This is a genomic window from Streptomyces sp. NPDC029138 (assembly GCF_055564375.1).
Window position 1 is genome coordinate 56,508 of sequence record NZ_JBVHWM010000007.1, and the last position, 114,469, is coordinate 170,976.

The following is a 114,469-nucleotide window of genomic DNA, read 5'->3' on the forward strand; positions in this document are numbered from 1 at the left end:
ACCCCCAAGATCGTCGGCGGTGTGACCGCGGAGTGCTCGGCCGCGGCCACCGCGCTGTACGACCGGCTCGTGCAGAAGGTCGTGACGGTGAGCACCCCGGCGGCGGCGGAACTGGCGAAGCTGCTGGAGAACACCTACCGCCAGGTCAACATCGCCCTGGTCAACGAGCTGGCGGTGTTCTGCCACGGCCTGGGGGCCGATGTCTGGGAGGTCATCGACGCCGCCGGCACCAAGCCGTTCGGCTTCCAGGCCTTCCGCCCCGGGCCGGGCGTCGGCGGCCACTGCATTCCCGTCGACCCCGGGTACCTGGCCTTCCGGGGCCGCAGTCTCGGCCATCCCCTGCGGTTGACCGAGCTGGCCCAGGACATCAACAACCGCATGCCCGACTATGTCGTCGGGCGCGTCACCGACCTGCTCAACGACTCCCGGCGCAGCGTCCGGGGGGCGCGCATCCTGCTGCTCGGCGCCACGTACAAACCCGATGTCGCCGACGGGCGGGGCGCCCCCGCGCTGGCCATAGCCGAACGCCTGGTGGGTCTCGGCGCGGAGCTGTCCTTCCACGATCCGTACGTGACCCGGCTGCCGGCCGGCGGGCGCACTCTGCGGCGGGTCGCGGCGCTGGACGCCGCGGTGGCCGAGGCGGACCTGGTCGTCCTGCTCCAGCCGCATCTCGACTACGACCTGCCCGCGATCGCCGACGCCGCCCGACTGATGTTCGACACCAGCGGCCGGGCGGTGGGCCCGGACGTCGTGCAGCTCTGAAAAGCACGGCTGCGGATATCGGAAATCTCCGCCTCTGGAATTCATTGAGGCGGATTCTCGCGGACTGCTAGCTTTTTCGGCAGGCGGGGAATTCGACCCTCCCGCACATCTCGCACATCTATGAAAGAGGTGGAACATGTCCGAGGGTAACGAGCTGGAATTCGAGGCGTTCGTCGACGCGGTCAAGTCCTACGACCTGGAGACGGTCGGCGCCACGGAGACCGCCCACTCGTCCGCGGTCTCGGTGAAGCCGTGGCAGCACGTGGACGAGCAGGCCGCCCAGGCCGACGCCTGATCGTCGCCCTGGTGCACCGCCGGCGGGTGGCCGGCCTCCGGCCACCCGCACGGCCCGCTCCCCTGGCCCCGACCCGACTCCGCGCACCGATGTGAGGTCGCCCGCGATGTCCCACCCCACTCCCGAACGGCCGCACGGCCGCGACGAGATCGTCGAGACCGAGGTGCTGATCCTCGGCGGCGGCCTCGCCGGCCTCGCGGCCGGCTCGCTGCTCGGCGACCGGGCCACGGTGCTGGAGGCCGAGCCCCGTCCCGGCGGACTGGTCCGCACCGAGCGGGTGGGCGCGTACTGGTTCGACCACGTCATCCACCTGCTCTACTTCAGTCACCCCTCCGTGGAGGAGCGGATCCGCGGGATGCTCGGCGAGACGCTCCGGCCCTGCCCCCCGGTCGCCTGGGTGGAGACGGCCGCCGGCACCACCCGCTTCCCGGTCCAGCTGCACCTGGCGGGACTCGAACCGGAGGCCCGCGCCGCCTGCCTCGCCGACTTCGCCGAGGCCGCGCGGACAGACCGCCGGGACGCCGCCGACTACGAGGAACTGCTGCTCAACGCGTTCGGACGCACCCTGTGCGACCTGTTCTTCTTCCCCTACAACGCCAAGCTGTGGCGGCGCCCGCTGCACCAGCTGTCCGCCTCCGGCTTCCACTGGAACCTCACCCGGCCCGGCCTGGCGGACGTCGAGCGCGGCGCCGATCCTGCCCGGCCGGTGACCGCGCCCTACAACGCCCGCGGCTGGTATCCCCGGCCGGCCGGCCCCGGCCGGCGGGGCATGGAGGTGCTCTCCGAGGCGCTGGCGGGCCGGGTCGCCGACCTGCGGCTGCGGCACACCGTGGAGCACATCGACCCGGAGCGGCGCCTGGTCCGGGCGCGGACGCCCGAGGGGCCGGTCCGCTTCCACTACACCCGGGAGTGCCTGTCCACCCTGCCGCTGCCGGCCACGGTCGAGCGGTGCGGCTCAGCCCCGGCCGACCTGGTCGCCGCCTGCCGCGAGCTGCCGCGCAACCGGGTCCGGTCGGTGGCGCTCGCGGTGCGCGGCCCGCGCCCCGAGGGCACCGGCCACTGGCGCTACTACACGCGCCCGGACGTGCCCTTCACCCGCCTGGTGTTCATGACCGAGTTCGACCCGGCCATGGCCCCGGCCGACGGGTGGGGGGTGCTCGCCGAGGTCGTCGAACGCTCCGGGGAGCCGGCCGTGACCGACGCCGAACTCACCGCGCGGGTCCTGCGGGGCGTGCGCGCGGTGGGGATGCTGGACGGCGGCGAGGTCGTCGCCTCGCGCGTGTTCCACGCCGACCCGGGCTACGTCGTCTTCACACCCGCCGCCCAGGCCGTCACCGAACGCGCCCTCGGCTTCCTGGCGGAGCGGGGGCTGACGGCCCTCGGCCGCTACGGCTCCTGGACGTACTCGTCGATGTCCCAGGTGATGGAGTCGGCCTTCGCCTGGGCGGAAGGCCTGGCCGGCGTACCCGCGGCCCGGCCACCGGCGGCCACCGCGCCCGGGGTGCCCTGAGCCCGGCGCCCGCGCTCTTCCCTGTCCATCGCTCGCAGGTACGGAGAACCCCTTGCTGCCCACCAGCCCACACCGCTTCCTCGCCCTCGAGGGCATCGACGGATCCGGCAAGACGACCACCGCACGGCTCATCGCCCGCCACGTCCGTGGCACGGGGCGCCCGCTGTCCCGGATCGGGCAGCACTCCTGGCTGGACCCGCGGGCCGCCCGGGTGATCATCGACGTGCGGGAGCACCGGCCGCGCCGGCACACCCCCGCCGAGATCGCCGACGCGTACTTCCGCGACAAGCGGCTCCAGGCCCGGGCCATCGGCGACCTGCTGGAGCACCGCACCGTGCTCTCCGACCGGTACGTCTTCAGCGACGCGGCCTATCTGGAGGCGCTGTACGGGATACCGGCCCGCGAGACCCTGGACCGCCACCACGCCGCCGGCACCCGCTTCCCCGACCTGATCATCTATCTCGACGTGCCGGTCGACGAGGCCGCGCACCGCGTGGTCACCCGCGCCAAGAGCATCCGCCACTACGAGAACAGCTACACCCTCGACCAGGTGAGCGGCGTCTATCGCGCGCTGCTGCTGGAGGACCCGCCGCCCTACCTGCCGCCCGTGCACGTCTTCCGCAACACCGCCGGCGCGCACGACGACGCCAGGCTGGCGGAACTCCTCGACACCATCGACGGCCGGCTGGCGCCCGCGCCGCAGCTGCTGGGGCAGCCGTGAAGGACATCGCCGTCATCATCCCCTGCCACGACGCGGCCCATCTGGTGGGCGGGCAGCTCGCGGCCCTGGCCCGCCAGCGGACCCGGTACGACTGGGAGGTGGTCGTCGTCGACGACGGCTCCCGCGACGACCTGTCCGGCGCGGTCGACCGGTACCGCGACGCCCTGCCCGCCGTGCGGATCGTCGCCCACCACCCGCGACGCGGCACCGGCGCCGCCCGCAACGCCGGCGCCCGGGCGTCGGACGCGCGCCTGCTGCTCTTCCTCGACGCCGACGACGAGGTGGCTGACGGCTACCTGGACGCCATGGCGGCGGCACTGGACGAGGCCGGCATGGTCACCGCCGACATCGACTACCGGCGGCTCAACTCCCCGCGGGTACTGCGCAGCACCCCGCCCGACCAGCTCTGCGACGTGCTGACGCCGAGTCTGTTCCTGCCGAACGTACCCGGCGGCCTGATGGGGACGACCCGCGAACTCTTCGACGAACTGGGCGGCTTCGACGAGGAGTTGCCCGCGCTCGCCGACATCGACCTGTCCTGGCGGGCGCAGTTGGCGGGCCGGCGCATCGCCGTCGCCGCCACGGTGGTGTCGGTCGCTGTGCGCACCACCCACCTGGCCCGGCTGCGCCGCGCGCGGTTCCAGGCCAGGGACGCCGTCGTCCTGCGGGAGAAGTTCGCCGGCCAGGGGCTCGACCCGGTCGGCCGGGCGGAGCACGCCCGGCAGTGGATCCGGCTGGCCGGACTCCTCCCGGGGGTCGTGCGCCCGGCGGGGCGTGCCCGACTGGCGTGGCAGCTCGGCTGGCAGCTCGGCACCCTCGACACCCTGCGCGGCGCCCGGCGGACCGGAGGCGTCCGCGCCGTGCCGCGCCCGGCCGGGTCCGCCGCACCGGTGCGCCCGTGGAAGGGGCAGGCGTCGTGATCACACTGTCCCGGGGCATGAACCCCCACGAGACGGCGCACGCCGAGCCGGTCACCGTCTCGGACCCGCCCTTCGAGCTGCTGTCCGGTGTCCCGTCGTACCTCAACGTCCTGGACGCGCTCCTCGCCCGGGACCTGGCCGACCGGCTGGAGCGGCAGACCGGCGAGGCGGCCTGCGCCACCTCCAAGCACACCTCGCCCGCCGGTGTCGCGCTCGGCACGCCCCTGGCCCCCGGTGCCGAGGAGTTCCACGACCGGGGCCCGCTGCCGGCCGACCCGGTGGGCCGCGCCGTCCTGCGGGCGCGCAGCACCACACCCAAGTACGCGTACGCCGACTTCGTGGCCGTCTCCCGCCCGGTCACCGGCGACGTCGACCCGTCCCTCTTCGCCAACGCCGTCGGTGTGATCGCCCCCAACTACGACCCCGAGGTCGTCGACCGGCTGCGCCGGTTCAACGACGGCACGTTCATCGTGCTGCGCGGACCGGCCCCCGCGACTCCCCCCGTACGGCTGGAGGTCCAGGAGACGCACGGGCTGCGGCTCACCCGGGAGATCCCCGGCGCGGCCGGGTTCGCCGGCGGCCTGCACACGGTCTGCGGCGACCTCCACGACCCGGGCAGCCTCGCGGTGGCCGTCCTCGCGGTCGCGCAGGCCCAGTCCAACTCGATGGTGTTCGCCGTCGGCGGGCAGACGATCGGCATCGGCATGGGGCAGCAGCACCGGCTGGACTGCACCCGTCTCGCGGCGCACCGCGCGCTGGTCTGGCAGCGCCGCCACCACCCCGACGTGCTGTCCCTGCGCTTCGCGGACCACGTGGACGCCGCGCAGCGAGCCGTCTGGCGGGCCCGTGTCGCCGAGGGCGACCTGACACCGTCGGTGCGCGACGAGCTGGCCGGTGTCCTGCGCGATCCGCGGCTCGCCGCGCGCGAACCGGACTGGTCCCGGACACCGCCCCTGACGGGTGTCACCCTGGCGGCCGACAACCACTTCCCGTTCGTCGAGGTGGTGGAACTGGCGGCACGGACGGGCGTCACCCAGCTGGTGACCCCCCGCGGCTGCACCGACGCCGGAGCGCTGCGCGAGGCCTGCGTCCGGCACGGCATCAGCTGGATCGTGACCGGTGAGCGTCTCTTCCGGCACTGAGGCGGTGCCGTGGCGGCACCCGGGCTGGGCGACCGCGGCGACCGCACGCGTCGACGCCGCGCTCGCCCACGAGGGCATCAGCCGCACCGGCCCGGTCACCGAGGTCAAGAACTGGGTCCTGTCCGCGGTGCTGCGCTGCCCGACCTCGCACGGCCCCGTCTACTACAAACAGTCCCTGCCCTGCCTCGCCCACGAAGGACCGCTGCTCGCCCGGCTGGGCGCCCGCCGGCCCGGGCTCGTGCCCACCGTGCTGGCCCCGGACCTGCCCGGTCCCGGCTGGTGCACGCGCGGTGTCCGCCTGCTGCCCGGCACCGGGTTGCCGGACCGGGCCCGGGGCGACGCGCTGCGCGAACTCGCCGTGCTCCAGCGCCGGCTGGTCGAGGAGCCCGGTGGGGTGGCGGAGCTGACCGGGCTCGGCTGCTGGGACCGCCGCGCGGACGCACTCGCGCGGGAAGCGCGGACCCTGGCCGAACGGGCGGACGTGTTCGGGCCGGACGCCCCGCTCCCGGACGCGCTCACCCCACGGGAGGCCCGCAGCTGGGCCGACGCGCTGCGCCGGGTTCCCTCCTGGTGCGCCGAGTTGGCCACCCTGCCGCCCGGCGACACGCTCGTCCACGGTGACCTGCACCCGGGCAACTGGGGTGTCGATCCGGCCGGCGGCCGGATCACGCTGCTCGACTGGGCGGAGGCCGCCGTCGGCCACCCCTTCCTGGACATCGCCCCCGCCCTGCGGAGCGCGGCCGATCCCGCCGAACGGGCACGGGCCCTCGCCCGCTGCTTCGCCGGGTGGGCACCCCTGATGTCGCCCGCCCGGTGCGCGGCGGTCTGGCGGATCGCCGAGCCGGTCGCGGCCCTGAACCAAGTCGTCACCTACGTGCGGTTCCACGACGAGACCGCCCCGCCCGAACGGCGGAACTGGGCGCCCCGCGTCCTGTGGTGGGCCAGACGGCTGACCGGCCTCCTGGCCGGCGCGGGCCGCCGCGCACCGTGAACCCCAGCCCCACCGACCGCACAGCACACCCGAGGAGGGTTCTCCATGTGGGACATCAACGCGCCCGGCAGGCCGGTCCTGGTCACCGGCGGAGCCGGCTTCATCGGCGGTCACCTGGTCCGCGCCCTGACGCGCGCCGGGCACCGCGTCCGCGTCCTGGACGACCTGTCGACGGGCCGGCCCGACACGTCGGCCGGGCTCCCGGGGGTCGAACTCGTCCGCGGCAGCGTGCTCGATCCCGCCGCCGTGGCCGCGGCGGCGGCCGGCACCGGCCTGGTGCTGCACCTGGCCGGCGTCGTCGGCATGCGCCTCGCCGCCGAGCAGGCGGACCTCGCCCACCGGGTGGGCCGCACCGGCACGGCGAACGTCCTCGCGCACACCGGTGACGTGCCGGTGGTGCTGTTCTCCAGCTCCGCGGTCTACGGCCTCACGGACGGGCGGGCCCCGCTCGCCGAGGACACACCGATCGACCGCTCCGTACCGCTCGCCTACGACGGCGGCACCGAGGGTTACGCCACCGGCAAGTGGGAGCTGGAGCGGCTCGGCGCCGAGGCGGCGGCCGCCGGCCGGCCCGTGCTGGTGGTGCGCCCCTTCAACGTCGTGGGACCGGGACAGCGCAGCCGCTACGGCATGGTCCTGCCCACCTTCCTGCGGCAGGCCGCGGCCGGGCAGGCGCTGACCGTCCACGGCGACGGCAGCCAGCGGCGCTGCTTCACCGAGGTCGCCCAGTTCACCGACCGGCTGCTGCGCCTGATGGCGGCGGCGCCGGCCTGGCGGCCCGACGGCAACGTGTACAACATCGGGTCCACCCGCGAGACGAGCATCGGCGAACTGGCCCGCCTCGTCCTGGCGGCGACCGGAAGCACGGCCGGCGTCGTGCACGTGCCCTACGAGCAGGTCTTCCCCGGCCGCAGCGACGTCACCGGCCGCGTCCCCGCGACGGACCGGCTGCGCGCCGTCGTCGGCGAGACGCGCTGGCTGCCCGCCGCGGAGATCGTCGCGAGCATGTCCGCCGGGCCCCGGTCCCGGGTGCGGGTTCTCGCAACATGACCGGTGACGCGTTGACGCGCGAATCCCGGACCAGAAAGCATTCTGCACACCGCATTCCGAAGGATGGGAATTCCCCATGGAGCTGAGGCTTCCGGCGCCCGGCGAGACGATTCTGGCGATGCTGAAACTCCCCGGTGAGATATGCAATATCAACTGCCATTACTGCTATGAGCGACGCAAGCCGTACCCGAACGCCCTCATGTTGAAGCCGGATGTGCTCCGGCGTTTCCTCGACGCGTGCGAGGGACGCCCGCTGGCCGTCGAACTGCACGGCGGGGAGCCCCTGTTGCTCGGGCGGCGCAGGCTGGGTGAGCTGCTCGCCGTGCTGCGCGGCTACGAGGGCCGGGTGACCCTGTCGATGCAGACCAACGGCATCCTGCTCGACGCGGCATGGCTGGACTTCTTCGACCGGGAGTGGCCGGACATCGAGATCGGCGTCAGCCTCGACGGCGACGAGCGGGGCAACGCCCACCGCGTCGACTTCCGTGACAAGCCCACGTACCCGAAGGTGGTGCGCGCGCTCGAACTGCTCGCCGCCCGCGGCCGGCAGGTCGGCGTGATCGTCGTCGTCACCCGGCGCATCCTCGGCCGGGCGGGCGAAGTCCTCGACTCCCTGGGCCGCTTCGAGGCGGTCAAGGGCGTCAAGCTCTCCGGCTGCCTGGACTTCAACGTCAAGACGAAGGACTACCGGACCGCCAACCGGGAGTCCCTGCGCGTCCTCAACCCCGACGGGGTCGGCATGCCCGGCTGGGCGACCACACCCGACGAGTACGCCGACTTCCTCGTCCAGGCCTTCGAGCACTGGCGTGCCACCAAGGCGTACCGCTCCTACGTCCTGGAGCCGTTCTTCACGATCATCCGCGCGCTGTCGGGCCTGCCGACCAGCTACACCAGCTACAGCGAGCGCAAGGAGCCGTACATCGTCACGCTCTACCCCGACGGCCGCATCGGCAGCTCCGACGAACTCACCATGCCCGGCGCCCTGCTGGGCTCGGTGGACACCACCGAGTCCCTGGACGACCTGCTGACCCTGGACACCAACCCCCGCCTGCGCGGTGACCTCACCGACCTCCTCGCCCGGTGCGCCGGCTGCTCCCATGCCGCGACCTGCCGCGGCGGTGCCCTGCCGGACCGGCTGCGGTTCGCGGGCACCGGCTTCGAGGAGGACTACTGCGACCACCGGCGCAAGGTCATCGACCACGTGGCGGCCGCGCTGCCGGCCGCCGTCTGAAAGGCACCCCGTCCTATGTTCCTGCTTCCCGCCATCGACCTGGACCAGTCGGAGAACCGCGTCTGGAACGCCTCGCTGGACGGCCGGGCCATCCACTCCTACCTACTGTGGATCGAGCCGACGGCCGCCGACCGGGCTCCGCGGGCCGCCGTACGCACACCGGCCGCGCCCGGCGCCGTACCCCTCGACCCGGACCGGGCCGTCACCCCCCTCGGCCGGGCCCTGACCGCCCTGGTCTCCCTCGCCGAGGCGGCCCCCGCCCGGGTCGCCCTGGACCGGTTCGACCCGTCCGCGGCGTCGCTCACGCTCGGCGACACCCCCGACGACGGACCGGAGCTGCTGGTCCTGGAGACCCCGGCGGACGAGCCGCGGGCCCCGGGCCTGCCCCGGACCCTGCTGGCGGCCGGCCCGGCGGCCCGGGAGGTCACCACGGCCGCGGCCGCCGTGCTGGTCGAGGCCGGCCTGCGCTATGTGCTGGACCTCGCGCTCGGCGCGGTCGTGTACGCGCCGGAGCCGCACCCGCGCCCCTACTCCGACGGCTCCTGCGAACTCGCCTGGATCGTCGGCCGGCCCGACGACCCGGTCGCCGTCGCGGAGGCCCTGCTGCGCGAGGGCGCCCGCGCCTGGACCGGTCAGTGGCTGCGGGCCGAGGAGTCCGTCGGGATGCGCACCGCCCCGCTGCGCCACCCGGACCGGGACTGGCTGGCCGCCCTGCTCGGCGACTGCTTCGCCTACCAGCTCCACGACCGCCTCGCCGCGCGGCGCGGCGGTGAGCCGGGGCCCTCGCGGGAACGGGCCGACGAGCTGTACGCGGCCCTGCTGGCCCGACGCCCCGGACTGGACGAGCGGCTCGGCCGCACGGCCGGCTTCGGTGTGCTCTGCGAACTCGTCGGCTTCATGTACCCGTGCTGGAACCGGCGGCAGTTCGCCACCAAGTCCCCGTTCGACTACATGCGCGAACTGCGGGCCCTGACCGACGCGGAGAAGGCGGAGCACCTCGCCAAGTGGTCGGCCCCCGAGGCGGCCCGCTGACACCCGGGCCGGCCACGGCCCGCCCGACCGCAACCACCCCACAGCACCAGAAGGGAACACCAGCATGGTCGCGACCGCCGTCGACCTCTCCGAGCTGCTGGACGGGCTCACCAGCACCCTCCTCACGGAGCGCGCCGAACGCGAACGCCGCGTCCTGGCGAGCCTCGGCGCGCTGGCGCCCACCGCCCGACTCGCCGGTACCGAGGGCACGCCGGACGCCTTCGACACCGCGATCCTCCACCACGCCTTCCAGCAGGCCCAGCTCGCCGTGCGCACCCGGGACGCCGAACGCGCCCGGCGCGCTCTGCGGCTGTGGCAGGAGCGGGACCGGCTGCGCCGCCGGGCCGTCCCCACCGCCGTCGGACCGGTGCTGGTGGTCCGCGCCGCCGACTGCGCCGAGGTCGAGGACGGCCGGCTGGGCAGCCGTATGTTCCTCCTCGAAGACCCGGTCCCCGAGGTGCCGGAGCAGATCGCGCGGACGCTGAACGAGGCGATCGACGCCGCCCTGGCCGTCGGCTGCGACGTGCTGCGCTCCTCCACGGCCGTCGTCGTCTGGACCGAGGTCCGGGCCCTGGAGGAGACCTGCCGCAGTTACACGTTCGACTTCCTGCCCGGCAGCGTGGTCCTCAACTGGACCGAGGAACCTCAGCGGCTGGCCGAGACGCTGGTGCACGAGGCCACCCACTCGTGGCTCAACGAGTGCCTCGCCGCCGAGAACGTCGTCCTCCCCGAGGACGTCAGCTTCCATTCCCCGTGGAAGAACGAGGAGCGGCCGGCGTTCGGCATCGTCCACGCCGCTCTGGCGTTCGCCCACGTCATCGCCTACCTGTCGCGCATCCAGCCGGCGCCCGAGGACACCTCCCCGCTCGCCAACGTCCTTCGCCACCGCCTCGCCGACGAGCTGCGCTCGCTCGAATCCGGTCACGAGGCGGCCCTGAAGTGCTTCGAACTGGTCGGCTCCGCACGGCTGCGGACCTACCTGGAGGCGGCTGTCGCGGCCGCACGGCATGCCGTCTGAACCGGACCCGGACGCCCCCGGCGCCCGGGCGGACGGTCCCCCCTACCGGCCCGGCCCGCCGCTCGACCTGCTCCCCGCCGACGTACGGCAGCCGGTGCGCGCGCTGCTCGGCGACCCGGCCGCCCGGGTGACGGACGTGCGGGCCACGGCGATCGGCTACGAGAGCTGGAGCAGGTCCAGCGACGGCCTGTACGACGTCAGCGGAACCGCCCGCACCGCGCACGGCGACCGCGCCTGGCGGCTGGTCCTCAAACAGGTCCGCCACCGCCGCTGGACCCCCGCGCCCGGTGATCTCGCGCGGCAGATGGACGACGGCGGGGACGGGCCGGGGGACTGGGCCTACTGGCGTCGCGAGGCCCTGGTCCTCGGATCGGGACTGCTGGACCGGCTGCCCGACGGCTTCGCCGCACCGCGCTGCCTCGCGACCACCCCGTCGGGCGCCGCCGGACAGGGACTGCGGCTGTGGCTGGAGCGGGTGGCGGGCCTGCCCGGTGACCGGTGGACGGCCGACGACCTGCTCACGGCGGCGTACGACCTCGGCCGCTGGCACGCCCGCTACCTGGCCGAACCGCCCGGCCCCCGGCCCTGGTTCTGCCGGCCCTTCCTGGAACAGCGGGCCCTGCGCGGCCGGGCCGCCCTCATCGGCCGGGTCGAGGAGGCCACCGGCGCGGCCGATCCGCTGCTGCGGCGCCTCTTCCCGCGCTCGGCCGCCACGGCACTGCGCACCCTGTGGGCGCGGCACGTCCAGGTCGTCGGCCTGCTGCGGCGGCTGCCCCGCACCCTGGTCCACCGCGACCTCACCCCGGGCAACCTCTTTCGCGCTCCCGGCCGGACGGTCGCGATCGACTGGGGCCAGACGGGGCTGGGACCGGCCGGTGAGGACCTGGCGACGCTGGTCCTGTCGTCCCGCCCCGCGCAGCACCTGGACGCGCGGGGGCTGGCGGACCTCGGCGCCGCCGCGACCGCGCGCCACCGGGCCGGGCTGGCCGAGGGCGGCTGGCACGGCGACCCGGAGACGGTCGCGGTGGCCTACCGGCTCGTCGCCGCCTACCACTACGGCCTGCCGCTCGCCCGCACGGCGGACAAGCTGCTGGCCCTGCCGCCGGCGGAGCGACGGGCGGCGGCGGAGGACCCCGGCCTGCGGACGCGGATCGCCGCGATGATCGCCCACCTGGAGACCGCCCAGCCGGACCTGCGGCGGCTGGACACGCCCGTCTCCTCACCGAGTCGCCGGACCCGTTCCGGGAGGACACCATGAAGATCACGTTTCTGGGGCACGCGGGCGCGCTCATCGAGACCGACGAGGTCCGGCTGGTGTGCGATCCGTGGTTCTCCGAGACCGGCGCCTTCCTGGCGGGCTGGCACCAGCTCCCGGACAACAACGCCTGCGCCGGCCTGCTCGACGGTGCGACGCACGTGTACGTCTCCCACGACCATGAGGACCACTTCGACGCCGGCGTCCTCGGCGCCCTCGACCCGTCCGTGCGCCTGCTCATGCCGGACTACCGGCTGCCCGGCTGGCACCGGCTGGTGGCGGCGCTCCCGGGACCGGCACCGACCCTGCTGGGCGACGGGGAGGTGTTCGAGGCCGGCTCGCTCCGGTTGCGCCTGGTCATGTCGCCGATGACCCAGCACCAGGACTCGGCGCTGGTCATCGAGGACACCGCGACCGGCCAGGTCGTCGTCAACCTCAACGACTGCCAGGTCGACCGCACCCAGCTGCGCATGCTGCGCCGCCTGCACCCGCGGATCGACGTGGTGATGGCCCAGTTCTCCGGAGCGACCTGGTTCCCGTTCGCCTACTCCTTCCCCGCCGCGGAGGCGGCCGGGGCCGCGGCGCGCAAACGGACCAACTCGATGCGCCGCTGGGCCCGTTACATGCGGGCGCTGGACCCGCGCACCGCGGTGGCCTTCGCCGGACCGCCGATCCTCCTCGACCCCGCCCTGACCCCCCACTTCTTCGATCCGGCGTCCATCTTCACCACGCCCCCGGAACTGCTGCGCTGGCTGGAGGCGGAACACCCCGGCCTCGCGGCCCGCTGCGTCGCCCCGCTGCCGGGCGACGTCCTCGACGTCGGACCGGCCGAGCTGACACCGGACGCGCGGATACGGCAGGACTTCGACTGGGCACGGCTCGAGGAGTACACCGAGCGGTACGCGCGGCGGCGGGCGCCGGCCATCGAACGGGTGCTGGCCGCCCGTCCCGAGCCCCGCACGGACCTCTTCGACGCGTTCTGCGAGCACTTCCAGGCCCTGTTCCGGTCGGCGGAGAAGACCTGCCGGGCCGTCGACGCGGTCGTCGGCTTCGACATCCGTGGCCCGGGCGGCGGATTCTGGCTCGTCGACTTCCGCCGGCTGCGGGTGCGGCGCGGCGGCGATCCCGAAGACGCCGGCCACGACTACCGCTTCACACTGGACTCCCGGTTCCTCCCGCCGATCCTCAGCGGCGAGAGCACCTGGGAGGAGTTCTTCTTCTCCTTCCGCTTCACCGCGTGGCGGCCCTCGGTCGAGGCCTACAACGAGGAGCTGATGTCCGTCCTGCGGCGCAGCTCGCCGGGCGACCTCGCCGAGCACGCCGCCCAGCTGGACCGGGCCCGGCGGCGGCCCGGCGGCACCTTCCGGCTGACCACCGCCGAGGGCACGTACCTGGTCGAGGACACCTGCCCGCACATGGGCGCCCGGCTCCAGGCCGAGGACCACGACCCCGGACAGAACGTCGTCGTCTGCCCCCAGCACGGCTGGCGCTTCGAGGTACCCGGCGGCCGCTGCCTCAACGGACGGGCCCGGCTGGGCATCGTACCGGCCCCGCCCGAGGGGGCGGACGACCCCGGCGCGGCCGACCCCCGACGAGAGGACGACTGACGTGATCGACCTGACCGCCCTGCACCGCCGGCCCGCCGACCCGGACTCGGGCCGCCGGCGCACCGACCCCTACGACCACTACGTCTGGGACGGACTGTTCGACCCGGACGCGCTGCGGGCCGCGGCCCGGGGGTATCCGGACGTCGGCCGGATGACCCAGAAGCCCGGCATCCCCCGCTGGTTCTCGCTCGACCTGGAGCCGGCGTCCCCCGCCCTGCGCGCGCTGTGCGAGACGCTCCTGTCCGCCGAACTGGCCGAGCAGATCAGTGCCGTCACGGGGACGGCCGGGCTGCGCACCGACCCGGCGGGCGACTGGGGGAGCTACCGCGTCTCGGCGCGGGGAGCCGTGCACACCGCCCACATCGGCGGCAACCGCCACCCGGTCACCGGCTGGCTGCGCCGGTACTCCCTGTTCACCTACCTCAACGAGGGCTGGCAGGACGACGACGGCGGCCTGCTGGAACTGTGGCGGCCCGGCGCGGACGCCCCCGGCGCGCGGATTCCGCCCGTGTTCAACCGCAGCGTGCTGATCGAGACGACCGACCGGTCCCTGCACGGCGTCTCCGAAGTGCGCGGCTCCCGGCCGCGCCGGATGGTCACCGTCCACTTCTGGACCGAGTCCCCGCGGCCGGACGGGCGGGAGCTGACGTGAGGCACCGCCGGCTGGGCGACAGCGGGCTGTACGTCAGCGAGATCGCCTACGGGAACTGGATCACACACGGCGGCCAGATCGACGCGGACCGGGCCACCCGGTGCGTACGGGCCGCGCTGGACGCCGGCATCACCAGCTTCGACACCGCCGACGGCTACGCCTTCGGCGCCGGCGAGGAGATCCTCGGGCGCGCCCTCAAGGGCGAGCGGAGAGAAGGACTGGAGATCCTCACCAAGGTGTTCTGGCCGGTGGGGCCCGGCCCCAACGACCGGGGCCTGTCCCGCAAACACATCCTGGAGTCCGTCGAGGCGTCCCTGCGGCGACTGGGCACCGACTACGTCGACGTCTACCAGGCCCACCGCTACGACCACGGCACCCGCCTGGAGGAGACCCTGGTCGCGTTCGCCGACGTCGTACGCCAGGGCAAGGCGCTCTACATCGGCGTGTCCGAGTGGCGGGCCGAGGAGATCCGGGCGGCCCAGGCGCTCGCCCGTGAACTGCGGGTGCCGCTGGTGTCCAACCAGGCCCGCTACTCGGCCCTGCACCGGGTGATCGAGGCGGAGGTCATCCCCGCCTGCCGTGCCGAGGGCCTGGGCCAACTGGCGTTCTCCCCGCTGGCCCAGGGCGTCCTCACCGGCAAGTACGCGCCCGGACACCCCCCGCCGGCCGGCTCCCGCGCGACCGACACCAAGGGCTTCGGCCGGAAGTTCGTCAGCGGACTCCTGCGCGACGAGATCCTGCGCCCGGTCCAGCGGCTGCTGCCACTGGCCGACCAGGCGGGCGTCCCCCTGGCGACGCTCGCACTGGCCTGGGTGCTGCGTGAGCCGAACGTGTCGGCCGCGATCATCGGCGGCAGCCGTCCGGAGCAGATCCAGGCCAACGCCACGGCCTGCGAGTTCGTGCTCGACGACGACCTGAAGGCGGCGATGGACGCGATCCTGGCACCCGTGGCGCTCACCGACCCCGCGCTCACGACCAGCCCCGGCGGCGGGCGGTGACCCACCGCTGCCCGGCCCACCCCGTCAACCGGTGGCGGCTTCCCGGGCCCGGTGGGGGGCCGGGCCGCCGTGCCGCACGGCCAGATACACCGTGCGGGCCGTGTCGAGGGCGTGCCGCAGATCCGCGAACCCCCGGTCCAGTGCCGCCAGTTCGAGGTCGGCGGGAGCACGGTGCCACAGCTCCGCCAGCCAGGGCAGGACCACCTGCGCCGGCAGGCGGCCCGGCTCGAACTCCGGGCGGACCGTGCGCGCGAGCCGGTTCAGCTCGGCCGCCCTGCGCCACACCCGCTCGGCCTCACGGTGGAAGGGCCGTGCGCGCACCACCGGGAGGGCCAGGGCATCCGGGGGAAGACCGGGCCGGAGCCGGAAACCGCGCACGAGAAACGCCGTCAGCAACTCCCGTACGCCGAGCGTCCGCCGCTCCTCGGCGCTGGTCCACCGCTCAACGCAGGACGGCAGCCCGGCCCCGCCGAGCCGCAGGATTCCCGTGTGCTCGGCATGCAGGATCGCCGCGTCGACCCCTCGGTCGGCCTCCCGCGCCGGACCGGCGAGGAGCCCGGGGACGACACGCTCCCCGGCCGCCCGGGCGCAGTCGGCGCACCCGGCGAGGAAGCGGATGACGAGCTGCTCGTGCACCCGCGGGTACTCCGGGTCCAGGAGCTGGCAGACGCGCAGCGCGCCGTGCGCCGCGCCCCCGGGATCCGCCTGGGCGACGCGCCACTGGTGCAGGTGGATCGTCTCGTTGACCCGGACCGGCGGCGGAGCCGGACCGGGGTCGGGGGCGGTCGCCGCCGCCAGGAGTTCCAGGGTGTCGGCGCGCTTGAGGTCCACGTAGTCCCGGCGGCACAGCTCCGCCAGTTCACCGGCCCGCAGCGGGTCGATGCCCGCCCGGCGCGCGACCACGGCCACCTGCCCCAGGGCCCTGCTCTGGTACGGCATGCCCGCCAGCCCGGTGACGACCGCCTCGGCCTCGTCCGGTGTGCACCGCCCGACCGTGACCGCTCTCGCGAGGGTGGCCCGGAGGTTGACGAGGGGTTCGGACAGCCGCCGGTACCCCTCCTCCGCCGGCGCGTGCACCAGGGTCACCTCGTCGTCCGCCTCCAGGGTTCCGTCCCGGAAGCCCTCGTAGATCCTGCCGACGCCGGTCATGCCGAACGGGGCGAGTTCGGCGGCGCGCAGAGCCCCCATGCTCGCGCCGCCCCACACCCGGACGCCCCGCGCCATGAGCGCCAGGATCTCCTTGTGCCGGACGGCCCGTACGTGATGGAAGTACCCGTCGGCGATCACCACCGAGTCCCCGGGCTGTGCGGGCAGCGCCAGCAGGTCACCGGAACCGACCGGCGGACGCAGGTCGACCACGGAGGCGTCGACCAGGTCCGCCGCCCCGGGCAGGGACGGGCCGACGAAGAAGTACGTCCTGTTCATGAGGGAGCCGTGTTCATCAAGGAGTCCTGTTCATCGGGGAGTCCTGTTCGTCGGCCGGGCCTGTTCGTCGGCAGGGCCTGTTCGCCGGCGGGGACTGTTCAGTAATCGTCGGGACACGACGTACCGGGACACACGACCCGTACGACCGGTACGTCGAACTCCTCGCGGCGCAGATCCACCACCACGGGCGCGCTGCCGTACACCGCCGTCACCGCACGGCTCAGCCCCAGCCACTCGGGCCCGGAGGTGTCGGGCGGCACCGGGCCGAACGCCCGGAAGTCCACCCCGCCACCCGCGTCGTCCCACGGTTCCCCGGCAGGACCGGGGCCGCCGCTGTAGATCGCCTTGGTGAGATCCTCCCTCGTGCCCGCGATCGCGGAGAGCCGGGACTGGGCGGCCTCGGTGAGGGCCCGGGTCAGGGCTCGCCCGGGGTCGCGGTGGGCACCGCTGCCGATGAACTCGACCGGCAGGTCCTCGCTGCGCAGCCGCGCGGTGAAACAGGGGGTCCCGACCGCCGACGGACAGTGCTCCACCAGGACGCTCATGCCCGCCGCGGCCAGGCGGTCGAGCAGGAGCCGCGGGGTCCCGGTCACGCTGTCCGGCGCCACCCGGGTCCGGCCGCCCGCTCGTGCGCTCGTGGCCAGCGCGTCGCGTTCGACGACCTCGTACAGGGCGTGCGTCACCGCCTCGTCGTAGGTGGTGCCGCTCGCCAGGCCGTTGCTGCTGACGGTGAACAGCGGAGGCTGCCACTCCGGCGCGACCAGCGCGTCCAGCCGGAACAGCGCCGCGGGCAGCAGGGTCTCGCGGGGATCTTCCTCGAGGGTTCGAGCGGGCGCCCACTCCAGTACCGTGTCGCCGCTCAGACAACTGCGGGGTGCCGACCGCAGATCGTCGACCTCGTAGGTGAGGGACCGCTGGACATCGGTCACGCGTGCGTGGACGCCCGTGGGCGGAAAGTGCTCCGCGTGCCAGACCTCCAGGGCCTCCATCGCGGCCGACACCCGGGCCGCCGCCGGTGTCGTGCCCTTGCCCTGCGACACCGACAGGGTCAGGGCGTTGGGGCGGACCGCCTGGAACACCGGTATCCCGATGTGGTCGAGCCAGGTGACGTCCGCCACCCGGGTCACCCCGGCTCGCGGCAGCAGCCCCCGGATCGCGGCCCACGTCTCCTCGGCCGTTCGTGATCTCGTCTCCATGCCTGCCGGCTTTCCGGGTGCGCCTGTTGACGTGTCGTCAGGACCCGGTGCTGTTCCAGTCGTCGACCGGGTCGAGGGCGCGGACACCGGTCCGGTCGGCTCCGGTGTGGTCGGCGCTGTGCACGGTGAGCGCGGCTACGGCGGTGAGCGCGGCCACGGGAAGCAGGACCGCGGCCCGGGCCGCGAGGGAGCGGCGGCCGCCGGCCGCCGAGCGCCGGGCCGGACGGCTCACCGCGCGCTTCTCGTCGTCCCGGTTGTCGGCCGCGCTCATGTCCTTGCCGTAGAGGTTCATCGATGTCGCCTTTCGTGGAGGTGGTGTCGGGCGGGGGCGGGTCAGTGGTCAGTCGTGGGGGCGGGCCGGACGGCGGTCGGGCACCCGCTGGGCGGGAGGACTCCCGTCGTGCACCCGGTCCAGCAGCACGCCCGGCACCATCGGCCGACGCGCGGCGGACGCGGAGGGGCGCATCCGGATGCCGAGGGCCACGCCGAGCTGGAAGCGGTTGTCCACCCCCAGCCGGTCCATCAGGGACCGCAGGATGTTGGTGACGGTCCGGGGACTGATCCCGAGCCGGTGGGCGGCGCTGGAGTCGGTGTGACCGGCCAGCAGAAGGGAGATGAGCCTGCGCTGCCGCTCGTCCAGCGGCACCAGCGGCGGGACGGTGGGGGAGGGTGAAGGGAGGCGGGGACGAGGCCGCGGGTCGGTGTTCGCGCTCACCAGGACTCCCTCTCTTCGGTGTTCGGCCACAAGGGGGGCGGGCCGGAGCGCTTTCCGTTCCGGCCCCTTCCGAACACTGACAGCCACCGGTCAATGCACGATCAGTGCGCACGGCTGTGCCGCTGGACGACGGATGGACACCCCGCCCGCCCCCGGCGCCCGCACACCCACGACACCGACTCCGCTCCTGGTCAGCGGCGTCGATCGAACGTTGATCCACACAGGTGCCGAGCCCGGCACAGGGCGGGCCTCATTCCGCGCTCGGCGTCCGAGCGTTCCCCGTCACCGGCGGCTCCGGTGGGAAACCGGCGCGTCGGGCGGATCGTCACGGAACGCGGCATACCTCCCGCGCACTTCTGTTGATCATATGACCAATTGGTGTCGCGCTTTGGAGGGCTTGCGGGCCGGTCATCACAGGGGTGGTTGTCCCTTCCCGGTGAGGAGGCCACATGGTGCGGGTCGAGCGGTTGCTGGCCGACTGCCTGGAGGACGCGCGTGCCGAGTCGCTGGGCACCGTTCCCCTCGCGGCGGACGACGCCGGTTACGCCGAGGCCCGCCGGACCTTCCTGACGGCCGGACTCCAGGCCCTGCGCGCGCACGCACCCGAGGCCGGGTGGGTACAGCTCAACGTGGCCGGCGCTGGGGTGTTGCCGTACCGGCAACTCGCGGACAGCGCCCGGGAGTTGGTCGACACCGGACAGGCCCACGACTTCTTCTTCATGCACAAACCCCCGGGGCTGCGCGTGCGGTTCCACGCGGCGGAGCCGTCCGGGGCCGAGGCTCTGCGCGCCGCCCTGCTGCGGCAACTGGAGCCGGGGCAGCAGGACCATGCCTGGGCGCGGCCCGTGGCCGGTGTGTACGAACCCGAGACCTACCTCTTCGGCGGCCCCCGCTCCATGCCCTGGGCGCACGCGCTGTTCACCGCCGACTCCCGGGCCTGGCTGGACGTCCACACGGCCGTGGCCGGTGAGCCCGTACCGCCCGGCTGGCGGGTGTCCCTGGCGCTGTTGCACGCCGTGTTCGACGGCCTGGGCATCGTCGGCTGGGAGCACCGCGGGGTCTGGCAGGTCGTCCGGGAGGAGACCGGCCGCGGGCTGCCGAGCGGGCTCGGCACGCCCGACCGGCGCCGGGCCGCCGCCGGCATCCGCGCCTACTGGAACCAGGGCGCCGACGCCCGGCTCAACACGCTGCCGAAGCCCTGGCGGGACGTTCTGGGCACGCACCTGGACGCGGTGCGGCGAGCCGCCGAGCACTGGCGCACCCACTACTTCACCTCCGGCGAGGCCACGGTCGGCCCCCGCCGGGCCGCCGCCCACCACGTGGTCTTCCACTGGAACCGGGGCGCGCTCTCCACCGCACGCCAGTGCCTGCTCACCGAGGCACTCCTCGCCGACGGCCGGGAGGGGGCGGAGTGAGCATGGGTCCCGCACCTCCACAAGCGACGAACGCCGACGGCACCGCGCCGCTGCGGCTCGACGGAATCCCCGGCGACGCCACGCTCGTCCCGCGCCGGACCACTCCCCACCCCCACCCCCGCCCCGAAGCACTCGTCACCGACGCCCGTGAGAGGAGGCAGTGAGCATGAGGCACCTACCGGTACAGGCCACGGACAACAGTGGCGCCGCCCTCGGTGGTACCGCCCTGCTTCGGCTCGGCGGCATGCCCGGTGCGGCCTGGGCCGCCGGGGCCGCTCCTCAGCTGTTCGACGGGATCGTCCGGCACGCCGATGCCGTCGAGCGGATCGCCGTGCAGGGCCGGGCGCTGGCCGACCGGCTGGGGGGCGAGGTCGTGCCGCAGCCGTCGTTGGCACCCGCCGAACGAGGTGCCGTACTCGCTCTGAGGCGGCGGCTGCACGCCGGGTCGGCGCCCCGGTTGCAGGACTGGCTGCTTCTGCTGCGCTTCCCCGCCGTGCCCGCCGACCTCGCCGAGCAGGCCCACGCGTTGGTGCGCGAGGCCGAGGCGGCCGACGCGGCGCTCGCGGGACTGCGGCAGGCCGTCGTGGCCGAGCAGCGGCGCGTCGCCGAGCAGGCCTGGCGCACGTCCTGTGGCAGCCCGGTGATGCGGGCGTTCGTGGACAGCGCCGCCCCGGGACTCGTCGACGAGGTCGAACGGCGGCTCGCCGTCGGACAGTCCTGGTCGAGCAGGCACCTGCGCAAGCGCGCCGCGTACCTGTGGCGGCTCGTGGGCCGGGCCGCGGCGAAGACCACGCCCCGGGGCTGGACGGGCCAGATCGCCGCGCTCCCGGTGGCCTCCGACTCGGCCGGGTGCCCGCCCCTGCTCGCACCCGGCACTCCTCTCCCGTCGGCTTCCGACTCGACCGGGTGTCCGCCGTCGCTCGCTCCCGGCACTCCTCTCCCGTCGACTTCCGACTCCGCCGGGTGTCCGTCGTCGCTCGCACCTGGCACCTCCCTTCCGTCGGCTTCCGACTCGGCCGGGTGCCCGTCGTCGCTCGCGCCCGGCGCCCCTGTCCCGGCGGCTTCCGACTCGGCCGGGTGCCCGCCCCTGCTCGCACCCGGCGCCCCTGTCCCGTCGGCTTCCGACTCGGCCGGGTGCCCGTCGTCGCTCGCCCCCGGCGCCCCCCTCCCGGCGCTTGCTCCCGATGCCTCCCTCCCGGCGGTCCCCAGCCCGGCCGGGTCCCCGCCCCTGCTCGCACCCGGCACCCCCCTCGGCGCCCTCGCCGCGGTCGCCGTGGAGAACGTGCACCTCGTCAGGGCGCGCAGCACCCCGCCGGACCTGCGCACCGCCGCCCCGGAGACCCTGCTGACGCCGACGCCCCTGCACTTCGCCGAATCGCCCCCGACCACGCCCGGCGGCGTCCCCGGCCAGGTGCGCTGTTACGTCGTGGATCCGCTGGAACCCGGCCGGCTCCGGCAGATCGTGCTGCGTCGCACCCGCGTGCTGGAAGGCGTGCTGGCGCTCCTCGCCGACGGCCCCCGCCCGCTCGGCGAACTGGACCGGACGCTGCCGTCCCTGACCGCGCCGCCCGGCGGGCCGCCCCTGTCTCCGGGGGTGTTACGCGGCTTCCTCCAGCACCTGCACTCCCTGGGCGTCCTCCAGGTCTGCCAGGCGCCCCGGCACTACCGCAGCGCCTGGGTGCCGGCCGGCACGGTCACCACCACCGGCGCCCTGCCGCAGGCACCCACGGGCGGCGGGTCCGGCGCCTGGTTCCTGGACTCCTACCGCCGCCTCGGAGCCGACGCCGCCGTGTCCGGACCGGCCGTCGCACGCGTCGGACGCGGGCTGCGGATCGCCGCCCGGATCGCCGCCCTCCGCGAGGCCGACAACCCCCCGGACGCCCCGGAACAGCGGTTCTCCTTCGCGGAGTTGACCGAGCGGCCCCGCCCCATCAGCGAGATCCTCGCCGACCGGCTGAGCGCCGACACCCCGCCCCCCGCCCCCCGGCGCTACACCGGCTGGCCCCCCGCCCGCGACCCGGCCGGCGGCTACGCCCGGCTGCTGGACCACCTGGACGCCGCCGCCCGCTCCGGCGCGGCATGTGTCGACCTCGACGACGCGCTGCTGGACGTCCTGGGGGCGCCGCGCGGCGAAGACGCCCTGCCGCGCTGGCCGGTCGACTGCCTGCTGCGCCCGCTGGCCCCGGCCCCCGACGGGGGACCGGTGGCCGTCCTGGAGACCGCCTCGGCCGCCGGGGTGCTCGACGCCCGGTTCGCCGACGGACTGCGCGCCCTGTACGGCGGTCACCGCAACAGCGACGCCTACCGGGCCTTCCTCACCGCCGTGGAACAGCGCACCGGTGTCCGCTTCGTCGACCTGCTCGTCCCGCCGCTCACCGAGCGGTCCGCCAACGCCGTACGCCGTCCCGTCACGACCCGCTGGTGGACCGGCGACCCGGACCCCACGCCGTACTACGGCTCACTCGGCCGGCACGCGCGCTACCTGCCGCTGGACCGCATCAGCCTGCGCCGCGGCCGTGGCCGGATCGTCGCCGAGGCGGACGGCCGGCGCATCATCCCCGTCTACCACGCCACCCGGTCCCCCGCCCCGCCCTACGACACCCTCGTCCGCCTGCTGCTCGCCGCGAGCCACCCCGCCGCCTCCTACCTGGTGCGGCTGGACGCGCTGGACGCGGCGCTGCCCGAGCGGGCCAGGCTGCCCCGGCTGACCGCGGGCGGCGACCTCGTCCTCGCCCCCGCCACCTGGCGGATCGACCGCGCCCGGCTGTGGCGGCCGGGCGACGACCTGCTCACCAAGGTCCGCGCCCTCGCTCTGCTGCGGCGGAGCGCCGGCCTGCCCCGGTACGCGTTCGCGCGCACCGCCCCCGGCGCGAAGCCGGTCCCGGTGGACTTCGCCTCGCTGACGGCCCTTCACCTGATCGAGCGGCTGTGCGCCCAGGAGGCGGGCACGGCACTGCTGGTGGAGGAGATGCTGCCGGCGCCCGGGGACCTGCTGCTGCGCGACCCGCTGCACGGCGGCGCGACCGTCGCCGCCCAGCTGCTGCTCCGGCTCCCCCACGACCAGAGCGCCGGCCGGCTCGCCGAGGCCGCCGCCGACACCCTGGTCCACGGCGGCCGGCCAGACGTCCCCGGCCCGCCCACCAGGCGGCCCGCCGGGGCGAACCCCACCCGATGAGAGAAGAAGGGGAAGTCCCATGCCCGACAACGAACTCACCGAACTCGACACCCTGATCAACGCCCTCGAAGAGCGGATCACCAGCGAGGACCTGCCGTCGGTGTCCGCGTACACCGAGGGGTGCAGCGGCCTGTGCACGATCGTCGTCTGCAACACGGTCGTCATCTGTTGATCCCGTCCCCAGGAGCCGCCCGCCCGCCCGGCCGGGCGGCTCCGCCCGCAACCCACGAGAAACCCGGCCCACGAGGACCCCCGATGGCGTACGACACGGCAGCACCGGCCACCCCCCTCCACGACGTCCACGGCTTCGCCGCCCGCTACCTGGAGGAATGGGCCGTGGCACCCGGCCGGGGCGGGCACCGCTGCGATCCCGGGGTCCCCGTGCTGGCGCACCTGGTCGCGGACGACCGGGCGGCGCGGACCGCCGTGGCGGTGTGGTCCCGCACGGCCGGACGCGGGCCGTCCCACCCCGCCCTGTACGACGACGGCCTGGCCGGCACGCTCGTCGGCCTGCGCCTGGGCGCCCGCGTACACCCCGCGCTGCGGCCCGTGGCGGACCGGCTCGCCGCCCACCTCGGCGGGCGCGTCCCCCGGTACCGCACGCACGGCGTCGCCTTCCCCGACTACGACCTGATCTCCGGCCCCTCCGGCACCCTGCTCGCCCTGTGCGCGGCGGAACCGGAAGCCGGGCCGCCACGCCCGCTCACCGCGCACCTGACGCACCTGTGCGAGGAGGAGGAGCTGCCCCGGCTGCGGACCGGGCAGTACGCCGAACACCCGCATCTCGCCTGGGTGCACGGCCGTGTCAACACCGGTATGGGGCACGGCGTCGCCGGGCTCGTCACCGCGCTCACCGCCGCACTGCGCCGTACCGGCCCGGACGCGGACCGCGCCGACGGCCTCGCCGGGGCGCTCGGCCGGGCGACCCGCTGGCTGGTCCGCCAGGCGTACGACGACGAGCGGGGCATCCGCACCTGGCCCGGCGCCGGACCGGACGGCCCGCCGGCCCGCGCGGCCCACCCCCGGCAGGCCTGGTGCTACGGCACCCCGGGGGTCGCCTGGGCGCTGTGGGACGCCGCCGACGCCCTCGGCGACACCGCTGCCGCCGACTGGGCGGCCGACGCCTTCACCACGCTCGCCGAGCACTACGACGAGACGTTCCACCTCTACGGCGACACCCCCGGCGACCGCCTCGGACTGTGCCACGGCGCCGCGGGCGTGCTGGCCGTCGCCGACGCCTTCGACCGGCACGCCCGTCTGCCCGCCGCGACCGCGCTCAAGCACCGCCTCGTCCACCACCTGACCACCCGGCTCCCCGCCCACCCGCCCGCCGACTGGTCCGCGGACCTCCTGAACGGCATGCCCGGCACCCTGGCCGCACTCCTCACCGCCACCCAGGAGACGGCCCCCCGCACCTGGCTCGCCTGCCTGGGCCTGCGCTGACCGGACGCTCCGGGCCGGGTCACTCCTTGGTCGCGCCCGCCAGCATCCCCGACACGAGGGTGCGCTGGGAGAACAGGAAGAGGACCAGAACGGGGAGGATGGCGATGATGATGGCGAGGGCGAGTTCCGGGATCGTGATGTTCAGGCCCGCCCCGGCCACCGGGTTGAACGACGGGGTGGACGACAGGAGTTGGTTCAGGCCGACCTGGATGGGGAACTGGTCGCTGTTCGGCAGCACCAGATACGGCAGGAAGAAGTTGTTCCAGTTGCCGACGAAGCTGAAGAAGGCCACGAGGCCGATGACGGGCTTCGCCAGGGGCAGGGCGATGTGGGTGAACAACTGCCATTCCGAGCAGCCGTCGATGCGCGCGGCGGCGAGCAGATCGCGCGGCAGGCTGGTGGCGAAGTAGATGTAGACCAGGTACACGCCGAACGGGTAGAAGGAGAACGGCAGGATCACCGACCAGGCCGTGCCGATCAGATGGAACGCGTTCAGTTCCAGGAAGATCGGCAGGACGAGCGTGGCCGACGGCATGATCATGGTGACCAGGGTGATCGCCAGGAGGAACTTGCGGCCCCGGAAGCGGGTCAGGGCCAGGGCGTAGCCCGCCGGGACGCTGGTGAGCAGGGTCAGCAGCAGCGAACCGGCGGCGTAGACGGCCGAGTTGCGCAGCCACACGAGGACCGCGCCGTCCTCGAAGGAGAACAGGTGCCGCCAGGCGTCCCCGATCCTGCCGAACGAGCCGAAGGACAGCGGGTTGTCGTGGACGATCTGCCCGGCGGTCTTGCTCGGCGCCAGCAGCAGCCACAGCACGGGCAGCACGAAGAAGACCAGCAGGACGGCGAGCAGCAGGCCGACCACCAGGGCGGAGACGGCCCGTGAGGGCGTGGTCCGGGAGCGCGTGAGGGCGAGCGGCCGGGTCGTCATCTCTCCTCCAAGGTGAACATGCTGGAGCGCCACACCAGCAGCCCCGCGCAGAGCAGGCCGAGGGCCAGCAGGAAGACGGAGATCGCGGCGGCGCCGTTGAAGTCGCCCTGCTGGAAGGCGTACACGTAGGCGAGCTGGTTGGGTGACCAGGTCGGGCTGACCCGGCCCAGGCTGGCGGTCTGGAGCAGCTGCGGTTCGACGAACAGCTGGGTGCCGCCCGCGAAGGCGAGGATGGTCATGTAGGTGATCCACTGCCGGATCATCGGGATCTGGACGGACCAGGCGGTGCGCCAGGGCCCGGCCCCGTCGATCCGGGCGGCCTCGATCACCTCGTCGGGGATGTTGTTCAGCGCCCCGTACATCACCACCATCCAGCCGCCGGCCCCCGTCCAGAAGGCGATCAGCATGAAGATCACCGGAAGGTTGCCGGGGGCCAGCACGGCGGCGAAGCTGTCCAGGCCCATCAGGCGCAGCAGCCACGACACCGGGCTGACGTCCGGGTCCAGCATGAACAGCCAGACCAGGACGCTCGCCACCCCGGCCAGCGCGCCGGGTATGTAGTAGAGGAACCGCAGCAGCGCGGAGACTTGCGACCGGACCCGGCCGCGCAGGACGACGGCGGTCAGGACCGTCAGCACCACGAGGACCACCAGCCAGAGGGCGAGGTACAGCAGGATGTGGCCGAAGGCGGGCAGGAAGCGGTAGTCCCGGGCGACCCGGGTGAACTGGTTGACGCCGGTGAACTGACCCCGGTCGTTGGTGAAGGCCAGATAGAAGGCGTAGCAGGTGGGGAAGACGCCGAAGGCGAGCAGCAGCAGCGTGTACCCGGCGACGAAGAAGTAGCCCGCCCTGCCACCCCGCCGTCGCGGCGGGTCGCCGCGGCGGGTGGGGGCGGGTACGGCGACGGGCTGGGCGTCCAGCAGCGTCATCGGTCGGTCACCTGGTACCCGTTGGCCCTGGCCTGGTCGCTGATCGCCTTCTGCCACTCCGGCAGGGTGGCCGTGAGGGTCTTTCCGGCGGTCAGGGCCGGCAGGACGACGCTCGACCAGGACGTGGCGTCGGAGAACCGGGTGTTCGACCAGCCGGTCCACACCTCGTCGGCCGCCTGCTGGAACGGGCCGCTGACGTCGCCGGCGAAGTAGTCGCGGTGCGCCGGGTCGGCCAGCCAGGCCTTGGCGGCGGGCGCGTAGGCCGGGTAGGTGGGTGCCGTGGCCTGGTTCGCGTCCGAGGTGGTCAGCCAGGTCACCAGGTCGGCGGACGCCTTGAGGTTGGCGCTGTGCGAGGAGACCATCCAGACGCCGCCGCCCACATTGCCCGTGGCGGCGGTGGTCTCACCCGGCCACTTCAGCGGGGGCGCGGCGGCGATCCGCTTCGCCGGGGTGTGGAAGGCGGCCTTGAACAGGTACTGGCCGTACCAGGAGGGGCCGTAGGCCATCAGGACCTTGGAGCCGCTGCTCTTGGCGAACCCCTGGCTGAAGAACCCCTGGGTGGTCACGGCCTTGGCGGAGATCAGCTTGTCGAGCACGGTCGCCATGCGGGTGCACTTGGGGTCCTTCAGATCGACCCGCAGGGTGTCCGGCGTGGTCAGGTGGAAGGCCGGGCACCGGCTGGACCAGAAGTACGACTCGTGAGAGTTGGTGTCCCCGACCGAGCCGACGAGATAGCCGGGGTGCTCCTTGGCGACCTTCACGCCCAGGGCCTCGTACTCGGCCCAGGTGGTGGGGACCTGGTAACCCCACTTGTCCATCAGGGACTTGTCGTACCAGAGGACGACCTGGGCGATGTCGTTGCGCAGGCAGTAGGTGTGCCCGTGGAACTGGCAGGGTGTCAGCGAGCCCTTGGCGAAGCCGTCCAGCGTGCTCTTCGGGACCAGCTTGTCGTCCAGCGGGGCCGCGAAGGCGGCGGCGCCCGGCTTGGTGGGGGAGGAGGCCCAGGTGACGTCCGTGGGGGAACCGAAGACGACGTCGGGCCAGCCCTTGCCGGTACGGTCGAACAGCTGCACCTTCGTCTGGAGATAGGTGGAGCCGTCGGCGCCGCCGTCGTAGGTGACGATCTTCATCTTCACGCCCCGGTGCGACTTCTGGTACGCCTGCACCGACGGCAGCCGCGTGGAGTCGGTCCAGACGGTGATCTCGGAGCCGTCCTTCTGCGTCGCGGGCTTGAACCGGGACGTACTGCCCTGGTGGTCCGACCCGGTGGACGGGTCGGCGCTGGCGCAGCCGGCCAGCGCGGCGACGGCCGCGAGAGCGGCTCCGGCGGCGAGGGCGCGTACGGCTCTGCGCCGGCCGGTGGTCGAAACGCGCGAAGACGTCATCGTCTTGCCTTTCGTGGTTCGGGATCGTGCGGGGGTGGTGACGGCGGCGGGTCAGCGGGGCTGTTCCACGAACCGCTGGAGCGCGCTGCCGTAGCCGAAGTCGAGGGGCAGGGCGATGCCCGGCCCGGTCGGGGCGTGCACCAGGCCCCGGTCGTCGACGTGACGCTCGCGGACGACCGTGGTCGAGGTGACCAGGGACTCGTAGTAGGTGGTGTTGGAGATGGCCATGCACAGGTGCTGGTTCGGGATGTCCGAGCCGTGCACCTCGGCGCGCAGCCGGAAGGCGTCCGCCAGGTGCGCGGTGCGCATGGCCCCGGTGACACCGCCCCGCAGCGTCGTGCTGGCGCGGACGCCGAAGGTGGCGGCGCCGCTCCTGATGAAGTCGGCGGAGTTCATGTGGGCGCCGTCGGAGGTCTCGGCGACCAGCAGCGGTACGGCGACGGACTCGGCCAGCCGCCGGTAGGCGCTGATGCTGAACTCCCGCATCGGCTCCTCGTACCAGAGGTAGTCCGCCTCGGCCAGGGCGTGCCCCAGGTAGAGCGCGTCCGGCAGGTCGAAGCCCGCCGAGCCGTCGTACATCAGCGGCACGTCCGGGCCGACGTGCCCGCGCAGGGCCTGGCACAGGGCGGCGTCGCGGCGGGCGTCGCCCCAGGCGTGCAGCTTGATGCCGTGGTAGCCCAGCGCCAGGCACTGGTCGGCCACCGAGAGGAACTCCTCGGTGGTGGCGAAGGTGGAGGTGGAGGCGTAGGCCGGGATGGCCTCGCGGAAGCCGCCGAGCAACTGCCACACCGGCCGGTCGTGCACCCGCCCCGCCAGGTCCCACAGCGCCACGTCGATCAGGCCGAGCACGGGCAGGGGCAGTTCGTGGATGCGGTCGAGTTCCCAGACGCGGTGCCAGAGCCATTCGCGCCGGAAGGGGTCGGCTCCCAGGAGTTCGTCCCGGAAGACGCGGTCGACCAGGTCCCGCAGGGTGACGGCCGCTCCCGGCCGCGCGAACACCGCCACCCCTTCGGCGCCCTCGTCGGTGCCGATGTGCAGGACCGCGCCGTCGCCCACCGGGGCGCTGCCGCTGAGCCCGTGCCGCCAGGAGAAGGGCGGGTCGGCGGCGGGGACGTCGATCCGGTGGACCTCGACATGTGTGATCTTCATGGTCGCTTTCTGTTCCTGGGGTGGGGAGACCGGGGACCTAGAAGCCGCCGTAGGCCTGCAACTCGTAGAGGCTGCCGCCGTTCCAGCTGGAGGCGGTGACGGTCAGGCGCAGATAGCGGGCGTCGACCGGGGCGTCGGGGAGGGAGTAGGCGGTCTGCGCCGAGGTGTAGCCGCCGGTGTGGTCGTCCAGCGCCGACCAGTTCAGGCCGTCGGCGGAGTACTCCAGGAGGTACTTGTAGCCGCTGGGCTTCTCGAACGTCGTGACCACACCGGAGACGCTGGTGACCTTGCCCAGGTCGACCTCGATCCAGGACGGGTCGGGCAGGCCGAGGCCCTGGGCCCAGCGGGTGGACAGGTCGCCGTCGACGGCCAGTTCGGGGGTGTTCGGCTCGGAGTAGGAGGAGACGGTGACGGGTGCCTTCAGGGCGAGGTCATGGTCGGCCGGCATGGTGACCGTCGCCGCCGGGCTCGGCGCGGAGGCGTTGAGCGCCGCGTCCCTGGCCACGACGGTGAAGCCGTACTCCTTTCCGGGCGTCAGACCGCTGACCCGCAGCCGCGTCGCGTCGGTGACGGCGATCCGCTTGCCGTCCTGGTAGACGGCGTAACTGGTGACGCCCTGGCCGTCGGGGGCGGCCGGCCAGCTCACCTGGGCGAGGCTGGGCAGCAGCGGGGTGACGGTGGGCCTGGCCGGCGCGTCCGGAGCGGTGTGGTCGTCGCCGGGGGCCAGCGGGGTGCCGTAGACCTGGAGTTCGTAGACGCTGCCGCCGTTGAAGCTGGAGCCGGTGACGGTCAGCCGTACGTACCGGCCGTGGATCTCCTTGTCCGCGAGGGAGTAGGTGGCCTGCGCGGTGGTGTCACCGTCCGTGTGGTCGTCCAGGGCCGTCCAGTGCGCCTCGTCCGGGGAGACCTCCAGGCGGTACTTGTAGCCGCTCGCCTTCTCGAAGGTGGTGATGGCGCCGGTGACGTCGTACTGCGCGCCCAGGTCGACCTGGATCCAGGACGGGTCGGGCAGGCCGAGGCCCTGGGCCCAGCGGGTGGACAGGTCGCCGTCGACGGCCAGTTCCGGGGTGTTCGGCTCCGAGGAGGAGGAGACGGTGACCGGCTTGCGCAGCGCCAGGTCCGCGCCGTCGGGCAGGGTGACCGTCACGGGGGGGCCGGCCGGCGACTCGTTGCCCGCCGCGTCCCGGGCGGTGACCGTGAAGGTGTACGACGCCCCGGCGGTGAGGTTCGGGACGCGCACCGAGGTGCCCTTGGACGCGCTGACCACCTTGCCGCCGCTGTGGACCGCGTAGCCGGTGACACCGTTGTCGTCGGTCGCGGCCGGCCAGCTCAGATCCACGACGGTGGGCAGGCCGGCGACCGCGCTGGGCTTGCCGGGGGCCGTCGGCGCCGTGTGGTCGCCGGTCTCCGGGTCCGGGTCGAGGTGCCGGTACGCCGGCTGGAGACCGGCGTTGTCGACGATCGACGCGGGCAGCTGCTCACAGCCGTCGACCGTCGTGTTGTTCACGATCTTGTCGTCGGTGCTGTTGAACTGCGCGCTGAACCTGGGCGTGGTGGTGAAGTTGTAGTCGGCGGTGATGTCCATGCCGTGGTTGAGCAGCAGCCACTGATAGGCGACATCGCAGAAGGCGTTGTTGGTCGTGTGCCAGTAACGGCTGCCCTCGTCCTGGTAGATCGCCCCGTAGGCCGGCTCAGGGACCTTCCTGATGTAGTTGCCGGAGACGATGCCGCCGGGGTTGGCACTCAGGGTGTAGATCGCGCCGCCGTCGGCCTGTGACTTCATGATGTCACTGATCTCGTTGTCACTGATGACGTTGTCACGGGAGGTGGTGGGGGTGTCCCACACCGGTACACCGGAGTTGCCCGGATAGTTGCTGTCACCGCCCGGATCGGTCAGGCCCCAGCCCCAGCCCACGGAGATACCGCTGTACGGCAGGTCGTACACCTTGTTGTGAGTGATGACGGTGTGGTCGGTGTACCCGGCGAAGATGCCCAGGGAGCCGTTGTACTGATCGGCGACCTGGGTGACGACGTTGTTGTCGACCGTGTTGTCCTTGGTGACGTCCCGTGGATCGTCCGGGTGCGCGTCCACGACCTCGACCCCGCCGACCTGGACACCGGTGGCCGCGATCTGCCGGAACACATTGCCGGTGACCTCGGTGCCCCGCGTCCCGGTGTTGAGGTTCAGGCCGACGGCGCCGAGGTGCGTGAAGGTGTTCCCCTCGAAGGAGATGCCGTGGCCGTGGCTGACGTTGACCGCGCCGGGCGTCTTGACCCACTTCAGGCGGGTGGAGTCGAAGTCCGGGTTGTCGTCGCCGACGATACGGAAGCCGGCCTGGCCCTCGATCAGCCCGTCGTCCGAACTCGGGGCGAGCCAGGTCGAGTAGGAGAAGGTGATGCCCCGGAAGGAGACGTTGCTGACCGGGTGGTCCTTGGTGCCGTCCAGGTCCACGAGATCCTGGACGCGCGGGACGGTCACGGTCGCCTTCGCCAGGTCCTGCCCCTTCTCGGGCATGTAGTAGAGATCGCCCGCGCTCCTGTCGAGGTACCACTCACCCGGGGTGTCCATCAGCTCACGCGCGTTCTCCAGCCAGGTGGGGTTCTGGATCTCCTGGCCCTCGTGGAGGTTGGCGTTGTGGAAGCAGGGCTGCCGCATGGTCATCGTGGTGCCGGAGATGGACTGCACGGGGCAGCGCATCATCATCCAGCCCCACTTGCTGACCACCTCCATGTCGGACTGATTCCTGTACGCGTCCAGACGGGTGTCCGTGATCTTGTAGCCGGTCGCCGTCTTGGAGAAGCCGGGCGGGTTCTCCGGACCACGGGCCCGTGTCTCCAGCTCGCCGTCGACGTACAGCTGCCGGGTGTCGAGGTCCCCCACATGCGCCCTGTACACCGTGTGGCCGGCGTCGACCGGTGCCCAGCCGGTGACCTGGCTGCCACCACTGATCACGGGGTGCGCCCCCGGCGCCGCCTCGTAGACGACGCGGTGTCCGTTGGTCCCCGAGTCGCGTGGCGTCAGGGTGAAGGTGTCGGTCAGCCGGTAGGTGCCGGAGAGCAGCTCGACATCGATGTCACGCCGCATGTCGCGGTTGGTCCCGCGCACGAAGTCCCGCGCGTGACCGAGCGTCCGGAACGGGTGCCTGGAGGTGCCCGAGCCGGTGTCGCGGCCGAGGTCGGGCGAGACGTAGATCTTCAGCGGGGGCGGATCGGCGGCCCGCGGGGCGGCCTGGGCGTGCGGGGCGGTGAGGGGGAGGGCCGCGGCGGCCAGGGCGAGGACCGTCAGTGTGCCTCTTCGCCGGGGGCGGCGGGGTGGGGCTGAGGGTATGGACATGGGAATCCAATCGCCTGCGGGGTGGGGAGGGAGGGGAGGGGAGGGGGAGATGAGCGGCTCATTCCCGGGGACGCCACGTCGGTGACGCCATGTCAGGAGGCGGACGTCACCGGTGGGGTGGGCTTGGCGGCGTCGGTGGTGGCGTCAGTCGTGGCGCCCGGTGCGGCGGACGCGGCCGGTTCGGCGCCGGGTGCGGCGACGTTGAACAGACGGTCGCGGATACGGCGCTCGAACTGCTGCCGTGTCGTGGCGATGTGCTCGGTCATCAGCGCGGCGGCGCGGTCGGCGTCCCCCGCGGCGATGGCCTCGGCGATCGCCATGTGCTGGCGACCCGCCACCTCCAGCGAGCCCGGTGTGTCGCCGTGGAACAGCAGCACATCGGACTGCGCCGCCAGACGCCGTACGTTGGTGACGCTGGAGCGCAGGAAGATGTTGTGGGCGGCGACGCCCACGGCGTCGTGGAACTCCTGGTCGGCCACGGCGAAGGCGTCGGCGTCGTCCTCCCGGCCGGCCTCCAGGGAGCGCTCGGCGCCCTTCCGGATGTTCCGCACCTCGATCGGCGCCGCCTGACCCGCCGCGCGGCGGGCGGTCTCGGCCTCGATCAGGCTGCGGTAGTCCAGCAGCATCAGCACGTGTTCCATGCTGGTCGGCTGGAAGTGCGCCATGGCGTCGTCGGCCAGCCCGCCGGGCGAGTCGGCCACGAAGATGCCGGCGCCCCGCCGGACACTGAGCCGGCCGAGGGCCGCCAGTACCTTCACCGCCTCGCGGGTGACATTGCGCGAGGTGCCGAGGATCTCGGCGAGCCCCGCCTCGGTCGGCAGCCGCTCACCGGGCCGCAGGCCCTGTTCGGCGATGTACCCGAGGAGCTGCTCGGCGACCAGCTCGTAGCCCGGCCGGTACGGCCTGGGCGCCGCCCCGTTGCCCTTGGCCGATACCTTGCGCTCTGCTGACACGAGAACAACTCCCACCGCCGGAAATGAATCTGACTCATTGGCGGGGCCACTATGGCACCGGGGTGGGTGGCCGACAAGGGTTGCGGTCGAACTCCGTCGCGCGACCCGCCCGTCGCCCTGGCGGGCGGTGCGGATGAATCAGCGGGCGCTGTGAATGAATCAGATTGTTCAAGGCGTCTTCCAGCCGCCGGGACGCGCATTCCCCGGTACCGCTCGTCCTGGCCGTCCTCGCCGCTCTGGCCGGATACGTGGTGGCCGTACGTGCCGTGGTGGACGAGAAGTTCGGGCGGCGGTCGTGGCGCGCCCGCATCCTTGGTGTGGCTCGCTGCCGCGGGCCTCTTCCTTCAGCCGGCCTGAGCCGGAGCCGTTCATGCCGGTGGGCCGGTCAGGGTGGCCGTGATGTGGTCCGCGAGGCGGGGGAGCCAGTCGGGGCGGGCGTTGCCGAGGAGGTGGTCACCGTGCGGGACGGTCAGGTAGGTGCCGCGCGGTGCCAGCCGGGCCAGGGGCTCGCCGTCGGTCACGCCGGGAATGACGTCCTGGCCGCCGTCCACGACCAGCAGCGGAGCCGCGATGCGCGGAGCCAGGTCGGTGAGGTCGACGTGACGGGCGAAGTCGCGGGCGGCGTCCGCTCCTCCGGTCCGGCGGGTCATGATGTCCCGTACCGGCGGAGGCAGTCGGGCCCAGTCGAGGCGGAACGGGCCGCTGACGGTGGCGACCGCCGCCACGCGCGGCTCCAGCGCCGCCGCGCGGGCCGCGAAGTAGCCGCCCAGGCTGAGGCCGACGAGTCCGACGCGGGTGACGCCGAGGGCGTCGACGACCCGGCCGACGACCCGCTCGTACTCCGGCCGCAGAACCGTCGTGGCCGCGAGCACGCCCTGCCCGGGGCCGTCCATCGCGAACACCGCCAGGCCCCTGGCCAGCAGCGCGGACGCCACGTCCAGGAACTCCTCCTTGGCGGAGTCCAGCCCGGGGACGACGACCACGGTGCCGGGCGCGTCGGCGGGACCGCGGAGCCAGCCGGTGAATCCCTCACCGGTCACACGCCGCGCACCCGGCTCCAGGAGGGCGAGGGCACGGCCCAGCGCCTGGTCCGCCTCGGCCGCGGCACGCGGGGCCCGCGGGTACGGCGCGAGCGTGGCCAGGTGGAACCACCGGGCCGCCATGAGCAGATGTCCGCCCGCCGAGACGGCGGATGCCGCCTGCTCCGCGCGCTCCAGGTGGGCGCGTCCGGTGCGCAGGAAGGCGGGCCCCCAGTCGGCGACGGAGGCGAGGCCCGCGGTGACGCGCCGGTACTCGTGGGGGTCGACGCCCGCTCCGGTGGCGCGGGTCCACTGGGCGGCGGCGAAGTCCGCGGCGTTCATCGTCCCCCTCCCGTCGTCAGGACGGCCTTGCCGCGTATCCGGCGCTCCCGCAGGTCGACCAGGGTTGTGGCGGTCTCGGCCCAGTCGGAGATCCGGCCGATCTCCGGATGCAGCCGCTCCCGCTCCACGAGGCGTACCAGCGCCGCGAGATCGGGGCCGTACGGGGCGCCGGCGTAGTGGAAGTGCTGGATCGTGACGCGCTCGGGACCGCCCAGCAGCTGGAAGAAGTCGAGGGTCACCGGGGTGCGGCTCGCCTGCCCGAACCAGACGAGCGTGCCGCCCGGGCGCACCTTCGACAGGGCCCGCGGCAGATCCGGGCCGCCCGTGGACTCCAGCACGACGTCGAACGGCCCCCGAGCCGCCGCCACGTCGTGGACCACCTCGGCGCCCAGCTCCGCGAGCCGCGCGCCGCGCACCGGCGTGGCCGTCACCGCGGTCGGCTCGGCCCCGGCCCCGACGGCCAGCTCGGTGACGTAATGCCCGACGCCGCCCGAGGCGCCGGTCAGCAGCACCCGCCGGCCGACCAGGGAACCGGCCGTACGCAGCAGGCGCAGCGCGGTGATCCCGGCCAGGGGCAGGGCAGCCGCCCGTACGGCGTCGATGCCGGCCGGGAGCACCGCGAGGGAGTGCGTGGGCACGGCCGCGTACTCGGCCCAGCCGCCCTGAGCCGGATGCCCGACCACGCGGGTGCCGACACCGGGGCCCGAACCGTCGGCCGCGGCCTGGACGACGAGCCCCGCGATGTCCTTGCCGGGCAGCAGTCCCGGCCGGGGGCGTTCGAGGAGGAACGTCTCGCCCCTGTTCGGCGCGAACGCCTCGACCTTGACCAGCGCCTCATCGGGCTCCGGGACGGGCTGGGGGACCTCGGCGAAGGCGACCGGACGCGCCGCGTCCCCCGTGGGAATCAGTCTTCGCATACCGGGAATGCAACCCCCGCGCCCGTGCCGGAATCCAACAACGAACCGGCATGATCGACAACCGTTGGTTGTCACCTAGGGTGGGGCCATGGATCTGGACGGGGCGCAGGTACGTGCCTTCGTACGCGCCGCCGAGGAACTGCACTTCGGACGGGCGGCGGGGACGCTCGCCATCTCCCAGCAGGCGCTGTCGAAGCGGATCGCACGGCTGGAGTCCCTGCTCGGCACCGAGCTGTTCGAGCGCGGCGGGAGCGGAGTACGCCTCACCGAGGCCGGACAGCGCTTCCTCGCGCCGGCCCGGCAGACCCTGGCCGCGGCCGACGCGGCGGTGGCGGCGGCGATGGGGGAGAGCCGGCCGCTGCGGGTGGACGTCTGGGGGCATCTGTACGCGCCGATGCGGACTCTGGCCCAGGTCGCGGGGCAGGACAGGCAGGCCGAAGGGGCCGGTGGAGCAGGCGGGTTGGTGCTGGGCCACGGGCGTGACCTTCCGTCGGTGACGACGGCGCTGTTGCACGGCGACATCGACGCCGCCTTCGGCCGGGTCCACCCCCCGCTGCACGCCGGGCTGGCACACCGCCTGGTCCGCCTCGAACCGGTGGACGCCGTCCTCGGCGCGGAGCATCCGCTCGCGGCCGAACCGGCCCTGCGGCCGGACCAGTTGAGCGACAGCGTGCTGTGGGCGCCCGGCCCGCTGGACCGCCTCGACTTCCTCCACCAGTTCGCCGACCGGTTCGCGATCCGGAACAGGGCCACGAGCGTCAACCTGGGCCTCGCCCACTTCCTGGCCGAGGTGGCGGACGAGCCGCGCCGCTTCTCGCTGCTCCCCGCCGACGTGCCCCTGCCGGACATCCCCGGGCTGCGCTCCGTACCGCTCGTCCGCCCCACACCGCTGTACGCCTGGTCGCTGCTGTGGCGCACCGGCACCGGACACCCGGGCCTGCACGCCCTCATCGCCGCCTGCGCGGCGCGGGCAGGGCGCAGCCGATGGCTGGAGTACGACCCGTCCCGCGACTGGCTGCCCGAACCGCCGGCACCGCGCGGCTCCGACCAAGGGGTGTGAAGCGGGCCTCGGAGGCGCGCCTCGGGGCCGGGCCGCCGCCCGTACGGCGTGTTCGCGGCACCGGGGCGACGACGTCGTGCCCGATGCCCGGCACCCGTCGGCAGCGGCATCCGGAGGAGAACCTCCGCGCCGGACGTCGAGCCGTCCGCCGAGGACCTCGCCGCGAGCGAGGCCGCCGCCCCGCCCGAGCACATCGCGGGCAGCCGCTACGACGCGACCAGCCTCACCTTCGTCGACCGCCGACCCGGAGAGGAGCGGGCGCTGCCGGCCGGCGCCGCTGTCGCGCCGTACGCGCCGGCGACCGTACCCCCACGCTCACGACCCCAAGGCCGCGCCGAACCACTTGGCCAGGTGGTCGACCAGATCGCCCTGGTCCTCGCCGACCCAGGCCACATGGCCGTCCGGCCGCAGCAGTACCGCGGGCACCTCCAGTTCCTCGCTGACGTCGGCGACATGGTCGACCCGGTCCGCCCAGCCCGCCGCGGAGAGCCGGCCGGTCTGGTCCAGCAGCAGGCCCCGGCCGTCGTGCATCAGCTCATAGAGGCGGCCCCGCTTCAGCTGGACGTCCCGCAGTCTCCGGCCGAGCAGGTCCTGCCCCTCCCCGAGGTCGTAGCGGACGTCGACCGCGGTGATGATCCCGGTGATGTACCGGTTCACCTCCTCGAAGTCCATCAGCCTGCCGAACAGCTCCCGCAGCGCGGTCGCACCCGGATCGGTCCCGAGCAGCGTCATCTGCGCGCGGGTGTTGGCCAGTACGGCGGCGCCCACCGGATGCCGTTCGGCGTGGTAGCTGTCCAGCAGGTCTTCCGGCGCCCAGCCGGCCACCTCGGCGGCCAGTTTCCAGCCGAGGTTGAACGCGTCCTGGATGCCGAGGTTGAGCCCCTGCCCGCCGGTCGGCGGGTGGATGTGCGCCGCGTCACCGGCCAGCAGCACCCGGCCGACCCGGTAGCGCTCGGCCTGCCGGGTGGCGTCACCGAACCGGGACAGCCAACGCGGCGAGTGCGCCCCGAAGTCGGTGCCCGCGACCGCCCGCAGCCGCTGCTTGAACTCCTCCAGCGTCGGCGCGGCCGTACGGTCCTCGGCCACCCCGTCGGCGGGGACGCCGATGCGGTACACCCCCTCGTTCCCGTCCACGTCGGGAATGGCGCCGAACCGCAGCTGGGTCTTGCGGACCTCCGCGACGACGGCGGCGATCGTCGCCGCGTCCTCGGTCACCTCCATGTCGCCCAGCAGCGTCTCGACCTTGGCGGGCTCACCGGGGAAGCCGACGCCGAGCAGTTTGCGCACCGTGCTGCGACCGCCGTCGCACCCGACGAGGTACCGCGAGCGCAGCCGCGTGCCGTCCGCCAGTTCGGCCGTCACGCCGTCCGCGTCCTGGCTCAGCCCGACCACCTCGCGGCCGCGCCGGATCTCGGCACCGACTTCCAGGGCACGCTCGTTCAACAGCCGCTCGGTGGCCTGCTGCGAGATGGCGAGGCCGTACGGATGAGCCGTGTCCAGCCGGTCCGGCCACGGCTTGATGACGCCGCCGAAGAGCCCGCCGACCTGGAACTTCTCACCGGCCGCCAGGAACCGGTCGAGCAGGCCGCGCTGGTCCGTCATCTCCACGCTGCGCGCGTGCAGGCCACGCCCACGGGACTGCTCGGTCGGCTCGGTCAGCTTCTCCAGCACGACCACGTGTACGCCGTGCAGCCGCAGCTCGCAGGCCAGCATCAAGCCGGTCGGTCCACCGCCGACCACGATCACGTCGATCATTCAAGGCCCCCCGTTTCCACAGGTTCTGGTCGAGGCCGGAGATTCTGCATGACCAAGGGGGCCTTGCCGCAAGGCCCCCCGTGCGCTATACGTTGAGAGTGGCAAGGAGTGGGTGACCTCCTTGCCTTTGTCATGTGTGACGGCCTCGACCACCCGCGTCAGGCCCCGTACGCCTCCGGTCGTCTGCGGCACGATCCGCCCCTGGCGTTTACGAGTAGCTGCTCGTATCATGGGTCCGGGAACCCACGGAGGACATCATGACCACTACGTCGCCGAACCTCACCGAGCAGTGCAACAACCTGGCGCTGCGCAAGGCGGCGCGGTACCTCGGCGCGACGTACGACAAGGCGCTGGCCCCGGTCGGGCTTCGGGCGACGCAGTTCAGCATCCTGCAGAAGCTCGATGCCCACGGCGAGATGACGATCACCGCTCTCGCCGACATGATCGCCATGGACCGTACGACGATGGCCTCCAACCTCAAGCCGCTGGCCCGCGAAGGTCTCGTGACCGTCGAGCCGTCGCCGACCGACCGCCGGGCACGCATCGCCGCGATCACGCCGGACGGCCGTGCCCGGATGCGGGAGGCGATGCCCCTGTGGAAGGACGTCCAGGCCCGGTTCGAGGAGGCCTTCGGCGCCGAGGACGCCGATCGCCTGCGCACGTCCCTCGCGGCCATACTGGACACCGGCTTCACACCCTGGGCCGAGTGAGCCGCGCCGACACGCCGGCACCCGATGCCTTGGCAGAGGCGCGAAGTGAGATCCCCGGTCGGCTTCTCGGCCTCAGGAAACGCCGGGCCGCTTCGGTGGGAAGCCGGCTCTCACCGTGGCGTTTCGGCGGGGCCGCAGCAGGACGTCGCACAGCACCCCCGGCGAACCGGACAGGACGCACAGGCGTATGTGGCCGGCGGCGCGGACGACCGCCAGGCCTGGGTCCGGGCCCATGTCCGACGGGGGACGGTCCGGTCGGAGGGCCACCGTCCTGCCGCGGGCGTCGAGCGACCACCGCCCCGTACCGGTGAACCCCGCGACCGACGACGTACCCACCGGTAGCCCGGTCGCCGAGAAACGGCCGTCCGCGGCGAACTCCACCCGCCCGCCCCAGTCGTCGTCCTCCGACTCCCAGGTCCCGAGGAGCGCGGTGCGGGAGGGGACGGTGGCGAACCAGGGCTCGGCGTTGTGCGCGGCGACGGCACGCCAGACGCCCCAGCCGAGCACCATGGCGGCCACCCCCGCGAACACCGCGCGCCGTCGCCGGCGCACCGAGCGCCGTTCTCTCTCACGCACCGCGCCGCCGCCCGTCCCGCACCCGCCACTCGCCGATCCCCGCCACGGCGATCATCGAACCGGCCGGACGCGGCGAGCGCAAGCCTTCATGGGGTGTCTTCGGCGCGGCCGAACCGGCGGGCGGCCCAGAGCAGGGCGGTGATCGCCGTCAGCAGGAGGAGGCCCGTCTCCAGGGCCGGCGGTGGTGGCCAGGTGCCCCAGTGGACGCCGGCGGCGGCGGTGGGACGGGCGGTGCGGCGCAGGGTGTCGGCGGCGTAGGCGAGCGGGTTGAGGGCCGCCGCGGAAGTCATCCACGACGGGAGGGCGGAGAGCGGGACGAGAGCGCCCGATCCGAGGAGGAGAGGGGCGCTGCTCAGGGCCAGGAACGTGGTGAAGGTCTCGGGCCGGCGGGTGCGTACGGCCAGGACGAGGGCGAGCGCGGTGAGCGTGAACGCGGCGAGGGCCAGGTGCGCGAGCAGGCCCAGGAGCAGCAGGGGCCGGTAGGGCAGCCCGCCGACGGGCGCCAGGGCGAGCAGGACGGCGCCCTGGGCCGTGGCGGTGGCGCAGCCGCCGAGGCAGATCCCGCACAGCAGGGTCGAGCGGCGGGCGGGGGTCACGAGGATCTCGCGGATGACGCCGCTGTGCCGGTCGGTGATCAGACGGATGCCGACGCTGACGGCCGGTGCCTGGATGGCCATGAGCAGGATGCCCGGGTAGAGGAAGGCGCGGTACTGGCCGTCGAGGGCGCTGTCGGGAACCAGTGCCGACAGGCCACCGCCGAACGCGAGCAGGAACAGCAGGGGTTGGAGCAGGAGCAGCGCGGTGTGCGTGGGGTCGGCGACGAGTCGTAGCCAGTCGCGCAGGACGAGTCCGTGCACGGCGCGCAGCTCCTGCCGCAGGCCGCCCTCGCCGGTGCGAGCCGTTCGGGACGCGGATGCGCCGGGTGACGTCGTCATGGGGTCCGGGGGGTGTAGGGGCGGCCGGTGTGGTGGAAGAAGACGTCGTCCAGGGACGGCACGGTGGCGGTGGCCGTGTGGGTGTGCACGCCGTGAGCGCCGAGTGTGGCGCACAGCCGGGGCAGCCACTCGGCGCTGTCGGCCACCGGCACGGTGATCTCCTCGCCGCCGTCGAGGGCGGTGAGGAGGTGGGCGGTCCGGAGGACGGCGGCGGCCCGCCGGTTGTCGCTGGTGCGCAGCCGTACGGTCTCGTGCCCGAGGGCGGACTTCAGCTCGGCGGGCGTGCCGTGGGCGACGAGGTGGCCGTGGTCGATGATGGCCAGCCGGTCGCAGTACTCGGCCTCTTCGAGGTGGTGGGTGGTGACGAAGACGGTGATGTGCTCGTCCTCGCGCAGGGTGCGCAGGTGCCGCCACAGGCGGGCGCGGGCGGGCGGGTCGAGTCCGGCGGTCGGTTCGTCCAGGAAGAGCACGCGGGGTTCGTGCAGCAGGGCCCGGGCGATGTCGAGGCGGCGGCGCATGCCGCCGGAGAGCGTGCGGACCCGTTCGTGCCGGTGCTTGGTGAGTCCGGCGGTGCTCAGCACCTGGCCGGCGCGGGCACGGGCGTGCGCCCGGGAGAGGCCGTGCAGGCGCGCGTGCAGATGCAGGTTCTGGGCGCAGGACAGGTCCGGTTCCAGGGCGCTGTGCTGGAAGAGGACGCCGACGCGGCGGCGCACCAGGTGCGGCTGGGCGCGTACGTCCGCCCCGGCGACCCAGGCCTCGCCCGCGCTGGGCCGGTTCAGCGCGCACAGCACGGAGACGGTGGTGGACTTTCCCGCGCCGTTCGGGCCGAGGAAGGCGAACATCTCACCGGCCGCGATGCTCAGATCCACGCCCCGTACGGCCTCGTGGCCGCCCGGGTAGGTCTTGGCCAGTCCCCGGGTGTACACCGCGTGCGCCGGAGCGAGCCGCCGTACGCGGGGGGAGGAGGCGTCCGTGGTGGTGCTCGGGCGTCCGGTCATGGGCGGTTCCTCGCGGGTGCCGGTCATGGGCGGTTCCTCCCTGGCGGGAGAGGCGGGACGGTGACGGCGGGCAGGTGGCCGCGCTCGTGAGCCGGTTCGCCCCCGGGCTCGGAGCCGACGGCGACCCGCGCGTGGACGCGGAAGGGATCGGTACGCGCCCCCTCCCGGCCCAGCCACTGCGCCACGGCGGCAGCGGTCCCCCTGTCCGGCGGCATCACCCACCAGTTCTGCACCGCACTGCTCTCCTCACGCGAAGTCCTCCGGGAATCGGGCGCACGCGTCGGGCTCGGTCGCCGTGCGCGTGGCGCCGGAGCGGCCGCGTCGGCGACGGCGCCGCTCATCCACGGTGATGACCGAAAGGAGCGGGAATAACCGGCTGGACCGGATAAACACACCGCACGGATGAAGGTGCCGCACAACCCCGGCTGCGGCGCGCCTCCCGCGACGGAACGTATCCACCTCCCGCCCTCCGCGTGCCCGCGCACACCGCCGGGCGCCGCCGCACCGCACGCGCCCCGGCAAGCCTCCGGCCGGGCGGCTCGGCGTTCCCGCGCGAACCCGGGCTAGGCGGTCGCGGTGACGCGGTCGACGGCCCGCCGCGTCAGCGCACGGTCGTGCGGCGAGCCCTCCAGGGGCGGTGCAGGGTCAACACATCGGTGCGCACCGAGTTGGCGGGCGGCGTCCGGGCGTCTCGGAGCGTTACGAACCTACACTCGGGGTTTCGGGCTTACCCAGGCCTGGTAACAGCTGTTACCGTCGGAGCATGGCGAAGACACAGCTGGGTGCGCGCGTCGATGAGGAGATCGCGGAACTGGCCCGGGCCCGGGCCCGGGACCGCGGCCTGAGCGTCGGCGACTACATCGCCTCCCTGGTACGGGACGACACCGGCGGACTGCGGCAGCGCGGCATGGACGCCGCCCGGCGCTTCCTCGACGAGCACCAGGCCGTCTTCGACGCGGCCGAGGACGCGGACCGGGGCACCCCGGGCGTGCACGCCGCGTGATGGAGCTGTACATCGACGTCCCCTGGATCCTCGAGGTCGCGGAGCTGGCCGGCGCGCGGGACCCGGCCCCCGAGGACTACGGCGTACCGGTCGCCGCCGTCGCCTGCCACCGGGCGGAGCTGCTGGAACAGCCGGTCTACGACGGCCCCTACGCCCGGGCCGCCGCCCTGGTGCACATCCTGGGCCGCTGCCGCTGGCTGGAGCGCTCCAACATGGCCGTCGCGGCGGCGACGGGCGTGATGTACCTGGAGGCCTCCGGCATCCCGGTCAAGCCGACCCGCGACGACGCGGTGGCGCTGCGCGACCTTCTGCGGGACCCCCTGTGCACCGCGCCGAAGATCGCCGCCCTGCTGCGCGGCTGGCCCCGGACGACCTGACCGCACCGCCGCCGCAGCCGGGCCGCCGCCGCACCGCCCCGGCCGCGCGTGTCGTACTCAGGACCACATCGCCTGGGCGACGGCGCCGCCCACGAACGCGGCCCCGAGGCCGGTGACCACGCTGGCGATCACGTTGGCGGCGGCGAAGAACCTGGCGCCGGCCTCGGCCAGCCGCAGCGTCTCGTAGGAGAAGGTCGAGTACGTGGTGAGCGCTCCGCAGAACCCGGTGCCGAGCAGCAGTTGCACCGAGTGGGAGGCGGCGCCGTAGGTGACGGCGCCGGACAGCAGCCCCAGGATCAGACAGCCGGTCACGTTGACGACGAAGGTGCCCCAGGGCAGGACGGTGGCGTGCCGGGTCTGTACGGCGCGGTCGGTCAGGTACCGCAGCGGCGCCCCGACCACGGCGCCGGCGATGACGAGGACCCAGTTCACTGCGCTTGCTTCTCCTTCTCGCGTCCTGCGTGGCGGATGACCTCGCACTCGTCGAGGTACAGCGGCTTGTGCCGGAAGGTGTCGCCCTCGGCGACGAAGACGGTCACGCGTGGTGCGGAGCCGGAGCCGTGCAGTCGTGTCACGTCGTCCTCCCCGTCCTCCACGAGATCAGGCGGCGGGTCGCCGCTGTCGCCAGCCACACGGCCGCGAACGCGGCGAGCAGCGTGGCGGCCAGGTAGGCCAGGCCGGTGCGGGCGTGGCCGCTCTGCACCAGCCGCTGGATGTCGACGCTGTAGGTGGAGAAGGTCGTGAAGCCGCCCAGGACGCCGGTGCCGAAGAAGGGGCGTACCAGCCGGTGCGCCGCCCAGGCCTCCGTGATGACGACCATGAAGGCGCCGATCACCGCGCAGCCGGCCGCGTTCACCACGAGGGTGGTCCAGGGGAAGGCGCCGGCGGCGGTGGGCCACAGCAGGGAGGCGCCGTAGCGGGCCGCGGCCCCGAGCGCGCCGCCGGCCGCGACCGCCGTGATCACGGGCGCCTGACCGTCGGCGGGTCCGCGGCGCCGTGTCGGCGCGGACTCGCCGACGGAACGGGTGGGCTCGGTCATCCGATCGCGTGGAGCTGTCATGGACGCGCTTCTCCTACTCGTGCAGCCGCCCGGCATGCGGGCGCGTGCGGTCACAAGTAGGGACTGTTGGCGGCGTCGATGCCTCGGTTCGGGTGCGGCGAGCCCCACCGCCGCGCGACCGCCTGTTCTCGGCTGCCGCTGCTGCCCAGCCTAACCGGTGCGGCCGGCCACCGTCGCGGCGGCCCGCCGCGGAGCGGCGTCAGGCGGTCAGCGGAGTTCGAGCGCCGCTCGCAGGTTGTGCTCGGCGATGCCCGCCATCGCCGTCCGGTCGGGAAAGTCCCCGTCGAGCAGCCGCAGCGGCCCCGCCGTCAGCGACAGCCGCTGGGCCAGCAGGTAGAGCGCGAGCCGGTCCTCGTCCAGGCCGGTCACCGCCAGCGGACCGTACGCGTCGCCGAGGCGGATGCGCAGGAAGACGTGCTCCCATTCGACGTCGAAGTACATCGTGCCCTCGATGTCGATCATCACGGGCCGGCCGTCCGCGTCGACCAGCACATGGTCGGGTCCCAGCTCGCCGTGCACGACCGCGTACTCCTCGCGCGGCCGTACCGCGCCCGCCAGCTCCCGCAGCCGCTCCTCCAGCCGGGCGCGGGCGGCGCCGACCCGCGGATCACGCGAGGCGGCCTCCGCGAGGTCCCGCAGTGCGCGTGCGAGGACGACCCCCTCGCACGACGTCCCGTGTGACGTCCCTCCACCGTCGACCACGGCGACTTTGCCGTACGCCGGGGCCCGGTGGCGGCGCATCGCCTCCAGCGCCTGCCCGAGCCGGTTCACGACCGGGGCCGCCGCGTGGCGGTCGCGCGCGAGGAGGTCGCGCAGGTTCTCCCCCCGGACGTCCTCCACGACCGCGAGATCGGACGGCACCGTGGACGCCGTCCCGGTCGATGAGACGGACAGCCGGGACGCGGACGCCGAGCGCGTCCAGCCGCGCGTGCGCGGCCTCGAACAGGTCGAGCCCGAGGCCGGGCGAGAAGGGGTCGGTGAGGTCGTCGTCGCCCGGGGCCGCCGGCCAGTAGTTCTCGTCGTCGTCCCACACATAGGCGACCGCCGTCGTCGCGTCGTCCATCACCAGGCGGTACACGCCCTTCTTGCTGCCGCCCGCGACCCGCTCGACCGCCTCCAGTCGCCGCCCCCCGCCCAGCGCGGCCCGCGCCGCCCCTGCCAACCGCTCCCGCGTCACTGCCCTGGGTGCCACGTCCCCGCCCGCCTCTCCGTCACGCCAACTCGCGCACTTTACGGGAGCGTTGAGAGGGCGGCGACTCGAAAAGGAAGGCGCGCGCCCCCTCGCATAAACTGGACCGGCAAGTCCAACGGATGGGGTGGAGGAGGGCACGTGAGCACGAGTGGAGCGACCGCACCGCGGCTGACCGCCAAGGGCCTGGCCACCCGGCGCCGCATCGTGGAGGGTGCGGCCGAGGAGATCCGTGAGCGGGGCGTCGCCGGGACGACTCTCGACGACATCCGGGCCCGCACCGCGACCAGCAAGAGCCAGATCTTCCACTACTTCCCCGGCGGCAAGGAGGAGCTGCTGCTGGCGGTGGCCGCCCGCGAGGCCGAACGCGTCCTGGAGGACCAGGAACCGCACATCAGCGACCTGACCACGTGGTCGGCCTGGCAGGACTGGCGCGACGCGGTCGTACGGCGGTACGAACAGCAGGGGGTCAACTGCCCGCTCGGCGTGCTGATCACCGAGCTGGGCCGCACCACCCCGGCCGCACAGGCACTCACGGGCCAGTTGATCAGCCAGTGGCAGTCAGCCCTGCGCACCGGCATCCAGCACATGCAGGACAGCGGCGAGGCCGACCGGCGGCTCGACGCCGACCGGACGGCGGCCGCACTGGTCGCCGCGGTGCAGGGCGGCGTGACCATCCTGATGTCCACCGGCGCCATCGGACACCTGGAAGCGGCGCTCGACACGACACTGACGCTGCTGCGCACGGCAGCCGTACCGGCGGTGCGCCCCGGGACCTGACGCGTCCGCACAGCAGCACCTCAGGGCGTGAGCAGCCGGTCCTGTTCCACCGGGGGCGTGCCGCCGTACCAGGGCAGGGCCTTGCCGAAGCGGACCAACTCGCCGTACAGGGCGGGGTCGACGTGCTCGGCGAGGACCAGGTCGAGTACGGCTTCGGCGGCCTGGGCCGGTGACTGGGCGTGGCCGTAGTCGCTGAACCAGGGGCGGGAGGTCGCGGTGTCGACCATGCCGGGGCACACGGCCGCGATCAGCGTCCCGGTGGCGAGGTCCCGTTCCCGGCGTTCGGCGGCGACCGCGCGGACGGCGGCGACCTGAGCCACCTTCGAGGGGACGTTCAGCCACAGCGGCCATCCCGCCTCTTGCGCGGTCTCGTTGTGGATGGCGCCGCGCCACGACTCGACGGCGTACTCGACCCGGTCGAGGCTCGCGCCGTCGAACAGGTGGTGCAGCCGGGGGTCGAGGTGGCCGAGGGTGCCCAGGCTGCTGGCCACGACGAGCAGCCGGCCGCCCGGGCGCAGGACGGGGCCGAAGGAGCGCAGGACGGCGTGCGTGGCGGTGTTGGAGACGTCGATGAACTCGTCGGCCCGCTCGGCCTGTGACTCCTCGGGCAGCACGCGGGCGACCGCGTTGGACAGGACGACGTCGACGCCTCCGTGCCGCGCGCGCAGATCCTCGGCGAGGCGGGCGACGGCGTCGGTGTCGGTGACGTCCAGGACCCGGCCCTCGACCCGGGCGCGGGTACCGGGCAGCCGGCCGGCCTCCCGGGCGGCGTCCGCCACGCGCCGGTGGTCGCGGCCGGTGAGCAGGACCAGGTCGGCCGGGCTCATACGGGCCGCCAGCCCCTCGACGAGAGCGCGGCCCAGTCCCTGGTTGGCGCCCGTGACGAGGGCGATGCGTGAAGCGTTCATGGACACCACGCTAGGAACGCCGTATCCATGAGTCCAACGAAAGTCAGGCACAGCTGGCATGCGGAAACGTCATGGACTTCACGGATGTGTCACTCACCGCGCTGCGCGTCTTCCGCGCCGTCGCCGAACAGGGAACCTTCACCGCGGCCGCCGCGTCGCTGGGCTACACCCAGTCGGCGGTGTCCCGGCAGATCGCCTCGCTCGAACGGGTCGCGGGCGCCGAGCTGCTGGAGCGGCGGCGGGACGGCGTACGGCTCACCGCCGCCGGCCGTGTCGTCATGCGCCGGGCGACGGTCGTACTGGACGAGATCGACGCGACCGCCAGGGAGCTGTCGGGCCTGCCCGGGCAGTCCGGGACGGTCCGCCTGGGCTGGTTCCCGAGCGCCGGTGCCGTCCTGCTGCCCCGCGCCCTGACCGCGCTGCGCCGCACCGACCCCGGCCTCCGGGTCGTCGGCCGGGAGGGCAGCACCCCGGCGCTGGTACGCGCCCTGCGGGCCGGCAGTCTCGACCTGGCGCTGCTCGCGTCCGCGCCGCCGTTCCGGCCGCCGGACGCCGAGTCGCCCCCGCTCGTCCTGCGAACCCTCACCGAACGGGCGCTTTGCCTCGCGGTGCCCGCCACCCACCCGCTGGCCCGTGGCGACTTCGTCGACGTGGCCGATCTGCGGGGGCAACGCTGGATCGCGGGGTCCTCCTCGGGCGAGGACCAACTGATGGGGGTGTGGCCGGGCCTGGACGAGCGGCCCGAGATCGCCCACACCGCGCGCGACTGGCTCGCCAAGCTCCACCTGGTCGCCGTCGGCTGTGGGCTGACCACCGTGCCGCCCGCCCTCGCCGCCGCCGCGCCACCGGGTGTCCGCGTCCTCCCGGTCCGTGGCGGGCCCCAGGAACAGCGGCGCGTGCTCCTGGCCCGGCTGCCCCGTCCGCCGGCCGAGCCGGTCACCCGCGTGGCAGCCGCCCTCCGCGCTGCGGCCCTCGACGGGGACGCACCTGCCCCGCCGCCGTCGTCGCCCGCGTGATCGCGGGGAAGCGGGCGGCGGCGTCGTGCCCTCAGGCCTGTGACGTCTCGATCAGTTCCAGGAGGTTGCCTTCCGGATCGGCGACGTACGCGTACCGCATGCCCGCGGTGACGCCGGGGGCCGGTGAGGACACCGGGGCGGCGCCGCACTCACCGGTCAGACGGGCGAACGCGGCGTCGAGGTCGGGGACGTGCAGAGCGAGGTGGGTGAAGGTCTGTACGGCGGTGGCGGCGAACGGGTCGGCGGGCGAGAGGGGGCTCGAACCGCGCCGTTCGACGAATTCCACGCGCAGGCCGGCCGCGTCACTCAGGACGACGGTACGGACGCCCGCCTCCGGCATGTCCAGGCGCTCGTCCACGTGAGTGAGTCCGAAGGCATCGCCGTACCAGGCTTCCTGGGCGGAGAGGTCGGCGACCGAGAGGCTGATGTGGTGGAACCGGGCGGCGGCCGTGGCAGTGGGCATGGTTAATACCTTTCACCTGGTGAGTGGTGTTAACCTTACTGCCGTGAACCCTCCCGTCAAGCGGCGTCCCGTCGGCCACCACCACGGGGATCTGCGCAACGCCCTGCTGCGAGCGGCCCTCGAACTGGTCGGCGAACGAGGCCCGCACGGCTTCACCCTGGCCGAGGCCAGCCGCCGGGCCGGGGTGAGCGTCGCGGCACCGTACAAGCACTTCGCCGACCGGGAGACGCTGCTGGCGGAACTCGCCGCGCAGGGGTATCGCGAGCTGCGCGACCGTCTCGCCGTGGCCCTGGGCGGCAGCGAGGACCCCGTGGAGCGGCTCGCGTCGTTCGCGTCCGCCTACGTCCGTTTCGCCGCCGAGGAACCGGCCCTGTTCGACGTCACGTTCAACGCGGGCCTCGACAAGTCCCGGTTCGCCGAACTGGCCGCGTCCGGCGAGGAGGTGGCCGGCCTTCTGCTGCCGGTGGCCCGGCAGGTGGCCCCGGACGCGGACGGCGCGTTCGACCTGCTGCTCCGCGTGGCCGGTGCCGCGCACGGCCTCGCCGTGTTCCATCGCCAGGGGCTGTTCGGAGCGGGCGGCGGCGCCCTCACGGACACGGAGGAGAAGGCCGCCCGCACGGCTCGCGACATCGCACGGGCCGACGACGTCTGACGGCGGGGTGGTTGAGGCGCCGGCCGGATTCCCTCAGGGATCCTACGGTCGCCGTGTGCCGGGCCGAGGGATCAGCGCGTGCGGCTGCGCCGGGTGGCTTCGTCGGCGTCCGTCAGGAGTTGTTCCAGGCGGGTGAGCTGAGGGGCGTCGAGGGCGCCGAAGATGCGCTGGAGTATCCGGATGCCCGCCTGCTCGCCGGCGGCGAGGGCCGCGTGGCCCTGGTCGGTCAGCGTGACGGTCTTGCGCCGGCGGTCCCCGGGGTCGGAGGTGCGGGTGACCAGCCTCAGGCGTTCGAGGGCTTCGACGGCCTGGGTGACGGAGCGGGGCGCCTGGCCGAGCGCCTCGGCGAGTTCGGCCTGATGGAGAGCGCCGCGCTGGGCGAGGAGCCGGAGCAGTTTGGTACGGGCCAGGGACAGGCCGGCCGCGGCCATGTGCTGATCGACCGCCCCCCGGACCTGGTGGGCGACGGCCAGGAACCGCAGGCCCACGTCCGCGGGGTCGGGGCTGGTGGGCGGCGCTGTCTCGTGCTTGCTCATGACGTCGGGTATCGTCCCACACGGAATTGATGAGGTACCTCACCAATGGAGGAAGCGGTGCCCCGACCCGTTGCTGTGATCACCGGTGCGACCTCCGGGCTGGGCCGGATCGCCGCCCTGGATCTCGCCCGCCGGGGCTACGACCTCGGCATCGTGGCGCGCTCCCCGGGCAGGGCCGAGGCCCTCCTGGCCGAGCTGGCGGAGACGGCCGGGGGTGCGCGGGCCGACGTCTTCCTCGCGGACCTCGGGGTCGTCTCGCAGGCCCGGCGGGCGGGCCGGGAGATCGCCGCGCGGTATGCGCGGCTGGACGTGCTGGTGAACAACGCGGGCCTGCACGCGTTCGCCCAGCGCGTCACGCCCGAGGGGCTGGCGGAGATGACCGCCGTCAACTACCTCGGCCCGTTCGTGCTGACCCAGGCGCTGACGGACACGCTCCTGGCGTCCGGACCGGCGCGGATCGTGAACGTCGCCTCCGAGGCCTCCCGGCGGGCCGGGAGCATCGCACCGGCCACGGACCTGCGGCACACCGCCCCCTACACGCGGCGCGCCTCGATGGCCCGCTACGGCCGGACCAAGCTGATGACCATCATGTGGACCCAGGAACTGGCCCGGCGCCTGGACGCCACGAAGGTCACGGTGAACTGCTGCGACCCGGGCTTCAACGCCACCGGCCTCGGCCGCGACCTGCCCGGCTCCGCCGCGCTGCGACGCGTCCTGGACGTCCTCAAGGTCGGCGACCCGCGCAGGGGCGCGCGGATCATCGTCCGGCTGGCGACCGACCCGGCGTTCGCGCACACCACCGGTGGCTACTTCTCCGTCCGCGACGCCGAGCCCCTGCCGTGCCCCGAGCCCGGCCGTGGCGAGGACGTCCAGCGGGAACTGTGGGAGGAAACCGAGTCGTTGCTCGCCGGGACGAGTGGTGCGTAACGCCTGTACGGCGCCGTCGATCCGCTGGGTCAGCCTCGGTCAGTGAAGGAGACCTGTGGCCGATTTTCGTCGCACCTTCTCGCGAAACCGCAGGTCACAGGCGTGACGCTGTTGCTCCCGTCCTGATCTGTGCCGACGGCCACAGCGAACGGGGGCCCCGTGGGCTCATACTGAGCCATGACCAAGCCTGCTGCACCGAAGCGTCACCTGCCTACCAGCCCCTTCAAGGCCCCGGTCACCCGGGCTCCCAAGCACTTCGCCGTAGGGGACCAGGTCACACACGACGCGTACGGCCTCGGCCGAGTAGTCGGCGTCGAGGACGGCATCGCGGCACTCGTGGATTTCGGCTCGGCGCAATTGCGGATCTTGAGCCCGTACGCCAAGATGACCAAGCTGTAGGACCGCTGTGCCCGGTCACGGCACACCAGGACCCGTTCCGGGACCTGTAACGAAAGAGAGTCCTCCCATCGATCTGACGTCGCTGTTCTCCGCCCTGGAAGGGCAACCCCGCCGCTCCGCCGCGGCATCGCCGCCTCCTGCGACGAACCCCTTCCAGGCCCCTGACTTCGGGGAGGACGAGACCTGGCCGCTCGACGACGCACAGGAGTCCGCCCCGGGCATGCCTACGACACGACCCGAGGCGGCTTAGCTCCACGCATGACGGTGGCTCCGTGAGCGGACCGTGCCGGGAACCGGCCGAGGGCCGTGGTCGTCGCCCGGTGGATCAGTCGGGGAGGCGGACGTTGCCGAGCCGGCTGACCATGGCCGGGTCGCGGTGGCCGAAGAACACGGAGTTGCCGGTGTCCAGGGCGGCGATGCGGCTCTCCGGTCGTCGGTGAGCCGGCAGTCGATCACCGCGATGTTCTCCGCATCCGGTCGGCCCGACCGACTCGGGGATCACGACGACGCCACGCTGGATGAGCCGGCGCGGCGGCGAGGAACCGGGGCGCTTCCCGCGTGCCCGCAGCACCCGGACCAGTCCCCGGACAGGCCGGCCTCACCCCCGGCCCCGGCGTCCGCCGTACCCCCGGTCTGGCCGCGAGGAACTGGCCACCCTCGCCGGGGCCGGCATCGACTACTGCACCCCCCTGGAACGGGACAAGGAACCCCGGCCCAGACCGGCCGCGGTCGACGCCCTCGCGCGTGCCCCGCGACTCGTTGACTTCCTCGCGGGTGCCCCGCGGCTCGTTGACTTCCTCGCGGGTGCCCCGCGGCTCGTCGACTTCCTCGCGGGTGCCCCGCGGCTCGTCGACGTCGAGCACCAGCACCTGCGCGAGCCGGCCGTCCGCGCCGCATGGTACGCACCCCAGCCCGCCGCGCCGTCCGCGCCGCACGGTACGCACCCCAGCCCGCCGTGGGCATCGCCGGCAGGCCGGGCAGCGCAACCTCGCGCGCTGCCTCTTCCTCCACCCTGCCGCCCGCGAGGTGTTCCCCGACCGGGACAACCGATCAGCGCCTGCGTCGCCCGCCTGCGCGCCCTGGCCGGCACCGACCCCGACGCGCCCGACCTCGCCCAGCGACAGGACGACGCCCGCCTAGCCCTTCCATCACCTGGTCAGCGACGGTGTAGGGGAAGTGCGTTGGAGCAGCGCACGTACCGCGGCACGGCGATACGTCGCCAGCGCCTCCTGGAGCATCGGGCTTCTCCCGCCGAAGGTGCGTCGTGATGTCCGCCGCCAGGACGGCCCGGCCCCGGTGGCAGAGAGCCATGAAGCGACGAAGCCGGCGATGTCGCCCAGGAATTCGGCCCGCGCGGACTCGCCCTGTCTGCCGAACCAGGTCAACTCCTCGCCGCCCAGTCCCCGTGGCCGGCCTCGCGGGGAAGCCGACGTCGGCGGACAGTGGGCGCTGAGCACCTGATGACCCGTGGATAGTTCACGATTCAGCCATCCTTGGCGGGCCTTGCCCCTCATACCCATCGTGCGCGTGCCCCCCCGCGGCTGTCGAATCGCGGGGCTGCCGGGATGCCGGGGGCGGGCGGACGGAAATAGGATGGCCTCAGACGGTGCACGGAGACGCGTGCCCGCGGCAGTGGGCTCATGGAGGTGCACGATGAGCCACGCCACCGACATCGGCGCCGACCAGTTGCTGGGCATGTCGCGGCCCGAGCTCGACCGGTTGTTCCGTCACTCCCCGCCCGGGGAGATTCCCCGGGGAAAGGGCCTGGGGACGGTGCTCCTGGGACTCGGCCCGAAGACGAAAGCCGTGGCGGCCGTGCTGGCGCGCCGTCTCATGTGGCAGGGCAAGGTCTTCGACCCCGACGGCCGTGGACTGCGTAATCTCGTCACGCCGTTCGGTATCCGGGCGGTGCGGGCGCGGGTCTACCGGGAGTCGAGCTGGGCGGACGGGGGCGCGTGCATCGTCCTCGACTACTCGCACACCTCGCTCGTGGCCCACTGGATCCGGGACGAGATCCGCAGCGTCGGGCAGGGGGTGTACCTCGGCAACGTCTACTGGGGGCGGCGCAAAGTCCTGGATTTCAGCCTGACGTTCCGGGATGCGCGGAGCTGAATTCCTGAGCGGAGGCGGAGGTGCTTGAAGATGCCGTATCAGACGGCGGTCACCGTCCAGGCCGCCCTGCCGCCGGATCGGGTCGCCGAGGTGCGGGAAGTGCTGCACGAGGCCGGCCGGAAGAGCACGGCCGGTGAGTTGTTCCCCTTTGCCGAGATACCGGGCATTCACTTCGCACGCGTCGTGCTCGTTCCCGAGGGACCCGGCGGCGCCGCAGCGGGCATGCCGCCCAGCGTCGTGTACATGAGCGAGGTGGACGGGCCCGTGGAAGCGCACCTCACCGATCTCGTCCGCAAGGCGGGCGACGGCCTGGACCGAGTGTTCGGGCACTGCGCCGGATATCCGGCGGACGGCTCCCCGGATGCGATGCGGAGGGACTGGCTGCGTTCCCATGCGGTGCCCTGCGCCGCCTTCTACGTCAACACCGTCGGCAGGGGGCGGCGGCAGATCGAGCAGGAGGCCCTGCTGCGGGAGGTGATCGAGGAATTCCTCGACCGGAACGGACCGGCTCTGGCCGGCCGGACCCCTGTGGAGATCAGAGCCGCCGTCCAGGAATACGTCGGCGGCCGCGAGGACCTCGCCTGGGCCCGTACCGGGCCCCCGACGTCCCCGCTCGGGTGGCGGATCCGCCGGGCCGCCCACCTGGTCGGGGTTCCGCTGGCCGGCCTGGTGCTGCTGCCGCTGCTCGCGGGCGCTCTGCCCGTCTGGGCCGTCCTGCTCAGGCTGCACGAACGCCGCGATGTCCCCGACGATGCCCGTCCGAGCCACGACCGCATACACGAACTCGCCGGCTGCGAGGATTTCGTGGCGCAGAACCCGTTCACCGCCGTCGGTTCCGTCAAGGCCGGGCCGTTCCGGCGGATCACGCTCACCGCCGTCCTGTTCGTCGTGGACTACGGCGTCCGCCACGTCTTCGACCGGGGGAACCTCGCCGGGGTCAAGACGATCCACTTCGCCCGCTGGCTGTTCCTCGACGGGAAACGGCGGGTGATCTTCGCCAGCAACTACGACGGCAGCCTGGAAAGCTACATGGACGACTTCATCGACAAGGTGGCCTGGGGGCTCAACGCCGTCTTCGGCAACGGCCGCGGCTATCCGCGGGTGCGGTGGCTCGTGCTGGACGGTGCGAGGGACGAGCAGGCCTTCAAGAACTACCTGCGATGCCACCAGGTGCCGACAGAGGTCTGGTACTCCGCGTACGACAGCTCGACCACGCACGACCTCGACATCAACGCCCGCATCCGGGCAGGCCTCTTCGGGCGCCTCGGTCCTGCCGAGACGGAGGCCTGGCTCGCCCTGTTCTGAAGGGTTCCGAAGGAAGGGTGACACCATGACGACGCCGCTGGAACTCGACGACATCCAGGGCCTGGTCACCCGCGGCTACCGCACCCTGACGTCGGCCTGCTTCCTGGTGCTCGCCACCGCCGGGCCGGCGGCGACCGCCCGTGCCGCGCTGGGGCGGCTGGCGCCCCGCGTGACGAACGGCCTCTCCGAACCCTCGGACACCGCGGTCAACGTGGCCCTCACCTCGGACGGCCTGCGGCGCCTGGGACTGGAGACACCCGAACTGGACGGATTCCCCTACGAGTTCGTCGTAGGCATGACCGACCCCGACCGCAGCCGCTTCCTCGGGGACGTCGGGGAGAACGCCCCCCGGCACTGGCGGTGGGGCGGCCCCGCCGGCCCGCCCGTGCACGTCCTGGTGCTGCTCTACGCGCGCGACGGGCAGCGACTGCGGCAACTGGAGGCCGAGACGCGCCGAGAGGTCCTGGCCCCCGGCGCGTTCACCGAGACCGTACGGCTGGGCACCGACGAGCTGACCGGCCGCGAGCCCTTCGGCTTCCGCGACGGCATCTCCCAGCCCCTGATCGAGGGGCTGTCCAAGGCCATGGCGGCGGCCGGCGACGGGGACACGGACGGTGAGCAGGTGGTCAGGGCCGGGGAGTTCCTCCTCGGCTACCCCAACGAGTACGGACTGCTGACGGACCGCCCGCTGCTGCCGCCCCGCTACGACCCCCTCGGCGTGCTGCCCCGCGCGCCCGAGGGCGGCGTCGACTTCGGACGCAACGGCAGCTATCTGGTCGTCCGGCAGCTCCGCCAGGACGTCGAGGCCTTCCGGGACTACCTCGACGCGGAGACACGGCGCCCCGACGGCAGCAGCGACCCCGCCGCACAGGAAGCGCTCGCCGCGCGCATGGTGGGTCGCTGGCCCGGCGGCGCTCCTCTCGTCCGGGCGCCCGAGTACGACGACCCCGCACTGGCGACGGACAACGGCTTCGGCTACCACGCCACGGATCCGGCCGGCCTGCGCTGTCCGCTCGGCGCCCACATCCGCCGGGCCAACCCCCGGGACTCCCTCGATCCCCGCCCCGGTTCCGCCGATTCGGTCGCCGTCGGACGCCGCCACCGGCTGCTCCGCCGCGGCCGGCCCTACGGTCCCGACGGCACGGGGGACGGCCCGGACGCACGCGGAATCCACTTCCTCGGACTGAACGCCAACATCTCCCGCCAGTTCGAGTTCATCCAGCACACCTGGCTCGACAACCCGCACTTCAACGGGCTCCACGACGGCCCCGACCCGCTCCTCGCGCCGCGCCAGGAACGCCGTGCGACATTCGCCGAGCAGGGCAGGCCGTTCCGCACCCGTCACCTCGGCCTTCCGCAGTTCGTCACGGTGCGTGGCGGCGCCTACTTCTTCCTCCCGGGCCTGAAGGCGCTGCGCTACCTCTGCACGGCCGTACCCGAGGGTGGACGGCGGTGAACGCCGGGCGGCGACTCAACGACGCGGTCCTGGGATGCGTCCTGCTGGAGCGGCGCATCGACCCCTATGTGCGCCCGCTGTTCGACCGGACCCTCCTGCGTCCCCTCCAGGCCGCCGCGCAGTGGTGCATCAACGTACGCCGCCGGGACGAGCGCCTGGGCCTCGCCGAAGAGCGGGCCGTGCCGGACGAGGCGGCGGTCGCCGAGGCCATCGCACAGCAGATGGCCCGCTTCGTCCGGCGCCGCTACCGGCCGGGGGAGGCCCAACGGGCCGGCAACACCAAGACCTACGGGGTCGTCCACGCCGACTTCACCGTCCGCGACGACCTGCCCGCGCGGCTGCGGCACGGCGTGTTCCGAACCCCCGCCACCTACCGCGCCTGGGTCCGCTTCGCGGGTCCCGGCCCCCTCGCGCCACCCGACATCAAGGACAACGGCATCCTCAGCATCGGCGTCAAACTCCTCGGCGTCGCCGGCGAGAAGCTGCTCGACGACGAGCGGTGGACCCAGGACTTCACCGGCATCAGCGCGCCGACCTTCACCACGCCCGACGTCGTCGAGAACCTCAGGCTCCAACGGCACGTCTTCGCGGGTACTCCGGTCCTGTACTTCCTCGACCCCGCTCACCCGCACCTCTGCGACATGATCATGCAGGGGCTGTACGCGAAGACCCAGACCAGCCCGCTGGAGGCCCGCTACTGGAGCTGCGCACCGTACCTCCTCGGGGCGGGTCAGGCCATGCAGTACTCCTTCGTGCCCCGCGAGGGGACCCGCAGCCGGGTGCCCTGGCAGCCGCCCGACGACTACCTGCGGCAGGCCCTGGCCGCCGCACTGCGGGAACACGACGTGTACTTCGACTTCCTCGTCCAGGTGCAGACAGACGCGCACCGGATGCCGGTCGAGAACGCGTCCGTGGTGTGGCCCGAACGCCTCTCGCCGTTCGTGCCGGTGGCCACCCTGCGTCTGTTCCGCCAGGAGTGCGATCCGGCGGACCAGTTCGCCCGTGCCGACCGGCTGTCCTTCAACCCCTGGCACGCCGTGCCCGAACACCGGCCGCTGGGCAACCAGAACCGTGCCCGCCGCACGATCTACCAGCAGCTCGCCCGGCTCAGACAGGCCATGAACGGCACGCCGCACCAGGAGCCCGGAGAGGAGGAATGACGGGTCGGTGGCCGCCCCGAGGCCCCGACGCGCACATCAGAACCGCTTCCCATATCGTAGGAACCAGGGCGTGAACATCCTCTGGATGGCCGCCTGGAAGGGACGCTGAGATGGACGTGCGGACAGCCGCGCGCGGTTCTCTGGCCGTCATCCGACTGGTGAACGGCGCAGCGGCGCTGGTGACCCCGCAGGTGATGGCCCGCCGTCTGGGCGCGGACCCCGGACAGCCCGCCCTGGTCTACGTGCTTCGTATGTTCGGCGTGCGCACCGTGTACATCGGTGCCCAACTGCTGTGCCCCGCGGACGCGGACCAACTCGACCGGGAGCTGCGGACCGGCACGCTCATCCACGCGAGCGACGCCCTGGCAGCCGCCTGCGCCGGCCGCGAGGGCCTGCTCCCGCGCCGCATGGCCGCCGCGGCCACGGCGATCTCGACGGTCAACGTCGCCCTGACACTCGTCGCCCGGGGGTGGCCATGCCGGCTGCGTGACGTCCGCTGACGCCGCAGCCGCCGCGCCGGGCCTCCCGGACGCCGGAAGGAATTTCCTCATGAGCACAGCACCACAAGGCCGGGCCCCGTGGTTCGTGCGGATGCACGACCGGCTGGCGGTCGCCGTCGACCGGAAGGTCGGCTGGCAGCGCCTGCCCAAGCCCCTCGGTCTGCTGACCCTCGTCGGCCTGCGGGACAACCTGCGTCGCAAGAACCTCTTCGACACCGGCTCCTACCCGTCGTGCGACCTGCCGGATGTCGGCCCCCCGAACGTGCAGAATCTCACGGGGCGCACGGCCGACGGAACCTACAACGACCTGGCCGACCCCCGCATGGGCATGGCCCGTTCGCGCTTCGGCCGCAACGTACCGCCGGACCAGGCCTTCCCCGAACCCGAGCCGCGCCTTCTCTCCCCGAGCCCCCGCGCGGTGAGCCGGGCCCTGCTGACCCGGCACGAGTTCGTCCCGGCGGAGTCCGTCAACGCCCTGGTGGCCGCCTGGCTCCAGTTCATGGTCAGGGACTGGGTCAGTCATGGGCAGGGCGCCATGGACCGCCCCTGGCGCATCGATCTGGCCGACGACGACCCGTGGCCCGCGCCACCGATGCTCGTGCCGCGAACCATCCCGGACCCCACCCGCCCGGACGGGCACGACGGCCTGCCGCCGACCTTCCTCAACGAGAACTCGCCCTGGTGGGACGCGTCCCAGTTGTACGGGAACAACCTGGACGAGCAGCGGTCGCTGCGCACCGGCCAAGGCGGCAGGCTCCGGGTCCCCGACGGCCCGCTGTTCCCGGACGATCCGGACAAGGACCCGGCGGGTGTTCCCGGCTTCTGGGTGGGACTGGCCATGATGCACAGGGTCTTCCTGCTCGAACACAACGCGATCTGCGCGGCGTTGCAGGACGCCTACCCGGCGTGGTCCGACGAGGAGCTCTTCCAACGGGCACGGCTGATCACCGCGGCGCTTCTCGCCAAGATCCACACCGTGGAATGGACGCCCGCCGTCCTCAGCCACCCGACGACGGTCACCGCCCTGCACGCCAACTGGTACGGCCTGCTGGGCGAGCGCCTGCACAAGCTGCTCGGCCGTCTCGGCGGGAGCGAGGTGCTCAGCGGCATCGTGGGCGGGCGCACGGACCACTTCGGCGTCCCGTACTCGCTCACGGAGGAGTTCGTCGCCGTCTACCGTATGCACCCCCTCATCCCGGACGACTGGAGCTTCCGGTCGGCCGCCGACGACTCGCTCCTTCAGGAGGCCACCTTCCGGGAACTGACGGGGTGGCACGCGTACGACATCCTCGGCAAGCACGCCATGAGCGACCTGCTCTATTCCTTCGGCACGTCGCACCCGGGCCTGGTGACTCTGCACAACTACCCCCGGTTCCTCCAGGAGTTCCAACGGCCCGACGGCAAGCTGATGGACCTCGGGGCCGTCGACATCCTGCGCTCCCGGGAGGTGGGCGTGCCCCGCTACAACGAGTTCCGGCGCCAGCTCCACCTCCGCCCTGCCGAGGACTTCGACACCCTGACGGACAACCCCGTCTGGGCCGAGGAACTGCGCCGGGTCTACGACGGGGACATCGAGCGCGTCGACCTCTCGGTGGGCATGTTCGCCGAGCCCCGCCCACGGGGCTTCGCGTTCAGCGACACGGCCTTCCGTGTCTTCGTCCTGATGGCCTCCCGCCGCCTCAACAGCGACCGGTTCCTCACCAGGGACTACACGCCGCAGGTGTACACCCGGACCGGCCTTGACTGGATCGAGAACAACAGCATGACCAGCGTGTTGCTACGGCACTTCCCGGGACTGCGGGCGTCCCTGCGGTCGGTGGACAACGCCTTCGCCCCGTGGGCGGCGGCGGGGGTTTCGCAGTGAGACAGGACACCGATGGCGGGACGCGCAGCCTGCCTGCCTCGCGGGGAGACGCACGCCCCGCCCCGCTGTCGCGCGTGCACAGCTGCATCCTGGCCGTCGTGGCCCTCGCCGTCTTCGGTGCGGGGCTCTGGATCCGCCACCGTGCCCCCGCCGTCGACGACGTGGGGCTGCAACTGGCCGGCGGCGCGCCTGCGGCGCACACCCTCGTCGGCGACCGGACGGCCGACTTCCGTACGGCGCTGACGGCCGACTTCGTCCTCACAGGGACGTACACCGTCAGCACGGCGCTCGCCTTCTGGCTGAGCGGCCGCACCATCGCGGTGCGCATGAGACACAGCTCCCTGATCGTGTACGGCATCGGCGCGGTCGTCGCGGCGTGTGTGTGCGCCGTGACGGAGAAACTGCTGCTTCTCCATGCGCTGAGCGGCGCGGACTGGGCGTTCGCGTGGGCGGCGGGCTTCGCGACGGTCAAGTGGCTGCTGCTCGTCGTCACCGTGCCGGTCGCCGCGGTCCTGGTCGCGATCGTCCTCAAACGGGCCGCGTTCTACGGCTGTGCCCGGCGCAGGTACGCCAGGGAGCGCGCCCGCCACAGGACATGCGTATGCGGAGGCGGGCACGGAGGCGACACGACCGACTCCGGCTCCGACGGTCCCGACGTCGTCGCTCCCTGGCCCGTGATGACGTGGGGCCGGCGGCGCTGGCCGGGGACGGCGCGCGGTGACCCTCCCCGTTCCAGGGCGGCGCGCTGGGAGAACGGTAGCCGGGTGCCGCCCGGCCGGGAACAGGGCGGGCTCGGCTTCTGCGTCTCGGGCGGCGGCATCCGGTCGGCCTGCGTCACCCTGGGCGCGTTGCAGGCCCTCCGCCCCCAGCTGCGCAGGGCGCGCTACCTCGTGTCGGTCTCCGGGGGCGGCTACACCACGGGTGCCCTGCAACTGGCGCTGACCGGGACGGGCCGGTCTCGTGGGCAGGGCCGGTACAGGAGCGGTACCGGCGACGTCTTCATGCCCGGCACGCCGGAAGAGGACCACACCCGCCGGCACTCGAAGTACGTCGCGGAAGGCGCCGGCCAATGGCTGGCCGCCGTCGGGGCCGTTCTGCGCGGCCTGCTGGCCTCCATGGGGCTGCTCACCGCGGCTCTGCTGGTCGTGGGGCTCGCCCTGAGCTGGGGCTACCACCTCGTTCCGCTGGCGGACCGGACCCGGCTCCCGGGCTTCCGGGGACCCGCGCTGTGGGCCGTGCTGGCCCTCCTGTGCTGCGCGGCCGTGTTGTGGTTCCTCTGGCTGGTGTCCTTGTGCCTCGCCAGACGGTCCCTGTCGGGCGTGCTGAAGAAGGCCTTCCTCACGTTCGTGGTGGCGGGCCTGCTGCTGGCCGTTGTGGTGGTCGTCCTCCCCGCCCTGGAGTGGGCGACGGTGCGTGTATGGACGCTTCATGCCCCGGCGACCGCGGTGAGCGGCGGAGTCGTGGGGCTGCTCACCTATGTGACCGTGCTGGTCAGCACCTCATGGCGGCGCATCGAGTCCACCGAGCACGCCGTCGAGTCCGCCAGACGTACGCGACTGGTGCGGACCATGCCTGTTGTCGGAAAATACCTGCTGGTATGGGCGGTCCTCATGGTGGTGGCAGCGGCCTCCCTGCTCATTCTGGGCGGGGCGATCCACGTCGGGCGGACCTGGCCTGAGGCCGTCCAGATCGGCCTTCCCGTCATCCTGTGCGCGGTCGCGCTGAGCCTCGACCAGACGTGGACCAGTCTCCACCCCTTCTACCGCGCCCGGCTGGCCACCGCTTTCGCCGTCCGCCGCAAGACCGATCCCGACGGTGAACAGCTCGCGGTCCCCTACGAGTTCGACGAGCCGACGCCGCTTGCCTGCTACGGCAGGCGGCACCCCGGCTTCCCCCAGGTCGTCTTCGCGGCGGCGGCCAACCTGTCCGGCGGCGACCGCACACCGCCGGGGCGGCACGCGGTGTCGTTCACCTTGTCCTACGACTACGTCGGCGGTCCGGACGTCGGGTACGCCCGGACGGACGTCCTGTGGAACCGCACCAGACCGGTCATCCGCAAGGACCTGACCGTCGAGTCGGCCGTCGCCGTCTCCGGTGCCGCCTTCGCCTCGGCCATGGGACGCCAGGCGCGCGCGTTCCAGACACTGTTCGCGATCTCCAACGCCCGGCTCGGCACCTGGCTACCCAACCCCGGTGTGCTGGGACCCCTTTGGGACGAGCGCGCCGACTGGGGGCTGCCTCCGATGCCCGGCATCCGCCGCCTGCCGTACCTGCTGCGGGAAGTGTCCGGCCGCTACCCGTTGGACGACCGGATGCTGCTGGTCACGGACGGCGGGCACTACGAGAACCTCGGCCTGGTCGAACTGCTCCGGCACGGCGTCACCACCGCCGTGTGCGTGGACGCCAGCGGGGGCTCCGGGGCCTTCGCCCCCGCTCTGGGCGAGGCCATCGCCCTGGCCCGGGAGGAGCTTGGGGTCGAGATCAGGATCGCGCGCGAGGACTGGCAGAAGCTCGTTCCCGGCAGCGGGTCTTCCCTCACACCGCAGCCGACCCAGCCGAACCAGCCGACCCAGCCGCCCGCGCCGAACCCACTGGCCGCCCTCGACCTCCGGCTCTCGGCCGACGTGGTGGTCGAGGGCGAGATCGTCTACCCGCGCGCACTGGTGGACGAACGTGGCCGAACGCTGGGAAGGCGGGGACGACTGATCGTCGCCCGGGCCACGCTGACCGCGGACATGCCCTACGCACTCCTCGCATACGCCCAGGCCAACAAGGCGTTTCCCCACGACGGCACCAGCGACCAGTGGTTCGACAGCCGACGCTTCGACGCCTACCAGGCACTCGGCCACTGGATCGGCGAGCGGGTCGCGAAACTGCTTCCGGTGGACGGCGGCGCACCTCGGACCGGGTGCCGGGGGGCCGGAAGTCCGGGCGCCGAGCAGCAGGACCCGGTGCGTGACGGGTGGGCGGGCGGAACGCCGTCCTGAGCGAGGAGCGGTTCCGTGACCGCCGGCACCGGGGCCTCCTGGCTCCGCGACCTCACCTGCGGACAGAGACTCCCGCAAGGCCTGGTGGCTGGCGGGAGGTATGCGGTGGGGGCTGGCTGCAATGCCGGTGGGGGCTGGCTGCAATGACTGCGCCGTAGCTGTGTTCCTAGCGTGGACGTGTTGGCTGATCTGGCCGGACATTCCTTGGCAGGTTCCGCCATCCGCCGCTGACTCGAAACCCTCTGAGAACGGGAAACGCAAGTGAAAGCCGTCTGCACCGTCTTTGTCGGAACCTCCCCCACGGTGGTGAACGTTGCCGGTGAACTGGACATCGCGACCGCCGCCCAGACTGACGCCATCCTTACCGCCGCGACCAGCGGCACGCACCCTGAGGTTGTCATAGACCTGCGGCAGGTGACCTTCGTGGACTGCGCGGGAGTGCGCCCTCTGGCAGCCGCCGCGCGCCGCATCCATGAGGCAGGGGGCTCGCTGACCCTGCTGGCCGGTCACCCCATGGTGGTCAAAGTTCTGCGCTTCAACAATCTGATTCCTGGCGGAGCGGCGTCAGCCGACGGCGCCGTCCCGCCCCGGCATCTCCCCGCATACCCGCTCGCAGTACATCGCTGCGACCACCGCTGCCGGGTGCTGGCGGAGGAACGCTGACGGTGCCGGAACCGGTCGAGCGCGGGGTCGGCGACGGCCCCCGCGGGCTGGTGGACCGGGCAAGCGAGCGTCCGGGACGCACGTCCTGGCCTCCGTGGCTATGGCCGCGTCAGCGGAAGGCGCGCTTCCAGTGTGGTTCCCTGACCACGGGGGCTGTGGAGGGTAAGGGTCCCGCCCAGGGCCCCTATGCGGTCGGTGAGGCCCACCAGGCCCGAGCCCTGCCCCCGCACGGCCCCTCCGACGCCGTCGTCGTGAACGGACAGGCGCAGGACGTCGTCGCCGACACGCGCGGAGACGCGCACGTAGGACGCCAGGGCGTGCTTGGCGGTGTTGGCCAGTGCCTCCGAGACGACGTAGTAGGCCGCCACCTCGACCGGCTCGGGTGGTCGCTGGGGGACATCGACGTCGAGTTCGACCGGAACCAGTGAGCGACGAGCCAGAGCCCGGAGCGCGGGGGGCAGCCCGCCCTGCGAAAGGATCGCCGGATGAATGCCGCGGGAGAGTTCGCGCAGCTCGTCCAGCGCCGCCAGCAGCGAATGGGTGACCCGGGCCATCCTGGCCTTCAGCTCCCGTTGATCCACGGGTACGGCGCTCTGGGCGGCCCGCAGTTCCAGCACCAGAGACACCAGCCGCTGCTGGGTGCCGTCATGCAGGTCGCGTTCGATGCGTCGCCGGGCCTGGTCGGCGGCTGCGAGAATCCTGCACCGTGAGGTGCACAGTTCGGCATGGCTGTCCTGGAGCGAGTCGGCCATCCGGTTGAAGCTGCGCTCCAGCACGCCGATCTCACCGACCCCCGTTTCCGGTGTGCGTGCGGTCATGTCGCCGCCGGCGAGTCGGCCGGCCATGGCGGCTGCTCGTCGCACGGGGTGCACGACCGCTCGGGTGACGTAGCCCGCGAATCCGATGACGAGCACGACCGATCCGGTCAGACCACCGACGGTTGCCATGACCGCCTGGTTGGCGACCGCGGCGGCGCGTTCCTCCCGGGCCGCCGCAAGCTTCTGTTCGGTGAGCACGATGCGGTGGCACTCGTCCCGGACGGCCTCCACGCGTCGGTCGCTCTCTTCGTCCGGGGCCGCGACGCGTATCGTCGCGCGGTCGTGCTTCGCGACGTTCGCCAGTGGCATGGAGTATTGCTTGATGATGTATGCGAAACCCGCTTGCCGGACCTGCTCCGTTCTGATCCGCTGGGCGGAGTCGGCCAGGCGGGTCAGCGTTTCGACCTCCCTGGGCAAGGCGGCCTGAGCAACCTGCCAGCGCTTGACGAACTGCTTGTGCCCGGTCAGTTCATAGCCGCGCAGGTCCGTCTGGAGACTGAGCATGCGGTGCTGTACCTGGTTGGCCGCCAGCAGCAGTTCTTCGGATCGCTCCGCGAGCCGTTGCGAGGCGCGCAGATCGACATTCGAGCGGAACAGAATGATGAAGGCGGAGCTGATCAGGAGCACGAGGAAGCCGCTGGCGACGACCACGCGGTACACGAGACCGCCGTTCGCGCCGGTTCCCCGGGCACGGAAGGCGAGCGGACGCACGTTTCCTCCCTGCCGGTGAAACAGGTCTTGTCTGGGCTTCCGGCAGGTGCCCACCGGACGAGACCCAAGGACAATGGTAGGTATGAGGTCAGGAGGCTCGACGTCCCGTGCCGGGGACGAGCCGAGCGACAACGGACCAGCCACGAAGAACCTGCGGGTCGTCCTGGCCGAGGACGATGTCCTGTTCCGCGAGGGACTGGCCAGCCTGCTCCAGGGTGCGGGCTGCGCGGTTGTGGGGCAAACGGCCGATGCCGTCCAGCTGCTCGACGTGGTCAGGGCGGCGAGGCCGGACCTGGTCGTGACCGATATCCGGATGCCGCCCGGTCAGGGCACCGAAGGGCTGGACGCAGCCCACACCATCCGGCAGGAGTTCCCCGGCATGGGAATCCTGGTCCTGTCGGCGTATGCCGAGGTCGAGCGGGCGTTGGAACTCCTGGAGAGCGGCCACGGCGTTGGTTACCTGCTCAAGAGCCGTGTCAGCGACCTTCAGGACTTCCTGGAAGCCATGCACCGGATCGCCAGGGGCGGGTCGGTGGTGGATCCCGCACTGGTGCAGGAGCTGGTCTCCGCCCGTCGCAGGGAGGATCCGCTGGCGGTACTCAGTGCGCGGGAGCGCGAAGTGCTGGAACTAATGGCCGAGGGCCGTTCCAATGCCGGTATCGCCCGTCGTCTGTGGGTCACCGAAGGAACTGTGGAGAAACATGTGCGCAGTATCCTCACGAAGCTGAACCTGCCGGAGACCGGCGACGATCACCGCCGTGTCAGGGCCGTCATCACCTTTCTCGAGGCTCGATGACCGAGCCGCCCTGGTGATTGTCGTCCTCATCGGTGAGCAGAGTCCGAATGGCGTCGCCTGACAGAGCGGATTTCGCCAGGAACCCGACCGCGGGGCTCTCCTCGACCAAATCACCGTAGTCCTCCTCAGCGTAGTTGGACATCAAAACAACCGGGGGAGGGGAGGGACCGGTCTCGTGTCGCAATCGGCGAGTCAACTCCAAGCCGCTTTCGGCACCTAGATCGACATCCACCAGCACCACCTCCGGTCGGAGCCGCTCGACCTGCCGCAATGCCTGCGCGCTGTCGGATGCGACGCCCACGACCGCGACGCCCTGCCCCTCGAGCAGGCAGCGGGCAGCTTCGAGGAAGTGGGGGCTGTCATCGATGATCACGCAACGCAGCATGTACCCAGCATGCCGGGCGGACACTCAGCCGGCATTACCGCTAGCGGTAGCTCTTGAGGAGACGGGGGCCTCGGAAAGCCCGACTCCGAGGGCCTGACGTTCGAATTCTGTAATGAATGAATCAGGATCGTGATCTTGACGTGGCGTCCGTGAAGTCGCACATTGGAGTCCGTATAGCGGAAATGATTTCTCGGAATGCGGCAAGAATGTGACAAGAATGCGGTAAGAGCGATGGGTCCGTGAGGGATCTCCGCAGGCAGCCGCCATAACGTACGAACCGTGCATCCGAGGTTCCTCCTCACAGGACCACCCATGAAATTGCTTGCTCGCGGTGTCCCACTGCCTGGTCTCGGCGACCGCGAAGTCCCTCACGCGCGGGCCCGGGCGCAGGTGGCACTACCGCTCCTGCTGATCGCGGCGATCACCCTCGCGGCATCCTTCGCCCCCCTGGCCATTCACCTCTCACCGCTCCTCGTGGCCGCCCCCACCTGCACCGTGGCCTTCGCACGAACCCGGGTGACGGTCGTCATGGCTCTGGTCGCCAGTGCGGCCGTAGTCCTCGTCGACCGGCACGACGGTCTGTTGCATTCGGCGCTCTTGCCCATCCACATCGGCGCACTGCTGGCGGTCTCCGGCTGCGCCGTCGTCGCTCGCGCTCTGCACGATCGCGATCTGAGAGAACTCACGCAGGTACGGGCGGTGTCCGAGGCGGCCCAACGGGTTGTGCTGCGGCCCATACCCCGCACACTGGGTTCTCTGCACATCGCGTCCATGTACCGGGCGGCCACCGCGCACGCACTGGTCGGCGGCGACTTGTACGCCGCCGCCCGCACCGGCCGCACGACCCGCATCCTCATAGGCGACGTCCGCGGCAAGGGCTTGCCCGCCATCGAGGACGCCTCCGCCCTCCTCGGTGCCTTCCGCGAGGCCGCCCATGAACACGAGACGCTGCCGGAGCTGGCGGCTGCCCTGGAACGCAGCGTCCGCAGGCACCTGGCCGAGATGACGGAGCGGGACCCTGACAGCGCCGAGCGTTTCATCACCGCTCTGCTGGCCGAACTTCCCGACGGAGAGGACACCGTCCGGATCGTCAGCTGTGGGCATCCCCCGCCGCTGCTGAGGCAACGCGGCCGAGTGAGCCTCCTGCGCGTAAGCCGGCCGGCTCCGCCACTGGGGCTGGCCGGAAGCACGACGGATGCCTTTCCCCTGCACGCCTTCGCGTTTGTTCCCGGCGACACGTTGTTGCTCTACACCGACGGACTCGTCGAAGCCCGTGACAGCAGCGGGAACTTCTATCCCGTTCTTGAACGCGCCGCCACCTGGGTCTGGAGGTGCCCACAACGCCTCCTCCAGCACATCAGCCAAGACCTCAACAGTCATGTGGGTCCTCGCATGGACGACGACCTCGCCTTGGTGGCCGTCCACCGTCCCACCCGATCGTCCCACCACCTGGACGCACCCGCATGACCCGCACAACGCCCATCATGGAAGGACAGTGACCAGGATGACCACTGTACGACGCCTGTCCTGGCAGCCGTGCTCGCTGCTGGTCGCCTACCTCGGTGCAACCTCCGCGGTGCAACTGGCGGCATCCGCCGGTGGTTTGGTCCGCTGGTCCGAATACTCGATACTGGCGCCCCTCGTGGCCGCCGGCCTGCTCCCCCTTCGGCGCACCCTCGCGATCGGGGTGGCCACGCTGGTCGCCAGCGTGGCCGTCTACGGCTTCGCGATCCGTGGAGTGTCCGAAGGAGGCCGCACGGTCGTGATCGCCGCGGCCGCGCTCTCACTCGCCCTGAGCTTCGTCATGTGCCGTACGCGCCTGAGCCTGCAACATCGCGTATCCACCCCGGCAGAGCGGCCCGTGCGGGGCGTCGACAGCCCACGGATCAGCCCGGACGTGAAGCAGGCGGTCGACGACGTCTCCGGCGACACACCTCCGTTCTCGATGACCAGCACGCATTCCGGTCTGCTGCCGCAGCCTGCGGCGTTGGAGCTCGCCGGTTGCTGTGCGGCTGCCGACGGCACCGTGCGGCCCGAAGCCCACTGGCTCGACGCGATACCACTGCCAGGCGCCCGGGTCGCGCTCGTTGCCGGTTCCGTCGCCGAAGACGGGAGTCCCGCGCCCGCCCTCGCCCCTGAACTTCGCGCCGCGGTGCGCACGCTGGCCGACCTGGACCTGCAACCGGAGGAGCTCCTCGCCCACCTGGCGCGTGTTCTGACCCGACTGCGGCTCGACGGCGAACCGGGTGGGCACAGCGAGGACACGTCCGGTGTCACCGTGGGTTGTCTGTACGCGGTCTACGACCCCGTCTCCGCCCGCTGCACCCTCGCCAGCGCCGGCTACCCCGCGCTGACCGTCCTCCAGCCGGACGGCGTGGTCACGACTGTCGACATTCCCGCCAACCCGCCCCTCGGGCAGGCGCTCTCGCCCATAGAGGCCACCGAGGTCGATCTGCCAGATCGCAGTCTGCTCCTGCTGCACGCACACACGCCTTGGACACCCGACCCGGCAGCCGGGGGCGGCCCGACCGCGCTGCCCGAGGCGGGCCTCGGATCGCCGTCCCGTCTGACGGCTCTCAGCAGGTCCGCCCTCAATGCTCTGCTGTCCGACAGGAGTTGCGCCCACGCCGGCGTGCTTGCGGCCCGCACCCGCACGTTCGACAGCGACAACGTCGCCTCCTGGGACCTCGCGGACGACCTTGCCGCCGTCTCCCAGGCCCGTAAGTACGTCTGGGCGAAGCTGACCGCGTGGGGCCTTGAGGACGCCGCACCCACCACGGAGCTGATCGTCAGCGAGCTGGTCACCAACGCGATCCGTCATGGCCGCCCTCCGGTCCAGTTGCGCCTGATCCTCCAAGGCGCAGGACTGACCTGCGAAGTCTCCGACGGAAGCAGCACCTCTCCGTACCTGCGGCAGGCCAACACCTTCGACGAGAGCGGCCGGGGACTGTTCATCGTCTCCCAGCTGGCGCAGCGTTGGGGCACACGCCATGGGTCCCGGGGCAAGACCATCTGGGCGGAAGAACAACTCCACACACCGGAAGAAGCGCCTACCGACGGTCACCGCACGTCGGCGCACCCGGTCCGGGAGACGACCTGACCGTCGACGACATCGTGGCGAGCACCGCGGCCGGGCCGCCCGTCGGCGAGGGACGCCTCACCATGCTGGTGCGGTACTCGGCGTGGGTCGCCTGATCAGCGCCGCGGCGCAGTGCCGGCTCCGGGCTGTGTTGACCCCGTTGCTGCCTCCTGGGTGAAAGTACCGCCTGATGACTGCGGGGTCGCCTTCATGCATGGCCATGCCGGACGCGATCGATTCCATCACGGGGCTTCAGCAGGAGGACAGAACGATCCTGCCAGGTGATGGCACGATACTGGCAACTTCGTGGCTGTGGCTGTCCTTGGGGCGGCGCGCACAGGTGGCGGGATCGTTCTCCCCGTACGCTACGACCGTGCGGGGAGAGCTTCTGTCGGTTGTTGCGCCGCCTTTGTCGCGGAGGAAGAAGTAGCGATGACGCCTGGCATCCCGACCGTCCGGGACTTCGAGGCGCTCGTGGAGCCTGTTCGCCTGCGTCGCGACGTCGAGTTCCTCGCCGCGTGGCCGCGCAGCCGGCGCCGTACTCCGCACGCGATGGACCGCGCGGAGTCGTACGTCAGCGAGCAGCTGACCTCCGCCGGGTGGCAGGTCGAGCGGCAACCGTTCGACCTGCGATGGAAGTGGGGCTCGACCGATCGGCACGGCCACCGGGCTCTGGCATTGAAACCACGGCTGCACCGCCGGCTTCAGGGGGCGAACCTCATCGCCTCCCTGGGTGACGCCCACGACTGCTCCACGGTGCTGATCGGGGCTCATCTGGACAGTGTCAGCGGCAGCCCGGGGGCCGACGACAACGCCTCGGGAATCGCGGTGGTCCTGGAGACCGCACGCCTCCTGAGCCGGCTGCACGTCGTGCCACCGGTCACCCTCGCCGTTTTTGACATGGAGGAACTGGGTTTGATCGGCGCTCGCCATGCCGCGCGTGAACTGAGCCGCAACAGGCGGGTGGCCGGCATGATCTGCCTGGAGTCGGTCGGCTATTTCACGGACGCGCCCGGCAGCCAGAAGCTGCCGGCCGGTTTCTCGGCTGCCTTCCCCCGCGTTTCCGCGGCCGTCAAGTCCGATGGCCGGCGGGGCGACTTCGCACTCGTCGTCCATCGGCGGTCATCGGCCGCGGCCGCCCTTTCCTGGCAGCGCGCTGCCGCGGCGACGTCAGTGCCCCTGCCGAGTCTCCTGCTGCGCGACCCGAGGCCCGATGGGCTGCTCGGCATGCTGATCGGCTTGGCGGTTCCCCCGGCCCAGCATCTGGGCCGCAGCGATCACGCACCCTTCTGGAACCGGCGGATTCCCGCGCTGATGCTGACCGACACGGCGAACTTCCGCAACCCGCACTATCACCAGCCCACCGACCTTCCGGACACACTCGACTTCCGACGTCTGGCTGCCGTGACCGCGGCCACGGCAGCCACCGCGATGTCCTGGCCGACCGAATGCGAGTGCCGGTGACCTGTTCGTCCGCCTCACGACGGGCGCGGTGGTCATGGCCGACGCCGGCCCCGCACCCTGCGGCGTCGACTGAGCCCGGTCCCGTCGGCCGACGCGGCACGCGTGGGCGTCCGGACGCCCGGCAAAGCGAGGGCGGTGAGCCCCAGGGCGGCGCGCCCCGGGGCCAAAACGCACACGCCCCCGGAGCTGAAGAACGTGCTCCGGGGGATGGCTGTGCGGCGTGGGCCGCGGGGCGTCAGTCCTTCGGCTCGTAGGCCTTCGGCAGGCGCATGCCGCGCTCGGCCATGATGTCCCGGACGCGGTTCGGGTAGTTGGTGATGATGCCGTCGATGCCCATGTCCATGAGGGCCTCGATGGTGGCGGGGTCGTCACAGGTCCACGGGACGACCTTCAAGCCGCGCTTGTGGGCCTCGGAGACCATCTCGCGGTCGACGTAGAACTTGAAGTCCGGGTTCGAGACGACGCCGTCCTGCGGGAAGCCGTAGACCGGGGAGAGCGCGGTCACGCCGGGGATGGCGGACGCTGCCTTGACGAAGTCGCCGTCGTAGTCGTCGGCGTCGATGCCGCCGAGCCACGGGGAGGCGCCGGGCTTTCCGACCTGGAGGAAGTCGTAGTTGGTCAGCGCCACCAGGGGGTACTTCGGCGCGAGCTTGTGCATCTCCTTCAGGGCGCCCCAGTCGAAGGACTGGATGGTGACCTGGTCCTCGATGCCGGAGGCGTGGATCTCCTCGTACACGCGGCGCACGAACAGCGCGCGCGGCGCGGTCTGTTCGGGTGCGCCGGCCTCGACCTTGGTCTCGATGTTGAGCTTGATCTGTCGCGCGTTGTAGCTCTTGACCAGGTTCAGGACGTCCTTCAGCTCCACCATCCGGTGGCCCTTGATCTGTTCCTGCTCGGGGAAGCCAGGCAGCTGCTGGTAACCGCAGTCCATGGTCTTGATCTGGGCCAGCGTCAGGTCCTTGATGTACTTACCGACGTACGGGTACATCGGGTCGCCCGGCGTGACCGGCGCGGTGTCCTTGCACTTCTGGGCGCTGATCTGGCGGTCGTGGTTGACGACGACCTTCTGGTCCTTGGTGATGTGGGTGTCCAGCTCCAGGGTGGTCACACCGAGGCGCATGGCCTTGCCGAAGCCCTCCAGGGACTCTTCGGTGGTCATGCCGATGCCACCGCGGTGGGCCTCCAGATCGAAGTGTGTCTTCTGGGGGAGCACCGTGGGCTGGGGATCTGCGGGGGCCGCCTGGGCGGCGGTCGCCGGGACGGCGAGCACGGGCACGACGGCCAGTGCGGCGAAAACATGCCGGAGGGACACTTCAAGCCTCGTATTACTCGGGACGATCCGGTCAGCCGGTCAGTGGCGAGGGGCCAGGACCTGAGACAGGACGTCGTGAACGTGGGTGTTGGCGTGCTTGCCGGTGAACCGGCTCGCGAGCGGGCCGGCGGCCGTGACCGGAACGTCGACACTGGTGTGGCCGGAAGTCGTCCAGTCGATCGTGAACGTCCGGTCGCTGCCGTGAATCGTGAACGGGCCGTCCTCGGCGGAGACACCAGTGCCGGATTCGTCGGCCGTGTCGTTCTCCTCGACCGCCAGGCCGCCGGTCTCGTGGTCGCCGGTGACGACGAGGAGGGTGTCCGGGTGAGTCGCCTGGTAGGCGCGGGCGACGGCGACAGCCTTCTCCAGCTGCTGCATCGACTCCAGGACACGCGTGCCGTTGTTGCTGTGCGCGAACTCGTCGACACCTTCTTCCTCGACCATGAGGAAGAAGCCCTTCTTGTTCTTGTCCAGCGTGTTCAGTGCCTTGCTGGTCATCGTGGCGAGGTCGACGGCCGGATCGTACACGTCGCCCTGGCCCTCGGGGCGCTGCTGGAACATCTCCTCGTTGCTGAAGAGACCGAGCAACTTGCCCTGAGGTGCCTTGTTCAGTTCCTTCGCGCCGGTGACGTACGTGTAGCCGGAGCGCTTGGCCTGGGCGATCAGGTTGCCCTTCGTGCCGCGGCTGCCCTCGCTGGTGTCTTCGGCGGGCTTGTCGGGGAAGGCACCCGCGGTGCCGGCCGGCAGCCACCAGTCCTCGCCGCCGCCCAGGATCACGTCCGGCTTGCTGACTTCGAGGTACTGGCGGGCGATCTCGTCCTGCTTGCCGCGGTCGGCGGTGTTGGCGAAGAAGGCCGCCGGCGAGGCGTCGGTGACCTGCGCGGTGGTCACCAGGCCGGTGGTCTTGCCCGCCGCCTTGGCCTGCGCCCCGAGCGTGGGGAGCGGGTTGCCCTCGGTGTCGACGCTGATTGCGCCGTTGTACGTCTTTTCGCCCGTGGCCCATGCGGTGGCGGCTGCCGCGGAGTCCGTGACCACGGCCTTGGGGTCGTCCGGTGTGGTCGTCAGCTGACCGGACACGGGGAGACGATCCATCGTCAGCCGGCCCCGCAGGCCGGCGAGATGCAGCCGTGCCGCCTCACGTGCGGCGGCACCCATGCCGTCGCCGTTGATGAAGATGACGTTCTTCGCGGTGGGGGCCTTCGCCTTCGCCGTGCTCTGCGGAGCACTGGCGGACGCGCCCGGCGTGGGGTTGAGCACCATGGTTGCCACCACGGCCGCGGACGCCGCTGCCACAGGAGCCCCCCATCGCACACCACGCACGTTTCTGTTCACAAAGCTCTCCCATGGGCATCGCAAAGTTCTTCCTTTGCAATCTAATGGGGTGGTGATCGATCACAGCCGAACCGCAAGTGACGTGTGGGCCAACAGTCCGCGTCCGCCCGCGCCTCTTGACCGCCTCATGCCTGTCCATGGCTGGTGCCATGACCGTGGTGTACCGGGGACGGGAGGTGCAGGCCGGTCAGGTCGCGCCTGACGACGATGTTGCGGTCGGAAACGTTGTGCGCGCCGAACCGCACCGAACGGGCCTGCGCCCTGGAAGGTGAGTGCCAGGAACATGAACTTCCGTGCCACGCTCGCCGGGAACCCGGCGAAAGCGCGAATGCCGGCGCGGGCCCGGCCTCCTACCGCGCCGCGACCCGCGTTTGATGACTTCACGCGGTGATTCGCACATTCCGGGGAAGGCCTTGAACCCGCGTGGTGGTCGGTGATTCACCGCCGAGCGAAAGCGTCACTGCCGGATAAACGAACCCGTCGTCGACCTCGGCCGCACCGGACGCCGTAGGCGCTGCCGGAGCCGTTGAATGACGTGTTGCTGTGCACTTCCAGGTTCTCGTACCGCTGGGACATACGATCTGGCGGATACGTGCTGGGCGCCGCCACTGCTTGCTTCCTCGATTCCTGGGGAATCACGTCTGATTCCGCCGCCACGCACCTGCGAACCCTCAGCCGCGGATTTCCGAAAAACGGCCGCACCCGTCTCGGTTCTTGTACGCCGGAGACCGTATGTCGCGCCCTGAAGGTGGACGTCTGGCCCTGCGGGGTGCCTCTATGCTCTCGATCGCAAGATCAACAAAAGGATCGAGAGGTGTTTTCCCTCATGTCCATACCCCGCATACCCGCCCGCGCCGGGCGAGGGCGGGTGCGTGCGCTCGTGGCTGGGCTGGTGATGGCCGGACTCACGGTGGCCATCCCCGACACCGCCGCGGCGGCGACGGCCGCATCGTCCACGACCGCTGTGACCCCGGTGGCGCCGACGGCATCCGCGTCCGACTGGCCGTACGCCGGTGGCGACCTCGGCGACACGCACAACGCGCCCGCCGAGCACGCCATCGGCACTGACAACGTTGCCAACCTGAAGCCCAAGTGGACCTTCACCACGGGGGACAGCGTTTCGGCCACGCCGACCGTGGTGGACGGCTACGTGTACGCACCGGACTGGGCAGGCAACCTCTACAAGGTGCAGGCGACGACCGGTCAGAAGATGTGGAGCCACCGGATCGGCGACTACACCGGGATCACGGGCGACATCTCACGGCTCAGCCCCGCGTACTGGAACGGCGAGATCGTCACCGGCTCGGGGGAGCAGCGCAGCAACAGCACGGACGGCGCGTTCCTCTTCGGGATCGACGCCCTGACCGGCACCAGGCTCTGGAAGACCCAGATCGACGCGGACCCGGCCGCCATCGTGACGTCGTCGCCCGTCATCGCCGACGGTGTCGTCTACGTCGGCGTGTCGTCCAAGGCGGAGAAGTTCGCTCCGCCGTACACGTTCCGCGGCAGTGTCGTCGCCCTGGACGCCGTCACCGGAGAGAGGCTCTGGAAGACCTATGTGGTGCCCCAGGGCTACACCGGCGGCGCCGTGTGGGGCAGCAACCCGGTGGTCGACGAGAAGACCGGGCTGGTGTACGTCGGAACGGGCAACAACTACACGGTGCCGCCCGGCGTCTGCACCTCCCCCGACGAGACCGACTGCGATCCCGGGGCGGAGGACAACTACCAGGACTCCATCGTCGCCTTCGACATGCACACCGGCGAGATCGCCTGGGCCACCAAGACCCTGACCGCCGACACCTGGACGGTCGGCCAGCGGTTCGGTGACGACTTCGACTTCGGCTCCGGGCCCAACCTCTTCACCACCACGGTCGACGGCAGGACCACCGACCTGCTCGGCATCGGTCAGAAGAGCGGCGTCTACTGGACGCTCGACCCGGCCACCGGAAAGATCGTCTGGGCCACGGCGGTCGGCCCCGGCGGCAACCTCGGTGGCCTCCAGTGGGGCACCGCGGTCGACGGCAAGCGCATCTACGTCGCCAACACCAACACCAACCACCTGCCTGTGAAGCTCACGTCCGCGACCGGGCAGACATCGACCACCACGGGTGGTTTCTGGGCCGCGCTCGAACCCGCCACCGGAAAGATCCTCTGGGAGACCGCGACGCCGGACTCGGCGGCTCCCATGTCCTTCGTGTCCAGCGCGAACGGCGTCGTGTACGGCGGATCCACGAACCCGACCGGCAACAACATGTACGCCCTCGACGCCGCGACCGGCGCCATCAAGTGGGGCTTCCCCAGCGGGGGTGCGGTCCTCGGCGGCGCGTCGATCGTGGACGGCTCGGTGTACTGGGGCTCCGGATACCACACCCAGAACCTGGGCCCGTTCTTCCCGTCCAAGGGTGACAACAACAAGCTCTACGCGTTCTCCCTGCCGCAGACCCTCCCGCAGACGGTCTACGTCTCGCCGACCGCCGTCGCCTCCGCAGCGAACACCAGCTGTAGCACCCCGGCGTTCAGATCGATCAACGCGGCGATCAAGGGCGTGGCCGCCGGCGGTCGAGTCGTCGTCTGCGACGGCACGTTCCACGAGGACGTCGCGGTCGACAAGCCGCTCGACCTCGAAGCCCGGGCCAACGTCACCATCGACGCCACCAACCTGATCAACGGCATCGAGATAAGCGCCCCCGACGTCACGGTGACCGGCTTCACCGTGAAGAACGCCGTCGGCGAGGGGATCCTGGTCAACAGTGTGAAGAACGCGACCATCGCGAACACCATCGTCCAGAGCAACAACACCGGTACCGGGCCGAACGCCGTCGCGAACTCCTACCCGTCGTGCCGGCGGGCGCAGGGCCGGCCCGGTGACTGTGGCGGAGGCATCCACCTGCTGGGCAGCTCCGCCGCCACCGTGCAGGCCGGAACCGTCAGCGGCAACAGCACCGGAATCCTCGTCAGCGACGAGACCGGTCCCGCGTCGGGCAGCACCTTCTCGGCGAACTCCGTACACGGCAACGCCCTGGGATCCGGCTTCACCCTGGTCTCCCGCAACGCCGCGGCAGCTCCTGGTGGCGTGCGCGACCCCGGCGCCGGCGGCGTCTTCGGCAACAGCATCAGCAACAACAACGTGTTCGACAACGGACTTGAGGCGGGCGGCGGCGGAGTCACGCTCGCGTCCGCTGTAGCCGGCGGCGCGGTCCACACCAACACCGTGCAGAGCAACGTCATCACCGGCAACGGCTGGGCGGCTGTCGTCGTACACGGCAGTGCGTCCGGCCTGGACCTGGGCGGCAACATCGTCAGCAACAACCAGATCGGCACCAACAATGCCGTCGGGGACACCGAGACGGGTACCACGGACGATCCGCAGACCACGGGCGTCCTCGTGAGCACCGTGGACCCGATGTCCATCCAGATCACCGGAAACACGATCTCCAACAACGTTTTCGGCATCTGCACGTACGGCCCGGTCACGGCGGCCGGCGCCGCCGGCGCCAACACCTTCAGCAACGTCACCACCCCGGTGTCGGCTCACTAGACCCGCCCCTCCCACCGCACCGGCGTGCTGTGGAACACAACCGCGCCGCGTCCTGCCGTAGACCGACTCGGCAGGACGCGCGCCCGTTGTCGACCCCGCTGTAGTGCCCACGAAGGCACCGACCGACAGGGCTTGAGGATGGAACCCCTACAGGAGCTGCGTACGCTCATTCTCGAACGTTGCGGGGACGGCGGCGGCAAGGCCGTCGCGATCGCGGACGGCGTGAGCGTCGCAGTCGTGGACGAGCCGACGCCTCCGGTCGTCGCCGCTAGGCTCGGGCCGACCCTGGCGATCGTGGCTCAGGGCACCATGCGTACGGTGCTCAATGGCGAACCGTACGAGTACGGCGCCGGCAAGTACCTGGTCGCCCCGCTCGACCTGCCGTCCACCAGCCAGGTCGTCCAGGCCGATCCTGACGAACCGCTCGCGGTCTTCGTCATGGACATCCAGCCACGGGCCGTCGCATCGCTGCTGCCCGAAACGAGCGACGCCGTCAGGTCACCCGCCGGCGAGGGACTTTTCGCCAGGGACGTCACGCCGAAGCTGCTCGACCCTGTTGTGCGACTGGTACGGGCCGCCCGCTGCCCGGACGATCTGCGGGTCCTCGGCCCGTCGTATCAGCGGGAGATCCTGTGGCGGCTGCTCACCGAGGACCGAGGCGCGCTCACGCGGCACATCGCCCAGGCCGACAGCGGCCTCCCACACATCGCCCGGGCCATCGGCTGGATCCGCGAGCACTACCATGAGCCGCTGAGAGTCGCCGATCTCGCCCGGCTCGCCGGCATGAGCCCTTCCTCCTTCCACCGGCGCTTCCGCGCGGCAACGTCCGCGACACCGCTCCAGTTCCAGAAGACCATAAGACTTCAGACCGCCCGCACACTTCTGTGGACCCGTTCGGAGAGCGTCGCGGAGATCGCTCACCGCGTCGGCTACGCGAGCACGTCCCAATTCAATCGGGAGTACCGGAAGATGTTCGGAATCTCTCCGGGGCGTGACACACCGCGACATGGTTCCCCTGAGCCGACCTGAGCCTTGTTGTGGACGGCGGCGTACGCCCGGTGTGACCGCCGTGTGTCAGCTGTTGGCCGCGGCTGCCAGAACGAGTCCGGCGATCGCTTCCGGGTGCGTCACCAGCGACAGGTGGCCGGCGTCGACCTCGATGGTCGTGGCGTTCATGCGCCGGGCCATGAAGCGCTCCAGGTCGGGATTGATGGTGCGGTCGTTCTTCGAGACCGCGTACCAGGTGGGCTTCTGGTGCCAGGCGGCGACGCTCGTCGTGGGCGGCTTGGTCGACAGCGGTCCCTGGGCCGCGTAGAGCACGAGGGCCTCCTTCCTGGGCACGCCGTTGGCGAAGTCCTCAAGAAATGCCTGCCGGCCGATGAACTTGAAGCCGCCCGAGGTGATGATCCCGGAAGTGACCGGAGGAGTGGGGAACTTCGCGGAGAGCGCGGCGAAGTCCTCGCCGGCCTCCGGGGCACGGGCGGCGACGTAGACGAGCCCGGTGACGTTCGGAGCCAGCCCGGCCTCGGAGATGACGGTGCCTCCGTAGGAGTGCGCGACCAGGACCGTGGGTCCGTCCTGGCGAGCCAGCGCGAAGTTCGTGACGGCGACATCGTCAGCGAGGGAAGTGAGCGGGTTCTGCACCGCGGTGACGTTCATTCCCGCCGCCTGTAGCAGTGGGATCACCTTCGCCCAGGAAGAGCCGTCCGCGTAAGCACCGTGGACGAGCACGACATTGCGAACCGCCGGCTTGCGTCGACGAGTTGCCGCCTGGGCGGACGGGACTCCGGCGAGTGTTGTTGCCGCTGCGGCTCCCGCACCCAGCATGGAAAAGTTGCGACGACTGATTGCCATTGCTGCCTTCTTTCTGCACCGCGGTCATTGTCCGCAAGCGTGGCCGCGACCGTGAACCCGTTCACACGGGGCCCCGCTTGCTCCAAGTCTGGCTGTCGGTGCCACCGTAGACCGAGCGTCTGTGTGATTCCGTCGTGCTTGGGGGTCTGTTCGTCAGCCCATCGTCCCGTGGTCCATCGGCGGCATGGCGCTGCCGTGGTCCATCGGCGGCGTGCCGCCGTCGCCGGTGGCCGGCTTTCCCGGGTTGTTCATCATCTTCAGCATCATCTTCTGCAAGGTGAGCACCTGCGGGGGCATGACGACGATGGGACGCATCATGCCCGCCACACTTCGCTCACTCGACGCCGGTCTCGTGACTGCGCTGGTCCCAGACCTCTACGATCACTCAGGCCGTATCAGGGAAAGTCGGCGAGATGGGGGCGTGGTCATGGGTGCACTCAAACGGGCGTTTTGGGCGGTCGACCGCTCGTTGGGGGGCGATCGGCCGCCCGTGTCGCCACGTGGGCGGTTCCTGCGCCATCCGGTGCTCTGCGGGCTCGCTGGCGCCCTCTTCTCCGGCGGCCTCTGTGCCTTGACTATCGGGAGGTTGGACCGGCAGGTCGCCCTCTTCTGCTTGGCCATGGGTGTGTTTTGGGGCCTTCTTGTCATAGGCGAACGGAAGCGTTTGGACCACTACGGCTACCCATGGAGAAAGGGGCGCGACGACTGAAGGGTTACGTCGGAGCCTCTGGTCAGGGGTGAGATGATCTTGGCGTGGCTGGTGTGATCACGGCGTCGGAGCCCTCCTGGTCAGCCCCGTTCACCAGGCTGAGCCCGCGGCAGTTCGGCAAGCTGATCACCGCGCTTCGGCGTGAGGGTGCGGATCCGGTGCGCAAGGGCCGGCCGCGGAGCCTGCCGCTGGAGGACCGGGTGCTGCTGGTTGCCGCGTACTGGCGGACGAACCTGACACTGCGCCAACTGGTGGACGACGGCGGCACGGTGCTGCCACTCCCGGTAACCAGGTACGACAGAGACCGCGGCCTCCCAGGAGGCCGCGGTCTCTGTCGTACCTGGACTTCGCTTCTTCAGGGCATCAGTGAGCGAGCGAACTCGGTGTTTCGCCGAACTGCCGCTTGAAGGCCCGGCTGAAATGACTCACATCGGCGAAGTGCCATCGAGCTGCTACGGCGGAGACGGTGTATCTCCCGCTCAGTGTGATGAGTTCTTCGCGCGCTCGCTCCAGACGGCGCCGCCGCACATATGCCATCAGGGATTCATCGGCATCGGCGAACGCTCGGTGCAATGTGCGAACAGAGACCGACAGGACCCTTGCTATTTCGGCGGGACACAGATGCGGGTCCAGGAGGCGGGCCTCCACGCAGTTGCGGGCAGCTGTGCGGAGCGACGGGCGGAACGCTGAGTCGGCGGAAACCCCACGGGCCATAAGTGTGCCGGCCAGCAACTGCACCACGGACTGCTGAGCGGCGCGGACGCCTGCCGGACTCAAATCGCCGAGTGTCTCGCGGATCAGATGAAGCTGCCCCAGCAGGAGTCGCGCCTCGGGGGTGTTCTGGGAGACGAGCGCGAGAGTCGGCAACTGGTCGAGTCCTGCGTCGGCCAGTGTTTCGGACGGCAGCAGCAGCACCTGCGCCCGTGTGCCGGGCCGGTAGGAGAACTCCCGCGGCACCTGTGCATCCCGTGCACACAGCATGCCCGGTGTGACCTGAACTGTGCGACCTGCCTCGGTGAGACTCAGTCCGCCAGTTCGCACGATGTGAACCACGGTGCATCGCTGCGTGGCCCGCTTCATGCCTATGATGCCTTCCACCGCGTCGCCGTATTGTTCACTGACGGCGATGTCCCCGATCGTTGAGGGATCCACCCAGCACCGGTAATGGCCTGTCGTGTACTGCCTGGGGACTCGCAAGGAGAGCACTTGCCAAGGGCGGGCTTCGTTCAGGCTCCGCCATCGCCGCCTCAACAACTCGTCCCGTTGGGCATGAGCCAGTGCAACCTGGATATGCATTCGAGCGGAACCAGAATGAGACGGTGAGCCAGCACCCGAGATGTCCGACATAGTCACAATCGGAAGTGTAGAGGATCACCTGAGCGCGATTACGTGCCGGGAAACCGCAGCGTCAGCCGGCCAAGGCCACGACGGCCGCCTGACGCCGACGCCGAGCCGCTGAAGCGACGCCGTACGAAGCGAGCGGGACGGAGCCGAGCATGACCGTCTCGTGGGAGCGGGGAAGGCCAACAAAGTCGGCAGTATCGTGCAAGCGGGTAGCAGGATCGGTCTCACCGCCGCACGCGACAGCCTGATGGAATTGGTCCCCGAGGGCGGGACCTGTTCCTCGGCTCCGGAGACCCCGGCAGCCGCGTCAGCCTCATGGGGTGTCGGCGGACCCGGCTGGGGCAGGCAGGTCAGGATCGGCGGCCAAAGCCCGGGGTTCAGAATCGAACTGCTCCATGAGAGCCCGCGGTTCGACGGCCCGGGGCACAGCACCGTGTTCAAGGCCGGTCGGCCCGACGCACGGGTCCGCGTGTGGAACCCGCAGACCGTCACCGGGCAGAACATCGACGTGCGCGCGGCCGCGGACATCACATCGCGGTGGCCAAGGCAAACATCCAGAGGAACACACACCGTGCAACCGATCTTTGCTGATTTCACCACCGTCCCGGCGAAGCTGGGTCATGTGACATTGCGGCATGAACACTGCTCGCAGGTCGAGAGCTACCTCGCACTGGACACTGACGGTTTCGTCGAGTTGGGCTTTCACCTGCGGATCGAGGAGGTCGCCGACAGCGCCGTCCTGACCGTCACCGCCTCGGTCGCCCCAGGCTGGGATCCCTGGGGATTCGCTCTCCTTGACGTCGTGGTCAACGGCGTGACCCTCTTCACCGCGTTCCCCGTACCCGACATGGAAGACCCGGCGGACATGCGGCTCAGTGTCCCCACGGACCGGCTGGTGCCCGGCTCCAACACGGTGCGCCTGGAATACTCGTCGGAGTCGACAAGGCACCCTCTGGTGCGCCGGATCACCCTCGATGCCCCGAGAGAGCACGGCCGGTCGCTGCGGGCCATCTCCGACGAGGACCAGCCGCCCTCCGTCCTCGTGTTCGGAACTCAGTGGCGGGCCGACGCCGGCGCCTGGCAGGACGACAAGCCGCTGTTGGCCCACCTCGACCGCGGCCGTCCGACGAAGCTGCCGCAGTTGTCCTGGCGCGGCGAGGACGGTGGGGAGGCGTCCGTCGCCCTCCATTCCGAGGCCGCTCTCGCCGCCCCGTTCGCCGGGGTCGTCCCCGAGATCCCGGCTGAGCCGACGCGCCCGGCCGAGCCGCCAAGGGCTGCTCCCGCCCGCCCCACCACCTCTCCTGTCACCAGCCTGACCACCGGAGAACTCGGCACAGTCGACGGCTGGCGGGCCTTCCTCGCCGAGTACAGTGCCGACTTCCTGCGCGTCGCCGACGAGAACGAACGCTCCATCGTCGATGAGAAGCAGCAGGCGCGGGGCCGGCTGGGGTACGAGGGCGCCTCCGAGGCGGACATCGCAGCCCTGGAGCAGCGACTGGGCACCGCACTGCCGCCCGACTACCGTGCGTTCCTCGGCGCCTCCGACGGCTGGTGCAAGCTTGGCTCGTCCATGGGGGAGATGCGGACCACCCAGGACATCGACTGGCTCCGTAACGCGGAGGAGGACATCGTCGACGTTCTCATGGAGGACGACGAAGAACTCGGCGCGCTCGTGGAACGGTCGCTGCTGATCTCCCGCGAAGGCGATTCCCAGTTCTGGTTCCTCGACCCGCACGCCGTCTCGCCGGACGGCGCGTGGGCCGCGTACACCTGGTCGAGTGGAGGCCTTCTCAGCGATGCGCACCCGTCGTTCGCCGCGCTCGTGGTCGAACAACGCCGGGCATGGGAAGCCGAGTGCCGCCGTGCCGGCCGCCCGGTCCGCTCCGAAGGGGTGGATGAGTCGCTCACCGAGGGACGGGCCCTGGCGCCGCGCGGCGAGGCCGACGCCGCGCTGGTCCTGTTCGGCCGGCGCGGCGTCGACCGCGAGGCCTTCGTCCCGCCCGTCCTTCCCCAGCCCCCCGCCTTCCGCCAGATCATCACGCCGCGCCGGGCACGCCTGATCGCCCTCACACCCAGGGGTCAGGCGCACTGGCCCGGCAACTGAGACCCGGCAGGAGTGACGGTGTCAGCCAACGGAGCGGGCCGCTGTGGTGATGACCTTGGCTACGGCGTCGGGGTGCGAGATCAGGGTGAGGTGTGACCCGCCTCGGAAGACGGTCGTCTTCGCGTGGGCGCGACGAGCCATGCGCTCTTCCGACTGCGGGGTGATGATCCGGTCGCCTGAACTGATGAAGTACCAGGACGGGATCGTCTTCCAGGCCGCGTGCTTCGACGGCGTGTTGAACGCGGCCGTCGAGGCGGCTCGCTGCGTCGCCCACAGGTTTTCGGCCTGGTTGGTGGGCAGATCACTCGCGAAGTCCTTCACGAAGATGCGCTTCTTGAGGTACAGGTTCTTCCCGCCGGACGGCGCCCCAGGGTAGGCCGCGGTGTCGAACAGCGTGTTGGGCGGCGCGTTCAGCGCCGAGTTGGAGCCGCTCAGGGATCCGTTCGTCTCACCGACGGCGGGCGCGGCGGCGTCCACGTAGACCAGGGCCTTGACGTTCTTGGCCTCCGCGGCGGCGTTGGTGATGACACTGCCCCCGTAGGAGTGCCCGACGAGCACCACCGGACCCTGCACCGTCTTGAGGAAGTCGGCAACCGTCTGTGAGTCGGTGGTCAGGTTCTGGAGGGGATTGGCGATGGCACGTACCTGGTACCCCGCGCCTCGGAGGATCTTGAGTTCGCCGTTCCAGCTGGAGGCGTCGGCCCAGGCGCCGTGGACCAGCACGATGGTGGGTTTGGAGGCGGTTGGGGAGGCTGCCGCCGACAGGCCCACAGCGTGTGTCGGGACGAGTGCGGAGACGGCGAACGAGATGCCGGCCGCGGCAGCAGCCGCGTAGCGAAGCGAGTGCGTTCGGTGCATACCCATACCCCACAGATCTCAGGCGGGAGATGACCGCGACACTGGTTACGGGAGGAGCGATGACCTGCTACGTGGTGTCATCCGAAATCCTCGGGCACCGGCGGCCAGAGGGCCTGGCACTGCGCGGCCCTCACGCCCAATGTGCCATGCGCCGCACCGCCTCGCATCCGGAGTGGGTCGGCCACGGTGGCCCGCGCTGATCGTGCTCCGCACAGATGCGGCCCGGCATGTGTGCCGCGCCGGCTGGTGAGCTGCTCCAGCAGCATGTCCGAACTGTCTGAATCCTCAGTCAGTCCGAAGTCACTTGCCGGAAGACCAGCGCCAACAAGTTGAACTTCCCTGCCACACCAGGTGCGGTGGCTTTCCGCCTGCTGTCCGAAACGGTGTGCTGGCTTCCGTCCGCAGCGGCTTCCGGTCCATGCAACCGGGCCGTGTCAGCGACTCAGGACATGTCGGACGAGGTCGTTTCAGCTCACCTCTGGCGGTCCGTTCCCTGTCGCTCAACTCTTGCCCGGGTGACGTGAGTCCGTCACCCCCGATTCGGAAACTTGATGACAAACAAATCAATGTCACGCCGGAAGCACGCCTCCCGGCGGCGCCCCATCGTGTTCGGAGCGGCCGCCATGGTGATGGCGGGAGCCATTGCCGTTCCGGTGGTGGCGCAGGCGTCCGCACACACCCCTCCAGCAGACACAGCACTTCAGCGTGCGTTCGCGACGGCATCCGCCGAGTACGAGGTGCCCCAGTCGGTCTTGATGGCGGTGGCCTACCAGCAGACGGCATGGGAGGCCCACGAGGGCCGCCACAGCACCTCCGGCGGTTTCGGCCCCATGCATCTGACCGCCGTCACACCCGACATGGTGTCCGGCGGCCCCGCCGGCATGGCCGGCCGAGCCGAGGCCACGGAGCTGGCCAAGGGAGCGGCCCGGCACACACTCCAGGCCGCGGCGAAGCTGACGGGTCTGACGACCGAGAAACTGCGCGACGACCCCGCGACGAACATCCGCGGTGGCGCCGCCCTGCTGGCCTCGTACCAGAAGCAGTTGAACGGCAGCACGTCCGACGACCCGGATGACTGGTACGGCGCCGTGGCCCGCTACAGCCAGTCCACAGAGCGCCGGGGCGCGACCGCGTTCGCCGACCGGGTCTTCGCCACCATGAAGAAGGGCGCCACCCGCAGGACGGCCGACGGCCAGAGCGTCGAGCTCGACGCCGATCCCACGGTCGATCCGGTCACCTCGCAGGTGAACAGACTCAAGCTGGCCACGGCCACGGTGGCGGACACGGAATGCCCCCCAACGGTCGACTGCACCTTTGTCCCGGCCAGCCCCAAGAACGGCCAGGTGTCCGACCGGCCCGCGAACGGTGTCCGGATCGACCGGATCGTCATCCACGACACCGAATCGCCCTACGACTCGGCCATCGCCACCTTCCAGGACCCGTTGAGCAGCGCTGCCGCGCATTATGTGATGCGGTCCTCGGACGGTGCGGTGACCCAGATGGTGCCCACGAAGGACCTGGGCTTCCACGCGGGCAACTACTCCACCAACCTGCACTCGATCGGCATCGAACACGAGGGCTACGCCGCGCACGGTGCGACCTGGTACTCCGAGACCCAGTACCAGGCCACCGCCGATCTGGTGAAGTACCTCGCGAACCGGTACGACATTCCGCTCGACCGGCAGCACATCATCGGTCACGACAACGTTCTCGCCCCGGCCGACCGGTTCACCAACGACCAGCATTGGGACCCGGGACCGTCCTGGGACTGGGAGCGCTTCATGGCCCTGCTGGGCGCGCCGCTGGAGGGCCGGCACGGCGTCGCGGACATCGGTTCCGCCGTGACCATCGCGCCTGGCTTCTCCGCCAACCGGCAGACCATGCAGCTCTGCCCGCAGGACGACGGCAGTGGCGCCACGGAAGAGTGCACCACGGTGCGCCAGGCGTCGAACTTCGTCTACCTGCGCACCGAGCCCCGTGCGGACGCTCCGCTCTTCGGTGAGCAGTCGATTCATCCCGGAGCTGCCGGCACCGACCGGATCAGTGACTGGGGCAGCACCGCCCAGGCCGGTCAGCAGTTCGTCGTCGCCGACAAGAAGGGCGACTGGACCGCGATCTGGTTCAGCGGCGGCAAGGTGTGGTTCCACAACCCGCACGGGGCCAACACGATCCCCGCGCGAGACGTCACGATCGTCGAACCCGCCGTCTCCGGCCCGGTGAAGGTCTACGGCACCAGCTACCCGGACGCCGCCGAGTACCCCACCGGCCTCTCACCGTCCACCCAGGCCCCGCTGAGCATGTACGACATCCCCGCCGGCCAGGCCTACGTGTCCACTGCGGCACCGGCCCTGACGGACGACTTCTTCCCCTCCAGCGGCACAGTCGTCTTCGGCGCCAAGAAGATGTACACCATCCAGTACAGCCACAAGACCGCACTGATCTACGCCGCCGACGTGACCGCCAAGAGTCGCCTGCCCCACCCCGGCCACTGAGCGGTCAGTGAGCGAGCCACCGCAGAGCAGGGCCCGCCCTGGCCTCGACGGTGTCCGCCCACCAGCGCACGATGCCTCCGGCGACTGTGCCGTCGGAGGCATCCGCATGAGAGCTTCGCCCAGTCTCCTGATCCGGCCCGGGCGAACGACTACGACAGCTTCGCCGAGGCGTACCCACGCTTCTGGCGGAGCGCGGGCCGTGCCGGCTCTGCGGAGGACCGTTGCGACCAGGGCAGCCAGGTCCCCCCCCCCGACACCCAGCACCCCACACCGGGCAGGTAGCCGCGTCACCCGTCGGTCGGGCTCTTCGGGAGCCAGTCACCGAAGATTTCCGGGAGACGGTTCAGGTCGTCGGCTGTGATCGTGACGAGGCGGAGGCCGTGGTGGTGGGCCAGTTCCCGTTTGCGCGTGACCTTCGCCGCGTACGCCTCCTGCGTCATGAGACCCAGCGCCTCGACGAACGTGCCGTCCGCCAGGCGCCAGTCCGCGCGCAGGCCGGTCGTGTTGAGTTCCGGGTGGCGCGGGTAGGCGGGCTCCGGCTCGTGGGCCACGCCCCAGTGGTGGAAGAAGTCGTCCACGTGCCGCTCGAACAGGGAACGGCACAGGTGCCCGTCGGTGGCCCTGGTCGCCGTACCCATCGAGGTGCGGACCCCGTCCGTGAGGAGTCCCGCGTGGCCCAGCCACTCCGTCCAGGTGCGGGCCGGGCGCGCCGGTCGTGCGCTCAGCAGCGCGGAGTCGGGGCGCGGCAGCAGGAAACGGCAGAGCATCACCTCGTCGACCAGGCCGGCGTCCTCGAACGGTAGGCAGACACGGTCGAGTTGGGCGAGGGACGGCGGCCCGGAGAACTCGATCTCCGCGAGCCGGCGCAGCGCGTACACGATCGCCTCCGTCCACGCGCCGTCCGCGCCGGTGTCCCGCAGCACCCCGTTGCGCGCGAGGGCGCAGCAGCCGTGGCAGTAGAAGAGCCCCGGGCGTGCCGACTGGGCGGAGCGCCCGCAGAGCCGGCACGGACCGCGCTCCGCCAGGTCCACGGGGGCCCCGAACAGCGACTCCAGGGCGCGCCGGTAGTACGGGTTCTCCGCCGCGTCGTCGACGAGCGGCGGCAGCGTGCTCCCGGCCCTCGCGGCGGCTGTCCCCTCGCCGTCCGGCTTCGCGTTCAGCCAGCGGCGGTGGGGCTCCGGGATCAGCCGCTGTACGGCGGCCGTCACCCGGCTGGGGCGGCTGACCGGGCTGATCTCGCCCGCCGTGAACGCGGCCCGGAAGTTGTGCCGTTCCACCTCCTCGGGCGGCGCGCCCCAGGTCACGAGCAGCGGCCGGACTCCGTGCCGGCGCAGCAGCACCGTCAACGCCTCGGCGAGCGGCGCGGCGTACACGGTGAGCGTCCCCGAGTCCGGGTCGAACCAGCCGGCTTCGGGAAGCGCGTCCCGTGACACCCCCGGCTTCGACAGCCGGATCGACCACCTGCCCCGGCCCACGACGACCACCGCGTCCGGGAAGCCGCCGAGAGCCGCCAGGTCCTCGGGCGCGTCCACGTCCACGCCGTGCGCGCGCAACGCGTCGAGCGCCTCGGCGCGCAGCCGCTCGTCGACGAGGGTGAGCGGACCGTCCGGCTCGTGGTACTGCCCGACCTCCACGCCGGACTCGTCCAGGACGAGGGTCCGGGTGTGGTGAAAGACGGACCGGGTGACGGCACGCAGGTCGCGGAAACCGTGCGCCGCGTTCCGGTACGTCTCCCAGGCCTCCAGGAGCGGGCGTGCCTCGGCGTCCCGGCGGCGCCGCGCGCGGTCCCGCTCGGTCTCCCGGCCCCAGGCCCCGCCGGCGGCCCGATGGCTCAGGCCGGTCCGCAGCCGGATGGCGAGCCGCTCGGCCAGCGCCCGGCGCAGGCCCCACTCGACACCGGCCGGGGTCGGCTCCTTCTCCGTGTCCTGGCCCACGTCCGTTCTCGGCTGATGCTCCGCCAGGTAGGCGTCCACGAGGGCGCGTACGGTCTGACGCTCGGGCAGCAGGACCCGTACCGAACCGACCGCGTACCCGAAGGCCTTCTGCTCCGCCCACGACACCAGCTCGTCGCGGCTGGGCTCCCAGTCCGTGTTCTCCTCGTCCCCGCCGTTCCCGTCGTTCCCGCCGTCCTCGTCTTCGTAGAAGTCGTCGTCGTAGAACTCGTCGTCGAAACGGCTGTCGCTTTCGAGGTCGTACAGCTCGATCCATCCGTGACAGCCGACGGGCGTCCCGGTCTCCTCGGTGAGCCTGCGGATGCTCTCACTCGTGATGTACAGCGCGCTGCTGTAGAGGTAGCCCATGTGCCGGTCGAGAACGGACCCGCCGTGCCCGGGCGGGGCGGCGACCGAGATCGCACGGGAGTCGTAGTCGTTGTCGGGCCGGGGGACGAGATTCACGCGTATCGGTATGACGGCGCCGGACTTCGCGTTGCGAGGTGCCGGCCTGACGTTCTCCTTCCGCAACAGGCTCAGGACGAACGCGCGCAGGGCGGGAACGGAGTCGTCGAAGACCGCGAACCCCGGGCTGTAGTCCTTGGCCGGATCGCCCGGGATCATGAGCAGACCGGCGTCGGAGGCGTACTGGATCGCGTCTCGGCTCGACATGCACGGATTATGTCAAAGGCATATGCACCTTGGCGCCGCCTGCCTCACCCTCCGTTGTCAGTGGCGACTCCTATGGTGGAGGAGTCGCTCGAACTCAGCACACGGGGGAGACATGTCCGAGACCAGCGTCGTCATGCCGGAGCACGCGCCGCATCCGTCGATCGTCCATGAGCCGACCCGCCGCGTCCTGGCCCCGGGGGAGCGGCTGGACGGTCACGGTCTGGTCAGCTTCCGCCCGTTCACCGGGCCGTCGCTGCTGACGGTCCATGACCATGTGACCGTGCTGGGCGGTGACCCGGAGGAACTCGATCCGGACCTCGCCGGACTGCTGCTGATCGGCCGTCTGATCGTGGAGGGGGACGAGGACGGCGAGGAGGTCGTCCTCGACCCTGTCACCGGGCGTGTGTTCAGCATGTGGCTCTACGTCAAGTCGCCGGACGGCGCGGAGCTGTTCCCGTTGGCTCCGTCGGTCGGCGCGCTGACCCGCTTCCTGGCCGCGGTGGACGAGTTCCGGGGGCTGCGCGGCAGGTTCGCCGGCTTGGCCGGGAGGACGGGCCCTGAGGCGGTGCGGGACGCGGAAGGGCTGCTGATCGCGGTGTTCGCCGAGGAGGAGTGGGGCGAGGAGGGCTGGGGCCCGGCCGGCCCGCGGTCCGAGTGGGACCGGCCGATACCGGCGTTCTGGAGGATCGCCGCGGTGATACGCCCGCTCGCCCTGATCGCCGGGCCCGGGCGGGGGCTGGCCCTGGACCTGCCGGAAGGTCTGCTGGAGGGGGTGTTCGGCGCCGAGGGGATGGTGCGGCTCACCGACGACCAGCTGCCCTCGGCCCTCAGTCACACCCCGACCCGCCGTTTCCTGACCGAAGTGGGCCTGCCCCGCGACGGGTACATGTTCTACGGGCCCGAAGCGGAACCGCTGGTCACGCTGCCGGAGGACTGGGCCGAGTCGCAGAGCGACCCCCGGCACGCCCACCTGTGGGACGGCGGCGAACAACTGCCTCCGGACGCGGAGCACTTGCTGGTGCTCGGCGGGCTGGTCCACGACTTCGACCTGCTGATCGACGGCCGGACCGGTGCCCTGTTCCACACGGAGCTGGGTGCCGGTCATGTCGTCCCGGTCAACGCCGACATCTCCACCCTGGCCTTCACGCTCTGGCTGCACCAGCGGGAGCAGACCCTGGACAAGGAGCACGAGTTCACCCAGGACTTCTACCACCCGCTCGCCGACACCATGATCGAGGTGCTGGCCTCGGTCGACCCGGTGGCCTGCGTCCCCGCCGCGGGCCCGGACGACTACCGGTACTGGCCGGAGGTCTTCCACGACGAGGCGGGAGGCGTGCTCTGACAGAAGGCGTCCCGGTCTCGCCGGGGGCATCGCGATCCGGACCGCCCGGCCGGGCAGGCCCGCACCTCCTCGCTGGACTGCATTGGCACGGTGGCTACACGGCACGGGCGACGAGAAGGGCGACGTCGTCGTGGTCGTCGGGGTGCCGCAGGCCGTACAGCAGGAGGTCGCAGGTCTCCTCCAGGGGCCGCTCGGGCGCGTCGAGGAAGCCGAGCAGGGTGTTCAGCCGGTCGTCGATCGGGTGCTGCCGGGTCTCGACGAGGCCGTCGGTGTAGAGCACGAGCAGGTCGCCGGGCCCGAGTTCGGCCGTGGCGGTCTCGAACCGGACGCCGCCGACGCCGAGCGGGACACCGGAGGGCAGGTCGAGCAGGGTCGGGGCCCCGCCGGCGGGGGCCAGGGCGGGCGGCATGTGTCCCGCGTTGGCTATCCGGCACTGTCGTGTGTGCGGGTCGAACACGACGTAGAGACACGTCACGATGTAGTGCTCCAGATCGCAGGTGATCTTGTCCAGGTGCTGGAGCACCTCGCCCGGCTCCAGGTCCAGGTCCGCGTACGCGCAGGTGGCGGTGCGCAGCCGGCCCATCGTGGCGGCGGCGTCGATGCCGTTGCCCATCACGTCCCCGACGACCAGGGCGGTCTTGTCGCCGGTCAGGGGGATGACGTCGTACCAGTCGCCGCCCACCTCGCTGGTGGCCTGCGCCGGCTGGTAGCGGGAGGCCAGCTCCAGGCCGGTGTGGTGCGGCGGATGGTCGGGCAGCAGGCTGCGCTGGAGGGTCAGGGCGGTGTTGCGCACGCTCTGGAACCAGCGGGCGTTGTCGATGGCGATGGCGGCACGGCTGGCCAGCTCGCCGGCCAGGACGACGTCGTCCTCGTCGAACGGGAGCGGATTGCGGGTGCGCTTGAGGTCGAGCGCGCCCAGCACCTCGCCGTGGGCGATCAGCGGCACGGCGAGATACGAGTGGACACCGGAGCGCGCGAGCAGCGCGGCGGCCTCGGCGTCCCGGGCGATCCGCGACAGATCGCGTGCGCCGACGTGCCGCACCAGGACCGACCGCCCGGTGTGCACGCACAGCGTCACGAGGCGGTCACCGTCGTAGGAGGCGAGGTCGCCGGGGGAGTCGGCGGCGCACAGCGCCACGGTGGGGTGGGCCGCCTTGAGGGCGAGGGCGCGGAACAGTTCCGGGCCGCCCGCCGGCTCGCTCACGCGGCGGCAGGCCAGAGCGGAGTCGAGTATGTCCACGGCGACCACGTCGGCGAGTTCTCGGCTGGCGATCTCGGCCAGCTCGGCGGCGGTCCGCTCGACCTCCAGGGTGGTGCCCACGCGGGTGGAGGCGTCGGCGATCAGTGCCAGCCGGCGCCGGGCCCGGTCCGCCTCGGCCGCCGCGCGGTGCCGTTCGGTGACGTCGACGACCGACGTGGCCGCGCCGAGCACCCGCCCGCAGGGGTCCTCCAGGCGGTAGAACGACAGGGACCAGGCGTGCTCGTGGTCGGGGTCGGAGCGGGGCCGCCCCACGTGGTACTGGTCGAGCAGCGGGGTGCCGGTGGTGAGCACCTGCCGCAGCGCGGACTCGACGGTCTCGACGTCGGGGAACGGCAGGGTCTCGCGCAGCCGGCGGCCGAGGTGGTCCTCTGCGGGGATGCCGTCGATCCGCTCCAGCGCCGGGTTGACCAGCAGATACCGCAGATCGGGGTCCATGAGGGCGAGACCGATCGGGGACTGGTTGATCAGCCGCTCGCACAGGGCGAGGTCGGTCTCGACGCGCTGGAGCAGGCTGTGGTCGGCGGCGAGCCCGAGGGCGTAGACGTCCCCGAGGTCGTCGAGCAGCCGCATGTTGCGGAACTCCATCAGGCGTGTGCTGCCGTCCTTGTGCCGGACGGGGAACGCGCCGGCCCAGCTCCGGCCCGTCTCCATGACCTCGGCGAACAGCTTGACGACCGCTTGCAGATGCTCGGGGTGGATGATCAGGCGGGCCGCCGGCCTGCCGAGCGCCTCGCCCGCGGAGTAGCCGAACAGCTCCTCGGCCTGCGGGGTCCAGAACACGATGCGCCCGTCGGTGTCGAGGACCAGCGCGGCCACGCTGAGCACGTCCAGCAGGCTGGTCCGCTGGGGCGTCCCGGAGTCGTACGGATCATCGTCGGACGGGAAGGATTCGGCTGTCATCCCTGAGCCTCCTGTACCGGCCGAGCGGCGCCCGGCCCAGGCCCCGGTCCCCGGCCAGGCCCGCTTCCTTCCATGCTCCCTCCGGTCCTCCGCCAGGGCGACACAGCCCCGTGAAGCCCCGGTCACCGTCACGGAACCCGGTCAGGGAACGGCCGCCGCGCACCCCCGTCGATCAAGCCCCGCCCCGCCCTCCGGACCGTGCGCATCAGCCGGTCAAGCAGGACGATAGTCATGTAAAGGACGGAGCCTATGGATTCTGTGCGTGACGGCTCAGATCCCGCCGCATCCGCCGTGTCCGCCGACGCGCGCGGCCTCCTCGACGCGTCCACCGACGCGGCCGTCGTGCTCTCCGGCCGTGGCATCGTGCTCGGTTGGACCCGGGGTGCCGAGGAGCTGCTCGGCTACCGGGCGCCGGAGGTCGTCGGCCGGTCCGCCGCGCGTCTGTCGGCGATGCCCGAGGACCCCGTACGCGTCGCCGGGATCGCCGAGCGGTGCCGGGCCGGCATGGGATGGAGCGGCCTCATCCCCGTGCGGCACCGCGACGGCCGCCGGATCGAGGTCGACCTGAGGGTGTCCGCCGTCTTCCGCATCGGGGACCACGAGTGCTTTCTGCTCTCGGCGCGCGAGCGGCGGCAGCGGTGGACGGTGGGCGAGTCCGTCCTCGACGGGTTCCTGACCCGTTCGCCGGTCGGCATGGCGGTGGTGGACCGGCAGCTGCGCTACGTGTGGCTGAACGACACCCTGGAACGTCTGGGCGGTGTGCCCCGGGAGCAGCGGCTGGGGCGCCGGATGAGCGAGCTGCTGCCCGGGTTGCAGACGGCCACCCTCGAAGGGCTGATGCGGAAGGTCCTGGAGACCGGGGTCCCGGTCACCGACTACGAGTACGTGGGATGGAGCTGGTCCGACCCGCACCGCCAGCATGCCTACTCCACCTCCTTCTTCCCCCTGGTGGACGCGGACGAGTCGGTCACCGGCGTCTGCTACATGGTTCTGGACGTCACCGAGCGGTGGAACGCCCGCCAGCTGCTGTCGCTGGTCAACGAGGCGGGCGCCAGCATCGGCAGGACGCTGGACGTGCTGCGCACGGCCCAGGAGCTGGCCGACTTCGCCGTGCCGCGCCTCGCGGACTTCGTCGTCGTCGACCTCCTGGAACCCGTCCTCAGCACGGCGGGGCACGGGGCGTGGCTGACCGACGCGGGACCGGCGTCGGCGCGGCCGGTGATGCGCCGCGCCGGGATGAGTTCGGTGCGGGAGGGCTGCCCGGAGGCCGTGGCGCGGATCGGTGAGCGGGTGGACTTCCTCCCTCCGCCGCGCGACCCCGGCATGCTCATCAGGGGCGAGCCGACGCTCGTCCCGGTGCTCGACCCGACCGACGAACTCTGGATCGCGGAACAGCCGGACCGGGTCGGCAGCATCGAGGAGTTCGGGCTGCACTCCCTCATCTCCGTGCCGATGCGGGCCCGGAACACCGTCCTCGGCCTCACCACCTTCGTCCGCTCGGTCAACCCCGTCTCGTTCCGGCCCGACGACGTGCTGGTGGCCCAGGAACTCGTGGCGCGGGCGGCACTGTGCGTCGACAACGCCCGCCGTTACACCCGGGAGCACACGGCGGCCGTCATGCTCCAGCGCAGTCTGCTGCCCCAGGCCCTCAGCGGCGGCACCGCGCTGGAGGTGGCCTCGCACTATCTGCCCGCGGACCCGACGGGCGGGGTCGGCGGCGACTGGTTCGACGTGATCCCGCTGTCCGGCGCCCGCGTGGGCCTCGTGATCGGCGACGTGGTCGGCCACGGCATCACCGCCGCGGCGGCGATGGGCCGGCTGCGCACCGCCGTACAGACCCTCGCCGACATGGAGATGCCGCCCGACGACCTGCTGGCCCATCTCGACGACCTCGTGCTCCGGCTCAGCGAGGAGGAGACCACCGGCGAGGCGGCCGACGACGGCGCGAGCGCGTTCCTCGGAGCGACCTGCCTGTACGCCGTCTACGACCCCGTCACCCGGCGGTGCACGATGGCCCGGGCCGGCCATCCGCCGCCCGTCCTCGTCACACCGGACGGACACGTCGACTTCCCCACACCGCCCGCCGGTCCGCCGCTCGGGCTGGGCGGGATCGGATTCGAGGCCGGCGAGATCGAACTGCCCCCGGACAGCCTCTTCGGCCTCTACACCAACGGCCTGATCGAGGCGACCGACCACGACATGGAGCTGGGCATGGCCCGGCTCGGCGAGGCCCTGGCCCGGCCCGGCACCGACCTGGACACCCTGTGCCGGAGCGCCGTCCAGCGCCTCGTGTCCGGCCCCCAGTCCGACGACATCGCCCTGCTCCTGGCCCGTACCCACGCCGTACGGCCCGACGACGTCGCCTCGTGGGACGTCTCCCCGGACCCGGCCGCCGTCGCCGACGTCCGGGGCCGTGCCGCCCGCCAGGTGGAGGCATGGGGCTTCGGGGAGCTGGCCATGACGACGGAACTGATCGTCAGCGAGCTGGTCACCAACGCGATCCGCTACGCCGCCGCGCCGATCCGCCTGCGCCTCCTCCGCGACACCCGCCTGACCTGCGAGGTCGCCGACGGCAGCAGCACCGCCCCACGGCTGCGGCACGCCCGCAGCACGGACGAGGGCGGCCGGGGCCTGTTCCTGGTGGCCCAGCTGGCCCATCGCTGGGGAGCCCGGTACACACCCGACGGGAAGATCATCTGGGCGGAACAGGAAATTCCGTGAGCGGGACTCCACAGCGGGAGCCCGGCCCCGGTGGCCCGTCATCAGGTGCCGGCCGACCGGGTGACGCCGCATCCCCCGATTCCTACGCTCGACGGCATGACCACTCTGACCGCTGCCGTCGTCCAGGCGGCCGCCCCGCTGTTCGACACGCCCGCCGCCCTGGCCCGCGCCGAGACGCTGATCCGTGAGGCCGTCGTGGACCACCGGGCCGAGGTCGTCGTGCTGCCCGAGGCGTTCCTCGGCGGCTACCCCAAGGGGCTCGACTTCGGCATCACCGTCGGCAGCCGCACCCCGGCCGGCCGGGACCTGTTCCGGCGTTACCACGCCGCCGCCCTCGACATCCCCGGCCCCGAGGTCGACGCCCTTGCCGGCCTCACCCGGGAACTGGGCTGCCACGCTGTCGTCGGTGCCGTGGAGCGCCGGGGCGGAAGCCTGTACTGCGTGGCGCTCTTCCTCGGCCCCGACGGCTACCTGGGCCTGCACCGCAAGCTGATGCCGACGGCCGCCGAACGCTACCTGTGGGGCCAGGGCGACGGCTCGACCCTCCCGGTCGTGGACACCGGCGCGGCGCGCCTGGGCGCGGCCATCTGCTGGGAGAACTACATGCCGCTGTTCCGTACGGCGATGTACGCCAAGGGCGTCGACCTGTGGTGCGCGCCGACCGTGGACGACCGCGACGCCTGGCAGGCCACGATGCGGCACATCGCCCTGGAGGGCCGCTGTTTCGTCCTCAGCGCCAACCAGTACCTGCGCCGCGCCGCCCTGCCCGCCGACCTCCACCCGGTCCAGGGCGACGCGCCCGACACCGTGCTGATCGGCGGCGGCTCGCTCATCGTCTCCCCGCTGGGCGAGGTGCTCGCCGGTCCGCTGCGCGACGGGGAGGGCATCCTGACCGCCGACCTGGACCTGGACGACCTCACCCGCGCCCGCTTCGACTTCGACCCCACCGGCCACTACGCCCGGCCCGACGTCTTCACGCTCCACGTCGACGAGACCGCGCGCGACGGTGTCGTGACCCGGTAGGGCGGCTACGACTGACCCGGTGGGGCGGCTACGACAGCCCGCCGGAGCGCACCGGCAGGCGGGCGGTCAGCGCCTGGCCCAGCGCCAGGGTGCTGAGGCCGAACATGAGGACGCCCAGCGGGACATGGAGCGACGGTATGTGCGCGATGCCCAGGACGACCTGCACCGAGGCGAGGACGAGGAAGCCGGAGGCGTGCAGGACGGGGCGGGGCGTTCCCCCGCCCGGCCGCCACGCCAGGACGGCGGCGAGCACGTACAGCATCGACGCGCCGTACATCACGCGGGCGCCGACGCTGTGCAGCGTCTCGCCGTGGGAGGAGGACAGCAGCAGTCCGGCGGTGGCCGCCTGGAAGAAGAGCGCCAGGGTTTGCAGGGCGATCGCGACCTTCAGCAGTGCGTGGCCGCGGACCGCGTGGCCGCGGACCGCGTGGCCGCGGTCTTCCGCCGTCGTCTGTACGGCCATGGTGGGGTCCCCTCGTATGCGTGGTGTGTGGACAGGCGGTGTCCCGGTGGTCCGGCGTGCTCAGCGCAGGGTGAGCGTGGTCTCGGACGCGATCCGGGTCAGCTTCTCCGGGTTGCGGACGTAGTAGAGGCCGGTGATGCGGGCGTCCTCGACGCGGACGGCCATGACGCCGTCGAGCTCGCCGTCCAGGCGTACGACGAGTGCGGGGCCACCGTTGACCACGGTGGGGTCGCAGGAGATCGTGCCTCTGCTTTGGTGGGAGCCGCCGAAGTAGAAGCGGATCACGTTCTCGGCGCCGACGATCGGCCGCAGCGCGGCCCGTTTCAGGCCACCGCCGTCGCTCACGAGGACGATGTGCGGGGCGAGCACGTCGAGGAGTTCCTGCGGGTCCCCGGTCTGGAGCGCGCGCCGGAACGACTCCAGGGCCGCCCGGGTGGCGCCCGGCGACACCGCGTACGAGGGCGGCCGGCCTGGACGTGTCGGCGGGCGCGGTGGGCGATCTGGTGGACGGCGGCGGGGCTCTTGCCGAGGGCCTCGGCGATCTCGGCGTAACCGACGTCGAAGACCTCGCGCAGCACGAACACCGCCCGCTCGGTGGGCGAGAGCCGGTCGAGGACGAGCATCATCGCCATCGACACACGCTCGGCCAGCTCGACGTCCTCGGCCACGTCCGGCGCGGTGAGCACGGGCTCGGGCAGCCACTGGCCGACGTACGCCTCCCTGCGGCGCTTCAGCGCGCGCAGCCGGTCGAGCGCCTGCCGGGTCGTGATCCGGACCAGGTAGGCGCGCCGGTCGCTCACCTGCGCCAGGTCGGCCTTGTCCCAGCGCAGCCAGGTCTCCTGGAGGACGTCCTCCGCGTCGGCGGCCGAGCCGAGCATCTCGTAGGCGACGGTGAACAGCAGGTTCCGGTGCTCGACGAACGCCTCGGTCGCCGGGTCGGTGGCGTGATCGCCCATGTCTCGCCTCTCTTCTCACTGGCCTTGACATCAAGACACCGGAGAAGCGCGGCTTCTGACAGTCTGTGAGGCAGATCACGCACTGACGTCAGGGCAGGATCGAGTCCACGTAGCCACCGTCGACCCGCAGCGCGCCTCCCGTGGTGGCGGAGGCGTGGGGCGAGCTGAGGTAGACGACCATGTTGGCGATCTCCTCGGGCTCGATGAGCCGCTGGATCAGGGACTGGGGCCGGTACTTGACCATGAACTCGCGCTGCGCCTCGTCCCAGCCCAGCTCGTCTCCGACGAGTTGCCGGACGAAGTCCTCGACGCCGCCGGTGTGCGTGGGCCCGGCGATCACGGAGTTCACGGTGACACCGCTGCCGGCGGCCTCCTTGGCGAAACCGCGGCTGACCGCCAGCAGGGACGTCTTCGTCATGCCGTAGTGGATCATCTCCGCCGGGATGACCACGGCGGAGTCGCTCGCGACGTTCACGATGCGGCCCCAGCCCCGTTCCCGCATGCCGGGCAGGCAGGCGCGGATCAACCGGACCGCCGACAGCACGTTGACCTCGAAATAGCGGACCCACTCGGCGTCCTCGATCTCCAGCGGCGGAGTGGCGCCGAAGATCCCGAGGTTGTTGACGAGGATGTCGATCCGGGGAACGGCGTCGAGAACGGCCCGGGCGCCGTCCGCGGTCGCCAGATCGCCGGCCGCGCCCACGACGTCCGCCGCGCCGGCCTCGGCACGGACCTCCTGCACGGCTTTCTCGACGGTCTCGCTGCGACGGCCGTTGACGACCACCCGCGCGCCGGCGCGGGCGAGGCCGACGGCGATGGCCTGGCCGATGCCCTGGGTGGAGCCGGTGACCAACGCGGTCCGGCCGGTCAGGTCGATGTGCACGGTAAACCTCCTCGAACGGGTACGGGACAGGGCGGTACGGCGCTCAGTTGAACGTGTCGGGGTCCGGACCGGTCCGCAGGCCCCGGTCCAGGGCGGCCAGGCTCCGCAGGTCCTCGTCGGTCAGCTCGAAGCCGAAGACGTCCAGGTTCTGCCGGATGCGCTCGGGCGTCACCGACTTCGGGATCACGATGTTGCCGATCTGGAGGTGCCAGCGCAGGACGACCTGCGCGGGGCTCACGCCGTACTTCGCGGCGAGGTCCACCACCGCCTGGTCGCCGAGGACCGCTCCCTGCGCGAGCGGGCTCCACGCCTCCGTGGCGATGCCGTGCCGCTCGTGGAAGGCGCGCAGTTCCTCCTGCTGGAGGCCGGGGTGCAGTTCGACCTGGTTGACCACGGGCGTGACGCCGGTGTTCGCCAGCAGGCGCTCCAGGTGGGGCACCTGGAAGTTGGAGACGCCGATGGCACGCGTGCGGCCCTCGCCGAGGATCTTCTCGAAGGCCCGCCAGGCGTCGAGGTACAGGTCGCGGGCCGGGGTGGGCCAGTGGATCAGGTAGAGGTCGACGTAGTCGAGACCGAGCTTGTCGAGGGAGGCGTCGAAGGCCGCGAGGGCCGCGTCGTAGCCCTGGTCCGTGTTCCACAGCTTGGTCGTGACGAACAGTTCGTCGCGCGCGATGCCGGACTCCGCGATGGCCCGGCCGACGCCACGCTCGTTGCCGTAGATCGCGGCCGTGTCGATGCTGCGGTACCCGGCCTGGAGCGCGGCGCCGACCGCCGCGGTGGTCTCGTCGTCGGGGACCTGGAAGACACCGAAGCCGAGCTGCGGCATCTCGATGCCGTTGTTCAGCGTCACGTTCGGGATCGGGATCATGGCAGTGCCGTCCTTCCGGAAGTGCGCCCTCGCCCAGCGCGAGGGGCGTCCCGTCTGGGTACCCCGCGTCGCGTCGTCCGAGAGTCACCGTTGTACTTTCGAAGCGCGGCGATAGATGCGCTCACGCCTTACGATCGTCGACAATAGTTGCAGACGCGGTATAGACGCAAGCGCAAGCAATTCTGTCCGGGGCGGAGTCTGTCCGGGCGCTGTCTGTCCGGGGCGGAGCCTTCGGGAGGTGCGCGCGCCTACTTGGATTCCACTCGCCCGAACGCGTCGGGGCCGGTGGTCAGCGCCTCCTGTGCGTCCTGCCACGCGCTGTCGCCGGGGCTGAACCCGCTGCGCAGGTAGGCCGAGGTGAGCCGGGCCAGGGCGGCGACTCGCCCGGGGTGCTCGTCCGTCGTCTCGGCGGCGTCGTACCCGGCGATCCCGCCCAGTCCGTGCTCCGCGTCGAACAGGGTGAGCAGCGTCTTGGGGGCCGGGGCGAGGTGGTACGGGTCGGCGTGCCAGGCCGGGCCCATGTCCGTGAAGTGCCGGGGGTCGTCCTTGTCCCCGGCGACGACCAGCGCCGGTGCGGTCATGGTGGAGAAGTCGAAGGTCCTGAAGACCGGCACCCGCTCGGCCATGAACCCGTTCAGGGCGTCACCGCCCCGCCCGGGGGCGGCCAGCAGTACGCCCTGCTTGATCCGGGGCTCGAAGAGGCGCACCTCGTGCCCGTCGTCGGGGTCGGTGACCCGGGCGCCCAGCAGGAGGCTCGCGGTGAAGCCGCCGAGCGAGTGCCCGGCCACGGCGACGCTGTCGTGGTCCACGCGTCCGGCGAGCCGCGGTACGGCGTTCTCGATCACGTCGAGCCGGTCGAGGACGTGGGTCATGTCCTCGGCGCGGGAACGCCAGAAGAAGGGTGCTCCGGGGGCGTCGGCGAGCAGGTGGGCGAGCGTCCTGGAGCTGAGGTGGGTGGGCTGGACGACGACGAAGCCGGAGGCGGCCCAGTGCTGGGCGAGCGGGGCGTAACCGTTGAGCGAGGACAGGTGGTTGGAGTTGCCGTGCCCGTGGGAGAGGAGGACGACGGGCAGGTCGGTTCCGGTCGCCGGCGCGGTGACGCGCACGTGAAGATCCACGGGGCGTCCGGGTGCGGGCAGCACCACCGGGCTGTACGAGAGCACGGGGGCCGGCGGGGTGACGGTGGCGGCGGAGGGGTTCGATGCGCTCACGATGGGGCCTTCCTTCGGTCCGGGCTCGGCCGGAACTGAAACGGAACGTTGTTCCGCTTAGGGTGGAGGCTACGATACGGAACGCCGTTCCGCTTCACAAGCGCATGCGGAACTTTGCTCCGCTTACGGCGGTGAGAGGAAGGTGAGCGCGGTGTCCACTTCAGGCCGGACCGGACCGGCGCCGGCCCCGGGAAAGCGGGCCGACGCGGTGCGCAACCAGCAGAAGCTGCTGGCCGCCGCCGCCGAGGTGTTCGTGACCTCGGGCGTCGACGCGCCGATCCGCGAGATCGCGGCCAAGGCGGGCGTCGGGATGGGGACGATCTACCGGCACTTCCCGACCCGGGCCGATCTCGTCGTCGCCGTCTTCCGTCACCAGGTCGAGGAGTGCGCCGAGGCCGGCCCGCGCCTGCTGGCCGAGGCCGACTCGCCGCTCGCGGCGCTGCGTGGGTGGATCGACCTCTTCGTCGATTTCCTGGTCACCAAGCACGGGCTCGCCCGCACGCCGCAACCGGACAGCGGCGGCTTCGCCGCGCTCCACACCTACTTCCTCGACCGCCTGCTGCCCGTCGCCGAGCACCTGCTCGACGCGGCGGTCGAGGCGGGCGAGATCAGGCCGGGCACGCAGCCGTACGAACTGATGCGCGGCATCGGCAACCTCTGCATCGGCCCCGACGACGACCCCCGCTACGACCCACGACGCATGGTCGCCCTCCTCCTCCAGGGCCTCCAGCACCCGCGGCCGTCCTGACGCCGGCCGCCCCGGAGCCGGACCCTGAGTCGCGGCGGCCCGCGGCCCACGTGATCCTGGACCAGGCCGTCCGGACCCCGCACCGCCCACCGAGAACAACGAGAGACAACGAGAGCGACGACAAGGAGCACCCATGCGGTACCGCAAGCTCGGCAGCTCGGATCTGGAGGTCTCGGAGATCTCTCTCGGGTCCTGGCTCACCTACTCCGGCGGCGTCGAGGCGGACGCCACCCGTGCCTGCACCGAGGCGGCGTTCGACGCGGGCGTCAACTTCTTCGACACCGCCAACGTCTACGGGCAGGGAGCCGCCGAGACCGCGTGGGGCGAGATCCTCTCGGCCCACCCCCGCGACTCCTACATCCTGGCCACCAAGGTCTATTTCCCGATGTCGGACGACCCGGCCGACCAGGGCCTGTCCCCGGCGCAGATCGCGAAGCAGATCGACGCCTCCCTCACCCGGCTGAGGACCGACCACGTCGACCTGTACCAGGCGCACCGCTTCGACCCCACCGTCCCGATCGAGGACACCGTCGAGGCGTTCCGGAAGGTCGTCGAGCAGGGCAAGGCCCGCTACCTCGGGTTCAGCGAGTGGACCCCCGAGCAGATCCAGGCCGCGATCGACATCGCCGGACCCGACCTGTTCGTCTCGTCCCAGCCGCAGTACTCCATGCTGTGGCAGGCCCCCGAGGCCGAGGTGTTCGGCCTGTGCGCGGCGAACGGCATCTCCCAGATCGTGTGGTCGCCGCTGGCCCAGGGCGTCCTCACCGGCAAGTACAGGCCCGGGCAGCCCGTACCGGAAGGCAGCCGCTTCGCCTCCGCCGACATGGCCGTCTCCCAGGACCTCGTCTACAGCGACGCCACCCTGGAAGCGGTCCAGCGCCTCGTCCCGATCGCCGAGGAGGCCGGCATGAGCATGGCCACCCTGGCGCTCGCCTGGGTCCTGCGCCGTGGCGAAGTCGCCTCCGCGATCACCGGGGCGTCCCGTCCCGAGCAGGTCCACGCCAATGCCGCCGCCTCCGGCGTGGACCTGTCCGACGACCTGCTGACCGCGATCGACCGGGCACTCGGCGACGTCCCCGTCACCGAACCGACCCTCGCCCCCGGCGCCCGGCCCGGCGTCGCGCACCGCTGACCGGCCGGGCGCCGGGGGCGAGGTCCGTCAGGCGACCGCAGGCCGTCCGCCGTCCCTCTTCTCGTGATGGATCGGCGTCTTCACCCCGGTCAGCGGCACTCCCGTCCCGCCCCGCCGCGCGGCGACGATCTCCGCCGTGATGGACAGGGCGGTCTCCTCCGGAGTGCGGGCGCCGAGGTCGAGGCCGATCGGTGAGCGGAGCCGGGACAGCTCCCGTTCGCTGACGCCTTCCGAGCGCAGACGCCGGTTGCGGTCCTCGTGGGTGCGGCGCGAGCCCATCGCCCCGACGAACGCGACCGGCATCCGCAGGGCCACCTTCAGCAGGGGCACGTCGAACTTCGCGTCGTGGGTGAGCACGCACAGGACCGTACGGGCGTCGGTCGCGGTGCTCCGCAGATAGCGGTGCGGCCAGTCGACGACGACCTCGTCGGCGTCCGGGAACCGGTCCGGGGTGGCGAAGACGGGGCGGGCGTCGCAGACGGTGACGTGGTAGCCGAGGAACTTGCCGGCCCGGGCCAGCGCCGACGCGAAGTCCACCGCGCCGAAGACGATCATGCGCGGGGGCGGCACGTTCGACTCGACCAGCAGCGTCAGGCCGTCAGGGCAGTGCCAACCTCCCCCAGACTCCGTCCGGGGGGACCCCCAACTCCCCCCGCTCGCCGACAGGTCCACCGTGCCGGTGCGGCCCGCCTCCAGCAGGGCGCGGGCCTCGGCCGCCGCCACCCGGTCCAGCTCCGGGTGGCCGCCGAGACCGCCCTCGGACGTGCCGTCGGACCGGACCAGCATGGCCCGGCCGAGGAGTTCGGCGGGGCCCCGGGCGACCCGGGCCAGAGCCGCGGGTTCGCCCTGCGCGGCGGCCGACAGCGCCGGCCCGAGGACCGTCCGCACGGGGGCCTCGGCGGCCACCGGCGTGACCAGCACGTCGATCGTCCCGCCGCAGGTCAGGCCTACGGCGAAGGCGTCCTCGTCGCTGTACCCGAACCGTTCGAGCACGCTCTGCCCGGTCCGCAGCGCCTCGCGGCACAGGTCGTAGACCGCGCCCTCCACGCAGCCGCCGGAGACCGAGCCGATGACCGTGCCCGCGCTGTCGACGGCGAGGGCCGCGCCGGGACCGCGCGGCGCGCTGCCGCCGACCGCCACCACGGTGGCGACGGCGAACTCCCGGCCCTCCTCGGTCCAGTGGCGCAGCTGCTCGGCCAGATCAAGCATCCGGGGCTCCCGTGGCGGCCGACAGGACGCGGTCGGGCCGGATGGGCAGGGCGCGGTGGCGTACGCCGGTCGCGTGCCAGACCGCGTTGGCGATCGCCGCCGCGGCGCCGACGATGCCGACCTCTCCGATGCCCTTGATGCCGACCGGGTCGTCCGGGTCCGTGTCGTCGATCCAGTCCGCCTCGATGCGGGGCACGTCGGCGTGGGTGGCCACGTGGTAGCCCGCGAGGTCGGCGCCGACATGCCCGCCCGAGGCGTGGTCCCGGACGGCCTCCTCGTGCAGGGCCATGGAGATGCCCCAGATCATGCCGCCCAGCAGCTGGTTGCGGGCGGTGAGCGGGTTGACGATCCGGCCCGCCGCGAAGATGCCGAGCATGCGCCGCACCCGCACCTCGCCGGTGCCGACGTCCACGGCGACCTCGGCGAACTGCGCGCCGAAGGAGTGGCGTTCGGCGGGCGGCAGGGCCGCGATGGCTTCGGCGGTGTTGGAGCGTACGGTGATGCCCTCCGGCGGGACGTCGGCGCCGAGGGCCAGCCGTTCGCGCAGTTCACCGGCCGCGGCCCGGACCGCCCAGGACCAGGAGCGGGTGCCCATGGACCCGCCGGCGATCATCGCGGGGCCGAAGGCGCTGTCCCCGATGCGCACCCGGACGCGCTCCGGCGGCACCTGGAGGGCGTCGGCGGCGACCAGGGTGAGCGCGGTACGGGCGCCGGTGCCGATGTCGGCCGCGGAGATCCGGACGGTGAAGGTGCCGTCCGGGTGCGCGGTCGCGGCGGCGGTGGACGGCGCGGCGCCCGCCGGGAACGAGGCCGCCGCCGTACCGGTGCCGAGCAGCCAGCGGCCGTCCCGGCGCACCCCGGGACGCGGGTCCCGGTCGGCCCAGCCGAACCGGCGGGCGCCCTCTCGGAAGCAGGCGGCCAGATGGCGGCCGGCGAACGGCAGGCCCGACACGGGGCCCTTGTCCGGTTCGTTGCGCAGACGCAGCTCGATCGGGTCGAGCCCGCACCGCTCGGCGAGTTCGTCGAGCGCCGCCTCCAGGGCGAACGACCCGGGTGCCTCGCCCGGGGCGCGCATGAACGTCGGGGTCGGCACGTCGAGCCGTACCAGGCGGTTGGCGGTGTGGTGGGCCTCGGCGTCGTACATCACCCGCGCCACCCCGGCGCTCGGTTCGACGAACTCGTACACCGTGGAGGTGGCGCTGACGGAGCTGTGCTCCAGGGCGCGCAGGCGTCCGTCGGTGTCGGCGCCGAGCCGGACCCGCTGGGTGGTGGGGCTGCGGTAGCCGGCCAGCGAGAACATCTGACGCCGGGTCAGGACGACCCGTACGGGCCGGTGCAGGACGGTCGCGGCCATCACGGCGGCGACCTGGTGGGCGCGGACGCCCTTGCTGCCGAAGCCGCCGCCGACGTGCTCGGAACGTACGCGCACGGAGGCCGGGTCGAGGGAGAAGAGGTTCGCGAGTTCGCCGGCGACCCAGGTGACGCCCTGGTTGGAGTCGATCACCTCCAGCTGCCCGCCGTCCCAGCGGGCGGTCGCCGCGTGGGGTTCCATCGGGTTGTGGTGCTCTTCGGGGGTGGTGTACTCGGCGTCCACGACGACGGGCGAGGAGCCGAGGGCGGCGTCGAGGTCGCCCTTCTCCGTGACCGCCGGCATATGGCCGTCCAGCGGGTACGCGTCCGGGCGCTCGCCGGTGAACTCGACGTCGTGCGGCTCCTGTTCGTAGTGCACGACGAGCGCCTCGGCGGCCTCCCGCGCCTGCTCGGACGTCTCCGCGACGACCAGCGCCACCGGCCAGCCCCGGTGCGGCACCCGGTCGTGCTGGAAGACCGCGCAGGTCGGGTCGGGGCGCATGCCCATCAGACCGGTGTAGTCGGTCTCCAGGCGCAGGGCGTTGCGATGGTCCAGGACGGCCACGACACCCGGCATGGCGAGGACGGGTTCGGTGTCCAGGGCGCGGACGCGGCCACGGGCGACGGTGGACAGCACCAGCCAGCCGTGGGCGAGGTCGGCGAAGGGCACCTCGCCCGCGTAGCGGGCCGCTCCGGTGACCTTGTCCCTGCCCTCGACACGGGTGTGGCCGGTGCCGACGGAGGGTGCCTGCGCGGGAGTTCCGGTGGTGACGGCGGTCATCGTGCGGTCTCCTCGGCGAGTTCGGTCAGGACGGCCACCACGAGGTTGCGGACGAGGTCCACCTTGTATCCGTTGTGCGGCAGCGGGCGTGCCGCCGCCAGCTCGGCGTCCGCCGCGGCGGCGTAGGTGTCGGCGGTGGCCGGTGCGCCGGTCAGGACCCGCTCGGCCGCGACGGCCCGCCACGGACGGGAGGCCACGGCGCCGAGGGCCAGGCGCGCGTCCTGGACGACGCCGTCACGGACGTCGAGCGCGGCGGCGAGGGAGCCGATGGCGAAGGCGTAGGAGGCGCGTTCGCGCACCTTGCGGTAGCGGGAGCGGGCGGCGACCGGCGCGGGCGGCAGCGTGACGCCGGTGATCAGCGCGCCCGGCGGCAGGGCCGTCTCCTGGTGCGGGGTGTCCCCGACGGGCAGGTAGAAGTCGGCTAGCGGCAGCTGTCCGGGACCGTCCGCCGTCTCGAACCGGACCACGGCGTCGAAGGCGGTCAGGGCCACGGCCATGTCCGAGGGGTGTACGGCCACACAGTGGTCGGAAGCGCCCAGGATCGCGTGGTTGTGGTGCTCGCCCTCGACGGCGGGGCACCCGCTGCCGGGTACGCGCTTGTTGCAGGGCTGGGTGACGTCGGTGAAGTAGCCGCAGCGGGTGCGCTGGAGCAGGTTTCCGCCGACCGTGGCCATGTTGCGCAGCTGGCCCGACGCACCGGCCAGCACCGCCTGGGCGAGCGCCGGGTAGCGGCGCCGGACCTCGGGGTGGGCGGCCAGGTCGCCGTTGGTGACGGTGGCACCGATGAGCAGGCCGCCCTCGGGTGTCGCCTCGATCTCGTCGAGCGGGAGTTCGCGGATGTCGACGAGCCGCGCGGGCCGCTCGACACCGGTCTTCATCAGGTCGACGAGATTGGTGCCGCCACCGAGGAAGCGGCTGTCCGGATCGGCGCCGAGCAGGGCGACGGCCCCGGCGACGTCGTGCGCCCGCTGATAGTCGAACTCCCTCATGCCACAGCCTCCTCGGCACCCGTCACGGGGTGCACGCGTTCCTCGTCCGGGCGGGCCCCGGCCGCGCGGGCCACCGCGTCGACGATCGCGACGTACGCGGCGCAACGGCACAGGTTTCCGCTCATCCGCTCGCGGATCTCCTCGGCGGTCAGGGGTGGTGGCCCCGCTTCGGGGCGGACGTCCTCGGTGACGGCGCTCGGCCAGCCCGCGGCGTGCTCCTCGATCATCCCGATCGCCGAACAGATCTGGCCCGGTGTGCAGTAGCCGCACTGGAAGCCGTCCAGGTCGAGGAAGGCCTGCTGCACGGGATGCAGCCGGTCACCGTCGGCCACGCCTTCGATGGTGGTGATCTCCCGGCCCTCGGCCGCCACGGCCAGTTGCAGACAGGCGACGGACCGGCGTCCGTCCAGCAGGACCGTACAGGCCCCGCACTGCCCCTGGTCGCAGCCCTTCTTGGTACCGGTGAGATCGAGGCGCTCGCGCAGGGCGTCGAGCAGGGTGGTGCGGTGGTCGACGGGCAGTGTGTACTTCTCGCCGTTGATCTTCAAAGTGATGACACTGGACGTCGATGAGGCCATGAGCTGCTTCTTTCGCAATTCCAGGACAGACGGGGGGCCGGCGGCCGGGGGTGGGCTGCGCGGGGAGTACGTCGTGCGGTGGGTAGCGCGAGGGGCGAAACGAAGGTGCGGGGTGATGGGGGCGACCGGCGACTCCCGTAGGGCCGCCTCCGCCGCTATGGTGAACGCAACCGGACAGCTGTCCGCTCACAGAAAACGTAACGGACAGTTGTCCGCTTAGCAAGGGCGAGGTTCGGCCACGCCGATCGGCCACGCCTTGAGGAGGGACGAGTGCCGCAGCAGAAGGACTCACCCCGGCGCTCGGACGCACAGCGCAATCGCGAGCGCATCCTGGAGGTGGCACTCACCGAACTGTCGCGCTGCGCCGACACCCCGCTGAGCCAGATCGCCAAGAAGGCGGGTGTCGGGCAGGGCACCTTCTACCGAAACTTCCCCAACCGCGAATCGCTCGTCCTGGAGATCTACCGCCACGAGATGCGGCAGGTCGCGGACAACGCGGAACACCTGCTCGCCACCCGGGCGCCCGACGAGGCCCTGCGCGCATGGATGGACCGGCTCGCCGAGTTCGCCATGGCCAAGGCCGGGCTGGCCGACGCGATACGGCAGGTCACCGGCGCGCCGGGCGGCCCCGCCAAGCCATCCCCCACACCGGTGGCCCACGCGGCGGAACTCCTGCTCCGCGCCAACCAGGACGCCGGCACCATCCGGCCCGGGATCACCGCCGACGACTTCCTCCTCGCCATAGCGGGCCTGTGGCAACTCACCCCCCACGACGACTGGCGCCCCCGCGCCACCCGCCTCCTCGACCTGGTCATGGACGGGTTGCGCAGCGGGGCGCCTGGACGGTGAGGCGCGGGCGGAGTGCCGGCGGGAACGCTCGGTGAGCGAGCGCCGCCTGACGCCACGCCGGTGGGCCCGGTCCCGCCGTGCGTCCCCTCAGGCCGTGGCCTCGTCGAGGAGTTCCAGGACGTGCCGGTAGGGGTGGCCCGTGGCGCGGGTCATTCCCATTTCGCAGGTGCGGTTGCAGGAGGCGTACGCGTCGTACGTGCCCGCGTTCAGCTCGGCGGCCTGGGCGGCGACGGCGGACGCGGTGATCTCCGGGTGGAGCAGACCCCGGTCCCCGGCGAACGCGCAGCAGCCCCAGCTGTCGGGCACGGTCACCTCGTCGCTCACCGCCGCGGCCACGGTACGCAGGGCGGACTCGATGCCGAGGTGCACCGTGGAGCAGGTGGGATGCAGGGCGAGGCTGCCCAGGCGCCGGGGTTCGGGCAGGGCGGGGAGCAGGTGCTCGGCGGCGAAGACGACGCTGTCGACGAACCGCAGCGACGCGAAGCGGCCGCGGTCGGACTCCGGGAGTGCGTCGCGCAGCTGGGCCAGACCGTGCGTGCAGGACGAGGCGTCGCACACCACCGGCAGCCGGCCGTGCTCGCTCGCCTCCCACAGCGCTTCCAGGGTGCGCTCGGCCATGGTGCGGTACCCGGCGGTGTACCCCTTGGACTGCCAGGGGGTGCCGCAACACAGCTCGCCCAGCCCAGAGGGCACGGTGACGGGAACCCCGGCCCGCGCACACAACCGCAGAAAGGCCCCCGCCGCGCCGGTCGCTCCGCCAGGCCTCTCCCCGCCGCCTCCCTCCGGGGCGAAGAGACTGCCGACGCACGCCGCGAAGAACACCGCGCGGGCTCCTGCCGGGCGGTGGGGTGCGGGGCGGGCGGGGCCGCCACGGGGGATGTCGTCGGCCCAGGCCGGCACCAGCTCGCTCGCCCCGAGCCGGCGGAGCGCGCCGGTGCCGGTGCGCAGGACGGGGGAGGGGACGGTGTGGGCCGTGTCCAGAGCCACGCGTACGGCCTTGACCGTGGTCCCCCAGTGCCGGGCCACCGCGTTCCCGGCGCGCTGCGCGACCGGACCGTGCCGTTCGGCGCGCAGGCGTTTCATGACCGCGCCCGTGTCGATGGTGACCGGGCACGCGGTGACGCAGAGGCTGTCCGCCGCGCAGCTGTCGACGGCCGCGTAGGCGTAGTCCTCCGACAGCGCACGCCGCCGCTCCTCGTCCCCCGCCGCCGTGGCCAGTGCGATCTCGCGCCGCAGGGCGATGCGCTGACGCGGTGTCGTGGTGGCGTCCGCGGTGGGGCACACCGGCTCGCAGTAGCCGCACTCGACGCACGCGTCGACGGCGGGGTCGACCTCCGGGATGCTCTTGAGGTTGCGCAGGTGCGCGGCCGGGTCGTCGTCCAGCAGCACGCCGGGGTTGAGCACCCCGTACGGATCGCACAGCCGTTTCAGCTCGCGCATGACGTCGTACAGCTCGTCGCCGTACTGGCGGCGGACGAACGGAGCCATGGCCCGCCCGGTGCCGTGCTCGGCCTTCAGCGTGCCCCCGGCGCCCAGGACGAGGTCGGCCATGGCGTCGGTGAACCGGGCGTAGCGCTCGATCTCCGGGGCGGAGTCGAAGTCCTGGGTCAGCATGAAGTGGAGGTTGCCGTCGCGGGCGTGGCCGAAGATCACCGCGTCCTGGTAGCCGTACCGGTCGAAGAGGCCGGTCAGGCCCTCGCACGTACGGGTCAGCCGGTCCATCGGCACCGCGATGTCCTCCAGCAGCGCGGTGGTGCCGGGACGGCGCGCACCCGCGACGGCCGTGTAGAGCCCCTTCCGCAGGTGCCAGAGCCTGGCCCGCAGGCGCGGGTCGTCCACGAGCGCGGTCCCGGTGACGGCGGGCAGTCGGTCCAGGGCCTGCCGGGCGTCCGCCACCCGCTCCGCCAGCAGGCCGGGGTCCTCCTCGGCGAATTCCACCAGCAGGGCCGCGTGCCGCTCGACGCGCAGGCCGCGCACCTCGGCGACGGGGTCGGGGGCCTGCTGCGCCACCCGCAGCGATGCCGCGTCGAGGAGTTCGGCGGTGCGGGCCCCGGCGGCCAGCAGCGCGGGCAGGGCGTCGGTGGCCTCGGCGAGCCCGGGCAGCACCAGCAGGCCGGTGGCGGTGTGCGGCAGCAGGGGGACGGTGCGGAAGACGGCCTCCCCGACGAAGCCGAGGGTGCCCTCGCTGCCGATCATCAGGTGGGCGAGGATGCCGGCCGGTTCGTCGTGGTCCAGGAACGAGTTGAGCCCGTAGCCCATGGTGTTCTTCATCGAGAACAGCCGCTCGACGGTGGCGCGGGACCGGGCCGAGCCGCGCACCCGGTCGCGCAACCGCAGCAGGCCCGCGTGCAGTGCGGGCTCGCGGGCGCGCAGCGCCTGGTCCGCGTCGGGGAGCGCGGTGTCGACCACGGTGCCGGAGGGCAGCACGAACTGGAGGGACTCCATGGTCCGGTAGGCGTTGTCCCGGGTGCCGCAGTTCATGCCGCTGGAGTTGTTGGCGACCAGTCCGCCGATGGTGCAGGCGGACTCGCTGGCCGGGTCGGGGCCGAGCCGGCGCCCGTACCGGGCGAGCCGCGCGTTCACCTGCCGCACGGTCAGCCCCGGCTGCACCCGGATGCGCAGGCCGTCGTCGAGCACCTCGGCGTCGCGCCACGCGCTGCGGACGTCCACGAGGATGCCGTCGCCGCCCGCCTGTCCCGCGAGGCTGGTGCCCCCCGAGCGCAGCGTGAGCGGCAGCCCGGCCGCGCGGGCGCCGGCCATCAGGGCACCCACCTCGGCCGCCGACGCGGCGCGCACCACCGCGCGCGGGGTGAACAGGTACGGCGAGGCGTCGTGGGCGGCGGCGACCCTGCGGGAGACGTCGGTCGTGACCCTGGCCGGGTCGTCGACGCACGCGGACAGCAACTCGGCCAGGCGGTCCGGCCGGTCCGCCGGGTGCGCGGAGGCGGAGGGGGCGTCGGAGGGGCTCATGGATCCTCGGGTGGGTCAGCGGACGATCCGCAGCAGGTGCGGCGGCTGTGCGACGGGCGCGGGCAGGCGCAGCGGCGCCACGCCGGGGGTGACGCTGCCGAGCAGCGTGGCCCTGGCGGCGCCGGTGGCGGAGGGGTGGGTGCCGGGCAGACCGTGGACCGTGAGGAAGCCCAGGACGGCGAAGGCCAGGGCCTCCTTGGCGTCGGAGGGCAGCCCGAGGTCGTCACTGCGGCGCACCGGCACTCCGGGCAGCTCTTCGCCGATCATGCGCATGAGCACCGGATTGCGGGTACCGCCGCCGGAGGCGACGAGCTGGGTGACCCCGTGCGCACGGCAGGCGTCGGCCACGGTCACGGCGGTCAGCCGGGTCAGCGTGGCCAGTACGTCGTCGGGGGCGGGCGTGGGTACGGCGTCGAGCGCCCGCAGCAGATACGGCAGGTGGAAGTGCTCCTTGCCGGTGGTCTTCGGGGCCGGCCTGCGGTAGTAGGAGTCCGCCAGCAGGAAGCGGAGCAGCTCGGGGCCGACCTTTCCGGCGGCGGCCCGGCGCCCGTCCTCGTCGTAGGCGGTCCCGTCGCCGGTGAAGTGCCGTACGGCCGCGTCGAGCAGGGCGTTGGCGGGGCCGGTGTCGAAGGCCAGCGGCTCGGCGCCGGGCGCGAGGACGGTGACGTTGGCGATGCCGCCGAGGTTCAGCGCCGCCGGGGTGCCGGGAAGGGCGCGCAGCAGCAGGGCGTCGGTCATGCCGACCAGCGGGGCGCCCTGACCTCCGGCCGCGACGTCCCTGCTGCGCAGGTCGGAGACGACGGGCAGCCCGGTCTCCTCGGCGATCCAGGCCGGCTGGCCGAGCTGGAGGGTGCCGCGGACGATGCCGTCCTCGACCCAGTGGTGCATGGTCTGGCCGTGCGAGACCACCAGGTCCGCCGCTCCCGCGCACAGCTCCCGCAGGGCACGCGCCGCCGCTGCGGCGAAGGCCTGCCCGATACCGCTGTCCAGCGCGCAGACGGCCTGGGTGGTCGTCGCGGCCGGCGGCAGGGTGGCGGCGATCAGGTCGCGCAGGTCGTCCGGATAGGGCACGGACAGATGCCCGAGGGGCCGCAGGAGCAGGGTGTCGCCGTCCAGGGTGAGGTCGGCGGCGGCCGCCTCGATCGCGTCGTACGAGGTGCCGGACATCAGCCCGATCACCCGCATGGCCCCTCCCGGGCCGTCCCCCGCCCGCCCGGCGGACGGAGTGGGCTGCGACTGGGACATGGTGCGTGCCTCCGGGGAGCGTGGCGGGAAGGAAGGGGTGCCCGCAGCAGGGGCGGTTCTTGCTCTCCGGCGGGGGGCGACCGTGCCGCCCCCCGCCGGGCGGTCTCAGTCCTGGTGGACGGCTGCCGTGACCCGCCCCTCGTCCGGGCCGGGTTCGCCGTCGGTCAGCCGGGCCGGCTCGGGCTCGGGGGCGCGGTGGAACAAGCTCATCAGGCCGCCGACCACGAGGGTGACCACCACGCCGATCGGGACCAGCCACTGCGCGGCGATCGCCGTCGGCACGGTGGCGCCGCCCACGGTCACGTCGATCTTCACCTCGCGCACGATGTACGTCATCACCGCCACCGTCACCAGGAACGCCACCACGGAGTCGACCTCGCCCGCGCGCCGGACGATCCGGCCGAGCAGGAACGCGCCGAGCAGGGCGCCGTAGGTGTAGCCGGCGATGGTCAGGCCGGTGAGGTAGACGTTGCCCGTGCTGGTGCTGAACGCGCAGGCGAAGACCGCCATCAGCGCCGCCCACACCAGCGTCATCACCCGGGCGAGCTTCAGCAGGGACGCCTCGGAGGGCGTCGTACGGAAGAAGCTGTGGATGATGTCGGCGACGGTCGAGTTCGACATGGAGTTCAGCGCCGAGGACAGCGAGCCCATGGCGGCGCCGAGGATGCCGGCCACGAGCAGGCCGGAGACCACCACGGGCAGCCCGTGCAGGATGAAGTTCGGGTAGAGGTTGTCGGAGCTGCTCAGGCCCAGTTCCTTGAAGCTCTTGCCCTCGTTGTACGACCACAGCAGCGCGCCCACGAGGGAGAACGCCGCGAACTGGAAGGTGACGAAGATCCCGGAGGCGATCATGGCCTTCTGGCCGTCGCGCAGGGAGCGGGTGGCCAGGATGCGCTGGACGATGAGCTGGTCGGAGCCGTGACTGGCCATGGCGAAGATCGCGCCGCCGACGATGGCGGTGGGCAGGGCGAACGGGCTGGTCAGGATGTGCGCCAGGTTGAAGTCGGTGTCGAACAGCCTGAACTCACCCGCGTGCAGGGCGCGTGAGAAGCCGGCGCCGCCGACGTGCCCGGACAGGACGGCGATGGCGAGGACCGCGCCGCCCAGGTAGAGCCCCATCTGGATGGCGTCGGTCCAGATGACCGCCTTGATGCCCCCGAGGTAGGTGTACACGACGGTGATCACGGTGAGCACGATGATGATGAGGCGGTAGCCCGCGTGCACCCCGAACTCGTCGAGCAGCAGCTTGATGGGGATCGCGGAGGCGAACAGCCGGACGCCCTCGGCGAGGAGCCGGGTGAAGACGAAGGTGACCGACGCCAGCCCCTGGAGTTTCAGCCCGAACCTGGTCCCGAGGTACTGGTAGGCGCTGACGAAGCCGCCCCGCTTGTACAGCGGGATGAGCACGGTGGCCACGACGACGCGGCCGACGACGTAGCCCAGGGCCAGTTCGACGTTGCCGAAGCCCTGTCCGCTGTAGGCGCCGCCGGGCACGCTGATGACGGTCAGCACGCTGGTCTCGGTGGCGACCACGGAGAACGAGACCGTCCACCACGGCATGCTGCCCTCGCCGACGAAGTAGTCCTTCGCCGTCTTCTGCCGTCCGGCCAGGCGCAGTCCGATCACGGCGATCGCCACCAGGTAGACGACGATCACCACGAGGTCGAGTTGGCGCACGCTCTCTCCTAAGCAACGGCCGGCGGGGAGACCGGCGGGGTGGGGACAGGGGGGAAGGGGGCCGTCCGCCGGACGCGGACGACGTGGGGTTCGTGCGGCGTGCGGGCATCCAGGGCCAGCAGGCGCGCGCCGTCCAGGGGGTCCCCGAGCGGGGGCCGCAGCCGGAGGGGGCGCGGGAAGCCGGCGAGCGCCGACCGCAGCGGCCCGAGCAGCGGTTCACCGAGGCCGGTGAGCCCGCCGGTGACGGCTACGTCGAGGCCGTCGCCGCGGATCCGGCGGGCCCCGGCGAGCACGGCCTCGCCGAGCGCGCCGGCGGCGTCCCGGACGATCGCCGAGGCCGTCGGGTCACCCGCCGCCGCCGTGCGCACGACATCCGGTGCGAAAGAGGCGGCGGTGCGGGCGGGGTTGCCGTCGCGGCCCAGGGCCAGGGGCAGCCGGTCGGGGTCGCCGAAGCGCTCGGTCGCGGCGGCCAGCAGCGCGGTGTCCGGTCCGCGTCCGTCGTGGGCGCGCAGCGCCGCCCGCAGCCCGGCGGCGCCGATCCAGGCGCCGCTGCCCTCGTCGCCGAGCCAGGGACCCCATCCGTCGACGCGGGCGTACGTGCCGTCGTCCCCGATGCCGATGGCCACCGAGCCGGTGCCGATCGCGAGCACCACGCCGGTACGGCCGCCCAGGGCGCCGGCGTGGGCGGTGACCGCGTCGCTGGTGACGGCCACCTCCTCGGCGGGCAGGTCGTCCAGGAGCAGGCCGGCCAGGGCGCGGGCCGCGTCCGGTGCGGCGGCGGCACCGGCCGCGCCCACGCAGACGGCCGACGGCCGGACGGACGGTTCCCGCGCCAGGAGGGGGCGGACGGCGGCGAGCACCGCCGCCCGAGCCGTCGTCACTCCGTCCTCGGTGGCGAGCCCGGGGGCGCCGGGCACCTCGTGAACGTCTCGGGCGGGGCCGGCGCCGTCCCACAGCACGGCACGGCAGCCGGTCTTGCCCAGGTCCACCGCGACTGCTGCTGTCATGCGGCAC

Annotated in this window: 96 protein-coding genes and 3 pseudogenes (1 of these 99 running past the window's edge); 52 read left to right on the top strand and 47 right to left on the bottom strand. The window is 72.2% G+C overall.

Annotation, left to right across the window (positions count from 1 at the left end; translation table 11 throughout):
* The 15 genes from ACZ4WH_RS09705 to ACZ4WH_RS09775 all read left to right on the top strand — a co-directional run.
* Window positions 1–762: the 3' portion of a nucleotide sugar dehydrogenase gene (locus tag ACZ4WH_RS09705; RefSeq protein WP_468178416.1), read on the top strand. 507 nt of this gene lie to the left of the window's left edge; the window shows 762 of its 1,269 coding nt (coding positions 508–1,269); its start codon lies off the left edge, out of view; it ends in the stop codon at window positions 760–762.
* 136 nt (window positions 763–898) lie between these two features.
* Window positions 899–1,057: a hypothetical protein gene (locus ACZ4WH_RS09710; RefSeq protein ID WP_468178418.1), complete on the top strand. Its 159-nt coding sequence runs from the start codon at window positions 899–901 to the stop codon at window positions 1,055–1,057.
* Window positions 1,058–1,163: 106 nt separating this feature from the next.
* Entirely contained in the window at window positions 1,164–2,567 is a 1,404-nt protein-coding gene (locus ACZ4WH_RS09715; RefSeq protein WP_468178420.1) for a protoporphyrinogen/coproporphyrinogen oxidase, read from the top strand.
* Window positions 2,568–2,619: 52 nt separating this feature from the next.
* Complete coding sequence (locus tag ACZ4WH_RS09720; RefSeq protein WP_468178422.1) at window positions 2,620–3,288, top strand: AAA family ATPase; 669 nt, start codon at window positions 2,620–2,622, stop codon at window positions 3,286–3,288.
* Window positions 3,285–4,208: a glycosyltransferase family 2 protein gene (locus ACZ4WH_RS09725; protein ID WP_468178424.1), complete on the top strand. Its 924-nt coding sequence runs from the start codon at window positions 3,285–3,287 to the stop codon at window positions 4,206–4,208. The genes ACZ4WH_RS09720 and ACZ4WH_RS09725 overlap by 4 nt, the downstream gene beginning before the upstream one ends.
* Entirely contained in the window at window positions 4,205–5,350 is a 1,146-nt protein-coding gene (locus ACZ4WH_RS09730) for a hypothetical protein (protein WP_468178425.1), read from the top strand. Before ACZ4WH_RS09725 ends, ACZ4WH_RS09730 begins: the two co-directional genes overlap by 4 nt.
* On the top strand, window positions 5,328–6,341 hold the full coding sequence (locus tag ACZ4WH_RS09735; RefSeq protein WP_468178427.1) for a phosphotransferase family protein: 1,014 nt from the start codon (window positions 5,328–5,330) through the stop codon (window positions 6,339–6,341). Before ACZ4WH_RS09730 ends, ACZ4WH_RS09735 begins: the two co-directional genes overlap by 23 nt.
* Before the next feature lie 45 nt (window positions 6,342–6,386).
* Complete coding sequence (locus ACZ4WH_RS09740; protein WP_468178429.1) at window positions 6,387–7,391, top strand: NAD-dependent epimerase/dehydratase family protein; 1,005 nt, start codon at window positions 6,387–6,389, stop codon at window positions 7,389–7,391.
* Between the two features lie 76 nt (window positions 7,392–7,467).
* On the top strand, window positions 7,468–8,622 hold the full coding sequence (locus tag ACZ4WH_RS09745) for a radical SAM protein (protein ID WP_468178431.1): 1,155 nt from the start codon (window positions 7,468–7,470) through the stop codon (window positions 8,620–8,622).
* A gap of 15 nt (window positions 8,623–8,637) precedes the next feature.
* Window positions 8,638–9,654, top strand: a complete 1,017-nt coding sequence (locus ACZ4WH_RS09750) for a hypothetical protein (protein ID WP_468178433.1) — start codon at window positions 8,638–8,640, stop codon at window positions 9,652–9,654.
* Between the two features lie 64 nt (window positions 9,655–9,718).
* A complete protein-coding gene (locus ACZ4WH_RS09755; RefSeq protein WP_468178435.1) occupies window positions 9,719–10,672 on the top strand; it encodes an aKG-HExxH-type peptide beta-hydroxylase in 954 nt (317 codons plus the stop codon).
* Window positions 10,662–11,930: an aminoglycoside phosphotransferase family protein gene (locus ACZ4WH_RS09760; protein ID WP_468178437.1), complete on the top strand. Its 1,269-nt coding sequence runs from the start codon at window positions 10,662–10,664 to the stop codon at window positions 11,928–11,930. The genes ACZ4WH_RS09755 and ACZ4WH_RS09760 overlap by 11 nt, the downstream gene beginning before the upstream one ends.
* Complete coding sequence (locus ACZ4WH_RS09765) at window positions 11,927–13,534, top strand: MBL fold metallo-hydrolase (RefSeq protein WP_468178439.1); 1,608 nt, start codon at window positions 11,927–11,929, stop codon at window positions 13,532–13,534. Before ACZ4WH_RS09760 ends, ACZ4WH_RS09765 begins: the two co-directional genes overlap by 4 nt.
* A gap of 1 nt (window position 13,535) precedes the next feature.
* A complete protein-coding gene (locus ACZ4WH_RS09770; RefSeq protein ID WP_468178441.1) occupies window positions 13,536–14,186 on the top strand; it encodes a 2OG-Fe(II) oxygenase in 651 nt (216 codons plus the stop codon).
* The gene (locus ACZ4WH_RS09775) at window positions 14,183–15,184 is read left to right on the top strand and encodes an aldo/keto reductase family protein (protein ID WP_468178443.1); all 1,002 of its coding nucleotides are present in this window, start codon (window positions 14,183–14,185) and stop codon (window positions 15,182–15,184) included. Before ACZ4WH_RS09770 ends, ACZ4WH_RS09775 begins: the two co-directional genes overlap by 4 nt.
* Window positions 15,185–15,208: 24 nt before the next feature.
* Here ACZ4WH_RS09775 and ACZ4WH_RS09780 read toward each other — a convergent pair whose 3' ends face one another.
* From ACZ4WH_RS09780 to ACZ4WH_RS09795, 4 genes are all read right to left on the bottom strand, one after another.
* Window positions 15,209–16,609 (bottom strand): TfuA-like protein, encoded by a 1,401-nt coding sequence (locus ACZ4WH_RS09780; RefSeq protein WP_468178445.1) that lies wholly within the window; start codon window positions 16,607–16,609, stop codon window positions 15,209–15,211.
* A 98-nt stretch (window positions 16,610–16,707) separates the two neighbouring features.
* Window positions 16,708–17,805: a YcaO-like family protein gene (locus ACZ4WH_RS09785; RefSeq protein WP_468178447.1), complete on the bottom strand. Its 1,098-nt coding sequence runs from the start codon at window positions 17,803–17,805 to the stop codon at window positions 16,708–16,710.
* 37 nt (window positions 17,806–17,842) lie between these two features.
* Complete coding sequence (locus tag ACZ4WH_RS09790) at window positions 17,843–18,097, bottom strand: hypothetical protein (RefSeq protein WP_468178449.1); 255 nt, start codon at window positions 18,095–18,097, stop codon at window positions 17,843–17,845.
* Window positions 18,098–18,145: 48 nt separating this feature from the next.
* On the bottom strand, window positions 18,146–18,520 hold the full coding sequence (locus ACZ4WH_RS09795; protein ID WP_468178451.1) for a helix-turn-helix domain-containing protein: 375 nt from the start codon (window positions 18,518–18,520) through the stop codon (window positions 18,146–18,148).
* A gap of 449 nt (window positions 18,521–18,969) precedes the next feature.
* Between ACZ4WH_RS09795 and ACZ4WH_RS09800 the strand changes: the two genes are divergently transcribed.
* The 5 genes from ACZ4WH_RS09800 (at window position 18,970) to ACZ4WH_RS09820 (ending at window position 24,553) form a co-directional block, all read left to right on the top strand.
* Window positions 18,970–19,935, top strand: coding sequence for a thiopeptide-type bacteriocin biosynthesis protein (locus tag ACZ4WH_RS09800; protein ID WP_468178453.1), 966 nt, complete (start codon window positions 18,970–18,972; stop codon window positions 19,933–19,935).
* A gap of 2 nt (window positions 19,936–19,937) precedes the next feature.
* The gene (locus tag ACZ4WH_RS09805; protein ID WP_468178455.1) at window positions 19,938–20,099 is read left to right on the top strand and encodes a hypothetical protein; all 162 of its coding nucleotides are present in this window, start codon (window positions 19,938–19,940) and stop codon (window positions 20,097–20,099) included.
* Between the two features lie 2 nt (window positions 20,100–20,101).
* Window positions 20,102–23,110 carry a lantibiotic dehydratase gene (locus tag ACZ4WH_RS09810; protein ID WP_468178457.1) on the top strand — a complete coding sequence of 1,003 codons (3,009 nt, stop codon included), beginning with the start codon at window positions 20,102–20,104 and terminating at the stop codon, window positions 23,108–23,110.
* Between the two features lie 19 nt (window positions 23,111–23,129).
* Window positions 23,130–23,282, top strand: coding sequence for a hypothetical protein (locus ACZ4WH_RS09815; protein ID WP_468178459.1), 153 nt, complete (start codon window positions 23,130–23,132; stop codon window positions 23,280–23,282).
* An 83-nt stretch (window positions 23,283–23,365) separates the two neighbouring features.
* On the top strand, window positions 23,366–24,553 hold the full coding sequence (locus tag ACZ4WH_RS09820) for a lanthionine synthetase LanC family protein (RefSeq protein WP_468178461.1): 1,188 nt from the start codon (window positions 23,366–23,368) through the stop codon (window positions 24,551–24,553).
* 19 nt (window positions 24,554–24,572) lie between these two features.
* Here ACZ4WH_RS09820 and ACZ4WH_RS09825 read toward each other — a convergent pair whose 3' ends face one another.
* From ACZ4WH_RS09825 to ACZ4WH_RS09860, 8 genes are all read right to left on the bottom strand, one after another.
* The gene (locus tag ACZ4WH_RS09825; RefSeq protein ID WP_468178463.1) at window positions 24,573–25,481 is read right to left on the bottom strand and encodes a carbohydrate ABC transporter permease; all 909 of its coding nucleotides are present in this window, start codon (window positions 25,479–25,481) and stop codon (window positions 24,573–24,575) included.
* A complete protein-coding gene (locus ACZ4WH_RS09830) occupies window positions 25,478–26,410 on the bottom strand; it encodes a carbohydrate ABC transporter permease (RefSeq protein WP_468178465.1) in 933 nt (310 codons plus the stop codon). The genes ACZ4WH_RS09825 and ACZ4WH_RS09830 overlap by 4 nt, the downstream gene beginning before the upstream one ends.
* Window positions 26,407–27,795, bottom strand: a complete 1,389-nt coding sequence (locus tag ACZ4WH_RS09835; RefSeq protein WP_468178467.1) for an ABC transporter substrate-binding protein — start codon at window positions 27,793–27,795, stop codon at window positions 26,407–26,409. Before ACZ4WH_RS09835 ends, ACZ4WH_RS09830 begins: the two co-directional genes overlap by 4 nt.
* A gap of 51 nt (window positions 27,796–27,846) precedes the next feature.
* Window positions 27,847–28,944, bottom strand: coding sequence for an enolase C-terminal domain-like protein (locus ACZ4WH_RS09840; protein ID WP_468178469.1), 1,098 nt, complete (start codon window positions 28,942–28,944; stop codon window positions 27,847–27,849).
* Window positions 28,945–28,981: 37 nt separating this feature from the next.
* Window positions 28,982–32,278: a discoidin domain-containing protein gene (locus ACZ4WH_RS09845; protein ID WP_468178471.1), complete on the bottom strand. Its 3,297-nt coding sequence runs from the start codon at window positions 32,276–32,278 to the stop codon at window positions 28,982–28,984.
* Window positions 32,279–32,370: 92 nt separating this feature from the next.
* Window positions 32,371–33,231, bottom strand: a complete 861-nt coding sequence (locus ACZ4WH_RS09850) for a FadR/GntR family transcriptional regulator (protein WP_468178473.1) — start codon at window positions 33,229–33,231, stop codon at window positions 32,371–32,373.
* Window positions 33,232–33,599: 368 nt separating this feature from the next.
* On the bottom strand, window positions 33,600–34,592 hold the full coding sequence (locus ACZ4WH_RS09855; RefSeq protein WP_468178475.1) for an alpha/beta hydrolase family protein: 993 nt from the start codon (window positions 34,590–34,592) through the stop codon (window positions 33,600–33,602).
* Window positions 34,589–35,509, bottom strand: coding sequence for a zinc-binding dehydrogenase (locus tag ACZ4WH_RS09860; protein ID WP_468178477.1), 921 nt, complete (start codon window positions 35,507–35,509; stop codon window positions 34,589–34,591). Before ACZ4WH_RS09860 ends, ACZ4WH_RS09855 begins: the two co-directional genes overlap by 4 nt.
* A gap of 88 nt (window positions 35,510–35,597) precedes the next feature.
* Between ACZ4WH_RS09860 and ACZ4WH_RS09865 the strand changes: the two genes are divergently transcribed.
* Window positions 35,598–36,569, top strand: coding sequence for a LysR family transcriptional regulator (locus ACZ4WH_RS09865; protein ID WP_468178480.1), 972 nt, complete (start codon window positions 35,598–35,600; stop codon window positions 36,567–36,569).
* A gap of 315 nt (window positions 36,570–36,884) precedes the next feature.
* Here the strand turns inward: ACZ4WH_RS09865 and rox are convergent, their stop codons facing one another.
* Entirely contained in the window at window positions 36,885–38,324 is a 1,440-nt protein-coding gene (rox, locus tag ACZ4WH_RS09870) for a rifampin monooxygenase (protein WP_468178482.1), read from the bottom strand.
* Between the two features lie 257 nt (window positions 38,325–38,581).
* Between rox and ACZ4WH_RS09875 the strand changes: the two genes are divergently transcribed.
* Window positions 38,582–39,034, top strand: coding sequence for a MarR family winged helix-turn-helix transcriptional regulator (locus ACZ4WH_RS09875; protein ID WP_468178484.1), 453 nt, complete (start codon window positions 38,582–38,584; stop codon window positions 39,032–39,034).
* 72 nt (window positions 39,035–39,106) lie between these two features.
* On the opposite strand, the gene ACZ4WH_RS09880 is transcribed toward ACZ4WH_RS09875, so the two are convergent.
* The 3 genes from ACZ4WH_RS09880 to ACZ4WH_RS09890 form a co-directional block, all read right to left on the bottom strand.
* A complete protein-coding gene (locus ACZ4WH_RS09880) occupies window positions 39,107–39,610 on the bottom strand; it encodes a hypothetical protein (RefSeq protein ID WP_468178486.1) in 504 nt (167 codons plus the stop codon).
* Window positions 39,611–39,696: 86 nt separating this feature from the next.
* Complete coding sequence (locus ACZ4WH_RS09885) at window positions 39,697–40,545, bottom strand: ABC transporter permease (RefSeq protein ID WP_468178488.1); 849 nt, start codon at window positions 40,543–40,545, stop codon at window positions 39,697–39,699.
* Complete coding sequence (locus tag ACZ4WH_RS09890) at window positions 40,542–41,570, bottom strand: ABC transporter ATP-binding protein (RefSeq protein WP_468178490.1); 1,029 nt, start codon at window positions 41,568–41,570, stop codon at window positions 40,542–40,544. Before ACZ4WH_RS09890 ends, ACZ4WH_RS09885 begins: the two co-directional genes overlap by 4 nt.
* 736 nt (window positions 41,571–42,306) lie before the next feature.
* On the opposite strand from ACZ4WH_RS09890, the gene ACZ4WH_RS09895 reads away from it, so the two are divergent.
* Together ACZ4WH_RS09895 and ACZ4WH_RS09900 are read left to right on the top strand one after the other, a co-directional pair.
* On the top strand, window positions 42,307–42,546 hold the full coding sequence (locus tag ACZ4WH_RS09895) for a hypothetical protein (protein WP_030991631.1): 240 nt from the start codon (window positions 42,307–42,309) through the stop codon (window positions 42,544–42,546).
* Window positions 42,546–42,923 carry a fic family toxin-antitoxin system, toxin component gene (locus ACZ4WH_RS09900; protein WP_468178493.1) on the top strand — a complete coding sequence of 126 codons (378 nt, stop codon included), beginning with the start codon at window positions 42,546–42,548 and terminating at the stop codon, window positions 42,921–42,923. The genes ACZ4WH_RS09895 and ACZ4WH_RS09900 overlap by 1 nt, the downstream gene beginning before the upstream one ends.
* A 57-nt stretch (window positions 42,924–42,980) precedes the next feature.
* Here ACZ4WH_RS09900 and crcB read toward each other — a convergent pair whose 3' ends face one another.
* The 4 genes and pseudogenes from crcB to ACZ4WH_RS09920 form a co-directional block, all read right to left on the bottom strand.
* Window positions 42,981–43,355, bottom strand: a complete 375-nt coding sequence (gene crcB / locus ACZ4WH_RS09905) for a fluoride efflux transporter CrcB (RefSeq protein ID WP_468178495.1) — start codon at window positions 43,353–43,355, stop codon at window positions 42,981–42,983.
* Window positions 43,352–43,498 (bottom strand): hypothetical protein, encoded by a 147-nt coding sequence (locus ACZ4WH_RS09910; protein ID WP_468178498.1) that lies wholly within the window; start codon window positions 43,496–43,498, stop codon window positions 43,352–43,354. Before ACZ4WH_RS09910 ends, crcB begins: the two co-directional genes overlap by 4 nt.
* Window positions 43,495–43,983 (bottom strand): fluoride efflux transporter FluC, encoded by a 489-nt coding sequence (locus ACZ4WH_RS09915; protein WP_468178500.1) that lies wholly within the window; start codon window positions 43,981–43,983, stop codon window positions 43,495–43,497. Before ACZ4WH_RS09915 ends, ACZ4WH_RS09910 begins: the two co-directional genes overlap by 4 nt.
* A 207-nt stretch (window positions 43,984–44,190) precedes the next feature.
* Window positions 44,191–45,160, bottom strand: a pseudogene (locus tag ACZ4WH_RS09920) (phosphotransferase family protein).
* A gap of 153 nt (window positions 45,161–45,313) precedes the next feature.
* Here ACZ4WH_RS09920 and ACZ4WH_RS09925 point away from each other — a divergent pair.
* The gene (locus ACZ4WH_RS09925) at window positions 45,314–45,952 is read left to right on the top strand and encodes a TetR/AcrR family transcriptional regulator (RefSeq protein WP_468178502.1); all 639 of its coding nucleotides are present in this window, start codon (window positions 45,314–45,316) and stop codon (window positions 45,950–45,952) included.
* Between the two features lie 20 nt (window positions 45,953–45,972).
* Here the strand turns inward: ACZ4WH_RS09925 and ACZ4WH_RS09930 are convergent, their stop codons facing one another.
* Window positions 45,973–46,860: an SDR family NAD(P)-dependent oxidoreductase gene (locus ACZ4WH_RS09930; protein WP_468178504.1), complete on the bottom strand. Its 888-nt coding sequence runs from the start codon at window positions 46,858–46,860 to the stop codon at window positions 45,973–45,975.
* Window positions 46,861–46,931: 71 nt separating this feature from the next.
* On the opposite strand from ACZ4WH_RS09930, the gene ACZ4WH_RS09935 reads away from it, so the two are divergent.
* Window positions 46,932–47,876 (top strand): LysR family transcriptional regulator, encoded by a 945-nt coding sequence (locus ACZ4WH_RS09935; protein ID WP_468178507.1) that lies wholly within the window; start codon window positions 46,932–46,934, stop codon window positions 47,874–47,876.
* A gap of 31 nt (window positions 47,877–47,907) precedes the next feature.
* Here ACZ4WH_RS09935 and ACZ4WH_RS09940 read toward each other — a convergent pair whose 3' ends face one another.
* Entirely contained in the window at window positions 47,908–48,339 is a 432-nt protein-coding gene (locus tag ACZ4WH_RS09940; protein WP_468178509.1) for a VOC family protein, read from the bottom strand.
* Window positions 48,340–48,382: 43 nt separating this feature from the next.
* Here ACZ4WH_RS09940 and ACZ4WH_RS09945 point away from each other — a divergent pair, with 43 nt between their 5' ends.
* On the top strand, window positions 48,383–48,991 hold the full coding sequence (locus tag ACZ4WH_RS09945) for a TetR/AcrR family transcriptional regulator (protein WP_468178511.1): 609 nt from the start codon (window positions 48,383–48,385) through the stop codon (window positions 48,989–48,991).
* Between the two features lie 71 nt (window positions 48,992–49,062).
* Here ACZ4WH_RS09945 and ACZ4WH_RS09950 read toward each other — a convergent pair whose 3' ends face one another.
* Window positions 49,063–49,527, bottom strand: a complete 465-nt coding sequence (locus ACZ4WH_RS09950; RefSeq protein ID WP_468178513.1) for a MarR family winged helix-turn-helix transcriptional regulator — start codon at window positions 49,525–49,527, stop codon at window positions 49,063–49,065.
* 57 nt (window positions 49,528–49,584) lie between these two features.
* Between ACZ4WH_RS09950 and ACZ4WH_RS09955 the strand changes: the two genes are divergently transcribed.
* Together ACZ4WH_RS09955 and ACZ4WH_RS09960 are read left to right on the top strand one after the other, a co-directional pair.
* On the top strand, window positions 49,585–50,454 hold the full coding sequence (locus tag ACZ4WH_RS09955) for an SDR family NAD(P)-dependent oxidoreductase (protein WP_468178515.1): 870 nt from the start codon (window positions 49,585–49,587) through the stop codon (window positions 50,452–50,454).
* 177 nt (window positions 50,455–50,631) lie between these two features.
* Window positions 50,632–50,853, top strand: coding sequence for a hypothetical protein (locus ACZ4WH_RS09960; RefSeq protein ID WP_468178517.1), 222 nt, complete (start codon window positions 50,632–50,634; stop codon window positions 50,851–50,853).
* A 325-nt stretch (window positions 50,854–51,178) separates the two neighbouring features.
* On the opposite strand, the gene ACZ4WH_RS09965 is transcribed toward ACZ4WH_RS09960, so the two are convergent.
* Window positions 51,179–51,424 (bottom strand): hypothetical protein, encoded by a 246-nt coding sequence (locus ACZ4WH_RS09965; RefSeq protein WP_468178519.1) that lies wholly within the window; start codon window positions 51,422–51,424, stop codon window positions 51,179–51,181.
* Window positions 51,425–52,506: 1,082 nt separating this feature from the next.
* On the opposite strand from ACZ4WH_RS09965, the gene ACZ4WH_RS09970 reads away from it, so the two are divergent.
* The 8 genes from ACZ4WH_RS09970 (at window position 52,507) to ACZ4WH_RS10005 (ending at window position 62,900) form a co-directional block, all read left to right on the top strand.
* Window positions 52,507–52,965 carry a hypothetical protein gene (locus tag ACZ4WH_RS09970; RefSeq protein ID WP_468178521.1) on the top strand — a complete coding sequence of 153 codons (459 nt, stop codon included), beginning with the start codon at window positions 52,507–52,509 and terminating at the stop codon, window positions 52,963–52,965.
* Between the two features lie 30 nt (window positions 52,966–52,995).
* Window positions 52,996–54,270: a hypothetical protein gene (locus tag ACZ4WH_RS09975; protein WP_468178522.1), complete on the top strand. Its 1,275-nt coding sequence runs from the start codon at window positions 52,996–52,998 to the stop codon at window positions 54,268–54,270.
* Window positions 54,271–54,295: 25 nt separating this feature from the next.
* Window positions 54,296–55,726, top strand: coding sequence for a Dyp-type peroxidase (locus ACZ4WH_RS09980; protein ID WP_468178524.1), 1,431 nt, complete (start codon window positions 54,296–54,298; stop codon window positions 55,724–55,726).
* Window positions 55,723–56,886: a catalase family protein gene (locus tag ACZ4WH_RS09985; protein ID WP_468178526.1), complete on the top strand. Its 1,164-nt coding sequence runs from the start codon at window positions 55,723–55,725 to the stop codon at window positions 56,884–56,886. Before ACZ4WH_RS09980 ends, ACZ4WH_RS09985 begins: the two co-directional genes overlap by 4 nt.
* Before the next feature lie 110 nt (window positions 56,887–56,996).
* Window positions 56,997–57,386: a hypothetical protein gene (locus tag ACZ4WH_RS09990; RefSeq protein WP_468178528.1), complete on the top strand. Its 390-nt coding sequence runs from the start codon at window positions 56,997–56,999 to the stop codon at window positions 57,384–57,386.
* A gap of 49 nt (window positions 57,387–57,435) precedes the next feature.
* A complete protein-coding gene (locus ACZ4WH_RS09995) occupies window positions 57,436–59,250 on the top strand; it encodes a peroxidase family protein (protein WP_468178530.1) in 1,815 nt (604 codons plus the stop codon).
* A gap of 74 nt (window positions 59,251–59,324) precedes the next feature.
* Window positions 59,325–62,237 carry a hypothetical protein gene (locus tag ACZ4WH_RS10000; RefSeq protein ID WP_468178533.1) on the top strand — a complete coding sequence of 971 codons (2,913 nt, stop codon included), beginning with the start codon at window positions 59,325–59,327 and terminating at the stop codon, window positions 62,235–62,237.
* 261 nt (window positions 62,238–62,498) lie between these two features.
* Window positions 62,499–62,900: an STAS domain-containing protein gene (locus ACZ4WH_RS10005; protein ID WP_468178535.1), complete on the top strand. Its 402-nt coding sequence runs from the start codon at window positions 62,499–62,501 to the stop codon at window positions 62,898–62,900.
* 98 nt (window positions 62,901–62,998) lie between these two features.
* On the opposite strand, the gene ACZ4WH_RS10010 is transcribed toward ACZ4WH_RS10005, so the two are convergent.
* Window positions 62,999–64,429 (bottom strand): sensor histidine kinase, encoded by a 1,431-nt coding sequence (locus ACZ4WH_RS10010; RefSeq protein ID WP_468178537.1) that lies wholly within the window; start codon window positions 64,427–64,429, stop codon window positions 62,999–63,001.
* 82 nt (window positions 64,430–64,511) lie between these two features.
* On the opposite strand from ACZ4WH_RS10010, the gene ACZ4WH_RS10015 reads away from it, so the two are divergent.
* The gene (locus ACZ4WH_RS10015; protein WP_468178539.1) at window positions 64,512–65,225 is read left to right on the top strand and encodes a response regulator; all 714 of its coding nucleotides are present in this window, start codon (window positions 64,512–64,514) and stop codon (window positions 65,223–65,225) included.
* Here the strand turns inward: ACZ4WH_RS10015 and ACZ4WH_RS10020 are convergent.
* Complete coding sequence (locus ACZ4WH_RS10020; RefSeq protein WP_468178541.1) at window positions 65,203–65,598, bottom strand: response regulator; 396 nt, start codon at window positions 65,596–65,598, stop codon at window positions 65,203–65,205. The genes ACZ4WH_RS10015 and ACZ4WH_RS10020 overlap by 23 nt on opposite strands.
* Before the next feature lie 402 nt (window positions 65,599–66,000).
* On the opposite strand from ACZ4WH_RS10020, the gene ACZ4WH_RS10025 reads away from it, so the two are divergent.
* The 3 genes from ACZ4WH_RS10025 (at window position 66,001) to ACZ4WH_RS10035 (ending at window position 70,153) form a co-directional block, all read left to right on the top strand.
* A complete protein-coding gene (locus ACZ4WH_RS10025) occupies window positions 66,001–67,077 on the top strand; it encodes a PP2C family protein-serine/threonine phosphatase (protein ID WP_468178543.1) in 1,077 nt (358 codons plus the stop codon).
* Between the two features lie 37 nt (window positions 67,078–67,114).
* On the top strand, window positions 67,115–68,710 hold the full coding sequence (locus tag ACZ4WH_RS10030; protein ID WP_468178545.1) for a SpoIIE family protein phosphatase: 1,596 nt from the start codon (window positions 67,115–67,117) through the stop codon (window positions 68,708–68,710).
* 411 nt (window positions 68,711–69,121) lie between these two features.
* The gene (locus ACZ4WH_RS10035) at window positions 69,122–70,153 is read left to right on the top strand and encodes a M28 family peptidase (RefSeq protein WP_468178547.1); all 1,032 of its coding nucleotides are present in this window, start codon (window positions 69,122–69,124) and stop codon (window positions 70,151–70,153) included.
* Window positions 70,154–70,388: 235 nt separating this feature from the next.
* On the opposite strand, the gene ACZ4WH_RS10040 is transcribed toward ACZ4WH_RS10035, so the two are convergent.
* Both ACZ4WH_RS10040 and ACZ4WH_RS10045 read right to left on the bottom strand, forming a co-directional pair.
* Window positions 70,389–71,465, bottom strand: a complete 1,077-nt coding sequence (locus ACZ4WH_RS10040) for a glycerophosphodiester phosphodiesterase family protein (RefSeq protein ID WP_468178549.1) — start codon at window positions 71,463–71,465, stop codon at window positions 70,389–70,391.
* A 39-nt stretch (window positions 71,466–71,504) separates the two neighbouring features.
* Complete coding sequence (locus tag ACZ4WH_RS10045; RefSeq protein WP_468178551.1) at window positions 71,505–72,725, bottom strand: alkaline phosphatase; 1,221 nt, start codon at window positions 72,723–72,725, stop codon at window positions 71,505–71,507.
* An 898-nt stretch (window positions 72,726–73,623) separates the two neighbouring features.
* Here ACZ4WH_RS10045 and ACZ4WH_RS10050 point away from each other — a divergent pair.
* The gene (locus ACZ4WH_RS10050) at window positions 73,624–76,335 is read left to right on the top strand and encodes an outer membrane protein assembly factor BamB family protein (RefSeq protein ID WP_468178554.1); all 2,712 of its coding nucleotides are present in this window, start codon (window positions 73,624–73,626) and stop codon (window positions 76,333–76,335) included.
* A 138-nt stretch (window positions 76,336–76,473) separates the two neighbouring features.
* Window positions 76,474–77,364 carry an AraC family transcriptional regulator gene (locus ACZ4WH_RS10055; RefSeq protein ID WP_468178556.1) on the top strand — a complete coding sequence of 297 codons (891 nt, stop codon included), beginning with the start codon at window positions 76,474–76,476 and terminating at the stop codon, window positions 77,362–77,364.
* Between the two features lie 45 nt (window positions 77,365–77,409).
* On the opposite strand, the gene ACZ4WH_RS10060 is transcribed toward ACZ4WH_RS10055, so the two are convergent.
* Window positions 77,410–78,189, bottom strand: a complete 780-nt coding sequence (locus ACZ4WH_RS10060; RefSeq protein WP_468178558.1) for an alpha/beta fold hydrolase — start codon at window positions 78,187–78,189, stop codon at window positions 77,410–77,412.
* A 153-nt stretch (window positions 78,190–78,342) separates the two neighbouring features.
* Window positions 78,343–78,507 carry a hypothetical protein gene (locus ACZ4WH_RS10065; RefSeq protein WP_468178560.1) on the bottom strand — a complete coding sequence of 55 codons (165 nt, stop codon included), beginning with the start codon at window positions 78,505–78,507 and terminating at the stop codon, window positions 78,343–78,345.
* A 435-nt stretch (window positions 78,508–78,942) separates the two neighbouring features.
* Here ACZ4WH_RS10065 and ACZ4WH_RS10070 point away from each other — a divergent pair.
* Window positions 78,943–79,149: pseudogene (locus tag ACZ4WH_RS10070) on the top strand (helix-turn-helix domain-containing protein); the annotation flags it as partial.
* Between the two features lie 112 nt (window positions 79,150–79,261).
* Here ACZ4WH_RS10070 and ACZ4WH_RS10075 read toward each other — a convergent pair.
* Entirely contained in the window at window positions 79,262–80,050 is a 789-nt protein-coding gene (locus tag ACZ4WH_RS10075) for a helix-turn-helix domain-containing protein (protein ID WP_468178562.1), read from the bottom strand.
* A 763-nt stretch (window positions 80,051–80,813) separates the two neighbouring features.
* Here ACZ4WH_RS10075 and ACZ4WH_RS10080 point away from each other — a divergent pair.
* Window positions 80,814–82,346, top strand: a complete 1,533-nt coding sequence (locus tag ACZ4WH_RS10080; protein ID WP_468178564.1) for an SMI1/KNR4 family protein — start codon at window positions 80,814–80,816, stop codon at window positions 82,344–82,346.
* 21 nt (window positions 82,347–82,367) lie between these two features.
* Here ACZ4WH_RS10080 and ACZ4WH_RS10085 read toward each other — a convergent pair whose 3' ends face one another.
* Entirely contained in the window at window positions 82,368–83,204 is an 837-nt protein-coding gene (locus ACZ4WH_RS10085; RefSeq protein WP_468178566.1) for an alpha/beta hydrolase, read from the bottom strand.
* A gap of 566 nt (window positions 83,205–83,770) precedes the next feature.
* On the opposite strand from ACZ4WH_RS10085, the gene ACZ4WH_RS10090 reads away from it, so the two are divergent.
* A complete protein-coding gene (locus ACZ4WH_RS10090) occupies window positions 83,771–85,696 on the top strand; it encodes an N-acetylmuramoyl-L-alanine amidase (RefSeq protein WP_468178568.1) in 1,926 nt (641 codons plus the stop codon).
* A 287-nt stretch (window positions 85,697–85,983) separates the two neighbouring features.
* Here the strand turns inward: ACZ4WH_RS10090 and ACZ4WH_RS10095 are convergent, their stop codons facing one another.
* Window positions 85,984–88,299: a hypothetical protein gene (locus ACZ4WH_RS10095; RefSeq protein WP_468178570.1), complete on the bottom strand. Its 2,316-nt coding sequence runs from the start codon at window positions 88,297–88,299 to the stop codon at window positions 85,984–85,986.
* Window positions 88,300–88,411: 112 nt separating this feature from the next.
* Between ACZ4WH_RS10095 and ACZ4WH_RS10100 the strand changes: the two genes are divergently transcribed.
* Window positions 88,412–89,641: an SUKH-4 family immunity protein gene (locus ACZ4WH_RS10100; RefSeq protein ID WP_468178572.1), complete on the top strand. Its 1,230-nt coding sequence runs from the start codon at window positions 88,412–88,414 to the stop codon at window positions 89,639–89,641.
* 94 nt (window positions 89,642–89,735) lie between these two features.
* Here the strand turns inward: ACZ4WH_RS10100 and ACZ4WH_RS10105 are convergent, their stop codons facing one another.
* Window positions 89,736–91,802: a SpoIIE family protein phosphatase gene (locus tag ACZ4WH_RS10105; protein WP_468178574.1), complete on the bottom strand. Its 2,067-nt coding sequence runs from the start codon at window positions 91,800–91,802 to the stop codon at window positions 89,736–89,738.
* Between the two features lie 249 nt (window positions 91,803–92,051).
* On the opposite strand from ACZ4WH_RS10105, the gene ACZ4WH_RS10110 reads away from it, so the two are divergent.
* Both ACZ4WH_RS10110 and ACZ4WH_RS10115 read left to right on the top strand, forming a co-directional pair.
* Window positions 92,052–94,523 (top strand): SpoIIE family protein phosphatase, encoded by a 2,472-nt coding sequence (locus ACZ4WH_RS10110; RefSeq protein ID WP_468178576.1) that lies wholly within the window; start codon window positions 92,052–92,054, stop codon window positions 94,521–94,523.
* A 96-nt stretch (window positions 94,524–94,619) separates the two neighbouring features.
* Window positions 94,620–95,546, top strand: a complete 927-nt coding sequence (locus ACZ4WH_RS10115) for a nitrilase-related carbon-nitrogen hydrolase (RefSeq protein ID WP_468178578.1) — start codon at window positions 94,620–94,622, stop codon at window positions 95,544–95,546.
* Between the two features lie 28 nt (window positions 95,547–95,574).
* On the opposite strand, the gene ACZ4WH_RS10120 is transcribed toward ACZ4WH_RS10115, so the two are convergent.
* The 5 genes and pseudogenes from ACZ4WH_RS10120 to ACZ4WH_RS10140 form a co-directional block, all read right to left on the bottom strand.
* Complete coding sequence (locus ACZ4WH_RS10120; RefSeq protein WP_468178580.1) at window positions 95,575–96,009, bottom strand: hypothetical protein; 435 nt, start codon at window positions 96,007–96,009, stop codon at window positions 95,575–95,577.
* Window positions 96,010–96,069: 60 nt separating this feature from the next.
* Window positions 96,070–96,965, bottom strand: a pseudogene (locus ACZ4WH_RS10125) (RNA polymerase sigma-70 factor).
* A gap of 88 nt (window positions 96,966–97,053) precedes the next feature.
* Complete coding sequence (locus tag ACZ4WH_RS10130) at window positions 97,054–97,848, bottom strand: SDR family NAD(P)-dependent oxidoreductase (RefSeq protein ID WP_468178582.1); 795 nt, start codon at window positions 97,846–97,848, stop codon at window positions 97,054–97,056.
* Window positions 97,849–97,891: 43 nt separating this feature from the next.
* Window positions 97,892–98,716, bottom strand: coding sequence for an aldo/keto reductase (locus ACZ4WH_RS10135; RefSeq protein WP_468178584.1), 825 nt, complete (start codon window positions 98,714–98,716; stop codon window positions 97,892–97,894).
* A gap of 248 nt (window positions 98,717–98,964) precedes the next feature.
* Window positions 98,965–99,927, bottom strand: a complete 963-nt coding sequence (locus tag ACZ4WH_RS10140; RefSeq protein ID WP_468178586.1) for an alpha/beta hydrolase family protein — start codon at window positions 99,925–99,927, stop codon at window positions 98,965–98,967.
* Between the two features lie 151 nt (window positions 99,928–100,078).
* On the opposite strand from ACZ4WH_RS10140, the gene ACZ4WH_RS10145 reads away from it, so the two are divergent.
* Window positions 100,079–100,675 (top strand): TetR/AcrR family transcriptional regulator, encoded by a 597-nt coding sequence (locus ACZ4WH_RS10145; RefSeq protein ID WP_468178588.1) that lies wholly within the window; start codon window positions 100,079–100,081, stop codon window positions 100,673–100,675.
* 133 nt (window positions 100,676–100,808) lie between these two features.
* Window positions 100,809–101,807 (top strand): aldo/keto reductase family protein, encoded by a 999-nt coding sequence (locus tag ACZ4WH_RS10150; protein ID WP_468178590.1) that lies wholly within the window; start codon window positions 100,809–100,811, stop codon window positions 101,805–101,807.
* Between the two features lie 27 nt (window positions 101,808–101,834).
* On the opposite strand, the gene ACZ4WH_RS10155 is transcribed toward ACZ4WH_RS10150, so the two are convergent.
* The 4 genes from ACZ4WH_RS10155 to ACZ4WH_RS10170 are packed head-to-tail and all read right to left on the bottom strand — an operon-like array spanning window position 101,835 to window position 106,714.
* The gene (locus tag ACZ4WH_RS10155) at window positions 101,835–103,016 is read right to left on the bottom strand and encodes an XdhC family protein (protein WP_468178592.1); all 1,182 of its coding nucleotides are present in this window, start codon (window positions 103,014–103,016) and stop codon (window positions 101,835–101,837) included.
* Window positions 103,009–105,147 (bottom strand): xanthine dehydrogenase family protein molybdopterin-binding subunit, encoded by a 2,139-nt coding sequence (locus ACZ4WH_RS10160; RefSeq protein WP_468178594.1) that lies wholly within the window; start codon window positions 105,145–105,147, stop codon window positions 103,009–103,011. Before ACZ4WH_RS10160 ends, ACZ4WH_RS10155 begins: the two co-directional genes overlap by 8 nt.
* Window positions 105,144–106,136 carry an FAD binding domain-containing protein gene (locus ACZ4WH_RS10165; protein ID WP_468178596.1) on the bottom strand — a complete coding sequence of 331 codons (993 nt, stop codon included), beginning with the start codon at window positions 106,134–106,136 and terminating at the stop codon, window positions 105,144–105,146. The genes ACZ4WH_RS10160 and ACZ4WH_RS10165 overlap by 4 nt, the downstream gene beginning before the upstream one ends.
* A complete protein-coding gene (locus tag ACZ4WH_RS10170; protein WP_468178598.1) occupies window positions 106,133–106,714 on the bottom strand; it encodes a (2Fe-2S)-binding protein in 582 nt (193 codons plus the stop codon). Before ACZ4WH_RS10170 ends, ACZ4WH_RS10165 begins: the two co-directional genes overlap by 4 nt.
* A 270-nt stretch (window positions 106,715–106,984) precedes the next feature.
* On the opposite strand from ACZ4WH_RS10170, the gene ACZ4WH_RS10175 reads away from it, so the two are divergent.
* Window positions 106,985–107,563, top strand: coding sequence for a TetR/AcrR family transcriptional regulator (locus ACZ4WH_RS10175; protein WP_468178600.1), 579 nt, complete (start codon window positions 106,985–106,987; stop codon window positions 107,561–107,563).
* An 87-nt stretch (window positions 107,564–107,650) separates the two neighbouring features.
* Here the strand turns inward: ACZ4WH_RS10175 and ACZ4WH_RS10180 are convergent, their stop codons facing one another.
* From ACZ4WH_RS10180 to ACZ4WH_RS10195, 4 genes are all read right to left on the bottom strand, one after another.
* Complete coding sequence (locus tag ACZ4WH_RS10180; RefSeq protein ID WP_468178602.1) at window positions 107,651–110,533, bottom strand: FAD-binding and (Fe-S)-binding domain-containing protein; 2,883 nt, start codon at window positions 110,531–110,533, stop codon at window positions 107,651–107,653.
* 15 nt (window positions 110,534–110,548) lie between these two features.
* A complete protein-coding gene (locus tag ACZ4WH_RS10185) occupies window positions 110,549–111,718 on the bottom strand; it encodes an anhydro-N-acetylmuramic acid kinase (protein WP_468178648.1) in 1,170 nt (389 codons plus the stop codon).
* Between the two features lie 165 nt (window positions 111,719–111,883).
* Complete coding sequence (locus ACZ4WH_RS10190; protein WP_468178604.1) at window positions 111,884–113,455, bottom strand: sodium:solute symporter; 1,572 nt, start codon at window positions 113,453–113,455, stop codon at window positions 111,884–111,886.
* Window positions 113,456–113,463: 8 nt separating this feature from the next.
* Window positions 113,464–114,462 carry an N-acetylglucosamine kinase gene (locus tag ACZ4WH_RS10195; protein ID WP_468178606.1) on the bottom strand — a complete coding sequence of 333 codons (999 nt, stop codon included), beginning with the start codon at window positions 114,460–114,462 and terminating at the stop codon, window positions 113,464–113,466.
* Window positions 114,463–114,469: the final 7 nt, after the last annotated feature.

Bases quoted from the DNA above. Each gene is read 5' to 3' on its own strand.
- ACZ4WH_RS09710 (WP_468178418.1), top strand. From the start codon at position 899: ATGTCCGAGGGTAACGAGCTGGAATTCGAGGCGTTCGTCGACGCGGTC.
- ACZ4WH_RS09715 (WP_468178420.1), top strand. From the start codon at position 1,164: ATGTCCCACCCCACTCCCGAACGGCCGCACGGCCGCGACGAGATCGTC.
- ACZ4WH_RS09740 (WP_468178429.1), top strand. From the start codon at position 6,387: ATGTGGGACATCAACGCGCCCGGCAGGCCGGTCCTGGTCACCGGCGGA.
- ACZ4WH_RS09745 (WP_468178431.1), top strand. From the start codon at position 7,468: ATGGAGCTGAGGCTTCCGGCGCCCGGCGAGACGATTCTGGCGATGCTG.
- ACZ4WH_RS09750 (WP_468178433.1), top strand. From the start codon at position 8,638: ATGTTCCTGCTTCCCGCCATCGACCTGGACCAGTCGGAGAACCGCGTC.
- ACZ4WH_RS09755 (WP_468178435.1), top strand. From the start codon at position 9,719: ATGGTCGCGACCGCCGTCGACCTCTCCGAGCTGCTGGACGGGCTCACC.
- ACZ4WH_RS09760 (WP_468178437.1), top strand. From the start codon at position 10,662: ATGCCGTCTGAACCGGACCCGGACGCCCCCGGCGCCCGGGCGGACGGT.
- ACZ4WH_RS09765 (WP_468178439.1), top strand. From the start codon at position 11,927: ATGAAGATCACGTTTCTGGGGCACGCGGGCGCGCTCATCGAGACCGAC.
- ACZ4WH_RS09780 (WP_468178445.1), bottom strand. From the start codon at position 16,609: ATGAACAGGACGTACTTCTTCGTCGGCCCGTCCCTGCCCGGGGCGGCG.
- ACZ4WH_RS09785 (WP_468178447.1), bottom strand. From the start codon at position 17,805: ATGGAGACGAGATCACGAACGGCCGAGGAGACGTGGGCCGCGATCCGG.
- ACZ4WH_RS09790 (WP_468178449.1), bottom strand. From the start codon at position 18,097: ATGAACCTCTACGGCAAGGACATGAGCGCGGCCGACAACCGGGACGAC.
- ACZ4WH_RS09800 (WP_468178453.1), top strand. From the start codon at position 18,970: ATGGTGCGGGTCGAGCGGTTGCTGGCCGACTGCCTGGAGGACGCGCGT.
- ACZ4WH_RS09805 (WP_468178455.1), top strand. From the start codon at position 19,938: ATGGGTCCCGCACCTCCACAAGCGACGAACGCCGACGGCACCGCGCCG.
- ACZ4WH_RS09810 (WP_468178457.1), top strand. From the start codon at position 20,102: ATGAGGCACCTACCGGTACAGGCCACGGACAACAGTGGCGCCGCCCTC.
- ACZ4WH_RS09815 (WP_468178459.1), top strand. From the start codon at position 23,130: ATGCCCGACAACGAACTCACCGAACTCGACACCCTGATCAACGCCCTC.
- ACZ4WH_RS09820 (WP_468178461.1), top strand. From the start codon at position 23,366: ATGGCGTACGACACGGCAGCACCGGCCACCCCCCTCCACGACGTCCAC.
- ACZ4WH_RS09825 (WP_468178463.1), bottom strand. From the start codon at position 25,481: ATGACGACCCGGCCGCTCGCCCTCACGCGCTCCCGGACCACGCCCTCA.
- ACZ4WH_RS09830 (WP_468178465.1), bottom strand. From the start codon at position 26,410: ATGACGCTGCTGGACGCCCAGCCCGTCGCCGTACCCGCCCCCACCCGC.
- ACZ4WH_RS09835 (WP_468178467.1), bottom strand. From the start codon at position 27,795: ATGACGTCTTCGCGCGTTTCGACCACCGGCCGGCGCAGAGCCGTACGC.
- ACZ4WH_RS09840 (WP_468178469.1), bottom strand. From the start codon at position 28,944: ATGAAGATCACACATGTCGAGGTCCACCGGATCGACGTCCCCGCCGCC.
- ACZ4WH_RS09845 (WP_468178471.1), bottom strand. From the start codon at position 32,278: ATGTCCATACCCTCAGCCCCACCCCGCCGCCCCCGGCGAAGAGGCACA.
- ACZ4WH_RS09855 (WP_468178475.1), bottom strand. From the start codon at position 34,592: ATGAACGCCGCGGACTTCGCCGCCGCCCAGTGGACCCGCGCCACCGGA.
- ACZ4WH_RS09860 (WP_468178477.1), bottom strand. From the start codon at position 35,509: ATGCGAAGACTGATTCCCACGGGGGACGCGGCGCGTCCGGTCGCCTTC.
- ACZ4WH_RS09865 (WP_468178480.1), top strand. From the start codon at position 35,598: ATGGATCTGGACGGGGCGCAGGTACGTGCCTTCGTACGCGCCGCCGAG.
- rox (WP_468178482.1), bottom strand. From the start codon at position 38,324: ATGATCGACGTGATCGTGGTCGGCGGTGGACCGACCGGCTTGATGCTG.
- ACZ4WH_RS09875 (WP_468178484.1), top strand. From the start codon at position 38,582: ATGACCACTACGTCGCCGAACCTCACCGAGCAGTGCAACAACCTGGCG.
- ACZ4WH_RS09885 (WP_468178488.1), bottom strand. From the start codon at position 40,545: ATGACGACGTCACCCGGCGCATCCGCGTCCCGAACGGCTCGCACCGGC.
- ACZ4WH_RS09890 (WP_468178490.1), bottom strand. From the start codon at position 41,570: ATGACCGGCACCCGCGAGGAACCGCCCATGACCGGACGCCCGAGCACC.
- ACZ4WH_RS09895 (WP_030991631.1), top strand. From the start codon at position 42,307: ATGGCGAAGACACAGCTGGGTGCGCGCGTCGATGAGGAGATCGCGGAA.
- ACZ4WH_RS09900 (WP_468178493.1), top strand. From the start codon at position 42,546: ATGGAGCTGTACATCGACGTCCCCTGGATCCTCGAGGTCGCGGAGCTG.
- ACZ4WH_RS09915 (WP_468178500.1), bottom strand. From the start codon at position 43,983: ATGACAGCTCCACGCGATCGGATGACCGAGCCCACCCGTTCCGTCGGC.
- ACZ4WH_RS09930 (WP_468178504.1), bottom strand. From the start codon at position 46,860: ATGAACGCTTCACGCATCGCCCTCGTCACGGGCGCCAACCAGGGACTG.
- ACZ4WH_RS09935 (WP_468178507.1), top strand. From the start codon at position 46,932: ATGGACTTCACGGATGTGTCACTCACCGCGCTGCGCGTCTTCCGCGCC.
- ACZ4WH_RS09940 (WP_468178509.1), bottom strand. From the start codon at position 48,339: ATGCCCACTGCCACGGCCGCCGCCCGGTTCCACCACATCAGCCTCTCG.
- ACZ4WH_RS09950 (WP_468178513.1), bottom strand. From the start codon at position 49,527: ATGAGCAAGCACGAGACAGCGCCGCCCACCAGCCCCGACCCCGCGGAC.
- ACZ4WH_RS09960 (WP_468178517.1), top strand. From the start codon at position 50,632: ATGACCAAGCCTGCTGCACCGAAGCGTCACCTGCCTACCAGCCCCTTC.
- ACZ4WH_RS09970 (WP_468178521.1), top strand. From the start codon at position 52,507: ATGAGCCACGCCACCGACATCGGCGCCGACCAGTTGCTGGGCATGTCG.
- ACZ4WH_RS09975 (WP_468178522.1), top strand. From the start codon at position 52,996: ATGCCGTATCAGACGGCGGTCACCGTCCAGGCCGCCCTGCCGCCGGAT.
- ACZ4WH_RS09980 (WP_468178524.1), top strand. From the start codon at position 54,296: ATGACGACGCCGCTGGAACTCGACGACATCCAGGGCCTGGTCACCCGC.
- ACZ4WH_RS09990 (WP_468178528.1), top strand. From the start codon at position 56,997: ATGGACGTGCGGACAGCCGCGCGCGGTTCTCTGGCCGTCATCCGACTG.
- ACZ4WH_RS09995 (WP_468178530.1), top strand. From the start codon at position 57,436: ATGAGCACAGCACCACAAGGCCGGGCCCCGTGGTTCGTGCGGATGCAC.
- ACZ4WH_RS10015 (WP_468178539.1), top strand. From the start codon at position 64,512: ATGAGGTCAGGAGGCTCGACGTCCCGTGCCGGGGACGAGCCGAGCGAC.
- ACZ4WH_RS10030 (WP_468178545.1), top strand. From the start codon at position 67,115: ATGACCACTGTACGACGCCTGTCCTGGCAGCCGTGCTCGCTGCTGGTC.
- ACZ4WH_RS10035 (WP_468178547.1), top strand. From the start codon at position 69,122: ATGACGCCTGGCATCCCGACCGTCCGGGACTTCGAGGCGCTCGTGGAG.
- ACZ4WH_RS10045 (WP_468178551.1), bottom strand. From the start codon at position 72,725: ATGGTGCTCAACCCCACGCCGGGCGCGTCCGCCAGTGCTCCGCAGAGC.
- ACZ4WH_RS10050 (WP_468178554.1), top strand. From the start codon at position 73,624: ATGTCCATACCCCGCATACCCGCCCGCGCCGGGCGAGGGCGGGTGCGT.
- ACZ4WH_RS10055 (WP_468178556.1), top strand. From the start codon at position 76,474: ATGGAACCCCTACAGGAGCTGCGTACGCTCATTCTCGAACGTTGCGGG.
- ACZ4WH_RS10060 (WP_468178558.1), bottom strand. From the start codon at position 78,189: ATGGCAATCAGTCGTCGCAACTTTTCCATGCTGGGTGCGGGAGCCGCA.
- ACZ4WH_RS10065 (WP_468178560.1), bottom strand. From the start codon at position 78,507: ATGATGCGTCCCATCGTCGTCATGCCCCCGCAGGTGCTCACCTTGCAG.
- ACZ4WH_RS10085 (WP_468178566.1), bottom strand. From the start codon at position 83,204: ATGCACCGAACGCACTCGCTTCGCTACGCGGCTGCTGCCGCGGCCGGC.
- ACZ4WH_RS10090 (WP_468178568.1), top strand. From the start codon at position 83,771: ATGTCACGCCGGAAGCACGCCTCCCGGCGGCGCCCCATCGTGTTCGGA.
- ACZ4WH_RS10095 (WP_468178570.1), bottom strand. From the start codon at position 88,299: ATGTCGAGCCGAGACGCGATCCAGTACGCCTCCGACGCCGGTCTGCTC.
- ACZ4WH_RS10100 (WP_468178572.1), top strand. From the start codon at position 88,412: ATGTCCGAGACCAGCGTCGTCATGCCGGAGCACGCGCCGCATCCGTCG.
- ACZ4WH_RS10105 (WP_468178574.1), bottom strand. From the start codon at position 91,802: ATGACAGCCGAATCCTTCCCGTCCGACGATGATCCGTACGACTCCGGG.
- ACZ4WH_RS10110 (WP_468178576.1), top strand. From the start codon at position 92,052: ATGGATTCTGTGCGTGACGGCTCAGATCCCGCCGCATCCGCCGTGTCC.
- ACZ4WH_RS10115 (WP_468178578.1), top strand. From the start codon at position 94,620: ATGACCACTCTGACCGCTGCCGTCGTCCAGGCGGCCGCCCCGCTGTTC.
- ACZ4WH_RS10120 (WP_468178580.1), bottom strand. From the start codon at position 96,009: ATGGCCGTACAGACGACGGCGGAAGACCGCGGCCACGCGGTCCGCGGC.
- ACZ4WH_RS10135 (WP_468178584.1), bottom strand. From the start codon at position 98,716: ATGATCCCGATCCCGAACGTGACGCTGAACAACGGCATCGAGATGCCG.
- ACZ4WH_RS10150 (WP_468178590.1), top strand. From the start codon at position 100,809: ATGCGGTACCGCAAGCTCGGCAGCTCGGATCTGGAGGTCTCGGAGATC.
- ACZ4WH_RS10155 (WP_468178592.1), bottom strand. From the start codon at position 103,016: ATGCTTGATCTGGCCGAGCAGCTGCGCCACTGGACCGAGGAGGGCCGG.
- ACZ4WH_RS10160 (WP_468178594.1), bottom strand. From the start codon at position 105,147: ATGACCGCCGTCACCACCGGAACTCCCGCGCAGGCACCCTCCGTCGGC.
- ACZ4WH_RS10165 (WP_468178596.1), bottom strand. From the start codon at position 106,136: ATGAGGGAGTTCGACTATCAGCGGGCGCACGACGTCGCCGGGGCCGTC.
- ACZ4WH_RS10170 (WP_468178598.1), bottom strand. From the start codon at position 106,714: ATGGCCTCATCGACGTCCAGTGTCATCACTTTGAAGATCAACGGCGAG.
- ACZ4WH_RS10180 (WP_468178602.1), bottom strand. From the start codon at position 110,533: ATGAGCCCCTCCGACGCCCCCTCCGCCTCCGCGCACCCGGCGGACCGG.
- ACZ4WH_RS10185 (WP_468178648.1), bottom strand. From the start codon at position 111,718: ATGCGGGTGATCGGGCTGATGTCCGGCACCTCGTACGACGCGATCGAG.
- ACZ4WH_RS10195 (WP_468178606.1), bottom strand. From the start codon at position 114,462: ATGACAGCAGCAGTCGCGGTGGACCTGGGCAAGACCGGCTGCCGTGCC.